Here is a 111,600-nt window from a genome sequence, read left to right on the forward strand (position 1 = left end):
ATGTCCGACCGCTCCGACCCGACGCACGCGATCTGGCAGAAGGTGCTCGCCGCCCTCACCGCGGACGACCGGATCACCCCGCAGCTGCACGGCTTCATCAGCCTCGTGGAGCCGAAGGGCGTGATGACCGGCACCCTCTACCTCGAGGTGCCCAACGACCTCACGCGGGGGATGCTCGAGCAGCGCATCCGCGTCCCACTCCTCAATGCCATCGGCTCGCTCGACGAGGCGGCCGGCGTGAGCAACTTCGCCATCGTGGTAAACCCGGAGATCGCGCAGGACGCCTTCGCCCAGCATCCCGAGCCGGCCGCCGAGCAGCCGTACATCGAGACACCCACCATCACGGCGCCGACGGACAACCCGGGGCTGCCGGCCTCGCCGTCCCGCGGCGACTCACGCCTCAACCCGAAGTACGGCTTCGACACGTTCGTCATCGGCGGATCCAACCGCTTCGCCCACGCTGCGGCCGTCGCCGTGGCCGAGGCGCCCGCCAAGGCCTACAACCCGCTCTTCATCTACGGCGACTCCGGCCTCGGCAAGACGCACCTCCTGCACGCCATCGGCCACTACGCCATCAGCCTCTACCCCGGGATCCGGGTGCGGTACGTGAGCTCCGAGGAGTTCACCAACGACTTCATCAACTCCATCGCGAACAACCGGTCGTCGCTGTTCCAGTCGCGCTACCGCGACAACGACATCCTGCTGATCGACGACATCCAGTTCCTCCAGGGCAAGGACTCGACGCAGGAGGCGTTCTTCCACACCTTCAACACGCTCCACGACCACAACAAGCAGGTGGTCATCACGAGCGACCTGCCCCCGAAGCACCTCACGGGCTTCGAGGACCGCATGCGCTCGCGCTTCGAGTGGGGCCTCATCACGGACGTCCAGGCGCCCGACCTCGAGACGCGCATCGCGATCCTCCGCAAGAAGGCACAGAGCGAGAAGCTGCAGGTGCCCGACGACATCCTCGAGTACATGGCCACCAAGGTCACCTCGAACATCCGGGAGCTCGAGGGCACCCTCATCCGCGTCACCGCGTTCGCCAGCCTCAACAAGACCCCGGTCGACTTGGCGCTCGTGCAGACGGTTCTGAAGGACCTGATCACGTTGGACGAGGACAACGTCATCGCGCCGGTGGACATCATCAACCACACCGCGGCCTACTTCAAGCTCACGGTCGACGACCTCTACGGCTCGTCCCGCTCGCAGGCCGTGGCCACCGCCCGCCAGATCGCCATGTACCTGTGCCGCGAGCTGACCAACCTGTCGCTGCCCAAGATCGGGCAGCTGTTCGGCAACCGTGACCACACGACGGTCATGTACGCCAACAAGAAGATCACCGAGCTCATGAAGGAGCGCCGCTCCATCTACAACCAGGTGACGGAGCTCACGAGCCGGATCAAGCAGAACCACCGCTACGGCAAGATGTGAGGCCCTCCTGCACGTGCTGCGGCACGTGCAGGGGACGAGGCAGCGGAAGGGGTCGGACCACGAGGTCCGACCCCTTCTGCGTGCGCGGGTGTCGGCGGCCCCATGTCGATCGGAGCGACGTGGACGTGCTAAGAGGCCCCGAGCACGTCCCCGCGTCGGGGAGAGAGGGCCGGCCGGGCCGGATCCGCTGTTCCCCACAGTGTGCACAGAGTGTGGATAACTGTGGAGAACCGCCGGAGCCGATGTGGGTTCGAGGACCCGGCCTGTGGAGCCGACGTCGTCGCTTCGTCGGCATCCCGCCGAGTCCCCAGGCCGCTCCACACCCGTCCCACAACTTCCAGACGTGTAGTTCCCGCTCGATCACGGGGGCTCCGGGAGTTGTCCACAGATTCCACAGCGGTTAACACTATTGATCCTTAAACCCTTCATTGGATGTCGCCCAAGAACCTCAGGGTGTGGAGGGATCGCCGGTCGTAGAGGCCCCCGTCGGCACAGCTAGCATTGACCGACAAATCTTCCGCTCATCGAGGGGTCCACAACGTGAAGTTCCAAGTCAACAGGGACGTCTTCAGCGAGGCGGTGTCCTTCGCCGTCAAGCTCCTGCCGCAGCGCACGACCCTCCCGATCCTGAGCGGGGTGCTCATCGAGGCGACCGAGGACGGACTGACGCTGTCGTCGTTCGACTACGAGGTCTCGGCCCGCACGCAGATCCAGGCGGACATCGAGGAGCCCGGCCGTGTCCTGGTCTCCGGCCGACTCCTCGCGGACATCGCGAACCGCCTCCCGAACGCCCCGGTGCGGTTCACCACCGAGGACTCGAAGATCACCGTCTCGTGCGGATCCGCGCACTTCACGCTGCTGAGCATGCCCGTCGAGGAGTACCCGACGCTGCCGCAGATCTCGGAGCAGTCCGGCCTCCTTCCCGCCGAGCAGTTCGCCGCCGCGGTCTCGCAGGTCGCGGTCGCCGCGTCCCGCGACGACGTCACGCCGGTCATCACCGGTGTCCAGCTCGAGGTGGGGGAGACCAGCCTCGGCCTCATCGCGACCGACCGCTACAGGGTCGCCGTGCGCGAGATCGACTGGGACGGCGGCGACTCCACGAGCGACGGCACCAGCCGCACCGCGCTCGTGCCCGCACGCACGCTGCAGGAGATCGGGAAGACCTTCGGCCACAGCGGCACCATCTCGGTCGCCATCACCGACACCGACGACCGTCAGCTCATCGCGTTCAGCGCCGACAGGAAGACCGTCACGTCCCTACTGATCCGGGGCAACTTCCCGCCGGTCAAGCGCCTCTTCCCCGAGACCGTCGACAACTACGCCGTGATCAACACGGCGGACCTCATCGAGGCGACGCGCCGCGTCCAGCTGGTGCTCGAGCGCGAGGCGGCACTCCGCTTCACCTTCACCATCGACGGCCTCACCCTCGAGGCCATCGGCTCCGAGCACGCGCAGGCATCGGAGAGCATCGACGCCCTCCTGACCGGCGTCGACACCGTGGTGTCGCTGAAGCCGCAGTTCCTGCTGGACGGCCTCGGCGCCGTCCACTCCGAGTTCGTCCGCCTCTCGTTCACGAAGACGGACAACCCCAACAAGCCCGGCCCCGTGCTCATCACGAGCCAGTCCTCCAAGGACCAGGCCGGCGCTGACAACTACCGGTACCTGCTGCAGCCGAACCTGCTGCTGCGCTAGACCGCGATCAAGGAGAGAACATGCACATCGGACTCGTCGGACTCGGCAAGATGGGCGCCCGCATGCGTGCGCGCCTCGAGGCAAACGGCATCGAGGTGACCGGCTACGACACGAACCCCGACGTCTCCGACGTGGCCACCCTCGACGACCTCGCCGCAGCGCTGCCCGCACCGCGCCTCGTCTGGGTCATGGTCCCGGCCGGCAAGGTCACGCAGAACGTGGTGGGCGACCTCGCCCGCATCCTGGAGCCGGGCGACCTCGTGATCGACGGCGGCAACTCCAAGTTCACGGACGACTTCGCGCACGCGGGGCTGCTCAAGGACAAGGGCATCGACTTCGTCGACGCCGGCGTCTCGGGCGGCGTCTGGGGCCTCGAGAACGGCTACGGCCTCATGGTCGGCGGCCCCAAGGAGCAGGTCGAGCGGGCGATGCCGGTCTTCGACGCGCTGCGTCCCGAGGGTCCGCGCGAGGAGGGCTTCGTCCACGTCGGCGACTCCGGCGCGGGGCACTACGCGAAGATGGTCCACAACGGCATCGAGTACGCCATGATGCAGTCGTTCGCCGAGGGCTACGAGCTCCTCGCTGCGCGCACGGACATCATCAAGGACGTCACGGGCACGTTCGAGGCGTGGCAGCGCGGGACGGTCGTGCGTTCCTGGCTGCTCGAGCTCCTCGTGAAGGCGCTCAAGGAGGACCCGGGCTTCGAAGACATCGAGGGCTTCGTGCAGGACTCCGGCGAGGGCCGCTGGACCATCGAGGAGGCGCTCGACAACGCCGTGCCGATGCCCGCCATCAGCGCGTCGATCTTCGCGCGCTTCTCCTCCCGCCAGGAGGACTCCCCGGCCATGAAGGCCGTCGCGGCGCTGCGCAACCAGTTCGGCGGCCACTCGGTGCAGAAGAAGTCCTGACCACCGGATGATCGTCCGTCACCTCTCCCTGGGTGACTTCCGCAACTACACCCGCGCGGACGTCGCGCTCCTGCCCGGTGCCACCCTCTTCGTGGGGAGCAACGGGCAGGGCAAGACGAACCTGGTGGAGGCGCTGGGCTTCCTGAGCACGCTCGGGTCGCACCGCGTCTCCACCGACCAGGCGCTCATCCGCCAGGGGGCGGAGTCGGCCGTGATCCGGGCGCTCCTGCAGCACGCCGGACGGGAGCTCCGGGTCGAGGTCCAGATCAACCGCTCGTCGGCGAACCGCGCGCAGGTGAACAGCACGCCCACGAAGCCGCGCGAGCTGCCGCGGTACTTCTCGAGCGTGTTGTTCGCGCCGGAGGACCTCGCCCTCGTGCGCGGCGATCCCTCCGGCCGACGCCGGTTCCTGGACCAACTGCTCGTGCTGCGCACGCCGCGGCTCGCCGGGGTGCTGTCGGACTACGAGCGAGCGCTCAAGCAGCGCAACACCCTGCTCAAGTCGGCGCGGGCGCGCGGGATGAAGGCCGACCAGCTGGGCACGCTCGACATCTGGGACGAGCGTCTCGTCGCGATCGGCTCGCAGATCATCGCGGCGCGCGGGGCTCTCGTCGAGAACCTCCAGCCGGAGCTGGCGCGCGCGTACCTGGCCGTGGCGGGATCCGACCACGGGCCGTCGTCGCGTCCGGAGCTGAGCATCCTCGCGGACGACCCGGGGGACGACGACGCGGACGACTCGGGCGCGCGCGACGGTGGGCGCTTCACGCGGGCCGAGGACGTCGTGCCCGTATTCGCCGCGGCCATCGCCCGCATGCGGCCCCGCGAGCTCGAGCGGGGTCTGACCCTGGTCGGCCCGCATCGCGACGATGTCCTGTTCCGGCTCAACGGGTTACCCGCGAAGGGCTACGCCAGCCACGGGGAGTCGTGGTCGTTCGCCCTCGCGCTGAAGCTCGCGTCGGCCGAGCTCCTGCGGCGCGACTCGCAGACGGGTGATCCGGTCCTCATCCTCGACGACGTCTTCGCCGAGCTCGACCAGGCCAGGCGCGGGCGCCTCGCGGAGGCCGTCACCGGCTTTGAGCAGGTGCTCATCACGGCTGCGGTGTTCGAGGACGTGCCCGAGCACCTGGCCGCGAACGCCGTGCACATCCGCGCCGGCGAGATCGTGGACGCACCGGCACCGGCACCGGCACCGACCGACGCGGACGGGGGAGCGGCGTGATCCCCCGCGCCGCTGACGGCGGACCGCTGCCCGAGTCCGAGGCGGTCGCCGTCTACCGCCGGTTCCGCAAGGTGTTCGGCGACGCGTCCGTGCGGTCGCCCTCCGCCCGGAAGCGCCGGGAGCAGAAGGCGGGGAGCTCGCCGTTCCAGCCGGGACGGGATCCCGACTCCCTCGGCAACGTCATGGACTCGCTCACCTCGCGGATGGGATGGACGTCCTCGCTGTCGCAGGCCGAGCTCATGGCGGCGTGGACGACCATCGCCGGCGAGGAGACCGCCGAGCACTCCTCCCCGGTCGGCATCGAGGACGGCCTCCTCACGGTCGAGTGCGAGTCGACGGCGTGGGCGACGCAGCTGCGGCTCATGCGCGTGGAGATCACGACGCGTATCGCCGAGCGCTTCCCCGACGCGGGCATCCGTTCGATCCGCTTCCAGGGGCCGAACGCCCCGTCCTGGAAAAAGGGCCCCAGGTCGATCCCAGGGCGGGGCCCGCGCGATACCTACGGCTAGGGAGGCGAATCACGTCACCCCCGCCTCGAAAGCGCGGCAGACGGCCGGTCAGGGCGGTGCCGAGGGTACTCCTGCGATAGAATAAGGGGTCGCCCGCAGTCCAGGGACGACGGTCCCCGGATCACCTCGTGATCCGCGCGCGTCCGCCGTCGGGCAGGGGCGCGTCGACGCGGCAGGAGCCACCACTTCATGACATCGGATGCCTCACAGGACCTCCCCGACGACTCCACCCCCGACGAGGTGGAGATCGAGGAGACGCACAACGACTCCGACCACATCACCCGCCAGCAGGTGAGCAACGACTACGGCGCCAACGAGATCCAGGTGCTCGAGGGCCTCGAGGCCGTGCGCAAGCGACCCGGCATGTACATCGGGTCCACCGGCCCGCGCGGCCTGCACCACCTCGTGAGCGAGATCGTCGACAACTCCGTCGACGAGGCCCTCGCCGGGTTCGCCAGCGACATCCAGATCACCATGCGGAAGGACGGCGGCATCCGCGTCGTCGACGACGGCCGTGGCATCCCGGTGGACATCCACCCGGTCGAGGGGATCTCCACGGTCGAGCTCGTCCTCACCAAGCTGCACGCCGGAGGCAAGTTCGGCGGCGGCGGATACGCGGTGTCCGGCGGCCTGCACGGCGTCGGCAGCTCCGTGGTGAACGCGCTGTCGGAGCGCCTCGACGTCGAGGTCCGCCGTCAGGGCGCCGTCTGGCGCCAGAGTTTCACCATCGGCGTGCCGGATGCGCCGCTGCAGAAGGGCGAGGGCTCCACCGAGACCGGGACGACCATCACCTTCTGGCCGAGCCGGGAGATCTTCGAGACCGTCGAGTTCGACTTCGACACCCTGCGCGCGCGGTTCCAGCAGATGGCGTTCCTCAACAAGGGCCTGGCCCTCACGCTGCACGACGAGCGCGAGGTCGACGGCGCGGAGCACCGCACCGAGAAGTTCCTCTACGAGCGCGGCCTCGTCGACTACGTGGAGCACCTCGTGAAGGCGAAGAAGACCGAGGTCGTCAACGCCGACGTCATCGCCTTCGAGTCCGAGGACACGGTCAAGAAGATCAGCCTCGAGGTCGCGATGCAGTGGACCACCTCCTACACGGAGAGCGTGCACACCTACGCGAACACCATCAACACGCACGAGGGCGGCACCCACGAGGAGGGCTTCCGCGCGGCGCTCACCACGCTGGTGAACCGCTACGCGCGGGAGAACAAGCTCCTCCGCGAGAAGGACGAGAACCTGACGGGCGACGACGTCCGCGAGGGCCTCACCGCCGTCATCTCCGTGAAGCTCGGCGAGCCGCAGTTCGAGGGCCAGACCAAGACCAAGCTCGGCAACACCGAGGCGAAGGCCTACGTGCAGCGCATCGTCGGCCAGCAGCTCGGCGACTGGCTCGAGAGGAACCCGGCGCAGGCGAAGGACATCATCCGCAAGGGGATGCAGGCGTCGCAGGCACGGCTGGCGGCCCGCAAGGCGCGCGAGCAGACCCGGCGCAAGGGACTGCTCGAGTCGGGCGGCATGCCCGGCAAGCTCAAGGACTGCCAGAGCAAGGACCCGGCGCTCAGCGAGGTGTTCCTCGTCGAGGGCGACTCGGCCGGCGGATCCGCGGTGCAGGGCCGGAACCCCACGACGCAGGCGATCCTGCCGCTGCGGGGCAAGATCCTCAACGTGGAGAAGGCCCGCCTCGACCGCGCGCTGCAGAACAACGAGGTGCAGTCGATGATCACCGCGTTCGGCGCGGGCATCGGCGAGGACTTCAACGCCGAGAAGGTCAGGTACCACAAGATCGTGCTGATGGCCGACGCGGACGTCGACGGCCAGCACATTACGACCCTGCTGCTCACGCTGCTGTTCCGGTACATGCGCCCGCTCATCGAGCTGGGCTACGTGTACCTCGCGCAGCCGCCGCTGTACCGGCTCAAGTGGTCGAACGCGGAGCACCAGTACGTCTACACGGACGCGGAGCGCGACGCGCTGCTCGCGCACGGGCAGGCGAACGGCAAGCGCATCCCGAAGGACAACGGCATCCAGCGCTACAAGGGCCTCGGCGAGATGGACTACAAGGAGCTGTGGGAGACCACCATGGATCCGGCCACCCGCACGCTCATGCAGGTGACGCTCGACGACGCCGCGGGCGCCGACGAGGTCTTCTCGACGCTGATGGGCGAGGACGTCGAGTCCCGCCGCAGCTTCATCCAGCGCAACGCCAAGGACGTCAGGTTCCTCGACATCTGATCGACCGGGCGGCGGCACGGCCCGATGCCGACCGCCGCCCCACGCCGACCCCACGATCCACCGACCTCTGAACGGGACCTCCATGGCCGACGACAACACTCCGGACGACGAGCAGGGCACGGGGGCGACCCCGGACGACGAGCAGGCGCCGTCGACCGGCGACGCGCTTCCGCAGGACGGCGTGACGCCGGCGTCCTCCGCCGCTGCGGCCTCCGACTCCCTGCCGGGCGCCATCATCGACCCTGACGCCACCGTCGTCGTCACGCACGACCGCATCGAGCAGGTCGACCTCCAGCTCGAGATGCAGCGTTCGTTCCTCGACTACGCGATGAGCGTCATCGTCCAGCGCGCGCTCCCCGAGGTGCGCGACGGCCTGAAGCCCGTGCACCGCCGCGTGATCTACGCCATGTACGACGGCGGATACCGGCCCGACCGCTCCTTCTTCAAGTCGGCCCGCGTGGTCGGCGAGGTCATGGGGCAGTTCCACCCGCATGGCGACTCGTCCATCTACGACGCGCTCGTCCGCCTCGTCCAGCCGTGGAGCCTGCGCTACCCGCTCGCGCTCGGCCAGGGCAACTTCGGCTCCGCCGGCAACGACGGCGCCGCCGCTCCGCGGTACACCGAGACCAAGATGGCCCCGCTCGCCATGGAGATGGTCCGGGACATCACCGAGGACACGGTCGACTTCCAGGACAATTACGACGGCCGCACGCTCGAGCCCAAGATCCTCCCGTCGCGCTTTCCGAACCTGCTGGTCAACGGATCCGTCGGCATCGCGGTCGGCATGGCCACCAACATCCCGCCGCACAACCTCCGCGAGGTCGCGGCGGGCGCGCAGTGGCTGCTCGCGCACCCGGACGCCAACCGGGAGGAGCTCCTCGAGGCGCTCCTCGAGCGGATCAAGGGACCCGACTTCCCGACCGGCGCCCAGGTGCTCGGCACCAAGGGCATCATCGACGCGTACCGCACCGGCCGCGGCTCCATCACGATGCGGGCCGTCGTCGCCGTCGAGGAGATCCAGGGCCGCGTCTGCCTCGTCGTCACCGAGCTCCCGTACCAGGTGAACCCCGACAACCTGGCGATCAAGATCGCCGAGCTCGTGAAGGACGGCAAGCTCGCCGGTGTCGCCGACATCCGCGACGAGACCTCGGGCCGCACCGGCCAGCGCCTGGTGATCGTGCTGAAGCGCGACGCCGTGGCGAAGGTCGTGCTGAACAACCTCTACAAGCACACGCAGCTGCAGGAGAACTTCGGCGCGAACATGCTCGCGATCGTCGACGGGATCCCGCGCACACTCGCGCTCGACGGCTTCATCTCCGCATGGGTCGACCACCAGATCGACGTCATCGTCCGCCGCACGCAGTACCGGCTCAACGAGGCCGAGGCACGCGCCCACATCCTGCGCGGATACCTGAAGGCGCTCGACGCGCTCGACGACGTCATCGCCCTGATCCGCCGGTCCGAGACGGTCGAGGTCGCCCGCAGCGGGCTGATGAAGCTGCTCGACATCGACGAGCTGCAGGCCAACGCGATCCTCGAGATGCAGCTCCGCCGCCTCGCCGCGCTGGAGCGCCAGAAGATCCAGGACCAGGCGGCCGAGCTCGAGGAGCGCATCGCCGAGTACAAGCACATCCTGGCGACGCCCACCGTGCAGCGGGAGATCATCAGCACCGAGCTGCAGGAGATCACCGACAAGTACGGCGACGACCGGCGCACGGAGATCATGCTCGGCTTCGACGGCGACATGAGCATGGAGGACCTCATCCCCGAGGAGGAGATGGTGGTCACGGTCACGCGCGGCGGGTACATCAAGCGCACGCGCATCGACAACTACCGCAGCCAGCACCGCGGCGGCAAGGGCGTGCGCGGCGCCCAGCTCCGGGCCGACGACGTGGTCGAGCACTTCTTCGTCACGACCACGCACCACTGGCTCCTGTTCCTCACGGACAAGGGCCGCGTCTACCGCGCCAAGGCGTACGAGCTGCAGGAGGCCGGCCGCGACGCCAAGGGCCAGCACGTCGCCAACCTGCTCGCGATGCAGCCGGACGAGGAGATCCAGCAGGTCCTCGACATCCGCGACTACCAGGTGGCCCAGTACCTCGTGCTCGCCACCCGCGACGGCCTGATGAAGAAGACGGCCCTCACGGAGTACGACACGAACCGCACCGGTGGCATCATCGCGATCAACCTCCGCGACGGCGACGCGCTCGTCTCGGCGCTCCTGGTGGACGAGGACGACGATCTCCTCCTCGTCTCTCGCAAGGGCATGTCGCTGCGGTTCTCCGCCGACAACCAGGCGCTCCGTCCGATGGGTCGATCCACGTCCGGAGTGAAGGGCATGACGTTCCGCGGGGACGACACGCTGCTCAGCGCATCCGTCGTCGGGGAGCAGGGCTATGTGTTCGTCGTCACCGAGGGCGGCTTCGCGAAGCGCACCGCCGCGGACCAGTACCGCGTGCAGAACCGCGGCGGCATGGGCATCAAGGTGGCCAAGCTGCAGGATGCCCGAGGCGACCTCGCGGGGGCGCTCATCGTCGGCGAGGAGGACGAGATCCTCGTCGTGCTCGCCAGCGGCAAGGTGGTACGGTCTGTCGTGGCCGAGGTCCCGGCGAAGGGCAGAGACACCATGGGTGTCGTGTTCGCCCGGTTCGCGGACGACGACAGGATCATCTCACTGGCCAAGAACTCCGAACGCAACCTGGTGGTCCCCGAAGCTGCGCCCGACGCGTCCGACGGTACCGCTGCTGGAAAGGGAACACCTGATGAGTAGTGTCGCCGAGAAGCTCGCGAAGAAGTCGTCGCGGGCCACCACCACCAAGCAGGTGCGTCTGAAGCTCGTGTACGTCGACTTCTGGTCGGCGCTGAAGCTCGCGTTCCTCTTCTCCGTGGTGCTCGGCATCATCACCGTCGTCGCGACGTTCCTCATCTACGTCGTGCTCCAGACCACGAACGTGTTCGGCACGGTCGACCAGTTGTTCCAGGAGGTCTCCGGATCCGCGGACTTCTCCCTCCAGGACGTCTTCGGCCTGGGCCAGGTGCTCGGCTTCGCGATCGTCGTCGCCGTCCTCAACATCGTCGTCGGCACCGTGCTCGGTGCCGTCGCCGCGCTGCTGTACAACCTCAGCGTGCGGATCACCGGCGGCGTCCTCGTCGGCTTCACCAACGCGTAGCCGATTGGGAGAAACGGGCAGGCGTACGGTAACGTGTACCTGCCCGATGGGGATATAGCTCAGTTGGTTAGAGCGCTTCACTGATAATGAAGAGGTCCCAGGTTCAAATCCTGGTATCCCCACCAACACCCCCGGATCCGCATGATCCGGGGGCATGGCGGGACACGAGTCGGTAGATCGCCAGGCGGTCCGAGGCTCGCCGATCGGGGTCATAGCTCAATTGGTAGAGCGCCTGCTTTGCAAGCAGGAGGTCCGGGGTTCGATTCCCCGTGACTCCACATCTCGCCCGTTGCCGGGCTCCTCCCCTCGCCGCATGCGTCCGGTCCCGACCGCACGACGAAGGCCCGGACACCTGTCGGTGTCCGGGCCTCTGTCAGAGCGAGACGGGGATCAGCTCGCGGGCTGGTCCTTCGTGGTCGCGTCGACGGCCTCGGGCTCGTCGTCGGCGATCCACAGGTCGTCGTCCGCGCGGAACGTCTGGTACAGCGCGTAGCCGACGCCGCCGACCACCACGACGCCGAGCGCGATGAGGGCGACGCCGCCGAAGCCGAGGCCCTTCTTCGCCGGAGCGACCTGCGGGACGTAGCGGCCCACGTAGGAGCGCCCGTTGTCGACGTAGTGCTTGCCGAACTCCTGCGCCTTGGAGGAGACCTTGCCGGCCTTCTTGACCGCGTCCTTCACCTGCTTGCTGTTGCGGATGCCCTCGGTCGCGGCGACCGCGGATCCGGCGGCACCGGCGACGGCCGGGAGGACCGTGTGCGTGAAGCCCTTGTAGGCGGAGTCGGCCGCGGTGCGGACGCGCTCGGCGCCGGCCTCGTAGCCGGGACGGATGTGGTCGTCGACACCGCGCTTGACGGCGGGGACGACATGCTGGTCGGAGAGCTTGCGCGCGGTGTGCGCGGCCTCGACCACGACGACGTTGGCCCGGTCGAGGACCTCGCGCTGCTCCTTGAGGACGGCGGCCGCGTGGGTGCGGAGCTTCGCCAACTCCTTCTTGTTCTTGCGTGACAGACCCAAGGGGACCTCCATCGGTGTGGTTTCGCCAGGAATCCCCAGTCTGGCACGGGTGCCTCTGCGGGCAAACACGACGGAGCCTGTGCGTCCGCCGAGTCCCAGCTCCGCCGTGAGACCATTGCTCCATGTCTGCGCACACTCACGTCGCCACCATGACGACCAACCACGGCACCATCGTCCTCAACCTCTTCGGGTCCCACGCACCCCAGACCGTCGAGAACTTCGTCGGCCTCGCCACGGGCGAGAAGGAGTGGACCCACCCCCAGACCGGCAAGAAGTCGACCGACCCGCTCTACGACGGCGTCGTCTTCCACCGCATCATCAAGGACTTCATGCTTCAGGGCGGCGACCCGCTCGGCCAGGGCACCGGCGGCCCCGGCTACCAGTTCGACGACGAGATCAGCCGCGACCTCGACTTCTCCAAGCCCTACATCCTCGCCATGGCGAACGCGGGCACCCAGGGCGGCCGCGGCACGAACGGCTCGCAGTTCTTCATCACCACGGCGCCCACCACGTGGCTCCAGGGCAAGCACACGATCTTCGGCGAGGTCGCCGACGACGCGTCCAAGAAGGTCGTCGACGCGCTCAACGCCGTCCCGACCGACGGCCGCGACCGTCCCCGCGAGGACGTCGTGATCGAGAGCGTCACCGTCGAGAAGGTCTGATGACCGACTCACCCCGTACGGCGGCCGACCGCTGCTACCGGCACCCCGACCGGCAGAGCTTCGTGCTGTGCCAGCGATGCGGGCGGACCATCTGCCCCGAGTGCCAGACGCCGGCCGCCGTCGGGGTGATCTGCCCGGAGGACATGAAGGAGCAGCGTCGCACCGCTCCCCGCTCCCGGGCCTCGTTCGTCACGCGGATGACGCGGAGCTCCGCGCCCGTCGTGACGTACGGGATCATGGCGGTCTGCGCCGTTGTGTGGATCCTGCAGGTTCTGCCCGTCGTCGGCGGCTACGTCACCACGTCCCTGTGGTTCGCGCCCGTCTACGGCAGCTTCGCCTCCGGTGACTACGAGCCGTGGCGGATGCTCACCAGCGCGTTCACGCACTCGCCGTCGAGCATCCTGCACATCGTCTTCAACATGCTGTCGGTCTTCGTCTTCGGCCGCGTCCTCGAGCCGATGCTCGGACGTGTCCGCTTCCTGGCCCTCTTCCTGATCTCCGCGCTCGGCGGCTCGCTCGCGGTGGAGGTCATCGGCTCGGCGATGGGGGAGCCCCTGCAGGCCGTCGTCGGTGCCTCAGGCGCGATCTTCGGCCTCATGGGCGGCTACTTCGTGCTCGCGCGGAAGCTCGGCGGGAACGTCGGCCCGCTCCTCGGCATCATCGCGATCAACCTCCTGCTCGGCTTCGTCGTGCAGGGCGTCTCCTGGCAGGCCCACGTCGGCGGGCTCGTGACGGGCGCGCTCGTGGCGCTCGTGCTCCTGCGGACGCGGGACGGCCGTCAGCGCGGCGCGCAGATCGGCTCGCTCGCGGGCCTCGCGGCGGCGATCCTCGTGGCGGCCGCCGTCTTCCCCGTCACGCTCTGACCGACCCGCACACGCACGCGCCGTCCCCTCAGGGGCGGCGCGTTCGTCGTACCCGGGTCCATCGATCCCCGTGCGTCCGGGGCCCAGCGAGGTTATCCACAGGCCAGTCCACAGTGGGGATAGTTACACGTGTGTGATTAGGGGCCGATGGGGGAGGGGCTCCGACGGCGTGGGGCGGTGTCGACCTCGGCCGGATCGCCACGCTCGTGGGCTTCCGCGGGTAACCCGTCGTACCGGCGGCATCCGGCGGACCGCTCCGCGCAGTTCTCCACATGTGTGGAGGGTTGTGCACAGGAGCTCTGTGGACAACGCGGGATCCTCGCGCTCGCATCGCCGGAGATGCAGAAGAGCCCGTCACCAGCGGGTGGTGACGGGCTCTCGTGGTCGCGCTGGGGTCAGCGCCACCTGGTGGTCATGAGGAAGCCGACCAGGATGAGGCCGAAGCCGATGAGGATGTTGCCGACGCCGAGGTCGGGGATGGGGAACGCGTTGAGGCTCACGTAGTACACGATGAGCCATGCGAGCCCGACGAGCATGAAGCCGAACATGATGGGCTTGAACCACACGGGGTTCGGGGCGTCCTCGTCGCGCACGCGTTCCTGGCGGGAGGGTCTCGTCGTCTTGTCGCGGGCCATGCGGAGATTCTAGCCGTACCCTCCTCCACCGGGCCGGGAGGATGCCCGGCTCCACGGTGCGCTCCCGGAGGCCGTACCCCGCAGGTGCGCCGCCTACAATCGGGACATGAGCGCTCCAGGTCCCGCCCCCTCCCGCCGCGCGACGCGGCGCCGTGGTAGACGGGGGGATGCGCTGCTCGGCACGGTCGGGGTCCTCGGCGAGCTGCTCCTCACGGCCGGCGTGCTCATCATGCTGTTCCTGGGATGGCAGCTGTGGTTCAACGACATCGTCGTCAGCAGCGGCCAGCGCGACCAGGCGCTGGAGAACAGCCGGAGCTGGGCCACGGCGGCGCCGGAAGCGGCGGCTACTCCCGACCCGGCCGCCTCGCCCGCGGCACCGGGGGAGCCCGTCATCACCACAGCGCCCACGACCGACGCCACCGACTTCGGCAACATCTACATCCCGCGCTTCGGGCCCGACTACGTGGTGCCGGTCGCGACGGGGGTCGGCCTCTCGAGCGTGCTCAACCACGGCAAGATCGGCCACTACCGCGAGACCCAGATGCCCGGTGAGGTCGGCAACTTCGCCGTCGCGGCGCACCGCACCAGCTACGGCAAGCCCTTCAACCAGATCACCGACCTGCGGGTGGGCGACGCCATCGTGGTCGAGACACAGGACGGCTGGTACACCTACCGCTTCCGTACACTCGAGTACGTGAAGCCCACCGGAGTCGACGTGCTCGACGAGGTGCCCCAGGCACCGGACGCGCAGCCCGGGGACCGCATCCTCACGATGACGAGCTGCAACCCGCTCTTCTCCGCCGCCGAGCGCGTCATCGCCTACAGCGTCTTCGAGTCCTGGCAGCCGCGGTCGGATGCGGCCACGCCCGCGGCGCTGGCCGGCACGTCCTTCGCGAAGGCGGGCTGAGCGTGTACGCGGCGTTCTGGCGCGTCCTGCCCGGGCCGGTGTGGGTCCGGCTGCTCATCGTCCTCGTGCTGCTCGCGGCCATCCTCTTCTCCCTCGTCACCTGGGTCTTCCCCTGGGTCGACTCCATCGTCAACACCCAGGAAGTCACGGTGCATCAGTGACACGCGTCCTCGTCATCGACAACTACGACAGCTTCGTCTACACGCTCAACGGCTACCTGCAGCAGCTGGGCGCTGAGACCGTGGTGATGCGCAACGACGACCACGCCGACGCCGACATGGCCGGGGTCATCTCCGAGTACGATGCGGTGCTGGTGTCCCCGGGGCCGGGCAAGCCCTCGGAGGCCGGCGTCTCGATCCCCACGGTGACCGCCGCCCTCGGGTCGGGCACGCCGCTGCTCGGGGTCTGCCTCGGGCACCAGGCGATCGCCGAGGCCTTCGGCGCCACGGTCACCAACGCCGAGGAGCTCATGCACGGCAAGACCTCGCTGGTCACGCACGACGACGGGGACTTCTACCTCGGCGTCCCGCAGCCGTTCACGGCCACGCGGTACCACTCGCTGGCCGTCGTCGACGGGACGGTGCCGTCCGACCTGCTGGTCACGTCCCGCACCGAGGGCGGCGTCATCATGAGCCTGCGTCACGAGGCGGCGCCCATCGTCGGCGTGCAGTTCCACCCGGAGTCGGTCCTGACCGAGGGCGGTTACCGCATGCTCGGCAACTGGTTGGAGGGCGCCGGGCTCGTCGGTGCTCGCGACACCGCATCGCGGCTGTCCCCGCTCGTCCACGTGGCCTGACCCGTCCGGGTGGGATGAGAATCGTCCGGCCTGAGCGGCTGCCCCTCCGACCGCGGTCGCCGGGGGCATCGAGCCCGGCGTCCGTCACCGGCAGGTGCTCGGTGGCGGAGGAGGGGATCAGCCCTGCGTGGGAGCCGGGGCCGGAGTGGACGGTGCCGACGTGCTGCGGACCGCGCCCGTGCAGTAGGTGAGGGAGACGGTGGAGCGCTGGGCGACGTCCCCCGGCGGCACCGACTGCTGGCTGACCGGTGATCCGTCGGCTCGGCCGCAGGACGGGTCGCGGCGGGTCGTGACGGTCAGATCCGATGCCTCGAGGAGCTTCTGCGCATCCACGAGCGGCTGGCCGAGGACGTCCGGCAGGGCGACCTTGCCGTTGGACAGGATCAGCTTCACCGCGGAACCCTTGTCGACCTGCTGGGAGGATGCCGGGTCCGTCTGCATGACCACGCCATCGGGGACCGTCGGCGACGACTGGCGTACCACCTCGCCCACCTTGAGCCCCGCGGACTCGAGGTTGGCGGTGGCGGTGCCCTCGTCCATGTTCATGACGTTCGGGACCTGGACCTCGGGCGGGCCCGAGGACACGAACACGTCGATCTCGGTCTTGGCGGCGACGTTCTCGCCCGGGTCTGGGTTGGTGCGCAGCACGATGCCCTCGGCGACCGAGGTGCTGACCTCCTCGCGTTCGAGGGGGACGAGGTCGGCCTCCTCGAGGGCCGCCGCCGCGCTCGAGTACGTGGAACCCGTGACGTCCGGGACGGTGGGGCTGATGTCGGGCGGCGCGATGGAGCTGAGGCTGGTGACCCAGATGACGACGGCGATGAGGATCACGACGACCACGGTGACGCCGGCCCAGATCCAGGGGACCGGCGGGCGGCTCTGGGTGCGGACGGTGCGGTCGTCGTCGACGCCGAGCTGGCGGAGCGCCTGCTGCGAGGAGGAGGGGCCGGCGGGGGCGCCGAAGAGCGTGGCTCCCACGTCGTTGGTCGGCGCCTCGCGGGGAGCGAGCGTGCCCGCGGCGGCGCGATCGAGGTCGGTGCGGAAGTCGCCCGCCGTCTGGAAGCGGGCGTAGCGGTCCTTCGCCATCGCCTGCAGGACGACCTGGTCGAGCTGCGGCGAGACGGCGTCCTGGACGGTGCTCGGGGCGACGGGCGTCTCGCTGACGTGCTGGTACGCGACGGCGACCGCCGTGTCGGCGCGGAACGGGGCCTGGCCGGTGAGCATCTCGAAGAGGACCACGCCGGCGGAGTAGAGGTCGGTGCGCGCGTCCACCGACTCGCCCTTGGCCTGCTCGGGGGAGAAGTAGCGGGCGGTGCCGAGGATGGCGGTGGTCTGCGCGATGGTTGCGGAGGTGTCGGACACGGCGCGCGCGATGCCGAAGTCCATGACCTTCACCTGGCCGGTGGGCGTGACCATGATGTTGCCGGGCTTGACGTCGCGGTGGACGACCCCCGCGCGGTGCGAGTACTCGAGCGCGGTGAGCACCTGGCCCATGACGCGGACGGCCTCGGCAGGCTCGAGCGGCCCGTCGGTGATGACGTCCTTGAGGAGGCGGCCCTCGACCCGCTCCATGACGATGAAGGGGACCGTGTGCGACGCGCCGTCCTGGTCGGTGACGACGTCCTCGCCCGCGTCGAAGACGCGCACGATGGTGGGGTGCGACATGCGCGCAGCCGCTTGGGCCTCCTGGCGGAAGCGGCTGCGGAAGGCGGGATCCTCGGCGAGGCCGCGACGGAGGACCTTGACGGCGATCCGGCGACCGAGACGGGAGTCGACTCCCTCGAAGACGTCGGCCATGCCCCCGCGACCCAGCAGCGCCCCGACCTCGTAGCGGCCGCCCAGCACACGGGTGTCGGTCACGGGCTGCCTCTCGTCGGGATCGGGATTCGGACGGGGATGAGCTTACCGGGGGTCCGCTGGGGATCCGGGCGGACAGGGGACACGCGGACGGGGGCGGACGAGCGATCGCCGTCCGCCCCCGGGTGGAGCGCCGGTCAGGCGTTCCGGTGCGAGCTGGAGACGAGCGAGCGCTCGTCCGTGCTACCCGGGGCGGGGGTCGGCGCCATGCCGGTCGTGCCGCCGTTGCCGCCGCCGGTGCCGCCGGTGCCTCCACCGGTGCCGCCCGTTCCTCCGCCGGTTCCGCCCGGGGCGGCCTCGACGGTGACGGTGACCGTGCTGCTGTACGGCGACTCGTTGGTGCCGCAGATGGCGAGGTACTTGACGGTGAACGTGCCCGGGTTCGTGCCCACCTTGATCTCGCCCGACGTGGTCTGCGCGTTCGTCGGGTTCGTGCTACCGCCCCAGGTGCCGGTGGCGCCCTGCGAGACGGAGTCCGCCTGGATCTGGTAGCCGTTGAGCGTCTGGCCGGCGGGGCAGGAGTACGCGGGCCAGGAGATGTCCACCGTCTGGCCGGCGCGGACGTCGGTCGGGGTGACGGTCGGCGTGCCGGGCGCGGCGGTGGGCAGCGTGGGCGGACCGTACGCCGTGATCTGGATGGTGGCGCCCTTCGCGACCGTGCCGGTGGGGGTGATCGCCGTGACGCGGCCCTCCTCCTCGCCGGACGGTGCGGCGCTGCCCGTGATGACGGTGACCTTGAGGCCGAGGGCGGTGAGCTCCTGCGTGACCGTCTTCTGGTCGCGGCCGATGTAGTCGTCGCGGTTGACGTCCACCGTGCTCGCGGTGGGTGACGGCGTAGGGGTCGGCGAGGGTGACGCGCTCGGTGAGGGAGACGCGCTGGTGGCCGTGGGGGCCGGGGCCGGGGCGTCGTCGCGCTGGCTCGCGAAGTACGCGAGGAGGCCGGCGACGATGGCTGCCACCACGAGGATCGCCACGCCCACGAAGATCCAGATGGCGCGCTTGCGGGCGCGCGGCTCCTCGGGCTCCTCGTCGTCCTCGTGGTCGAGGAGGAAGGGATCCGGCGTGCCGGCGCGCGACCCGGAGGAGGACAGGACCGTGGTCGCGCTCGTGTCGGCGGCGCGACGGCCGGACGGCATGAGCTGCGTGGCCTGCGTGGGCGTGCCCGGGTCCGCCAGCGCGGCGGCACCCGCGACGGCCGCGACCGCGATGGTCGCCGTGGCGACGTCGCCGCGGCGGAGCGCCTGCGCGGCGCGCGCGAGGTGAGAGGCGCTCTGCGGGCGATCGGCCGGCTTCTTCGCGATGCACGACATCACGAGGTTGCGCACGGGCTCGGCGACGGTGACCGGCAGCTCGGGCGGCAGCTCGTTGATCTGCGCCATGGCGATCGCGACCTGCGACTCGCCCGTGAAGGGGCGGCGGCCCGCCAGGCACTCGTACGCGACGATGCCCATCGAGTAGACGTCGGTGGACGGCGACGCCGGGTGCCCGCTCGCCTGCTCGGGGGACAGGTACTGGACCGTGCCCATGACCTGGCCCGTGGCGGTGAGGGGCACCTGGTCGGCGATGCGCGCGATGCCGAAGTCGGTGATCTTCACGCGGCCGTCGGGCGTGATGAGCAGGTTGCCCGGCTTGATGTCGCGGTGGACGAGCCCGGCCTGGTGCGCGGCGTGGAGCGCCAGCGCGGTCTGGGCGATGATGTCGAGCACCTTGTCGGTGGACAGCACGCGCTCGCGCTCGAGGATGGTGGAGAGCGCCTCGCCGGGCACGAGCTCCATCACGAGGAAGGCGCTGCCGTCCTCCTCGCCGTAGTCGAAGACGTTCGCGATGCCCTCGTGGTTGACGAGCGCGGCGTGGCGGGCCTCGGCGCGGAAGCGCTCGAGGAACCCGGGGTCGCCGAGGTACTCGTCCTTGAGGATCTTGATCGCGACCTTGCGCCCGATGACGAGGTCGGTGGCCTCCCACACCTCGCCCATGCCGCCGATGGCGATGCGATCGCCCAGCTGGTAACGCCCTCCGAAGGTCAGTCCGCTCGTGGGTCTCATCTGTCCAGCACCGCCTCAATCACTTTCTTCGCCACGGGGGCGGCGAGGGTGTTCCCCGAGCCCGATCGTCCTCGTCCGCCGCCGTCCTCGACCAGGACCGCGACCGCCACCTGCGGGTCCGCCGCCGGCGCGAAGCCGGTGAACCACAGCGTGTACGGGTCGTCGCTGCCGTTCTGGGCGGTGCCCGTCTTGCCGGCCACGTCGACGCCACTGATTCTCGCATTCGACGCGACGCCGCTCTGGACGTCGTCGATCATCATCCGGGTCATGGTGTCGGCGGTCTCCTTCGAGATCGGGTCGGCGAAGCGGCTGGGGGAGAAGCCGGAGAGCTCGCTCAGGTCGGGGTTGAGGACGCTGTCGACGACGCTGGGCTTCATGACCTCGCCGCCGTTCGCGATGCCGGCCGTGACCATGGCGGTCTGCAGCGGGGTGGCGCGCACGTCGAGCTGCCCGAACGCGGACTGCGCGGTCTGGGCGTCGTCGAGGTCGGGGGAGAAGACGCTCTTGGCGCTGGCCATGGGCACGTCTATCGACTTCCCGTATCCGAAGGCGTCGGCCATGGCCGCGATCCGCTCGGATCCGAGCGCGATGCCGAGCTGCGCGAACGGGATGTTGCAGCTGAGGCGCAGCGCGGTCGCGATGCTGACCTCCGCCTCGGGTCCGCACGCCCCTTCGCCGGCGTTGGTGATGACCGTGCCGGTGCCGGGCAGCGTGAAGGTCGGCGGGTTGGGCAGCAGCGAGTCGGGCGTGTACTGGCCCGACTCGATGGCGGCGGCCGCGGTGATGAGCTTGAACGTGGATCCGGGCGGGTTGAGGCTGTTCACCGCGCGGTCGATGAGCGGGTTCGCCGGGTCCTTCAGGAGCGACGAGTAGCTCTGCTGCACGGCCGCGCGGTCGTGCGACGCCAGCGTGTTCGGGTCGTAGCCGGGCTTGGACACCATCGCGAGGATGCGGCCGGTCTTCGGCTCGATCGCGACCACGGAGCCCTGCAGCGACCCGAGCGCGTCGTACGCCGCCTGCTGCACCTTCGGGTCGATCGTGAGCTCGACCGACGCGCCCTTCGGGTCCTGCCCGGTGAAGGTGCGCGTGAGGCTGTCGAAGAACTGCGTGCCGCTCGTGCCGCTGAGGACGTCGTTCATGGAGTCCTCGAGGCCCGTGGATCCCTGGCCGAGCGTGTAGTAGCCGGTGACCGCGCTGTAGAGGTCGGGCTGCGCGTAGGTGCGGAGGAACTTGTAGCGGTCGTCGACCGGCACCGAGGAGGCGATGGGCGTGCCGTCGACGAGGATCGAGCCGCGCTCGGCCGAGTAGCTCGCGATGATGGTGCGGCTGTTGCGCGGATCCGCCTGGAGGGTCGGCGCGGAGACGACCTGGATGACCGACGCCGCGACGAACAGGGCCACGAACATGGCCAGGACGAACACGGAGACGCGCTTGAGCTCGCGGTTCACGACTCGACCACCAATCGGGGCTGGTTGCGGACGGTGTCGGAGAGGCGGAGGAGCAGGGCCGCGATGATCCAGTTGGCCAGCAGCGAGGATCCGCCCGCCGCCATGAACGGCGTCGTGAGACCCGTGAGCGGGATGACGCGGGTGACGCCGCCGATGACGATGAAGACCTGCAGCGCGATGACGAACGACAGCCCGATGCCGAGCAGCTTGCCGAAGTCGTCCTGCCCGGCGAAGCCGATGCGGAAGCCGCGCGAGACGAGCAGCAGGTAGAGGGCGAGGATCGCGAAGACGCCCGTGAGGCCGAGCTCCTCGCCGAGGCTCGCGAAGATGAAGTCGCTGTTGGCGAGCGGCGTGAGGTTGGGCATGCCCTCGCCGAGCCCGCGCCCGAAAAGGCCGCCGTCGGCCATGCCGAACAGGCCCGTCACGAGCTGGTAGCTGCCGCCGTTGGCGTCGTAGACGGCCGGGTCGAACGGGCTGAGCCAGGCGTCGACGCGGCCGCCGACGTAGCCGAGCGTGCTCGCGCCGTACGCGCCGCCGAGGAACAGGACGAGGCCGAGGACGACCCAGCCGATGCGGCCCGTGCTCACGTACGTCATGACGATGAAGAGGCCGAAGTAGAGGAGCGAGGTGCCGAGGTCGCGCTGGAAGACGAGCACGCTCATCGACACGGCCCAGACCAGGAGGATCGGGCCGAGGTCGCGGACGCGCGGGAAGCGCATCCCCAGCACCTTGACGCCCACCATCGACAGGCTGTCGCGCGCGGTGACGAGGTAGCCGGCGAAGAAGACCGCCAGGCAGATCTTCGCGATCTCGCCGGGCTGGAACGAGAAGCCGCCGATGTGGATCCAGACGCGGGCGCCGTTGATGTTCTGGCCGATGACCGGGAGCATCGGCAGGAGCAGCAGGATCAGGCCGACGAACATGGCGATGTAGCGGTAGCGCTGCAGCACGCGGTGGTTCTTCAGCAGCACGATGACCGCGAGCCCGCACACGATGGCGAGGCCCGACCAGACGATCTGCCGCACGGCCACGCTGTCCCAGCCCGAGAGCCCGCCGGCGAGGTCGAGCCGGTATATGGCCGCGATCCCGAGGCCGTTGAGCACGGTCGCGATGGGGAGGATGAACGGATCCGCGTCGGGCGCGAGCCAGCGCAGCGCCACGTGCATGCCGAGCACGAGGACCGCGAGGCCGGTGGCGGGGATGAAGAAGCTCTGGTCGAACGCGCCGAGCACGCCGAGCTGCACGAGGTACAGGGCGCCGCCGTTGATGACGGAGGCCAGCACGACCAGCGCGAGCTCGAGGTCCCTGAGGCGTCGGGGCACGCGGATGCGCGGGATCCTGGGCGCGCGCTCGCGAGGGCGCGTCACGGCGTCAGCCACGCCGGCGCTACCCACGCGCGGCCTCCTGCAGCCGGTCGACGATCTCCTCGGCGCCCGCGAGCGAGTCGGCGTTGATGGTCTGCTCCACCTGCTGGCGGTAGAACGGCTGGAGGTCGTCGACCCTCACCTCCGTGCGGGCGTAGACGTGCGAGAGCTCGATCGGGCCGATGGTCTGCTGCACGCCGTTGTAGACCGCGACCGTGCCCTCGGACTCGCCCACGTAGTAGCGCGACTGGGTCCAGCGGTAGCCGAGGACGCACGCGAGCACGAGGCCCGCGAGGATCAGCGCGACGCCGACCAGCCAGGTGACGCGGCGGCGGAGCGCGCGCCGCCTGTCCTCAGCGATGAGGGCCTCGAGGTACTGGTCCGACTCCGGCTCGAACTGGGCGTCGCGCGCGGCCGTGGTGGCGCGCAGCGGGTGCAGCAGGAGCGACGGGATGCGGACGGCGCGCTTCGCGGGCTCGTCGCCGAACGCGAGGGGCTGCGCCGCGGATCCGACCAGCACCGGCTCGGGCGCCGGGCGGGAGGCGGCCGTCTCGTCGCCCTCGTCGAGCACGTCGACGACCACGACCGTGACGTTGTCGGGGGCGCCGTGGTCGAGTGACTCCTTCACGAGCGCGTCGGCGACGGTGTCGGGCGTGCCCGCGGTCGCGAGGATCTCGGTGATCCGCTCCTCGGACACGTAGCTGCTGAGGCCGTCCGAGCAGAGGAGCCAGCGGTCGCCCGTGTGCGTGTCGAGCACCTGCGTGTCGACCTCGGGCGCCGCGTCGACGTCGCCCAGCACGCGCATCAGCACGGAGCGGCGCGGGTGGACGAGCGCCTCCTCCGGCGTGATGCGCCCGCTGTCGACGAGCCGCTGGACGAAGGTGTGGTCGGCGGAGATCTGGCTGAGCTCGCCGCGGCGGAAGAGGTAGATGCGCGAGTCGCCGATGTGGGCGATGGCCACGTGACGGCCGACGCGGGCCAGCGCGCTGACGGTGGTGCCCATCCCGGTGAGCTCGGAGTGCTCGAACACGGTCTCGGCGAGGAGCTGGTTGGCGGCGACGAGGCCGGCCTGCAGCGCGAACTCGGCGTCGTGGGCTGACGCGTAGGGCTTGTCGGCCTCGATGATCCGCGTGAGGGCGACCGCGGAGGCGACGTCGCCGCCCGCGTGCCCGCCCATGCCGTCGGCGACGACGAAGAGGTCCCGCCCCGCGTAGCCCGAGTCCTGGTTGTTCGACCGGACCTTGCCCACGTGGGAGACGGCAGCGGCCTGCGTCACTGTCGCCACGCCGCTACCGCCTGAGCTCGAAGCTGGTCGCGCCGATGCGGATCGGCGTGTCGAGCGGCACCTGCGTCGGGACGCTCACGCGCTTGCCGTCGAGGAAGGTGCCGTTGGTCGAGTCGAGGTCCTGGATCATCCACTCGTCGTTCCAGAGCAGCAGGCGCGCGTGGTGGGTGGACGTGTAGTCGTCGCGGATCACGAGGCCCGACTCGCTCGAGCGGCCGATGGTGAGCGGCTCGGTGCCGAGCGGGATCTCCGTGCCGGCCTTGGCGCCCGAGGTGATGACGAGGTGGCGGGCGGTGGACGTGGTGGCCTTCGCGCGGGACGGGACGGCGCCGGAGTTGGCGCCGGACGGCATCGACGAGATGGGCGGCGGCTGGACGGCGGGCTGCGGGGACCGGGGTGGCGCGGCGTACGGGGACTGCGGGAACGGGTATCCGCCGGCCGAGCCCGTCTCCTCGCGCAGCTTCCGCACGCGCTGGCCGAAGAGGTCGGAGCGCAGCGCGTAGACGATGCCGAAGATGAACAGCCACAGCACCGCGAGGAACGCGAGACGGAGGACGAGGAGGGTCAGCTCGGTCACGACGCTCCCCAGAACCCGTCGTCGTGGCCCCGGCCCCGGGCATCGCGGCCGCCGCGCTCCTCGGTGGCCTGCGGCACGACGCGGAAGGTGATGGTGGTGCGGCCGATGCGGACGACCGACTCGGGCGGGAGCGGCGCCTTCGTGACGGGCGCGCCGTTCAGCTCGGAGCCGTTCGTGGAGCCGAGGTCGCGGACCTGGGCGCGGGATCCGTCCCACGCGATCTCGACGTGGCGGCGGGACGTGCCCGGGTCGTCGACCGTGATGTCGGCGTCGCTGCCGCGGCCGACGACCGTGCGGCCCACGGGGAGCGGGTGGCGGGTGCCCGCGACGTCGACCACCGGGATCCACGTGACGCTGCCCTCGGCCGTGCGGCTGTCGATCTCGAGCACGCCCTCGGAGATGGAGTCGTCCTCGCGGAAGCCGACCTGCACCACGCCGGCGAACTGGTAGCCCTGCGAGGAGGCGTGCTTCTCGACCGCCTGGCGCAGCTGGTCCGTGAGCGCGGTGCGGATGCCCGCCATGCGCTCGGCGTCGGGCCGGGAGACCCGGAGGGTGAAGGAGTTGGGCACGAGGATGAGGTCGCGGTCCACGACGGCGGCGTGGGTGTCGAGCTCGCGACGCAGCTGCGCGGCGATCTCCACGGGCTGCAGGCCGGACTTAAAGGTCTTCACGAAGGCGCCGTTGACGGCGCGCTCGAGGCCCTTCTCGAAGTTGTCCAGGATTCCCACGTGTGATCCGTCCTCGCGCGGTCCTTCCGCGGATGAATAGGGAGATCGTAGCCAACTCGCGAGGCGGCGCCCTGGACACCGGCCCCGCGGCGGGTGCGGATCGCCCTCGGGGAGGGGCGGACGGCGCCCGTGCGGCGCGGGATCGGCTCCGGGGCGTGATAATGTCGTCCGGTTGGCGCGAGTGGCGGAATTGGTAGACGCGCACGGTTCAGGTCCGTGTGTCCGTGAGGACGTGGGGGTTCAAGTCCCCCCTCGCGCACCAGCAGAGCAGGAGGCCCCCGGATCATCCGGGGGCCTCTTCGCGTCTCCCGGGGATGAGGGCGGACGGGCGATCCCGGCCCAGCCGATCGGCGGACGGGCTCAGCCGATGGGCGGGCCGATCGGATCCCCCGGCGGACGCCCCGGCGCCCCTGCTCTCCGCACACTGGGGACGTGACGCACCCGACGCTCGCCCGCCCCGCCCGACCGCTGCCCGTCGACCCCGCCGGTCGGCCGCCCTCCGGCCCCGTCGGCGCCGCGCGGCCCGGTGCCCGCGGTGCGCTCGTCGTCGTCGGCCGCGCCGTCGCCCGCCACCCGCTCGCGATCCTCGCCGTGCCCGCCGGGAGCGCGTGGATCGGGCTCATGGCCGGCCTCGGCGAGCTCGCGCACCCGGCCGCCACCGCGATCGGCGTCGCCGTCACCGTGCTGGTGCTGGCCTGGTCCGAGAGCCGCATCGGGATCCTCCGCACCGCCCTGGTCGCGGCCCTCGGGTCGCTGGCGCCCGTCGCGGTCGCCTCCCTGCTCCTCGCCGCGGGCGTCGCCGTCGGCGACCTCTACGCGCAGATCGACGCGGCCGACCGGCTGTGGGCGCCGTCCGTCGTGCTCGTGGCGGTGGCCGCCGCCGCCAGCCGGGGGCTCGCCCCCGCCCACCGCGACGGGCTCCGCGCGACCGTGCTCGCGGCCGTGCTCGCCGGTCTCCTCGCGGGCGGCCACGGCGTCGACCTGACGCGCGGCGTCGCCCTCCTCATCGGGCTCGGCCTCGGGCGGCTCGTCGTGCCGCTGTCCGCCCGCCCCGCCTGGCACGACGAGGCGGCGTCCCACGCCCGCGTCGTCGCCGCGACTGTCCTCGGCACCGTCACGCTCAGCTGGTGGATCGCCGCCGTCTCGGGCGACGCGATCGGCGTCCTCGGCGCGATGGGGTCGCTCCTCGATCCCGGCCTCACGGTCGCCGTGCTGTGCGTCCTCATCGTCGCCGTCGCGCTGCTCCTCCGCGGGCGTCGTCTCGGCCTCGTGCTCGGGATCGCCGCGCTGCTGCTCGTCACCGGGCTGCTCGCCTGGTACGACACGGTGATCCCGCTGTCCGAGGACTGGTTCGCGTTCCCGATCGACTCCTGGATCGACCTCGAGCTGCCGCTGCTGGTGCTGACGACGTGGCTCCTGCCGGCGGCGGCGCTCGTCGTGCTCGTGGTGCGGCGGCGCTCGTTCGCCGCACGCGCGGTCGTCGACGGTCGGTCGGCCGGGCGCGACCGGGTGCTCGCGCAGCTGATGTGCTCGGACGCCGGATCCCTCGGCTTCATGGGCACGTGGTCGGGCAGCAGCCACTGGTTCGCCGGCGACGACGGCGACGAGTCCGCCCGCGGCGCCGTCGCGTACCGCGCCGCGCACGGGGTGGCGCTGACGGTGTCGGATCCGCTCGCCTCCGCCGGCGACGCGCCCGCGACGATCCGCGCCTTCGCCCGGCACTGCTCGGCGCGCGGCCTTGTGCCCGCCTTCTACAGCATCCACTCCCGGCACCTGCCGGTCTTCGCCGAGCTCGGCTGGAGCGTCACGCCGGTCGCGGAGGAGGCCGTGATCGACCTCGCGGGCTTCTCCACGTCCGGCAAGCGCCGGCAGGACCTGCGCACGGCGACCAACCGCGCCGCCCGCGACGGCGTCGACGCGCTGTGGGGCACCTACCGCGGCCTGCCCGAGCCGCTCCGCCGCGCGGTCGGCGCGCTGAGCGGCGACTGGGCCGACGCGAAGGCGCTGCCCGAGATGGGCTTCACGCTCGGCGGCCTGCGCGAGCTCGACGACCCCGAGGTGCGGATCCTGCTGGCCGTCGACGCGTCGGGCCGCGTGCACGGCGTCACCAGCTGGCTGCCCGTCTTCCGCGACGGTCAGGTGGTGGGCCGCACGCTCGACGTCATGCGCCGCGGCGCCGACCCGATGCCCGGCGTGATGGAGTTCCTCATCGCCACCGCCGCGCGCGCGTTCCAGAAGGAGGGGCTCGAGACGCTGAGCCTGTCCGGGACGCCGCTCGCGGGCGTCGGGGCGATGCGGCCCGCCGGCGCGGTCGACCGGGTCGTGGCGCGCCTGCTCGCGGCGACCGGCCGCGTGCTCGAGCCGTCCTACGGCTTCACGTCGCTGCTGCGCTTCAAGGCCAAGTTCGATCCGCGCTACGAGACGCTCTGGCTCGCCTGCCCGACGGCCGCGGACCTCGCGCCGATCGGGCGCGCGCTGACGGCTGCGTACGTGCCGACCCTGCAGATCCGGCAGCTGGTGGGCGCGCTGCGGGCGGCGGGGGACGAGGCCCGCGACGGCCGCCGGGCGAGCCGGGCCGCCAGGCGCGCGGCGCGGGGCGCTAGCCTCGGCCACGCGGGGGACCGCGGCGCCGCGACCGGCGACGGCGGCGGATCCACCGGCGGGAGGCGGCACGCGTGAGCGACGGACCGGACGCGGGCGACGGCCCCTCCTCGGCGGGACCCGTCGTGAGCGTCGTGGTGGTCGACGACGAGTCGCTCGTGCGCTCCGGCGATGGTGCTCGGCGCCAGCCCGCGCATCGCCGTCCGCGCGGCCGTCTCGAGCGACACGGCCGTCGCGACCGTGCGGGAGCACGCGCCCGACGTGGTGCTCCTCGACATCCGGATGCCCGCTCCCGACGGCCTCGCGATCCTCGCCGAGCTCATGGCCGAGCCCCGGCCGCCCGCCGTCGCGATGCTCACCACCTTCGACACCGACGACCAGGTGCTCGAAGCCCTGCACCGCGGCGCGTCCGGCTTCCTCCTCAAGGACACGGATCCCGAGCAGCTCGCCCGCCACGTGCTGACGCTCGCGTCCGGCGGCATCGTGCTCGCGCCCGGCCTCCGTCCCGGCCGGCTCTTCCGCTCGCTGGCGGACGACGCGGAGCGGGCGCGCGTCGCCCGGCTCGGCGACCGTGAGACCACCGTGCTGAAGGCGCTCGCCCGCGGGCTGTCGAACGCGGAGATCGTGGCCGAGTGCGGGCTGACGCTCGGCACGGTGAAGGAGACGGTGAGCTCGATCGTGCAGACGCTGGGCGTCGGCTCGCGGGTGGAGGCGGCCGTCGTCGCCGACCGCGCCGGGCTCGTGCCGCGGCGGTGATCCGGTGATCCGGTGATGCGGCTGAAGGGGCGGGCGCTCGCGGCGGGCGGCGCTACCGCTGCCGGCCGGGACGCCGACGTCGACGTCGACGCCGCCGGCGGGGCGACCGCGGCGGACCGCGTGCGCGCCGTGCTCGTCGACCTGCTCGTGGCCGGGATCGCCGCGGCCCTGTCCTCCGGGTTCCTCTCCGCCGCCCAGACGTCGGGGGAGGTCGTCGCGGGGATCGTCGCCTGCCTCGGCCTCCTGCTCCGCCGCCGCTGGCCGTGGCTGAGCGTGCTGGCCGCGCTGCCGGCCTTCTCCGTCAGCGTCGCGTACGTCCCGCTCGTGATCGCCCTCTTCGACCTGGGCCTCTCGCGCGCACCGCGGTGGCAGGTCGCGGTGGCGGCCGGCGGATCCGTGGTCGCGTACATGGCGCCGCTCTGGCCTCCGGAGGACGTGCCGTTCCTGGTCGAGCCCCTCGTGGACGCGACCATCTACACCGTCGGACCCGCGCTCCTCGGGGCCTTCCTCCGCGAGCGGCGGACGGCGGCGGCGCAGCTGCGCGAGCTGCGGGAGGCGCAGACCCTCGGGCAGCGGCAGGCCGCCGAGGTCGCGCTCGCCCGGGAGCGCGCGGTGCTGGCGCGGGAGATGCACGACGTGGTCTCGCACCAGGTCAGCCTCATCGCGGTGCAGGCCGGCGCGATGCAGGTCGGCGCGACCGACGATCGATCCCGGGAGGTCGCGCGCACGATCCGCGGGCTCAGCACCGTGACGCTCGAGGAGCTGCGCGGCATGGTCGAGGTGCTCCGCGCGGCGGGCGGGGAGCGCCGGGAGCTCGCGCCGCAGCCGACGCTCCGGGACGTGCCGGCGCTCGTGGCGGCGAGCGGGATCCGCGCGACGACCGACATCGACCTCCCCGACGACCTGCCCGCGGCCGCCCAGCGCGCCGTCTACCGGACGGTGCAGGAGGGGCTCACCAACGCGCGGAAGCACGCGACCGGCGCGGCCGTGCGGATCACCGGACGGCTGGACGCGGGCCACGTGGTGCTCGAGGTCGAGGCGGGCCGGGCGACGCTCCCGCCCCTGGACCTGCCGAGCGGACGCCACGGGCTCACAGGCCTGCGCGAGCGCGCCCAGCTGCTCGGCGGGAGCCTCACGGCCGAGACGCGCCCCGACGGGTCCCACCTGCTCCGGCTGCGCTTCCCGCTCTGAGGCGGGGCGGCGGGTCGGCGGGTGGACGCCCGCGCGGGTCAGCGGCCGGCCGCTGCGGAGGGGGCCGGAGCCGCCTCGGCGTCGGAGGCGGCCTCCGGGCCGGGCCAGATGGTCCAGCCGACCGCCCAGAGCGTGCAGATGCCGAGGAGGACGGTGAGGCGGGCGATCCAGTCCTCGAGCGCCTGGGTGCGCGCGGCGTCGCCGACGAACGCGACGGCGGCGAGCAGCAGGGCGCAGGCGATCGCGTAGGCGGCCACCGTGAGGATCCACAGCCACCACTCGTGGCGCACCCTGGCGCGGCCGGACCGGGTCGGGCGCACGGGCGCGGGGCCGCCGGCGAACCGGTGGGCGAAGCGCACGTCGCGCCAGCGCACCATGGAGTGGCCGAAGGCGACGGATCCGCCGAGGTAGGCGGCGGCGAGGCCGTGGGTCCAGTCGGCGGTCGCCCCGCCGCGGAGGTCGATGGTCACGGCGACGAGCAGCACGAGATCCACGACGGGCACGCACGCGAGGAGCACGGCGACGATCACGCGCGGGCCCTCTCGTCGCTCGGCTGGTCTCCACCGTATCGACGCGGGACCCGGCGGCGACCCAGATGCGGGGCGCCGGCCGGGCGGCGGGTCAGCCCTGGCGGGCCTTCATGCGCGGGTTCTTCTTGTTGATGACGAAGACGCGGCCGCGGCGGCGCACGACCTGCGCGCCGGGGATCTTCTTCAGGGCCTTGATCGAGTTGCGCACCTTCATGGGGATGGTCCTTTCACGAGAACGGTTCTCAATAGACTAGCGCCATGCCCGCTCGCGACCACCTGCCCCTACCCGTGTACCCGCAGCCGCCGTCGGGCGTCGTCCTCGTGGTGGGCGAGGGATCGGGCCTCCGCGCGGTGCTGCGCGACGCGGTCGACGACGTCGCGGCGAGCGTGCTCGTGCTGCCGCCCGAGGAGGCGGATCCGGTCGAGCCCATCGCGCGGTTCCTCGACGACCTCGCCGAACGCGGGCCGGGCGCGGAGGCCGTGGTGGGGATCCCCGCGTCCGCCGACGCGCGTGCGACCGGGATGCAGCTCGACCTGCTGCTGCGCCGCGAGCATGAGCTGCAGCGCACGCTCGGCGGGACGGGATCCGGCTTCGGCCTGCGTCACGTCGTCTCGGTCGTGGCCGCCGACCGGCTGCATTCGATCGCCTTCGGCCGGGTCGAGGACGCGTTCGACGAGGCCGAGACGCTCGCCGACCTCGTCGAGTACGCGACCGTGGTGGTGCTGACCGGCATGGCCCGCGTGCCGCTCGAGTCGCGCGGCACGCTGCTCGCGCTCGTGCGGCGGCTCGCCCCGCGCGCCGCGGTGCTCGACGCGCGCCGGCCGCTCGCGCTCCACCGGCTGCCGCGCTGGGGCGACGTGGCGGGGCTCGCCGCGTCGGCGGGGTGGATGCGCGAGCTCACCGCTGCGGGCGTCGCGACGCGGCCGGGGGAGGTCGACCGGCTGGACGGGCCCGTGGGATCCGTGGTCGTGGGCGACCCGCGGCCGCTGCACCCGGAGCGGCTCGCGCTCGCCGTGGAGGAGGAGCTGCGGCCCGACCGCGCGGGCCTCGTGCTGCGCTCGAAGGGCTTCGTGTCGCTCGCGTCCCGGCAGGGCGAGGTGGGCGGGTGGTCGAGCGTGGGATCCATGCTGACGCTCCAGCCGACGAGGATCGACCCATGGCAGGAGGGCGCGCCGCACGGCACGGAGATCGCGTTCTTCGGGGTTGGGCTGCGGCCGGCCGTGCTGCGGCGGGCGATCGGGCGGGCCGTGCTGACGGGCGCGGAGCTCGCGGCGGGGCCGGCGGCGTGGGCCGGGTACGCGGATCCGTTCCCCCGCGTGGACGCGGGCTGACGGCGCGGCGCGGCGCGGCGCGCCCGGCCGCCGGCGAGCGTGACGGCCAGCCGAGAGCGGTTGCGCGCGCCTGGTCACTGCTCGGCGCCCGGCGTTCAGTGGGGAGGTGAAGCAGAACCACACCGCGGCGGGCACGACCCGCACCACCCGCACGACCACCCGCACCGCGCACGACCGCACGGCCGACGAGCGGCCCGCCGACGACCGGCCCGCCGCCGAGGATCCGGCCATCGTGCCCGTACCCGCGCCGGGCCCCGAGCCCGAGGACGCGCTGCGCGTCGCCCGCGAGTCGTTCGGCTGGGACGAGCTGCACGACGGCCAGGTGCGCACGATCGGCCCGCTCGTCCGCGGCCGCGACGCGCTCGTCGTGATGCCCACGGGCTACGGCAAGTCCGCGATCTACCAGGTCGCCACCGTGCTGATGGAGGGCCTGACCGTCGTCGTCTCGCCGCTCATCGCGCTGCAGGCCGACCAGGTGCAGAACCTCGAGGACGCGCCCGCCGCGCCGCCCGCGCGCGTGATCAACAGCACCATCCGCGGGAAGGCGCTCGAGGAGGCGTGGGCGACCGTGGAGGAGCCCGGCGCGCGGATCGTGTTCCTCACGCCCGAGCAGCTGGCGCGCGACGAGGTCGTCGAGCGGCTCGTGGCGCGCGGGGTGTCGCTCGTGGTGATCGACGAGGCGCACTGCGTGGCGTCGTGGGGCCACGACTTCCGGCCCGACTACCTGGGGCTCGGCGGGGTGATCGACGCGCTCGGGCACCCGCCGACCGTCGCGATGACGGCGACCGGATCCACGCCCATCCGCACCGAGATCGAGGAGCGCCTCGGCCTCCGCGACCCGTTCGTGCTCTCCAGCGGCTTCGACCGGCCGAACATCCGGCTCGAGGTGCGCCGGCACACCGAGGAGTCCGAGAAGCGGCGCGCGATCGTCGCCCACGTCGTGGAGCAGACGCAGCCGGGCCTCGTCTACGTCGCCACGCGCCAGGACGCCGAGGACTACGCCGACGAGGTCCGCGCCGCCGGCCTCCGCGTCGACGCGTACCACGCGGGCCTGCCGGCGGCCGAGCGCGAGCGCGTGCAGACGGCGTTCCACGAGGACGCCGTGGACGTGGTCGTCGCCACGAGCGCGTTCGGCATGGGGATCGACAAGCCGACCGTGCGCTACGTGATCCACGCGGCGCCGCCCGAGTCCGTCGACGCGTACTACCAGGAGGCCGGGCGCGCGGGCCGCGACGGGGAGCCGGCCGTGGGGATCCTGCACTACCGCGCCGAGGACCTCGGCCTCCGCCGTTTCTTCGCCGCGCGCACGCCCCGGCCGGCGAACCTCCGCGACGTGTACGCGGCGGTCGCGGTGGCGGGCGTCGACGGACCGGTGCGGCCGGCCGCGGTCGCCGAGCGCGCGGGCATGTCGGCGCGCACGGTGGGCGGCGTGCTCAACCTGCTCGTGGACGCGGGCGTGCTCGGATCCGACCGCGATGGCGCGTACGTGCGCGAGGAGCTGGATCCGCGGGAAGCCGCCGCCCGCGCCAAGGAGGTCGCGCAGGAGCGCGAGCGCATCGAGGTCTCGCGGCTCGACATGATGCGCGGCTACGCCGAGACGCCGCAGTGCCGCCGCCAGTACCTGCTCGGCTACTTCGGCGAGGAGTCGCCGGAGAGATGCGGCAACTGCGACGCGTGCGACCGGCTCGCGGAGGTGGACGCGCACGAGGAGGCGATGGGCACGCATTTCGCCGAGGATGCGCCCGCCGAGTCCGACGAGATGTTCCCGGCCCAGTCGCCGGTGACCCACGCCGAGTGGGGGCCGGGCACCGTGATGAGCACGGAGGAGGACCGGATCACCGTCTTCTTCGAGAAGGAGGGGTACCGCGTGCTGTCGCGGCGGATCGTGGAGGAGGGGGAGCTGCTGCGGCCGGCGTGACCGCCGCTCCTATCGCTTTATTGTGATGTGACTCCGCAATGGAGCTTTTTCGGCGGATCCGCGTCATGCTCGGGATTCCATCGACGAGAGGCACGCGCATGACCGAGAACCGACGACCGCGCCCGAGGGTGCTCGTGACGGGCGCGAGCATCGCGGGACCCGCCGTGGCCTGGGGTCTCGACCGCGCCGGCTACGACGTGACCCTGCTCGAGCGCTCCGCCGAGCAGCGCACCACCGGCCAGAACATCGACATCCGCGGCACGGGGCGCGAGATCGTCGACCGGATGGGGATCCGCGACGTCGTGATGCGGAACCTCACCGGCGAGGACGGTACGCGCTACGTCGACGAGGACGGCCGGCCGTACGCCGTGTTCCCGCGCACCGAGGGGGAGGACGGCCCGACGGCCGAGATCGAGATCCTCCGCGGGCGGTTCGCGGGGATCCTCGTGGACGCGCTGCCGGCGGGCGTCGAGCTCCGCTACGGCGACCTCCTCGTGGGCGCCCAGCAGGACGCGTCGGGCGTCGACGTCGAGTTCGACAGCGGCGCCCGGGAGCGCTTCGACCTCGTGGTCGTCGCGGAGGGGCGGAGCTCGCGCACCCGGCGGATCCTCTTCGCCGAGGAGACGGAGCTGCGCGACTTCGGCGTGAGCATCGCGTACGGCACGCTCGACCGACTGCCCGCCGACACCGACGCGTGGGACTGGTACACGGGGACGCGCGGGCGCGTGGCCTCCATCCGGCCGGATGACGAGGGCACCATCCGGGCGAGCATGTCGTTCGAGTCGGAGCCGATGGGCGTCGAGCAGCTCCCCGTGGAGGCGCAGCTGGAGGTGCTGCGGGCCCGGTTCCGCGGTGCGGGGTGGCAGACGCAGCGGATCCTCGACGGGTTCGCCGCCCGGCCGACCGAGTTCTACACGCAGCGGATGGAGCAGGTCGTCGTGTCGCGCTGGGCGAAGGGGCGCGTGGTGCTGCTGGGGGACGCGGCATGGGGATCCGGCCCGACCGGCATGGGCACGACCCTGTCGCTCGTGGGCGCCTACCTGCTCGCGGGCGAGCTCGGGAAGGCGGCGGAGGATCCGTCGGACACCCCGCAGGCCGCCTTCGCCCGCTACGAGCGGCTGATGCGGCGCTACGCGGACAGCGCGCAGGGGCTCCCGCCGGGCGGCGCGCGGCTGCTGCACCCGTCGTCGCGCGCCGGTGTCGCGGCCATGCGCGCCGCCTTCCGGGTCGCGTCGTCGCGCCCGGTGCGGTCGTTCGCGCAGCGGTACCTGCTCACGAGCGAGAAGCACGTGCCGGTGATCCCGCGGTACCCGGCGCTCGTGGCGTGACGCGCGTGCGGGAGGATCGAACCCATGACGGATGAGGGAGCGCGCGTGCTCGAGGCGCTGCGGGGCTATGCGGTGCGCTACCAGGAGTCCGCGCACGCCTTCGCGCGGTTCATGGGCCTGCCGACGTCGGACGGCACGGCGCTCGGCGAGATCCTCTGGGCGGAGATCGCCGGCGTGCGGATGACCGCCGCCCGGCTCCGCTCGCGCCTCGGCATGACCTCGGGCGCGACCACCGCGCTCGTCGACCGGCTGGCGGCGCGCGGCCTCGTGACCCGCAGCCGCGAGAGCGACGACCGGCGGATCGTGACCCTGCGGACCACCGACGAGGTGCGCACCCGCAGCGCCGACTTCCACGGCCCGGCCGCCCGCGAGCTCGAGCGGGCGATGGGCGAGTACGACGACGCGACGCTCGCGGTCGTGCGCGGGTTCCTCGAGCGGCTGACGGGCGTGCTGCCGACGGGGGAGGGCGGGGCGCTGGCCTCTCCCGACACCGCCGACTGACCGGTTGGACTAGCCGCGGAACGTCGATGCGGATGCATGCGACGCGGGCCGTGGCCTACCGTGTGGGTCAGCGGGACGAGCCCTTCGGGTGGGCGGTCCTCGCGTAGCGTCGGCGTCTCGGGGGAGACGTTCCGACCGCCCGGTCCTCCGTGCACGGAGGCCGGGCCACACCCGCTTCCGCGGCGTCGCGGTCACGGCAGGGTCCGTGGCCGCGGTCCGCTCGGGACGGCCGCCGCCGGCGCTGGCAGGCTCGGGGCATGACCGCTCCCGGATCCGGCCCGCACGACGCCGCCTACCCGCTCGACCTCGACCGGCTGCTCGCGGGCGTCGCCGACGATGGCGCCGGCGAGGTCGACGACAGCATCCCGCAGCTCGCGGAGACGGATCCGTCGCTCGCCGGCATCGCGCTCGTCACGCCCGACGGCCGCACGCACGCCGCGGGCGACAGCGCGCACCCTTTCTCCATCCAGTCGGCGGTGAAGCCGTTCCTGTTCGCGCTGGCCCTCGCCGAGACCGATGGCGCCGCGCTCGACGCGGTGGGCATCGAGCCGACGGGCGAGGCGTTCGACGCGATCAAGCTGGAGAGCGGCACCGGTCGGCCGCCGAACCCGATGGTGAACGCGGGGGCGATCCTCACGGCGAGCCTGGTGCGCGGATCCTCCCTCGAGGAGCGCACCGAGCGGATCCTCCAGGGCCTCAGCGCATTCGCGGGCCAGGAGCTCGAGGTCGACGAGGAGGTCGCCGAGTGCGAGCAGCTCCTCGGCGACCGCAACCACGCGCTCGCGCACCTCATGCGCTCGGAGGGCACGCTGCACGTCTCGGCCGACGACGCGGTGGCCGCGTACGCGCGGGCGTGCGCGGTGCTCGTGACGCCCGGGATCCTCGCGGCGATGGGCGCGACGCTCGCGTGCGGTGGGCGTAACCCGCTCACCGGGTCTCGCGTGGTGTCGCGGGAGGTCGCGCGCGACGTGGTCTCCGTGATGGCGACATGCGGCGTCTACGACGGCTCCGGCCGGTGGATGCGGCGGGTCGGCGTGCCCGCGAAGTCGAGCGTCTCCGGCGCCATCGTGCTCTCCGCCCCCGGCCGCCTCGGCGCCGCCGTCTTCAGCCCGCCGCTCGACGACCAGGGCACGAGCGTGCGCGGCGCGGTGCTCGCGCAGCGGCTGGCGGATGAGCTGGGGCTGCACGCGTTCGGCGGCGCGGACGGGCGCGGCTGACGGATCCGCCGCCGGCACCTCGCACGGAGCGCGTGCTCCCTTCGACCCGTTCCGGCCGCACCTGCGCCCGGGTAGCGTCGCCCGGACGCGCCCGCCGACAGCTGGAGGACCCCATCACCGCACTCGACCTCATCGCCCTCGCCGCCGTCGACGCCTAGATTCGGCGGCCCGGGCGGCCCCCGGCGGACCCATGGCGGGGCTCGTGCTCGGCGGACTCGTGTCCCTGCTGCTCCCGCTCGCGGCCGTCGTGCTCGGCATCGTCATCGCGGTGTCCGTCGTGCGGACGCGGCGGGCGACGGAGCGCATCGAGAGGCGGCTAGAGGCGCTGGAGCGGGCGTCGCGCGATGCGTCGACGGCCGGCCGCGAGGGGACGGGCGCGCGCCCGGAGGCGACCCCGCGCTAGCCGCGGGATCGGGCGTCGCGGCGCGCGCCCCGCCGCCGCGCCCGCTCCGCCGCGTCCGCCATCGCCTCCGCGTGCGCGGTCTTGGCCCGGCCGATCGCGGCGTCGTCGTCACGGTGGATCGCGAGGCCCTCGGCGACCTGGGCGCGGAGGGCGCGGAGCGAGTCGCCGAGCGTGGGCGCGAAGTCCGCGTGCTCCTCGTCGTGCTGCTCCTCGCCTTCCGGGAACCGCCGCAGCTGAGCCGATGCGTCCTCAGTGGACGAGCCCTCGACGGGCGGCCGCTCGAGGTGGGCGAGGCAGAGGCGGGTGACCTCGTCGGCGTGGTCGTGCATCACCGAGTGCGCGGCTCCCGGGATCTCCCACAGCCGAGCCCGCGGCAGCAGCCGGCCCATCTCCTCCACCCACGCGCGCGGGACGACGGCGTCGTGCTCCCCGCGGATCACGAGCGTGCTGGCGCGGATGTCGGGCAGGCGCGCCTCGATCGGGAACGACATCATCCGCGGCAGCACCCGGAGGAACCAGCGCACGCCGCAGACGAGGTAGGCGCGGATGGCGAGCACCTGGATCCGGCTCGGTTCCCGCACCGAGGAGCGCAGGAAGCGGAGGGCGGCGCGCGGCACCCACCGCGCGGCCGGATCCATGACCGGGCTGATGAGCACCACGGTGCTGATGCCGGGCCGCCGAGCCGCGAGGTCCGCCACCACCTGCGTGCCCATCGAGTGGCCGACGAGCACGGGGTCGGCGAGGCCCAGGCTGTCGATCGCGGCGCCCACGAGGTCGGCGTACTCGCGGATCGCCAGCGCGCGACCGGGATGCGCGACGCCCGCGAACCCCGGCAGGTCGAGCGCGTGCACGGTGCCGCGGGCGTCGAGGTGCGGGGCGAGGCGCTCGAAGTAGTCGGAGCTCACGCCGATGCCGGGCACGAGGACGAAGGCCCGGTCGCCGGGGCTGCCGAGCGTGCTGATCCGCACGGTGAGGCCGCGGTGCACGAGGCGCGTGACGCGGACGGTCGTCGCGGGGCGGCCGTGCTCGGTCATGCGGTGCCTCCTGCGGCGGCGGGTCGTCGGGTGCGATCCGCGAGGCGTCCACGCTAGGGCACCGCCGCTGCGGATCCGTCGAGGGCGGCGCCGCGGCGACGTCCGACGGACAGCCGGCGCGGAGGCTCAGTCGTCGCGCCCGCTTCCCCGCTGGCCACGCACAGGCAGAACGGGTGCCCCGCCGGATCCGCGTACACGTCGAAGCGGTCGGGCACCGTCGGGTCCGCGGCCGGCTGGAGCAGGCGGCCGCCGAGGGCGAGCACGCGCTCGCGGCCCTCATCGAGGTCGTCGACGTAGAAGTCGAGGTGGATCTGCTGCTGCTGGCGCGGGCCCTCGCCCGGCCACTCCGGCGGCACGAAGTCGGGAGCGGGCTGGATCCCGATCTGCCAGCCGGCGTCGAACGACACGTAGTGCCAGTCGCCGCCCGCGTGCACCTCGCCGTCGAGGAGCCCGGCCCAGAAGGCGCTCTCCGCGGCCAGGTCCGGTGCGTCGAGCACCACGATCGTCTGCCGGATCCTCATGCGCGGTCCTTCTCTCCTCGTCGAGCGGGTGACGTCAGCCTGGCGCCGGCCTCCGACACCGACCAGGATCCGACGCCCGCGCCCCTGGGATCCGGACCCCGACCACCGGTAGGTTTGACGGCACGGCGCCTCCCGCGCCGGAACACCCTGCGGGCATCGTGGCTCAGTCGTCCTCATGCGGACGGCGGGAGCGTGCGACGGCCGTCGGGACACCAGTCCACCTCCTGAAAGGAGCGACCATGTCCGCCCCCTCCGTCCAGCTCTACACGGTCCGCGACGCCGTCTCCGCCGACCTGCAGGGCGCCGTCGCCCGCGTCGCCGAGATCGGCTACACGCAGGTCGAGCCCTACGCGTTCGTCGAGCGCGCCGACGAGTTCGCCGCCGCGTTCGCCGCGTCCGGCGTCACCGCCCCCTCCGGCCACGCGCCCGTCATCGACGGCGACGACGACCAGGCCGCCCGCACCTTCGACGCCGCCGCGAAGCTCGGGATCCAGACGGTGATCGACCCCTTCATCCCCTCCGAGCGCTGGCAGACCGCCGACGACGCGCACCGGATCGCCGACCGCGTCAACGAGCTGCAGGTGCAGGCCGCCGCGCGCGGGCTCGCCTTCGGGTACCACAACCACCAGTGGGAGTTCGCGAACAAGGTCGACGGGCGCCCCGTCTACGAGCTCTTCGTGGAGCGCCTGAACGCCGACGTCGTGCTCGAGCTCGACACCTTCTGGTCGACCGTCGGCGGCATGGACACGCCCGCCCTCCTCCGCCAGCTGGGGGAGCGCGTGCGGTTCCTGCACGTGAAGGACGGCAAGATCTCCGACGCGATCGCCAACGTGCTGCCGAGCGCCGAGTCCGCGCTCGTCGTGCCGCCGGAGCTCGCGCAGGCCTTCAAGATGCAGGAGCCCGCGGGCCAGGGCGACGTCGACGTCGCCGCCGTGCTCGCCGCCGCACCCCACGCGCTCCGCGTCGTCGAGTTCGACGACTACGCGGGCGACGTGTTCGACGGCATCGCGGCGTCCTTCGCCTGGCTGCAGGAGAACGACAAGTGACCGGCGGCACCGGCCGCGTCGGCGTCGGCGTCATCGGCGCGGGCGTCATCTCGGGCACCTACCTGGAGAACATGACGGCGATGCCGGACCTCGAGGTCCTGTTCGTCGCCGACATCGACCTCGACCGCGCCCGCGCGCGCGCCGAGGAGCACGGCGTGCCGCACCACGGCACGGTCGACGAGCTCTTGCGCGTGGACGAGATCGAGATCGTCGTGAACCTCACGCTGCCCGCCACGCACGCGGAGGTCGGCCGGCGGATCGTCGCCGCCGGCAAGCACGTGTGGAGCGAGAAGCCGCTGGCGCTGGACCACGAGTCCGGCCAGGACCTGCTCGAGGCGGCGCGCGCCGCCGGCGTGCAGGTCGCGTGCGCGCCCGACACCGTGCTCGGCGCGGGGATCCAGTCGGCCATGCGCGCCATCGCCCGCGGCGACATCGGCGAGCCGCTCACGGCGACGACGCTCTTCCACGTGCCCGGCCCCGACGCCTGGCACCCGAACCCCGAGTTCCTGTTCGCCAAGGGCGCCGGACCCCTGTTCGACATGGGCCCGTACTACGTCACCACGCTCGTGCACGCGTTCGGCGCGGCGGAGACGGTGAGCGCGGTCTCCTCGACCTCGCGCACCACCCGCACCATCGGCAGCGGACCCCGCGCGGGCACCGACTTCCCGGTGGAGGTGCCGACGCACCACGCGGCGCTCATCTCGTTCGCGGGCGGGCAGTCGGCGCAGTCGACGTTCAGCTTCCAGAACGCGCTGCCGCGCATGGGCTTCGTCGAGATCTCGGGCAGCGAGGGCACGATCGTGCTCCCCGACCCGAACACGTTCGAGGGCGACAGCCAGCTGTGGCGCTTCGGGCAGCAGGAGCCGGAGACGCTGACGGCTCAGGGGTCCACGTACGGCCGCGGATCCGGTGTGCTCGACCTCGCGCGCAGCATCCGCGGCGGCGACCCGGTGCGCGCGTCCGGCGAGGTCGCGGCGCACGTGCTCGACGTGCTGCTCGCGATCCGCGACGCGGCCGACAATCGCGAGGTCGTGCAGGTCGCGTCGAGCGTCCAGAAGCCGACGCCGCTCGCGGAGGACTGGGACCCGGCGGCGGCGACGCTGTAGCGCCGCACCCGCACGGACGCTTCGACCAGACGGCCCCGCATCCCCTTACGGATGCGGGGCCGTCCCGCGCTCGGCGGCGGGCGACGCGCGGGGGAGACTGGACCCATGCCCGCACCCTCCGGCCGCCCCGACGACGCCGAGATCGCCGCCCGGCTCGCCGCCGCCCTCCGCGCGCCCGACGCGTCCGCCCGGCTGCAGGCCGCGCTCACCGCGGGCACCCGGCCGGATCCCGCGCTCGTCGAGGGCCTCATCCACCGCTGCCGCGTCGAGCCCGACCTCAACGTGCGCGAGATGCTCACGTGGGCGCTGATCCGGCACGACAGGGAGCTCACGATCCCGCCGCTCATCGCGGAGCTGGCCTCGCCCATCCCGCAGGCGCGCAGCCAGGCGCTGCACACCCTCTCCAAGATCGGCGACCGGCGCGCCCTGCCCGCGATCGGGCGGCAGCTGCTGCGGGACCCGGACGAGCACGTCGCGCGCACGGCGTGGCGGACGGCATCGGGCTTGATCGACGCCGACCGCGACCCGACCGGCGCCGGGCTCCTCCTCCGCGAGCTGGCGTCGCAGCTCGGCCGCGGACCCGCCGAGATGCAGCACAGCCTCACGCGCGCGTTCGTCGCGGTCGGCCGGCTGGCGCAGCCCGCGGTCGAGCGGTCACGACAGGCGGCCGACGGGCGGGTGCGGATCCATGCGCTCGCCACCCTCGCCATGCTCCGCGACCCGGCCCTCCGCTTCGAGGACGCGATCGACGACGCGCGCCAGCGGTCGTTCGGCTGCCACCTCGAAGGGTCCGCGCACCCTTAGCCTCTGACGGTCGCGACGCCTCTGCCGGGACCGGATGCGATTCAGAGCAAAGAGGCGCGGTGTGAGCTCGGGTGTGCGAAAGTGGCACACATGGATGCAGCGGGGTTGGGGCGACGGATCCACGAAGAGCGGGAGCGCGCCGGGCTGAGTCAGGGGCAGGTCGCGAGTGCCATCGGGCTCGACAGGACGGCCGTCAACAAGATCGAGGCAGGGATCCGAAAGGTCACGGCGCTCGAGTTGGCCGCCGTGGCCGACGTCCTGGGCATGAGGATGGGTCGTCTGTTGGAGGAGCCGCTGCCCGCGATCGTGTCCCATCGTTCCCACCAGGGACTCGAGGTGGTCGATTCCCAGATCGACAAGGCCTTGGCGGACATCGCCGATGAAGTGGAATTCATCCGGGCACTGGGTCCGTCCGATGCGACGGAGCGTGACCCAAGGGCCGGTGCGTCGCGACTCCCGCAGTCGGACGAGGAGGCCGAGGCCCTCGCCGGAAAGGCCCGCGATCTGATCGGATATTTGCCGGATGATCCGGCGACACGGCTTGTCGACAGGGTCAGCGGCATCGGGTTGTGGGCCTTCTCTCGTGAACTCGGCGTGGATACTGCGGACGCGGGGATGATTCGGCTCTCCAGGGGTGGCGTGAGCCTGGTGAACAGCAGCAACAAGGTCGGTCGACGGCGGCTGGCCCTTGCTCACGAGCTCGGCCACTACCTCGTGCAGGACGACTACACGGTGGACTGGCGTGTGAGCGACGGTGGCGGCACGGAGGCGCGGCTGGACCGTTTTGCGCGAGCGGTGCTTCTGCCGGGATCGGCTTTCCCGGAGTTCTGGCGGAGCCAGCTGGAAATCCGTTCGCTCCGCGAAGCGTCCGTCATCACGGCCTCCACGTTCTACGTCGACATGGCGACGCTCGCACGGCGAGTCAGCGAATTGAGTCTCCCCGGAGAGGTGGACGAGATCCGCCGGGTGCGTACGACAAAGGCGGACATCGTCGAATGGGGCTTGAACGACACCTCGGAGATGGAGGGGACGAGCTTCCCCACTGCGTACGAGAAGGGCGTATTGCGGCTGTACCGCGATGAGCAGATCAGCATCGAGCGTGCCCTCGAGCTCCTGCAGGGCACCTACGGCGAGTCAGACCTCCCCGAGAGGAGGTCCGGAGCGAGGGCGAGCTCTGGAAGTTCGTCTCGTGAGCGCGGCGAGCGATCCGCTGGTCTTCGACACCGGACCGCTGCGGCACTTCGCGATGCAGGGCTGGCTCGGGCCGCTGCGATTTCTCACAGGCGACAGAGGCGTCGTGGTCCCGGAATCCGTCGATAGGGAGTTGCGTGCCCAGGCGGATGATCACCATGAACTGCGCATGGTGATCGACGTGGACTGGATAGATGTCCATCGTGCCGATGACATGGAGCATCTCGCCGCATTCGCTCGCTACGAGCGACGACTCGTGGTCGACGGGAAGAACCTCGGTGAATGCGGAGTCCTCGCCTTGGGTGCCACGAAGGGCTGGGAGATGGTGCTCGACAACGCCGCTCCTCGCGCGATCGCCGAGTCGGAACGGCGTCGCGTGACCGCTACCGTCCCCCTGCTCTGCCAGGCGATCCGCGCCGGCCAGCTCACGGTCCCCATGACGGAGCAGTTGGCAGATGAGCTCATCATGGGCAAGTACTTCCTGCCCTTCCCGGTCGGCGGCTTCAAGGCGTACGCGCTGGAGCAGGGTCTCATCGACTACTGATCCCGTGAGCTCCCCGGACGGCGGCCCTTCCCCGCGCTGACCCGCGTGCCTAGGGTGGCGGCACGGCGCCCCGCGACGGGGCGCCCGGATCCGCGCCCGCGCGCGGTCGACGAGAGGCGCGCCCATGGCCGAGATCGTGCTGTTCCACCACGTGCAGGGCCGGACCCCCGGCGTCCTCGCGTTCGCTGACGCGCTGCGGGACGCCGGCCACGCCGTGCACGTGCCCGACCTCTTCGACGGCGCGCTGCCCGGCACCATCGAGGCGGGACTCGCGCTGATGGCGGGCCTCGCCGACCACGTCGTCGCCGAGCGCACCGACCTGGCCCTCGCCGGGCTGCCCGCCGAGCTGGTCTACGCGGGCGTCTCGTGGGGCGGATCCATCGCGCAGCGCCTCGCGCAGACCCGCCCGGGTGCCCGCGGCGCGCTCCTCTACGAGTCCTTCGTGTCGCTCTCCGCGGAGTGGGCGTTCGGGCCGTGGCCGGCGGGCGTGCCCGTGCAGGTGCACGGCATGGCGCGGGATCCGTTCTTCGCCGGCGAGGGCGACCTCGACGGCGCGCGCGAGCTGGTCGCCGAGGTCGGCCCCGAGCTCGCCGAGGTCTTCGTCTACGACGGCGACGCGCACCTGTTCACGGACGCGTCGCTGCCGTCGTCGGATCCCGTCGCCACGGCCCTCGTGCTCGAACGGTCACTGGAGCTCCTAGCCCGGATCGGCTGAGCCGCCCGCTCACGCCGCGACGCGCTCGGCCTCGGGCGCCGCCGGCTCCTCCGTCGTGCGGGAGTCGCTGAGCGACAGCGCACCGACCGTCGCGATCACGCCGGTCAGCACGGCGACCACGAGGTAGGCGGCGCGCTCGCCCGCGAAGAAGGAGTGGATCAGGTCGCTGCTCCACGCACCTGCCGGGAGCGCCGTCGTGACGAGGGCCGCGATGAGCGTGCCGACGACCGCCGTGCCGAGGCTCGTGCCGAGCTCCTGCGCGGTGTCGTTGAGGGCGGCGCCGATGGAGGTGCGGTTCGCGGGCATCGCCTCGACGAGGGCGACCGCGCAGATGGTCATGATGGTCCGCAGCCCGATGGTGAACACGATCATCGTCGCCATGATGGCGAGGTAGCCGTGCTCGACGGCCCAGGCCAGGCCGACGAGCCCGCCCACCAGGAAGCCGGTGCCGAGGAGGCACGCCATGCGGTGGCCGAGGCGGACGGCGAACCGCTCGGCGAGGGGGCTCGCGGCGATCATCGTGACGATGATGGGCAGGTTCGCGAGGCCGGCCCGCATGGGGCTCCAGCCGTACGCGTACTGGAAGTGCAGGATCAGCCCGAACATGATGCTGGCGAACGCGACCGACGCCCCGAGCTGCGTCAGCGCGGCGCCGCGGACGGGTCCCGTGCGGAAGATCGCGAGGTCGATCATGGGCGAGGCCGCGCGGCGTTCGCGGAGGACGAAGCCCGCGACCGCGGCGACGGCGCCGAGCGCGCAGGCGAGCGTGACGGGCGCGAGCCACCCGTGCTCCACGCCGCTCGTGAGCGTGTAGCAGCCGAGCCCGATCGCGGCGACGGTGAGCGCCGTGCCCGGCAGGTCGAGGCGCTCGGTGGTGAGGTCGTCGCGGCGGTCGGCGGGGACGCCGCCGCGGACGCCGATCCACACGAGCAGCGCGAGGGGCGCGTTGATCACGAGCAGCCACTGCCAGCTGACGGCGCCGAGGATCGAGCCGCCGAGGAGCGGGCCGAGGACGAAGCCGGACATGCCGACGACCATGACGATCGTGATGGCGCGCATGCGCAGCCTCTCGTCGTCGAAGAGGCGGAAGATCAGCGACATCGTGACGGGCGCCATGGCGGCCGCGGCAGCGCCGAGCGCCGCGCGCAGGGCGATGAGCTCGCCGATGTCGGTGACGAGGACGACGGCGAGGCTGATGAGCCCGAACGCCGCGAGGCCGATCAGGAGGACGCGGCGGCGGCCGAACCGGTCGGCGGCGGATCCCGCGGTCAGCAGCAGCCCGCCGAAGGTGAGGGAGTAGGCGCCCGTGACCCACTGGAGCCCGGTCGTGCCGCTGTCGAGCGCGCGCCCGATCGTCGGCAGCGCGATCGACAGCAGAGTGTTGTCGACCATCTCGACGAAGAAGGCCAGGCAGAGCGCGGCGAGCGGGATGGCCGCGGCGCGGAGGGAGGCGTGCGTGCGGGGCGGGGCGGAAGCGGTGGGGGTCGTCGTGCTCATGGGGTCCTCTTCTTATCGAACGCCGTACGAGTATCGGACGACGTTCGATAGTATGGAACGTCGTTCGGTAGGATGCAAGGCATGGCAGCGGATCCCCCCACCGAGAAGAGCGGTCCCCCGACGGCGCCCGCGCGTGCGCGGGGACGCCAGCGGGCCTCGCACTCGCTCGACACGGTGCTCGCGGAGGCGATCGCGATCCTCGACGAGTCGGGGGAGAGGGCGCTCACGTTCCGGGCGCTGGCGGCGCGGCTCGGCGGCGGCGTCGCGAGCATCTACTGGTACGTCGCGAGCCGCGACGAGCTCCTCGAGAAGGTGACCGAGGAGGTCATGGGCCGGGTCCTGACGGAGACGGAGCCGCTCACCCGCGGATCCGACCCGGTCGAGAACGTGCGCGCCGTCGCCCTCGCGCTCTTCGACGAACTCGTGCGCCGGCCCTGGTTCGGGCAGTACATGCTCCGGAACACCGGGCTGCAGCCCAACTCGATGATGATGTACGAGCGGATCGGCCAGCAGCTCCTGGGGCTCGACCTCACGCCAGGGCAGCGCTTCCATGCGGTGTCGTCCATCGTCAGCTACGTCGTCGGCGTCGCGGCCGACCTCGCGGAGCCGCCGCCGAAGGAGTTCCTGGAGAGCGGGCTGGATCGTGAGGGGTTCCTGGGGACGCTCGCCGACCGCTGGCGGGAGCTCGACCCCGAGGAGTACCCGTTCGCGCACGACGCCGCGGGCGAGATGGCGGCCCACGACGACCTCGACGTGTTCCGCTCCGGGCTCGACCTGCTGCTCGCGGGGGTCCGGCAGCAGGCGGGGCTGCCGCCGGCGTCGTCGTGACCGGCTGGCTCTAGGGCGCGGGCACCGCGGCCAGCAGCTGCTCCGCGTCGCGACGCGCCTCCGAGATCTCGGCCGTCCCGAGCCCGCAGGCACGCAGGCACGTGGCGGCGATCGCGTCGCGGTCGGCGTCGCCCGGCTCGCCGCGGCGGCGGAGCTGGATCACGAGCTCGGCCAGCTGGATCAGCTCGGCGGAGGCACGTTCCGCGGTCGTGTTCGACGAGGCCTCGCGGCGGATCCGGATGCGGTCGCCCTCGCCCGATGTCGAGGTGCAGGGCGATGTCGGAATGGCACGCCACGCGCTCGCATGGTCGCCCTCGCGGACGATGACTCGGCGGAGGCCTCCCCGACACGGACGGGCAAAGGAAGAAGCCCACCGAGTCGATCCTCGATGGGCTTCTCGTGTCGGCGTCAGCGTTCGGAGCGCGTGGGGGTGAACATCCTGAACACCCGCATGCCCACGGCGAACAGCACGCACGCGATGACGAAGGCGACGATGCGGAAGTCATGCGGTACGAGCGCGACCCCCCCGAGGAGGATCGCCGCCATGGCCAGAGTCGCTGCAAGCGATTTCCGTGTGGTCATCGGTCACTTCCTATACGAACAGGGCTCCGATGCATCCGAATGCACCGGCGGCGATGAGTCTAGCGGCGATGACGCGGGCGTCGCCCTTCGAGATGAAGTGGTCCGCGACGAGCGCGCCCACCGCGATGCCGGCACCCCGGTAGCACTTCAGCTCGGCGGCGGTCGGCGTGTGGGACTGGACCTCGGTCTTGACGCAGTCCTTGTACGCCTGTGAAACGTGCCCCTTCGTGTGAGGCAGGCTGGCGCAGAGGTCGGCGAGACTGTCGATCGCGTGTGCGGGAGCGGGCGGGGTTGCCACAGCGGCGCCCCCGCCGAGAAGCGCCCCGGTGAGCGCCAAGCCCGCCACTGTCATGCGGATGTTCTTCATGGGTTCTCCTCGTCCGGGACGGATTCTGAATTGTCAAGCTAGAGCGGGGAGCGGGACGATTTCAAAGCCCGGCGAGGCGTGGCAGACCGTTCCCGCTCGAGGCCCCACGAGTCGGCGTCCACGATCAGCTCCTCCCGGCGTTCGCGTGCACGGGCCCAGCACTCCTGCGCCGCGACGACGCCGGAGCCGGGACACCCGGGCAGCTCCGCTCACCAGCTCCGCGGTCCCCACCCGTCGCCGCGCACGTCGATCATGCGACAGGGCAGATGCCCTCTCATCCGGACGTCCTGCCCGCGCGCCGAATCGCAGCACCGGGGCGCGCGGGCCGTCGACAGGGGCCGGCAGCGCGTGGCTGCTGGCCCCTCCTCACGTGCCTCGCATCGAGATCAGCTCACGAGATCGCCATCCGCGCCGGCTCGAGCAGTCCCAGGAACACGAGGTCGTCCGCCACCTTGGCGATGAGCGCGCGGTCGAGCGAGGGGATCTCCGCCGCCCCGAGCGGGCGGACCCGGCGGACGGCCGCGGCGAACGCGTCGGCGGGGATGGCCGAGCCGGCGTGCGGCTCCTCGGGTGCCGCGAACGCGTGCATCAGCGGCAGGACAGACCGGGCGCGGTCCGCGTCCGGCAGCGACGACAGCGCCTCGCGGAACCGCTCGACCCACTCCGCGTGATCCTCGACGCGCTCGATCTCGTGGCCGTCCTCGCGGAGCCAGTCGACGAAGGTGTCGAGCGAGACGCCGTCGTCGTGGGGGTTCACGACGTTGAAGCTGCGGTACCCCTCCGTGAGCGCGGCGCCGATCCCGTCGATCGCGGCCGCCGTGAAGTCCGCCGGCAGGCCGTCGTAGTGGGACCGCTGGCGCTCGCCGTCGGGGCCGCGCCGCACGAACGAGGCCGGGGCGAGCCCGGTGGTGAGCACGCTCCAGATCAGGCGGGTGAAGACGTCGGGGAGGTTCACCTGACCGCGCCAGCGCGGGTGCGCCAGGATCATGTCGGACCGGAACACGGCCACGGGCACGCCGTGGTGCTCATGCGCCTCGCGGAGCAGCACCTCGCTCGCCCACTTGCTCGCCCCGTACCCGTTGGCGTACTCGTCGCCGACGGCCCACTCGGGGATGGTGGCGCGGATGTCGGCGTCCTCGTCGAGCGCGCCGGGCGCGGCCGGATCCGCGTCGGCGGCAGCGCTCGGCTGCGCGCCGCCGGCCACGGCGACGCTCGAGACGAAGGTGACGGGCACGCTCCCGGCGGCGATCGCCAGGCGGATCACCTCGGCGGTGCCGACGACGTTCGGGCCGAACAGCGCCGGGTACGGGAGGACGTGGTTCACGAGGGCCGCGGCGTGCGCGACGAGGTCGACCCGGGCGGCGAGATCCTCCCACCGCTCCTCGTCGAGGCCGAGGTGGTGCTCGCTGACGTCGCCGGCCCGCACCTCGAGCGCGCCCGCCAGCTCGGCGAAGCGCCGGGCGAACGCGGGATCCGCGGCGAACGCGGCGTCGAGGCGGCGCCGGGCGTCGGCGTCGTCGGCGCCGCGCACGACGCACACCAGCGTGCCGCCCTCCGGGGCGAGGCGCTCGAGCCAGTCGATGGCCATGAACCGGCCGAGGTAGCCGTTCGCGCCGGTGAGCAGGACGGTCCGGGATCCCGGCCGGGCGGCCGAGGCGCGGGGGACCGGCGCCGGGATGCCGCCGAGCACCCGGTCGAGCCGGAGGTCGCCCACGCGGAGGGTGGATGCGCCGGCGCCGTGCACGCGGGTCACGGTCGGCCGGTCGTCGGAGGCGGAGCGCTCCACGTACGCGGCGACGGCGGCGAGGTCGTTGGTCGGGTCGGTGAGGACGCCGACCGGGACCTCGGTGCCGAACACGTCCTCGAGGATCCCGGAGAACGTCAGCGCGGACAGCGAGTCCCCGCCGAGGTCGGAGAACCGGGCCGCGGCGGCGGTCGCGGGGGACACCTCGGCCCCGAGGAGCTGGAGGGCGGCGCGCACCACCGTGTCGACCGTCGGCTCGTCGCCGGCGCGCTCGCGGAGGGCGGCGACCAGGGTGCCGGTCTGCTGCTCCTCGAGCGTGTCGTAGAGGGCGGCGAAGCGCTCGCCGGACCGCTGCGTGAGACGCAGCCGCAGGAGCTTGCCGGCGTCGGAGAGCATGCCGTCGTCGACCGTGAACGGCCGCGGCTCGACGATCACGCCGCGGGGCACCTCGTAGGGGGCGAGGCCCTGCTCGCGGGCGGTGCGCTGCAGGGCGGCGAGGATGTCGCGGTCCGACGCCCCCTCGTTCGCCGGCACGACGACCGCGACGAGGAACGCGTGCCGGCTGTCGCCGTGCAGCGCGATCTGGTGCACCTCGGGCGTCCCGCCGTACGTCGCCTCGAGGGACGCCACCGCGACGAACTCGCCCTGCGACAGCTTGATCACGTTGTTCCGGCGGTCGAGGTACTCGTAGGTGCCCGGTCCCGTCTGGGCCATGACGTCGCCGGTCCGGTAGAAGCCGTCCTCGTCGAACACCGCGGCGGTAACGTCGGGCCGGCGGAAGTACCCGGCGATCACGGCGGTGCTCTTGATGAGCAGCTCGCCCCGCGGGTGCGGGCGGTCGGTGGTGCGGTACCCGAGCTCGGGTACGTCGACGAGCTTGTGCTCGGTGACGGGAGGCTGCTGGATCACCCCGTCGTGGAGGATCCCGCCGGCCTCGGTCGACCCGTACAGGTCGTGCAGCGTGATCCCGAGGCAGCCCTCGATGTACGTGCGGAGCTCGGGCGTCAGCGGGGCGCTGGTGCAGATCGCCCGGCTGATCCGCCCGCCGAACGCGCGGACCCGCAGGTCGGTCTGGACCGCCGCGCGCACCGCGTCCGGGTCCGTGCCGCCGGCGGCGAGCCGCCGCTGCTCCTCGCGGTCGCCCTCCTGTCGCACCATCTCCGCGACGCGCGGCACGAAGACGAACTCGGTCGGGGCGAAGGCGCGGAGGTCGTCGAAGAGCGTCGACAGGTCGGTCGAGGTCGCGAGCGCGACCGTGCCGCCGCGGCCGAGGGTGGAGAGCAGGGAGGAGCGGCCGGTGAGGTGGCTCATGGGCAGGTACGCGTACCCGACGATGGCGTCGGCCGCGGCGGCGTCGGGGCGGAGGGCGTGCCACATCCGCTCGACCATGGAGCGGGTGTACATCGCGCCCTTCGGCGTGCCGGTGCTGCCCGACGTGTAGATCAGGAGCGCGAGCGGGTCCTCGCCGGGTGCCGGGTGCCACGGGCTCCGGCGCGGCAGGCCCGCCCCGCGGGCGACGAGCGCCTCGAGCGCCAGGTCGGTGTCGGTGTCGGTGTCGAGCAGCATCGTCCGGATGCCGTCGGCCGAGGCCTCGACGACCGCCCGGGCCGTCGCGGACTGCTCGGCGGTGGCCGCGATCCAGACCGGCGCCGTCTCCTCGACGATCGCGCTCAGGGCCGCGACGGGCGCGCTCGCCTGCAGGGGGACGCTCACCGCGCCGAGGATCCAGGTGGCGAGGTCGAGCGTGACGGCGTCCGCGGTCGCGGTGCCGAGCACCGCGATGCGGTCGCCGGCGGACACGGTCTCCCCGAGCGCCGCGGCCAGTGCGCCCGCCCGGTCCCACAGCTCCCGGAAGCTCGTGTCCGTGATCTCCGGGCCGGATCGCTGCCGCAGCGCCGTCCGCTCGGCGTGCTGCTCGAAGATCGCCTCGATCGATCCGTCGTGCTCGTTCCCCATGTCGTCAGTCCCCATGTTCTCGTTCCCCACGTTCTCGTCCTCTCGTCGTTCGTCCCGGTGCGCGTCTGCGCTCCGGCCTCAGTGCTCCTCGAGCGCGATCCCCGCCAGCGCCAGCCCCCGGGCCACCGCCCACCTGCCGGTCCCGGCGAACGCCGGCCCCCGGCGCGCACGGGCGGCGAAGGAGCCGTCCGGGTGGAGGGCGACGTCCGCGCCGTCGATGCCGTGCCACCCGCCGTGCGCCGACGTCCGCGCCTTCGCGACGGCCTCGGCCGCGGCGAAGAGCACGCTGTCCGGGCTGTCGATCCCGGCGGCGCGGAGCGCGTCGAGGCCCGCGGCGACGGGTGCGCTGCCGAGATCGGCCACGCGCGCCAGCACGCCACCCGGCAGGGGGCGGGCGGGTGTCGCGTCGATGCCGATCCCGGCGTGCTCGTCGCGGCGACCCACGGCGCACGCGCGGAGTCCGACGCAGTGCGTGATGCTGCCGACGACCCCGGGCGGCCAGACGGGCGCTCCGCTCCGGGCGACGGGGATCGATCCGCGTCGGATGCCCAGGGCCGCGAGCGCCTGCCGCGCGAGCGCGCGACCGGTCACGAACTCCGCGCGACGGCCCGGGAGCGCGGTCGCGACGGCGTCGCGCTCGTCGTCGGTCAGGTCCCCGTCCACGTCGTGGTCCGCGATCGTCACGACCACGGATCCCGGGAGGAGGACCTCCCAGGGGATCCGCGTAAGTAGTTGCACTGACACAACTAAACCCCCGCTTCCTCCATGGTTCCCGGGTCCCGCGCCGCGCGCTACACTCCGCTGCCGGACCGGCGGGAGGGAGCAGCGGCCGGTCGGCCCGTCCCGTCCGGCGCCTCGGAATCGCCCCAGCGGCCCTTGACGGAGCGGGCGCGGGGGAGTCGGCTGGATGCTCCCGACGGCGGTCCTCGCCTCCCGGCGACGGCGCCCGCCGTCCCCGCGAACCCCTCAGGAGGATCACCATGGCTGGACGCTTCGACGGCAAGGTCGTCATCATCACGGGCGCCGGATCCGGCATCGGCGAGGCCACCGCCCGCCGCTTCGTCGCCGAGGGCGCGAAGGTCGTGATCACCGACAGCGTCGAGGACAAGGTCCGCGCGGTCGCCGACTCGCTGCCCGAGGGCACGGCCACCGCGCTCGTCGCGGACGCGGCCGTCTCGGCCGACGCCGACCGCGTCGTCGCCGCCGCGATCGAGGCCCACGGCCGCCTCGACGTGCTCGTCAACAACGCGGGCACGTTCCAGGCCGGGCCGATCTCGGGCATCACCGACGAGGAGTGGCACCGCGTCATCGACACCGACCTCTCCGGCGTCTTCTACGGCACGCGGGCCGCGCTGCCGCAGCTCGTCGCGACCCGCGGATCCATCGTCAACGTCTCGTCGGTCTCGGGCATGGCGGCGGACCACCACATGAGCGCGTACAACGCGGCCAAGGGCGGCGTGAGCAACCTCACGCGCGCCACCGCGCTCGACCACGGCGTCGACGGAGTGCGCGTGAACGCGGTCGCGCCCGGCCTCATCTGGACGGAGCTGGTCGCCGGCAAGGAGGACGACGAGGAGCTGAAGGCCGAGTTCGCGAAGCGCATCTCGCTCGGCCGCGGCGGCGAGGCCGACGAGGTGGCGGCCGCGATCGCGTTCCTCGCGAGCGACGACGCGTCGTTCATCACGGGCGCGATCCTGCCGGTGGACGGCGGCACCACCGCGAGCAACGGGCAGCCCTCGCAGGCGTAGCGGGGGTCAGGCGGTGGGATCCCCGTCGCCCACGCTGGCGCCCGGTGCATCCGGCAGCCCCGCCCGCAGCCGCGCCGTCCGCCCGCGCACCAGCTCCAGCCGGGCCTCGTCGAGCGCGGCGGATGCGGCCCGCGCCCGCCGACCCGCGCGCGCGAACCGGACGAGCACCACCAGCGCGAACACGATCCCGACGATGACGACGACCGTGACGACCGACCAGACCACGTCGTACGCCGCGGGCAGCAGGATGCTCGGGGTCTCCTCGCCCTCCATGTCGCGCACCCCGCTCAGGCGATCGGATCCGCGGGGCCGGCGTCCGGCGCACCCGGCCCGTCGACCTGCAGCCGGGCGGTCTGCTCGCGGATGAGCTCGAGCCGCGCCTCCTGCAGCGTCGTCGTGCTGAGCAGCGTCTGCCGGGCCGCGAGCGCGAGCCGGATGAGCACGACGGCCAGGACGACGACGAGCACGACGACCGCGAGCGAGACGAACAGGTACCAGGCGGGGCCGAAGCCGATGCCGGAGTCGGAGATCATCCCCCGAAGCGATCGGCCGGGAGCGCTCCCGCACGAGGGAGCCACCCGCACTGGGGTGGACGCCGACGGGCCCGGCCCCGTTGAGGAGCCGGGCCCGTCGGGCGTGCGATGCGCGGGTCAGCGCACCGTCACGCCCGCGCTCGCCACGGCGGCGCGGTCGTACAGGTAGATGACGCCGCTGACCACGACGGTCACGGTGTGCCCGCGGTCCGCCGCCGTCAGCGTGTAGGTCTTCGCGGTCGCGCCGGTGATGACCTTCCCGTCGCGCTTCCACTGGTAGCCGAGCTCGAGCGACGACGGCTTCCAGACGCCGGGCTGCGCCGTGAGGGTGCGGCCGACGACCGGGTTCCCGGTGATGCGCGGCGTGCCCGCGGTGATGACGGGCGCGGCGACGACCTTCGTCTGCCCCGACGTGCGGGTCACGGGGACGTACCCGTCGCGGGATCCGCGCACCGACACCGTGAGGCGGTGCCCGGCGTCGTCCGCGTCGATCGTGCGGGTGGCGCCGGTCGCGCCAGGGATCCGCTCGCCGTCGCGGAACCACTGGTACTCGAGCGTCACGGGCGCGGGCTGCCAGAGGCCGGTGCGCACGGAGAGGGTGGATCCGTACTCGACCGTCCCCACGATCTGGGGCTGCGGGGCGGACGTGAGCGCCTGCGCGCCCGGCGCTCTCGCCGTGGTGCCCTCGACGTGCACGTAGCGCCAGGCGTCCGGGATGGGGCCGTAGGTCAGGTCGAAGGCCACGCGCGTGCCGTAGCCCGGGGTGACCGTGACGGATCCGGTGCCGCCGGCGTCGACGAGGGGGCCGCCGTCGATCTGGTAGAAGATGTCGCTCTCCTCGGGCGTGGAGCCGTTGAGGGCCGCGCGCACGTCCCAGCGGAACGTGACGGACGGGCCGTCCACGATCACCTCGGGCGTGTACTCGTCGGGGCCGCCGACCGACCGGACCATCGTGGGCGCGGACGCCGTGCCGATGACGGCGACGCCGTCGACGGTCCCGGCGACGCGCACGCTGATGAGGTGCTGGCCGGGGGACGCCGGGATGTAGACCTCGTCCTCGTCGCCGGAGACGCTGCCGGTCCCGTCCGAGAGCCAGGGCCCGGCGCCGTCGAGCTGGTATTCGTAGCGGAGGCCGGAGTCGTCGGTGATCCCGCCGAGGTCCACCGAGATCACGCCGTGGAAGACCGCGTAGGCGCCGTAGTCGAAGCCGTTCCCGCGCACGGTGGGCGCGGGGATGCGGACCGCGGCGGCGGTCGACGAGTCGGCGGCGGGCGCGGGCGTCGTCGCGGCCTGCGCGGGAACGGCCCCGGCGAACGCGGTGCCGGCCGCGACCACGAAGGCCAGGGCGGTGAGCGGGAGACGTCGTCCCCTGGTGGTGCGGGTCATGTGCGTTCCTTCCGTGCGGGCCGGGTCACCCGTGCCCATGGTTCTCGCTCCGGCGACCGCCGCGCATCCCCCCGTCCGGGCAGCCCCCCGACGAGGCGTACCGTGGACGGGACCCGCCCCGCACCGTCAGGAGCCCCCGCATGCCCACCGTCCTCCTCACCGGATTCGAGCCCTTCGACGGCGACACCAGCAACCCGTCGTGGACGGCCGTGCAGGAGGTCCGCGACCGCTGGGACGGCGACGCGGAGATCCAGGTGCGCCAGCTCCCGGTCGACTTCGCGAGGGTCGACGACGCGCTGCGGGCGGCGCTCGCCGAGGTGGATCCGGACGTCGTGATCTCCGTGGGCCTCGCCGGCGGCATCGAGACGCTCGAGGTGGAGCGCGTCGCGATCAACGTGGACGACGCCCGCATCCCCGACAACACCGGCTTCCAGCCCATCGACGAGCCGGTGGTCGACGGCGGCCCGGCCGCCTACTTCAGCACCCTGCCGATCAAGGCGGCGGTGGCGGCCGTGCGCACGAAGGGGATCCCCGCGGTCGTCTCGCAGACCGCCGGCACCTACACCTGCAACCACGTCTTCTACCTGCTGATGCACGAGCTGCGCGACCGCCCGGGCACCCGCGGCGGCTTCGTCCACATCCCCTACTCGACGGAGGAGGCGATCGGCACCGACCGCCCCTACATGCGCATGGACCAGCTCGCGACGGCCCTCACGGCAGTCGTGCGCGCGACCCTCGCCAACGAGACGGACGTGAAGGTGGGCGGCGGGTCGCTCGACTGATCCGCGGCCTATCTCGATACGCAAAAATTTCTAGGGGGCCGGCGCGAGCTAAATGTTGAATGACGCGGCCGGAGTTGGCCCCGTGTAAGGATTTGCGGGCTTGATCATCGATGCTCCTGGCGCAGGGGCTGCCGCTTCTTGGTCGGCAAGACGTAACCACTCGGCTTCTGCTTTTGGATCTCCAGTCAGCATCATTTTGTTAAAAGCATTGAGCTGTTCACGCTCGTGACCGAAGTAGTCTTTCATCGCATCCGCCATAGAAGTGTCCCCGTTATCAAGAAGCTCGCACGCGCGTGCCGTGAACTCCAAGAGATCCCAGAGGAGGTGCTGCATGTCTCGCCACTGCCCATCGAACCACATTCCCAGCGAAACCGGCACGTCTTCTATGCCTGCATGAATGATGGGTTGAACTGTACGGTATCGTGCGAATATGACCTTTTGCTCAACCGCGGGTAGTGGGTCAGCCCAGTCGATCCAATACTCAACTGTTCCAAATTGCGGTTCGAGGTGCCCAAAGAACATGACAATCTCGGGATCTAGAATTGTGGATAAAGTGAGTGGGCGTTGATGCTTATCGGCGTTGTGCTCGTCGCTGAACCAAGTGATTGCAGAATTGTTGGTTACAAACGGTTGAATGGTCCGCAAATTATCCCGCTGGGCCTGGGAAAGCGCCTGCATGTGGGGCTGCCCGCACGCAGACTTCCATCCGGCTTCATCTGCAGATATGGGAAAGTACGTATTGCGCTCTTGCTTTGCGGTGAGCGCCGGGACTGCGGCTGATTTTACTGCATTGAACATCGCAATATCGAGCACTGACCGCGCGCGCCCAAATATGTCTCTGAGCTTTTCGTCTGCGTCGTTCGGCAGCAGATTACCACGCACGGCATAGCGATAGGAGACCTCCGTCGGGCTTTCGCGTATCGGAACCCCCCGAACTACGAGATTCTCTCTATGGTGCGCTGCAATTGCTCCTATGAAGTCAAAGCACTCTTGGATGAGGTAGCCGAGGCGCTTGCCCCATATGGGTAGTTCTTTATCGTCCATAACTTCACAGCCTAAGGGGCAGACTCATCTTTTCAGAAGCATGGCGCAATAACCGCCGCTTTGAGGCGTAACTACCCATCCGTCGGTCGCACGACCGCGCGCCTTTAATGTGAGCTCCGGTTGAGCGCATCCGCCCCGCGCACCCGCAGCATGAGCAGCAGCCCCGCGAGCAGCACGATCACGATGCCGATGATCCCGAAGCGCGTGTCGCCCGTGATCGCCACCGCGATGCCGAAGAGGCCCGGCGCGAGGAACGAGACCGCGCGGCCCGTGGTCGTGTAGAGCCCGAACATCTCGCCCTCGCGGCCGGCGGGGGAGATCCGCGCGAGGAACGTGCGGCTCGACGACTGCACGGGGCCCACGAACAGGCAGAGGAAGAGGCCCGTCGCCCAGAAGCCGGCCTTGGCGTCGCCGACGAAGAGCACCGCGGCGCCGCCGAGGATCAGGCACACGAGCGAGACGAGGATGACGGGCTTCGCGCCGAACTGGTCGTCGAACCAGCCGGCCGCGAACGTGCCGATGCCCGCGACCACGTTGGCCGCGACGCCGAACAGCAGCACCTCGGTGGTCGTGAACCCGAAGACCTGCGCGGCGATGATCGCCCCGAACGTGAACACGGCGGCGAGCCCGTCGCGGAACACCGCGCTCGCGAGCAGGAACACGAGCACGCGCGGCGACTCCCGGTACAGCTCGGCGATCCGACGGAACAGGGTGCGGTACGACGCGAGGATCCCCTGCCGCACGCGACCCGCCGCCGCGGGGATCTCGGGCACGCCCACCAGCACGGGGATCGAGAACACGGCGCACCAGATCGCCGCCACGAGGATCGCGAGGCGCACGTCGAGCGCGCCGCCCGCCTCGCCCGACGGCAGCCCGAGGAGCCCGGATGCGCCGGGCGTCCCGAAGTCGAAGAGGAACAGGCCGAGCAGCAGCGCCAGCAGCACGATCCCGCCCACGTAGCCCATGCCCCAGCCGAGCCCGGACACGCGGCCGACCGTGCGCGGCGTGCTCACCTGCACGAGCATCGCGTTGTAGTTCACGCTCGCGAACTCGAAGAACACGTTGCCGGCGGCGAGGAGCACGGCGCCGAGCCAGAGGTAGGAGGGCACGGGTTCCACGAACACCATGCCGAGCATCGCGAGCACCACGATCCCGGTGTTGATCCCGAGCCAGAGGCGCCGGCGCCCGGATCCGTCGGAGCGCTGCCCGAGCACGGGCGCGAGCACCGCGATCAGCAGGCCGGCGATGGTGAGGGCGAGCGAGATCACGCCGGAGGTGTCGGCCTTGGCGGCCACGAGCGCCGGGTTCCGCGCGTCGTCGCCCGCGGCCGCGACGATCGCGGGATCCACGAACAGGCTGCTGGCGAGGTACGTGCTGAAGACGAACGTGGTGACGACCGCGTTGAAGGCGGCGGATCCCCAGTCCCACAACGCCCACGCGGCGACCCGTCGGCGGGGAGGGGTGGTGGGGTCGGGCGCGTGCTCGGCGGCGGGCGCGGTGGTGCTCATGGTCGCAACCTAGTCGGTGGACGTGTCGCGGCAGGGTCGCCGGGCGAACGGGCCCGCCCCTACGCTGGCCCGATGGACGGACCCCTCGAAGGCGGCAACATGAACCGCGTCGAGCGCGAGGGCGACGCCGTCACGCGCGACGCCGGCCCGTGGACCCTCACCGTGCACCGCTGGCTGCGGCACCTCGCGCTCGCGGGCGTCGAGGGGATCCCGCAGCCGCTCGGCATCGAGGGCGGCCGCGAGCGGCTGACCTTCATGCACGGCACCGTGCCCGTCTACCCGCTGCCGCGCTGGATCTGGGCCGACGACGTGCTGGTGCAGGCCGGCCGCCGCCTCCGCGAGCTGCACGACGCGAGCATCGGCTTCGCGCTCGACGGCGCGCTCTGGCAGTCGGTCGCCAAGGTGCCGAGCGAGGTGATCTGCCACAACGACTTCGCGCCGCACAACCTCGTCTTCGAAGACGGCCGCCTCACGGGCGTCATCGACATGGACATGGCCTCGCCCGGCCCGCGCATCTGGGACATCGCGTACCTCGCCACGCGCGCGGTGCCGCTGTCCGGTTCCGCGCAGGACGGCGCGCCCGGCATGGACGACGCCCGTCGCCGCGTCGCGCTGCTGCTCGACGCCTACGGATCCGACGCCACCTGGGCCGACGTCCTCCGCGTCGCGATCCTGCGCCTCCACGACCTCGCCGCGATGTCGCTCGCGAAGGCCGACGAGCTCGGCAAGCCGCACCTCCGCGACGAGGCCGCCTACTACGAGCGCGACGCCGCGTTCCTCCGCGGGATCCTCGACGCCGAGCGCGCGCACCCCGGCCCGGCCTGACGCCTCAGCCGCCCGATGCGCCCGGGTCCGGCCCGTCGATGGTGTGCGCCGTCATCGCGATCGCGGCGCGCGCGATGTCCTCGGCCGTCTCCTCGGTGCCGAGCGCGGGGGAGGCCCGCAGCGCCACGGCGGCCGCCTCGCGGTAGTCGGCGTCCATGCGCGCGAGCGTCTTCCGCCCGGCGGCGGTGAGTTCGAGGAAGACGCTGCGGCGGTCCCGCGGGTTGGGCACGCGGTCGAGGTGCCCGGCTCCCACCAGGCGGTCGATCACGGCGGTCACCGCGCCCGTGCCCATCGAGATCTCGGCGGCCAGGTGCTTCGGGGTCATCCGGTGGAGGTCGCCGACCACGCTGATCACGGTCAGGTCGGTGACGTTCACCCCGATGTCCTGCGCGATGCGCGTGCGCAGGTGGCGCTGCGCGGTCTCGACCATGTGCAGCGCGTTGGCGAGCGCCTCCACGGCCGCGGCGTCGTCGCGGCGGGGAGCGGTTCTCTCCGGGCTCATGTCGGGTGTCCCTGCATCGGTGGATCCGGCGGATCCATGGGCGGTCCAGCGACTGTAACGCGCCCTCGCGGCCGCGATCCCCTCGGCGAACACGGTGCCCCCGCAGTGGGGGTATTGCGCGGAATGCGAGTAGCTGCATCTTCGAGTTACTTGCAAAGCGAGTCACCGAGCTTCTTCCCCAGGGGCTCACCCAGCCCCTTCCTCCCCCTACAGACCCGGAGCCAGAACATGTCGCACCACACCGCCGCCGCCACCAAGAAGACCACGCGCGTCCGCTTCGCCCCCCTCGCCATCGCCACCGGCGTCGCCGCCGCCGTCCTCCTCTCCGTCTCGATGTCCGGCACGCTGTCGGGCTTCGTCGCCTCGATCACCAACGACACCAACACGGCGGCCTCCGGCTCACTGGTCATGCAGGAGTCGCAGGCCGGCGCCAACGGCGCCCCCACCGTCACCTGCCTCAGCACGAGCGCCACGTCCGGCGTCGACTCGAACGCCGCCACCTGCTCCACCATCAACAAGTTCGGCGGCTCGACCGCGATGATGCCCGGCCAGACGGTCACGAGCGTCGTGAGCATCAAGAACGTCGGCACGACGCGGGCCTCGACCTTCACGCTGACCCCCGGCGCCGCCTGCACGCAGATCAAGAACGGCACCGTCAACGGCTCGGCCACCGACTTCTGCTCCAAGCTCAACGTCGTCATCACGGCCGCGGGCAGCGCCACCCCCGTCTACTCCGGCACCGCAGCGGCCCTCGCCGGCTCCTCCGCCAAGACGCTGACGGCCCTCGCCGCCAACGCGAGCACCGACTTCACCTTCGCGGTCACGCTCGACTCCTCCGCCGGCAACACGTACCAGGGCCTCGGCGCCTCGCTGCCCCTCACCTGGACCTTCGCGGGCTAGTCCCACCCAGCCGGATCCCCGCGGGGCCGCCGAGAGGCGGCCCCGCACCCCATCCCCCTCGAAGCCCCTGACCCGGGAGGCGCACCATGACCGACATCCAGGACCGCCCGACTGCCCCCACGGTCGGCACCACGACCGACACCACGGCGATCGACGCCCTCGAGCTCGACCTCGAGCTGGAGATCGACCTGGACCTGGAGCTCGACCTGGAGCTCCGCGCCGAGGACCTGCACCTCGAGCCGACCGCGCCGGTGCTCCCGGCCCTCGTCGTCCCCGCGCCGGTCGTCCCCGCCCGCGGCGCGGCCCGTCGCGCGGCCCGCACCTCCCGCGTCGTGCGCCGCCGCACCGTCGTCATGTGGGCGGCCACCGTCCTCCTCACCGCCCTCGTCGCGACGACGCTCCTCTTCCAGGCGTCCGGCGGCCGCTGGTTCGTCGTGCAGACCCCGTCGATGGGCACCACGGCCCCCGTCGGCACGCTGCTGCTCACGACCCCCGTCCTCCTCGAGGACGTCCAGCCCGGCGACGTCGTCAGCTTCCACCCCTCCACCACCCCGGATGAGACGTACACGCACCGCGTCATCGCGGTCGACGCCGACGGCCTCACCACGCAGGGCGACATCAACGGCGCGGTCGATCCCTGGAAGACCGACCAGGCGCACCTCGTCGGCGAGGCCACCACGATCCTCCCGGGCTTCGGCTGGCTCGCGAAGGGCGTGCCGCTGCTCGTCGCCGGCTTCGTCATCGTCATGGTCCTGACCCGCCTCATCGGCTCGCCCACGCACCGCGCCTCCATGCGCATGCTCGGCGGCGCGCTCGTCGCGGCGCTCACCGTGTTCGTGCTCAAGCCCTTCGTCGGCCTCGTCGTGCTCGACGCCGCGACCCGCGGCAGCGACGTCGAGGCGACCGTCGTGTCGACCGGCATGCTCCCCATCCGCATCGCGGCCGAGGGCGGCACCCACGCCACCCTCGCCGCCGGCCGGGTCGGCACCATCACCGCTCCGGCGGGCGAGGCCGGGCGCTTCTACGACGTGTCCTCCACTCTCGACCTGCCGCTCTGGGGTTGGATCCTCTTCTTCGGCGTCTGCTCGCTCCCCCTCCTCGCCACGCTCGTCGTCGGCCTCCCCGCCGAGCCCGAGGAGCGTCGCGCGTGAGCGTCGCCGCCCGCCTCGCCGGGATCGCCGCCTCCGTCTCCGCGGTCGCCCTCGGCGCCGTGCTCCTCCTCGCGCCCGGCACGAACGGCGCCTACAGCGCCGCCATCACGAACTCGAACAACAGCGCCGCATCTTCCGCCGCCTTCTTCACGTGCTCGAGCGCCTTCGCGGCCGACAAGGCCAACGCGCTGTTCGCCTACCCGCTCAACGAGGCGACGGGATCCACGACCGCCGTCGACGCGGCCACCGGCTCCTACCCGGGCACGTACCGCGGCGGCATGACGAGCGACACGACGAGCACCCGGGCCTGCCCGCGCGACACCGGCGGCGCCTACGTGCTCGACGGCACCGATTCCGTCACCAACGCGCTCCAGGCCCAGGGCCCCGCGACGTTCAGCACCGAGGTGTGGTTCAAGACGACCGTCAAGGGCGGCAAGCTCATCGGCTTCGGCAACTCGCAGGCCGGATCCTCGTCCGCCTACGACCGCCACACCTACGTCTCCACGACGGGCCAGCTGGCCTTCGGCACCTACAACGGCGGATACCAGACGATCACGAGCTCGGCCAACGTCGCCGACGGCGCCTGGCACCACGTGGTGGCCACCATGTCGCCGAGCACGGGCATGACCCTGTACCTCGACGGCGCCCGCGTCGCCCAGAACACGGCCTTCACGGCCCCGGAGAGCAACAGCGGCTACTGGCGCATCGGCTACGACAACACGTCGGGCTGGCCGAACGCGGGATCCAACTACTTCGTCGGCAGCATGCGGTTCGCGGCCGTGTACAAGACGGCGCTCACCGCGACGCAGGTGCAGAACCACTACACCGCGGGCCGCTGACGCGACGACGGGACGGCCGGTCGGCCGTCCCGTCGTGCGTGCGTGCCCCTGGTCAGCTCGCGGGCACCACGTCCCAGTGCTCGCGGATGAGGCCGCCGTCGACCCGGAAGATGTCGGCCGCGAGGAACGGGTCGTCCGCCTTCGCGCCGACCGGCTGCGAGAAGGTCCAGACGAGGTCGTCGTCCGCGATCGAGATCACGGACTGCTGCGCTGGGAACTGCGCGCCGCCGGAGAAGAAGGCCTTGAGCGCCGCCGTGCCGTTCGCGGCGACCGTGTTGTGCTGCAGGTACGCCGGGTCGAAGGAGCGGTCGAGCACGCTCGCGTCGTGATCCCGGAAGAGCGTGTCGTAGGCGCCCACGGCCAGCTGCCGGTTCGCCTCCTCCTGCTGCTCGGTCAGCTCGGGCGCGTCGGCCTTCCCCTGGTAGAGGTCGCTGAACATCGTGTTCGTGTTGCCGCTCGCGGGCGTGCCCTGCGGCACCGGCTGGTGGAACGACCAGACCGCGGTGACCTTGCCGTCCGCGAGGCGGAAGAGGTCGACGGCCGCTTCGCCGGTGCGCTCGTCGTCGGGCTTGGAGGTGATCTGGTAGTGGACGGCCACGAGGTCACCGTCCGCGGCGATGTGCTTGACCACGGCCTGGGCGCCGGGCACCCGCTGGTGCGCGGTGGCGAACTCGTCGAGGAACCCGCCGGGGCCGGCCTTCGCGCCCGTCCCGTTGGCGGTCGCATCGGGCGCGATGGTCGCGATCGCGGCGGCGTTCGCCGCGGGGGAGGCGGGATCCGGGAACGCGGCGGTGAACAGCGCCGAGATGGTGTCGGCGTTGCGGTCCTCCGCGTCGGAGTCGCTGCGGTCGGCGGTCGTGCCGCCGTCGCCCGATGCGGTGGCGACGGCGGTGGTCGTGTCGGGGGCGGCGTCGGTCGCGGCGGATGCCGCGCCGGGAGCCGAGCATCCGGCGAGGACGACCACGCCGGCGAGGGCGGCGGTGCCGCGGGCGAGCAGGGAGACGGGGATTCGTTGAACGCTCATGCACACACGATGCGATCCGCGGCTGGAGATCTCCGACGTGCATGGATACGGCGTCCGACAGCTGTTCCTGGTAGGCCACGCGCGGGGCGGATCGTCCGGTCACGGTCGCGCGGGACCGCCCGCCCGCCCGATCGCCCCTCCGTTCCGAAGCCCCTGCGCCGGGTCCGAGTCACCCGGCAGGGGCTCCCTCGCTGCGCATGCGAGGGGGCCCCGCCGCATTCGGGCGGGTCGCTCCCGCATGTGCGTCCGGCCACCGCGGTCGCGGTCCCCCGGCGCACGACGAACGGCCCGGCGTCGTGGGCCGGGCCGTTCGTGGTGGTGCTGCCCGGGGTCGAGCCCGGGGTGGGTGCTACTTGGTGTTGACGGTGATCTTGGCGATGCCGACGACGAGCTGGTCGGTGACCGCGGTCGTGCCGAAGGTGCTGTTCAGGAGCGCGGCGGCGTCGGGGCTGACCTTGACGGTGGTGCCCTCGAGGACGGCGTTGTCGCCCTCCATCTGGAGCGGCTTCAGGGTCGTGCCGTCGAGGTTGAAGATGTAGACGTCCTTCATGACCTCGCCGTCGCCGACCTGGACCGATCCGGTGAGGCGGCTGGTGCCGGGGTCGATGACGAAGTCGGTGAGCTTCACGACCGTGGAGCCGGCGGTGAGGCTGATGCCGGAGCCGGAGTGGTCGATCTCGCCCTGGACGTAGGGGCGGTAGGACTGCTCGGGGTCGAAGTACTTCACGTTGCCGCCGGTGATGGGGAACGCGAGGGTGCCGGTGGAGCCGTCGAGGGTGGCGGTGCCGATGACGCCGGGGGTCAGGCCCAGGGTCGTGAGGGCGCCGGTGAAGCCGGAGTCGAGGGTGACCTTGGTGTCGACGCCGGTGAGGGTCGGGATGGTCGCCAGCGGCGTGGGGTTGGCCTCGGTGGTGGCGGTCGCGGCGGGCTTGGAGGAGCTCGAGGACGACGGCGTCTCGGCGGGGGTCGAGCAGGCCGCGAGGCCGACGACGAGGAAGCCCGCGGTGGCGAGGCCGAAGACGGACTTGGTGAGGTTGCGCATGATGGATCCTTCGTTGTCAGGGCGGCCGACGTGGTCGCCGGTTGGAGTCGGATGGTGCTTCGGCGCCCCTCGCCAGGGCGATGGGTCCCGTGATGCTTTCGTGATCTCGAGGGTCCCCATCCGGGTCATCGCTGGATGCCGAGGCGCTGGTCGCCGTCGATCCGGAGGGTCACGGATCCGGTGGCGCCCTGGGCGCCCGTGGGCGCGGACGCGGCCAGCCGCACGGTGACGCGCAGGTGGTCCCGACCGCCGACCGCGCGGGCGGGGGAGGCGGGCAGCGTGAAGCGCCCGACCGCGGGGCGGTCGGCGACGACGGAGGTCGTCGTGCCGGAGCAGACCGCGGTGCCGGGCGCACCCGTCCATGCCACGGTGCAGCGGTCGAACGCCACCTGGAGGCCGTCGGACGTGCTCGCGACGGCCGTGCCGCCGAGCGTGACCTGGAGCCGCCGCGCGGTGACGGTGCCGGCGTTCGCGAGGTCCAGCAGCCGCACCTGTGCGTCACCCGGCCGGAGCCCCGTGATCGGGACGGCGAGCTGATCCGCTCCGCCCCCGCCCCAGTCGAGCTCCACGGCGCCCGCGCGCACGGTGATCCGCGATGTGGCGCGGTCGGTGAGCACGGCGTACGCGGTGCCGGCGCCCGCGAGGGCGATGGCCAGGGCGATGGCGGGGACGAGCAGAGGACGGGCGCGGCGGATCGGGCGGCGCGCGGCGCGGCGGCCGTGCGGCGCGGGGACGGCGGGCGCGGCGCGATGGCGGGGCATCAGGCGGGCTCGCCGGTCGTGCGCGGCGGACGACGCCAGATGACCGTCAGCAGCCAGATCGTACCCGTCGCGCCGACGACCGCGAACGCGATCGCGCGGGTGATGGGGTCGCCGAGCCAGACGAACGGCCAGCCGAGGAACGGGACGACCGACGTGCGCTCCCACACGGCGTCGTCGCCGATGGTGACGATCCACGGATCGGCGGAGGGGTTGTTGTCGCCCTTGGTCTGGATGGCGAGGCGGTCGTCGGACCAGCCGTCGAGGCTCGCCGCGTCCTCCGGGCGGAAGACGTGCGTGACGCGGTGGATCACCCGGACGCGCGGGCCGCTGGGGGCCGTGAAGACGACGACGTCGCCTTCCGCCACCTCCGCGCGGGGCGTCGGGGCGGTGATCGCGAGGGAGCCGACGGGCATGCCGGGCGCCATCGAGTCGGAGAGGACGGGGACGAAGCGGGTGACGCCGAGCGCGGAGAGGGCGACGACCGCGATCACGGCCAGCCCGACGACGGCCGTGAGGAGACCGCCGAGCACGCCGAGGGCGCGGCGGGCCGGGCTCCGGCGGGGCGGCGCCGCGGGCGGGGCCGCCTCCTCGACGCGCGCGGTGCGGTCGCCGATCATGACGCGGCCTCGGCGGTGCGGCGTCGGCGGCGGCCGGCGAGCAGCAGGACCCCGCCGCCGAGGAGGGCGAGGAGGGCGCCGGCCAGGGCGGACGCGATGTCGCGGCCCGTGACGGGGAGCAGGTCGCGCGGGGCGTCGGCGGCGGGGGCGGATCCCGCGGGCGAGGTGCCGCTGCCGCTGCCCGTGCCGCCGCCGGTCCACGGATCCGTGCCGCCGCCCGCGTCGTCGACGAGGGCGAAGCCGATGCGGACCATCCCCGCGGTGGACTCCATCCCGTTGTCGGCGCCGGACGGGAACCGCACGCGCACGGCGATGCCCACGGTGTCGCCCGCGTCGAGCGGGGTGCGCGTCACGACGCGGTCGAGCGTGGCGGCGGGACCGGATCCGAGGCGCTCGACGGGACCGCGGCAGCGCATCGGCGGCGTGAGGGTCTCGAAGCCGCCGTCGCAGAGCCGGACGGACAGCTGGATGCCGCCCAGGGCGTCGCCGGTGAGGGCCATCGAGCGCATGGAGTCGAGGCGGACGGAGAGCGGCGAGGCATCGCCGGAGACGTTGGTGACGTCGGCGGCCCAGTCGACGGTGTCGCCGGGCGCCAGGTCGTCGAGCGCGATGCCGGGGCCGGTGAGCTCCTCGACCTGGAGCGAGGGCGAGTCGGCGGCGGTGGGGCGCGCATCCGCGCGGGCCGGGGCAGCGGAGGCGGAGACGGCGACCAGCGTCAGGCACAGCGCGGCGGCGGCGATGCCGCCGGTGCCGTGGTGTGCGCGCATGGTCGGTCCTCCGGGTCGGGACGGATGGGGGGTCGTGCGGTGGGACAGGGCGACGCGCGGACGCGACGCCGGGCGATCGGGCCCCGGCGCGTGCCGGGGCCCGATCGGAGGCGATCAGCGCTGCAGGCCGTCGCGCTGGATCGCGGCTGCGGTGAACGTCAGCGACGCGGCCGCGTTCTCGTAGTCGTTGTCCGCGGTGTCGGGCAGCTGCAGGACCATCAGGGTGTTGAGCGACACGTCCGCGGTGTCGCTCGGGAAGGTGCCGTCGGCCGACGGCGTGACGCCGAAGGCCGCCGGCGTGAGCGTGGTGGAGTTGCCCGCGCCCGTGATCGATGCGAGGGTGCCCGCGCCGGTCTGCTGCACCGTGCCGGAGCACGTGTACGCGCCCGCGGGGGCGGTGGCCGACGTCCACTCGCCGCCGACGCAGGTCTGCAGCGAGTAGGTGAGCCCCGCGACCCCGCTGACGAGGGACTCGCCGCCTCCGGCGAGGGCCGGGTCGTCCGTGCCGGCCGTCTCCGCCGTCACGGCGTAGGACAGCTGGACGGCCGCGACGAGGTCGCCGTCGTTGGTCGCGTCGGGCAGCTCGAGCAGGATCGGTCGCTGGACGGTGTCCCCGGGCGCGATGTCCGCGACCGTGTACTCACCCGTGGCGATGATGTCGAGCTGACCCGCGTCGGCCTGGAGCGTCGCCGTGTCGGAGTCGGTGAAGATGGCGAACGCGCCGCCGGTGATGATCGTGCCCACGGCGACGACCGCGCCGGTGGCGACGATCTTCTTCCAGGGGCGACGACGCTGGGGTGCCTGGGTGGTGCTCATGGTGGTTCCTCTCGATGTGTGACGCGGTGCGCGATGTGCGCGGGTGGTGGTGCTGCTGTTCCTGCTGGTGCGGTGACGGACGTGTCGGTCGGGGCGTGTCGCCGCATCCGGGGGCGGATGCGGCCTGGGGGGTCGCGGGGCGGGCATCAGCAGCCCACCGCGGAGACGGCCGCCGGCTGGGCGACGGCGACGGAGGGGGCGCTCGCGACGCCGAGCCAGCGCTGCAGGTCGGGCCGGACGCGCCACTGGTAGGAGAGGGACTCGCCGAGCCGGTCGTCCGCGAACGAGGTCACGGTGCCGGCCAGGCGGGCGACCGTGGTCCACGCGCCGGGCGTCGTGCCCGCGAGGCGCCGCTCGACGAGCTGGTCGGTGGCGCCGGGGACCGCGGTCCAGGCGAGCGACGTGACCGGACGGCCGGCGACGCAGCTCGCGGTCGCGGCGGTGACGGTCGTCGTGCTCGTCCAGGTGCCGGTGGATGCGCCGAGCGCGACGTCGTCCCGGTGCGAGAAGCCGCGGGGCACGAGCGGGGCCGGGTCGAGGTGGACGGTGATGGTCGATGTCGCGGCGATGCCGGTGCCGGGCGCCGCCGGGCGGTCGGTGATCGCGTAGGCGATCACGGTGGATCCCGCCGTCCCCGTCGCCGGCGGCCGGTACGTGCACAGGACGGCCGTGCAGTTGAACGACCCGGTCAGGGCGGTGGGCGGGGTGGCGCCCGTGATCGCGAGCGCGTCGCCGTCCACGTCCGTGTCGTTCGCCCGCGGGTCGATCGTCACGTCCGGACCGCCGATCGTCGCCACCAGCCGGTCGTCGCGGGCGACGGCCGTGCGGTTGACGGGCGTGACGGTGATCGTGACCCGCACGTTCCAGGTGCCCGCGGCGCTCTGCAGCGCGTAGTCGAAGACGTCCACGCCCGTGAAGCCGTCGACCGACCGGTACGTGCAGCGTCCGCGGTCCGTGCCGCTCGCGACGCACGTGGCGCTGCCGGAGGTCGGCGACGCGGGCACGGGTCCCGCCGCGCCGCCCACGAGCGCCGGCGTCGCCGAGAGCTGCGCGCGGCTGAGCGTCGCGCCCGTCGCGGCGGGCCCGTCGTCGGCGAGCACGTCGACCACCACGGGCACGCCCTGGGGCGTCGTCGCGGCGTCCGGCAGCGGGTCCGGCACGGCGAGCACGGTCGCCGTCGCGGTGCGGCTGATCGGCCCGGTCGGCGCTGTCGCGGTGGCGGTCGCGGTGTTGACGATGGATCCGGCCGCCACGTCCGCGGTCGTGGCCGTGTACGTGGCGGTCGCCGTGACGACCTGGCCGGGCGCGAGCGTGCCCGCGGTGCCGGGCCAGGTGTACGCAAGGGCGGAGACGCCGGTGCGCGGATCCGCGATGGAGACGCCCGTGAGCGTCGTCGACCCGGTGTTCTGCAGCCGGAACGCGTACGTCACGACACCGCCCGCCGCCGGCACGTTGCCGGGTGTCGCGGTCTTGGTGAAGGCCAGGGTCGCCGTGCGGTCGAGGGTCACGGTGCGGGTCGCGGTGGCCTGCGCCTGCGTGCCGCCGGAGCTCGCGCCGCGGACGGTCGCCGTGTTCGCGATCTGCCCCGCGTCGACGTCGGCCTGCCGCACCGTGTAGCTCGCGGTGGCGGTCGCGGTCGCGCCGACGGCGAGCGTGCCCGCGGTGCCCGGCCACGCGTACGTCACGGCGGACAGCCCGGGGAGCGGATCCGTGAGCGCCACCCCGGTGAGCGGCACCGTGCCGGTGTTGCGGATGGAGAAGGAGTACGCGACCGTGGCGCCCGCCACGGACCCGCCCGTGAGCGTCGCGCCCTTTGTGAGCGTGAGCGCCGCGGATCCGTTGACCGGCGTGCTCGTCGAGGAGCTCGCGGTCGGCGCGGCCGCCCCGGAGAAGGTCTTCCCCGAGACGGTGGCCGTGTTCACGATCGGCGTCGCGGCGTCCACGTCGGCCTGCGTCACGGTGTACGCCGTGGAGGTGAAGGTCTGGGACGCGCCGGGCGCCAGGGTCGTGGAGGCGGGGCTGATGCCGGTGACGCGCGGGTCGGCCACCGCCACCGTGTACAGCGACACGTTCCCGCTGTTGCGCGCGACGAACGAGTAGGCGATCCGCTCGCCGACGTCCGCCCGGCCGTTGCCGTTGGAGTCCGTGAGCGTGCCCGTCTTCGTGAGCGCGAGCGCGGGAGCCGGCGTCACGATCTGCGCGGTGGCCGTGCTCGAGTTGCTGTTCACGGCCGCGAGCAGCGTGTTGAGGCCGCGTGCGGTCGCGGTGTTCACGAGCGTGCCGGACATCGCCTCCGCGGGCGTCACGACGTGGGTGCCCGTGCACGTCGCCGACGCGCCGATGAGCAGCAGGCCCGTCCCGAGGAGGCCCCCGGTGCAGGAGGCGGAGGGGACGAGGGGGTCGCTCACCGTGAGGTTCGACAGGACGACGCCGCCGCTGTTGGTGAGCACGAACTGGTACGGGATCGTCTGGCCCTCGGAGTACGCGGCCGGCTGGGCGTTCGTCCGGTCGATCTGCTTCACGAGGTTGAGCGGCGTGAGGTCGGTGACGCTCGAGACGCTCACCTCGCGGATCAGGTGCGTGTCCGTGGAGGTGCCCGTCGAGGCGAGGTAGCCGAGCTTGTAGGACGCGGGGGCGGGGGTGGTCATCGTGTACTGCACGACCTGCGTGAGGGAGGCGGTGGACGCCCCCGCCGTCGCGCCCATGTAGACGGTGACGACGGGGAGCCGGGCGGGGGAGACCGTGATGCGGATGGTCCGGCCGAGGTCCGTGGTCGGCGTGCTCAGCGTCGTCGTGGCGCGGAGGCTCGACGCGGGAGACGCGCCCGTCAGATAGCAGTAGCCCGTCAGGCCCGTGCCGGGTCCGCGCAGCGCGATGGCGTTGGGGCGCGAGCCGACGCCGGCGCTCGGGGTGGTGCAGCCCGTGCCGCGGCCCTCGGTGCCGTTGGAGAAGTTGCCGTACGCGTCGAGGCCGACGCCGAGGTAGCCGCCCGCGACGCCCGCCGCGGTCGTGCTCTGGGCGTAGCCGAGGGATCCGCCGGACGGGCCCGCCGCGGTGAGCGGCACGGATCCGTCGGTGAGGAAGAAGCCGATGCCGTCGGCGCCGCCGGAGGACGTGCCGTACTGGTACTGGTCGAACTTGATGTCGAGCCCGCCGCTGGCCGGGATCGCGTTGTCGTAGACGACGCCGCCGACCGCGTTGGCGCGGTTGTCGGTGAGCTGGAGGGCGCCCGGGCTCGCGCTCGCGGGCGGCGCCTGGGTGCGGCTCGAGCAGACGCCGAGCGTCGAGCCGCTGCTCGGGGCCGAGGTGGCGCGGGTGAGGCAGGCGCTGCCGAGCGGCTTCCACGCGGCGTCGGACACGCTCGTGCCGCTGAACGACTCGGTGATCAGCTGCGACGCCGCGGTCGCGGTCGGCGCGGGCAGGGTGATGAGGAGCGCGGCCCCGACGGCGGCCGCCGCGAGCGCGGCCAGGCGGCGGATCCCGGGGCGGGAGCGCGCTCCGGCGGCGACCGGACGCGGGTCGGCGGCATGGCGCGCACGCGTACCGACCATCCCGACCACCCCCTGGAGAACACGTCCTCATGAAGGGCGCCGAGAGGCCCCCCGGCCTCGCGTCGGCAACGCTAAATCAGCAGATCGACACCGGAAAAGGGACCCAGTAGCGATCTAGGTGAACCAGTAGCCCCCGTCTCGCCCCTCCGGCCCCCCGGCCGGGGCACACCGCCGCGGGGCGGACCGGTGGCGGGCCGCCGACCCTGTGAGTTGAGCCGACATCGCTCAACTCCTGGCGTCCCGACTTGACGCCCGGCGAGGGCCCGGTAGAGTTGAGTCATCGCGGCTCAAGTAGCACGCCGCTGACGAAGCGGCACCGCGAGCGAGACTCCGCGGGACACCCGCGTCACCACACGAAGCGACCCCGTGATCCGGGGCCTCGCGGCAATAGAAGGAGAACACCCCATGGCTCGTGCAGTAGGAATCGACCTGGGTACCACCAACTCGGTGGTCTCGGTCCTGGAGGGCGGAGAGCCCACCGTCATCGCCAACGCCGAGGGCGCGCGCACCACGCCGTCCGTCGTCGCGTTCACCAAGGACGGCGAGGTGCTGGTCGGCGAGACCGCCAAGCGCCAGAACGTCACCAACGTCGACCGCACCATCTCGTCCGTCAAGCGCCACATGGGCACCGACTGGACCGTCGCGATCGACGACAAGAAGTACACGTCGCAGGAGCTGTCGGCGCGCATCCTCGGCAAGCTCAAGCGCGACGCCGAGCAGTACCTGGGCGACTCGGTGACCGACGCGGTCATCACCGTCCCCGCGTACTTCAACGACGCCGAGCGCCAGGCCACGAAGGAGGCCGGCGAGATCGCGGGCCTCAACGTGCTCCGCATCATCAACGAGCCCACCGCGGCGGCCCTCGCCTACGGCCTCGACCGGGGCAAGGAGGACGAGCTCATCCTCGTCTTCGACCTCGGCGGCGGCACGTTCGACGTCTCCCTCCTCGAGGTGGGCAAGGACGACGACTTCAGCACCATCCAGGTCCGCTCCACCGCGGGCGACAACCGCCTCGGCGGCGACGACTGGGACCAGCGCATCGTCGACCACCTCGTCAAGCGCTTCAAGGAGTCGACGGGCGTCGACGTCTCGAACGACAAGATCGCCAAGCAGCGCCTCAAGGAGGCCGCGGAGCAGGCGAAGAAGGAGCTCAGCTCCTCCACCAGCACCTCGATCCAGCTCCCGTACCTCTCCCTCACGGAGAACGGCCCGGCCAACCTCGACGAGACGCTGACCCGCGCCAAGTTCGAGGAGCTCACGAACGACCTGCTCGAGCGCACCCGCAAGCCCTTCGAGGACGTCATCCGCGAGGCCGGCGTCTCGGTCGGCGACGTGGCCCACGTGGTCCTCGTCGGCGGATCCACCCGCATGCCCGCCGTCGTCGACCTCGTGAAGAAGCTCACGGGCGGCAAGGAGCCCAACAAGGGCGTCAACCCGGACGAGGTCGTCGCCGTCGGCGCCGCGCTCCAGGCCGGCGTGCTGAAGGGCGAGCGCAAGGACGTCCTGCTCATCGACGTCACCCCCCTGAGCCTCGGCATCGAGACCAAGGGCGGCATCATGACCAAGCTCATCGAGCGCAACACGGCCATCCCGACCAAGCGCAGCGAGACCTTCACCACGGCTGACGACAACCAGCCGTCCGTGGCGATCCAGGTCTTCCAGGGCGAGCGCGAGTTCACCCGCGACAACAAGAACCTGGGCACCTTCGAGCTCACCGGCATCGCGCCGGCGCCCCGCGGGATCCCGCAGGTCGAGGTCACCTTCGACATCGACGCCAACGGCATCGTGCACGTGTCCGCCAAGGACAAGGGCACCGGCAAGGAGCAGTCGATGACCATCACGGGCGGATCCTCGCTCGCGAAGGAGGACATCGAGCGCATGGTGCGCGAGGCCGAGGAGCACGCGGCGGAGGACAAGACGCGCCGCGAGCAGGCCGAGGTCCGCAACAACGCGGAGCAGCTCGCCTACTCGATCGACAAGCTCATCAAGGAGAACGACGACAAGCTCCCCGAGGACGTCAAGTCCGAGGTCCAGGGCGACGTCGACGGCCTGAAGAGCGCCCTCGCCGGCGACGACGAGGATGCCGTGAAGACCGCGTTCGACAAGCTGTCCGCCAGCCAGACCAAGCTCGGCGAGGCCATCTACGCGCAGGGCCAGCAGGAGCAGGCCGCGGGCGAGACCCCCGAGGGCGCGTCCGAGGCGAAGAAGGACGACGAGGACATCGTCGACGCCGAGGTCGTGGACGAGGACGACGAGGACAAGAAGACCGACCGATGACCGAGGACACCGCGAACGGCGAGGGCCGCGGGCCCGACGACGTCACGCCCGAGGGCGAGGGGGCCGAGCAGTCGGCCTCCTCGGCCCCGGCCGGGTCCGACGCTCAGGCTGCTGACGCTGCCGAGGCGGCCTCCGTCCCCGGCGTCGACGGCGCGTTCGTCGAGGCCGAGGGCCCCGACGTCGAGACGACCGACCCCATGGACGAGGAGCTGCAGGACCTCATCGAGAAGACCCGGAACGAGCCCGTCGAGGGCGACTCCGAGCACCTCGCGGACCTGAAGCGCGTCACCGCGGAATACGCCAACTACCGCAAGCGCACCGAGGCCAACCGCGAGATCGAGCGCCAGCGCGCGGTCGGCGACGTGGTCAAGGGCATCCTCCCGGTGCTCGACGACCTGGATCGCGCCGAGAAGCACGGCGACCTCGCGGAGGGCGGACCGCTCACCGCGATCGTCGCCAAGCTGCGGACGAACGTGGAGCGCATCGGGCTGGTCAAGGTCGGCGCCGTAGGCGACGCCTTCGACCCGCAGGTGCACGAGGCGATCTTCCAGAAGCCGAACCCCGAGGTCCAGGTGGACACCGTCGCGGACGTCGTCGAGAGTGGCTACTACATCGGCGAGACGCTGCTGCGGGCCGCGAAGGTCGTCGTCGACAAGCCGGAGTAGCGCCATCAACCGCAGCATCGATCCGGCTGCACCCACCCCGGTCCGGGCGTCCGCACGCGCGGGCGCCCGGATCGGGTCGTGCGGCCCCCACCACGAGACGACGAAGAAGGGAGGCGTCTGATGGCCAGCCAGGACTGGTTCGACAAGGACTTCTACAAGGTCCTCGGAGTGTCCAAGGACGTCTCGGAGGCCGACCTCAAGAAGGCCTACCGCAAGCTCGCGCGGCAGTACCACCCGGACAGCAACCCGGATCCGTCGGCCGAGGCGCGCTTCAAGGAGATCAGCGAGGCGCACGCCGTGCTGGCCGACAAGGAGCAGCGCCGCGAGTACGACCAGATGCGGGCCATGGGATCCGGCGCGCGCTTCACCGCCCCGGGTGCCGGCGGCGGCCAGGCGGGCGGGTTCGAGGACGTGTTCGGCGGCATGTTCGGCCAGCAGGCCGGCGGCCGCGGGCGGCGCACGGCCGGGTTCGGCTCCGGCCAGCCGCAGTACAGCCAGGGCGGGTTCGAGGACATCCTCGGCGGCATGTTCGGCAACGGCGGCTTCGGCCAGTCCACCGGCGGCTACCGCGGATACGGCGCGCCCACCAAGGGACGCGACGTCACGGCGTCCACGACGATCGACTTCCTCACCGCGGTGCAGGGCGACGTCGTGCGCCTGCAGGACTCCGACGGCCGCCCGCTCACGGTGCGCGTGCCGGCCGGGGTCTCCGACGGGCAGAAGATCCGCCTCGCCGGCAAGGGCGAGCCGTCGGGCGACGGCGGCGCGTCCGGCGACATCATCCTCACGGTGCACGTGCGACCGCACCCCGTGTTCGAGCGCGACGGGCTGAACCTCCGGGTCAACGTGCCCGTCACGTTCCCCGAGGCCGCGCTCGGCGCGACCATCGAGGTGCCCACGCTCGGCGGCGACCCGGTGCGGCTGAAGGTCGCGCCGGGCACGTCCAGCGGCAAGGTCCTGCGCGTCAAGGGCCGCGGCGTCACGACCCCGAAGGGCACGGGCGACCTGCTCGCGCGCATCGAGGTCGCGGTGCCGTCCCGCCTCACCGACGCCCAGCGCGTGGCGCTCGACGCGTTCGCGAGCTCGGGCCCCGACGAGGACCCGCGCCGCGAGCTCATCGAGCGGGCCAGGAGCTGACGTGGATCCCCGCGACACGATGGACGAGGACGCCCCCGTCTTCGTGATCTCCGTGGCGGCCGAGCTGTCGGGCATGCACCCGCAGACGCTCCGGCAGTACGACCGCCTCGGGCTCGTGTCGCCCACCCGCACGGCCGGGCGAAGCCGCCGCTACTCGATGCGCGACATCGTGCAGCTGCGGGAGGTCGCCCGGCTGGGCGCGGAGGGCGTGAGCCTGGAGGGCATCGCGCGGATCCTCGAGCTCGAGAACCAGGTGTCCGAGCTCCGCGGGCGCGTCCGCCAGCTGGAGTCGGCGCTCGCCGACGAGCTGCTGTCGCGGCCCGGCCGCCGCGTGTTCGCGGCCCGCGGCGACGGCGACGTGGTGTCGCTGCGCGCGGGCGTGCGGCCCTCGCGGCAGACCGAGGTCGTGCTGTACCGGGCGGCGCTCGCGATGCCGGGCGACGACCGCGACGGCTCCGGACGCGACGCGCGGTGAGCGACGCTCCCGACGCCGCACCCGCCACCGCACCCGCCACCGCAGTCGCCGCCGACGACCTGCTCGACCTCGGTGCGCTGCGCCGCCGGCCCGACGTCGAGGCCGAGAACCTGTTCGCCGTGGACGCGGCCGACCGGCTGCTCCTCGACGAGCTGGTCGCGCTGCTCGACGCCGCATCCGCTGCGGGCCGTCCCGTCCGGCCCGAGGGGCTCGTCGTGATCGGCGACCAGTACGGCGCGCTCGCGCTCGGCGCCGCGGCGGCCCTGCGGCGTGCCGGGGCGGCGGATCCCCTCCGCATCCGCGTGCACCAGGACGCCCTCGCCTCCGAGACCGCGCTCGACCTCAACGCGGAGCTGATCGGCGAGCGGGCTGAACTCCGGCACCACGGCCTCGACGACGCGCTCGCCGCGGGCGCCCGGGTCGTGGTCGCGCGCCTGCCGCGCAGCCTCGACGCGCTCGACGAGTGGGCCGGCGTGGTCGCCCGGGCGGCGGCCGACGACGTGACCGTGCTCGCCGGCGGCCGCGTGAAGCACATGACGCCCGCGATGACCGAGGTGCTCCGCCGCCGCTTCGGCGACGTGCACGCGACGCTCGCGCGGCAGAAGTCGCGGATCCTCGTGGCGCGCGGACCTGTGCGCGACGCCGCCTCCGACGAGTACCCCCGCCGCGAGTCCCATCCCGACCTCGGCCTCGAGGTGCGCGCGCACGGCGCCGCCTTCGCCGGTTCGAAGATCGACATCGGCACGCGCTTCCTCCTCTCCCTCCTCGCCGACCTGCCCGCCGACGCCCGCGTCGCGGTCGACCTCGGCTGCGGCACGGGCGTCATCGCGTCGGCCGTCGCGCTCGCCCGGCCGGGCATCCGCGTCATCGCGACCGACCAGTCGTGGGCGGCCGTCGACTCGGCGCGCGCGACCGTCGCCGCGAACGGCATGGCCGAGCGGGTGACCGTGGTGCGCGACGACGCGGGATCCGCCGTGCCCGACGGATCCGCCGACCTCGTGCTCCTCAACCCGCCGTTCCACACGGGCGCCACCGTGCACGCGGGCCTCGCGCCGCGCCTCTTCGCCGCGGCGGCCCGCATGCTCCGCCCCGGCGGCGAGCTCTGGACCGTCTACAACAGCCCGCTCGGCTACCGGCCGCAGCTGACGCGCATCGTCGGGCCGACGCGCGAGGCGGGCCGGAACGCGAAGTTCACGGTCGCCGTCTCGACGAAGCCCGAGTCGCGGGCCTAGCCTCGGGTCCACCGCGGCCGCCCGGGCCGCGCCCGCTCGCCGAGGAGCCGTCATGCCCACCTTCCGCACCCGCGTCATGCAGGCCCGCGTCGACGCGACCGGTCTCCCCGTGCCCCCGGAGGCGCTCGAGGAGCTGGGGGCGGGGAAGCGCCCCGCCGTCGTGGTGACCGTGGCCGGCTACACGTACCGCACGAGCGTCGGCGCCATGGGCGGGCGGTCCCTGATTCCGCTGAGCGCCGCCCATCGGGCCGCGTCGCGCGTCGCGGCCGACGACGAGGTCGAGGTGAGCATCGAGCTCGACGTCGGGCCGCGCGAGGCCGTCGTGCCGGAGGAGGTCGCCGCCGCGCTCGCCGCGGATCCGGCCCTGGCTGAGGCGTTCCGCGCGCTGTCGTCGAGCCGGCAGCGCGCCCTCGTGGACCCGATCGGCGAGGCGAAGACGGACGAGACCCGCGCGCGCCGGGTCGAGAAGGCGCTCGCGGCGCTGCGCGGCTGAGGCGGCCCGGCGTGCGTCCGGGTCGAGCGCGTCAGGCCGCCGGCGGATCCAGCACCAGCAGGTCGCCGATCTCGCACTCGAGCGCGCGGCACACCGCGACGAGGGTCGAGTAGCGGATCGCCCGAGCGCGGTCGTTCTTCAGCACCGAGAGGTTCACCTGGCTCACGCCCACGATCGCGCTCAGCCTCGTGAGCGTCATGCCGCGCGCGGCGAGCAGCTCGTCGAGGCGGCAGTGGACGCCGGTGGGGGCGTCGTCGTCGGCGCCCATCAGACGAGGCCGCGGGTGTCGCGCTGCAGGGTCTCGCCGTGCTCGACCACCAGCCCGACGATCATCAGGGCGAAGCCGAGCGCGATGGTCGACCCGTCGACCTCCGCGACGACCGGCCAGAAGCCGTCGAGCCCCACGTCCGGGTCGTTGAGCGCGTCGCCGACCATCCAGGCCACGCCCGTGCGCGCGCCGAGCGAGAGCAGTGCCGCGATCATCACGGTCCCGCCCGCGAGCGTGACCACGAGGCTGAGGCGGCGGGCGAGCGGATCCGGCCGGAGCAGCCGGCGGGCGAGGATCGCGACCGTGCCCGCGAGGGCGATGCCCACGGACGCGTCCAGCGCGATGCGGGCGACGTGCAACGCCACGATCCCGCCGGGCAGCTCGCCCACCGCGACCTCGGCCGTGCGGTACGCGCCCGAGCGGAGGTCGGCGGGGCCGGCGTCGGCCTCGGCGGGCAGGGATCCGCGCATCTCGAGCGACGTGTGCACGACACCGGTGCGCAGGGTCTCCACCGCGCTCACGACGGCCGCCGCGGCCACCGCCAGCAGCACGAGCACGGCGATCGCGAGGGCCGACCACAGCACGCCGCGCGAGACGCGAGCGGCGGAGCCGGTGCCGGCGAGGGGTGAGCGTCCCATGATGTGTCCCATCGATCATCGTTACAACGAATGTCGATATGGTGGCACGCGCACCGGCCCCGTGTCGAGGCCCGCGCGGATCACACCGGGTGCGTGCGGAACCATTCCAGGAGCCAGCGGGCGCGGGACGGAGCGTCGGGGCGGGCCTCGGCGGACGCGGGCTTGTCGAGGAAGTCGTCGTAGCCGCGGAGCTGGCGGAGCGTCGCGTCGTCCACCGTGCGGAAGCCCATCGACCACTGGGGGAACTGCCGGGCGGGGATCTCCTCGTCGAGCAGCAGGCGCACGTCGGTGTGCCGGGGATCCGCCTCGATGGCGGCGTACACCGACTCCACCGCGTCGTGCGGGCCCTCGAGCACCTGCATGAACCTCCCGTCGCGGTGGAGCAGCAGGCCGGTGAGTTCGGCCTCCTCGTTGTTGCGGATGCACTGGGCGAGGAGCTCCGCGAGGTCCTCGCCGGTCATGTGTCGCGTGGCGGTGCTGGTGTAGACGGTCGTGCGCATGGATCCCCCTCAAGCCGTCCCTCCATCCTGGCGCGTCGCGGTCGTCGACGGGGACGGGACGCGCGGGTCGGACATCGCGATCCGTGCCGCACGTCGTGCGATGCCCGGGCGGGCGCACAAGAGCCCGACGCGTCCGCGGGTACGGCGCGCGTCGGGCTCCTGCTGCTGCCGCGTCCGTTCGGGTCGGAGCACGGAGGGATCTGATGAGCTGCCCCGTGGGCGGGGGGACGCGCGGGGGCGCTCGTCGGGTATCCATTCGCACGGCGGCATCGGGGGGAACCCGCTGTGCTGAGACGACTCTACGTCGTCGGTCCTCATTTAGGGGGACACCTCGTGCGCGAATCGCGGGTGATCCCCGGGTGAGGCGAGGGTGAGAGGCCCGCCGCGCCGCGGATCCGCGGGTCAGCGCGCGGTGCCGCCGAGGGTCCAGGTGCGCACGTGCTCCCAGGTGAGGGTGGTCCACCAGCGGCCGGACCAGTCCGGGCTCGCGGTGCGGTACATGACGACCGTGTCGCCGAGGAAGCCCTCGGGCACGGGCTGCTCGAGCCCGTGGATGAAGTCGCCGACCTCGTCGTGCAGGTCGGGGCGCACGAGGAGGTCGTGCGAGGCGAGCGAGAGGTGCGCCCGGAAGCGCGCGGGGTCGAACGAGTGGTGCTCGGGGGACTCCATGGGCCGGCGGAACGGCGCCGCGACCCGGTCGATGTCCGCCGCGAGCGCGAGCAGCTCGGCGTTCTGGCTGCCGTCCGGCCGCTCGTCGACGTCGTAGACGAAGCCGAACCCCTGCTCGCGGACGCCCGCGTTGTGCACCGGGAACGAGGGGCGGTCGGCGAGGAGCTCGGTGACCGCCTCGATCACCTGCACCTCGTCGTGCCCGAACGGCTGGCTGCCGATGAGGGTCGCGTGCGGGGGGAAGGCGCCCGCGGACACGAGGCCGTACTGCGCGCGGATCTGGTCGGTGATCACGGTCACGGCCCGGCAGGTGCGCGGGTCGGGGCGGAGGAAGATCCCGTAGCGGTAGGGGTCGCTGTCGTCGCGGGGGCGCAGCGAGGGGCGCATGTCGACGCGGCTCGCCGACGCGGGCGCGGTGTCGGGGGCGGCGAGCGCGTAGGCGGTGGGGTCGTCGTGGTCCATGCGGGATCCTCCTGGCGTCGAACGGGCGCAGGGAACGTTCCCTACGATGCGACGACCACCGTGCCACACGACGGACGGGCGGGGACGGCCGCGGGGTGAACAGCCGGTGGACGGGCGGTGCGCGCGGGTGCGGCGCCCGCGTGGCGCGCTCCGGGTGCCCGCGCGGCGCGCGTCAGGCGCGGAGGGGGACGGCCGTGCGGCCCGGGATCAGCGCGCCGTCCACCGCGATGTGGCATGTGCCCGTGACGGTGCCGTCGATGCGGTCGACCACCGCGTCGACGGCGAGGGCGCCGATGACGGGGATCGGCTGGCGCCACGTGGTGAAGCCGAGGAGGTCGCTCGTGAAGGGCGGCAGCCCGTCGTAGCCGGTGATGGACACCTCCGCCGGGGCGGTGATGCCGCGGCGGCCGAGGCCGTCGAGGATCGCGAGGGCCCACACGTCGCTCGGCGCCATGACCGCGGTCACGCCGCCCGCGTCGACTATCGTCTGCGCGACGGCGGCGGCCCCGTCGATGTGGCCGCCCGCGTGCTCCTCGCCGCGCACGTGCAGGACGTCGAGGCCGAGCTCGCGGAGGCGGTCGAGCATCGCGAAGGTGCGGGCGGAGATCGTGAGGGAGAGGACGGGCGCGAGCGTGACGACGGCGACGCGGCGGTGGCCGAGCGACGCGACGTGGTCGGCGAGGCCGCGGCCGCCCGTCCGCTCGTCGCAGTAGACGCTGCTGAGCGACGCGTCCACCTCGGGGCGGCCGGCGACGACCGTGGGGATCCGCCGCGCGGACGGCAGGATGTCGGCGACCGGGAGCGCGCCGCTGCACACGACGAGCCCCTCCACCTGCAGCGAGACGAGCGTCTCGAGGGCCTTGCGCTCCTCCTCGATGTCGAACGCGACGAATCCCGTCGTCGTCACGACCCGGTACCCGCGCTCCGAGGCCCGCTGCTGCAGCGCGGTGAGCAGGTGACCGTAGAACGGCGTGGACGCGTCGCGCACGAGGACGCCGAGCGTGTGGGTGCGGTGCGCGGACATCCCGCGCGCGTGGGCGTTGGCGACGTAGCCGAGCGCCGCGGCGGCGTCGCGGACCGTCTGCTGCGTGGCGGGTGCCACGCCCGGCGCGCCGGAGAGAGCGCGCGAGACGACCGACTTGGAGACGCCCGCGCGCGCGGCCACGTCGTGGATGGTGGGGGCGGCGCCGGGACGACTCATGCGCGGATCAGCGGGGTGGGCAGTCCGGGTTCGGCGGCGGGGAGGGGCATCGGCGCGGGGTGCGGGGCGGCGGCGGTGGGCACGGGTCCACGGTAGCGATGCGGGGACGGCGCGTGGGGGAGGGTCAGGGGTGCGCGGGCGGCGGGTCCGCGGTCGGTGGCGAGGCCGTGTCGGGCGCGTGATGCGCATCGGGCGCGGGATCCGCGGAGGGCGGCAGGGGGAGGCCGGCCGCGCTGGCGCCGAGGCGGCGGAGGATCGCGCGGCACGCCAGGCGGAGGAGGCCGGTGGGCCGCGGCGCGGGGATCCGGTCGGCGCCCGCGGCGGCGGCCGCGCGGCGGGTGGCGCGGAGCGGGTCGTCGTCGGCCGGATCCCCGGGCCACACGTCGTGCAGCGCGCGGAGGCGCTCCTGCAGGAGGTCGTCGTCGCGATCGGGGCTGCTCAGCACGCGCGGGCTCCCGGGGCGAGGCGACGCGGACGGCCGGGGTGCGAGCGGCCGCCGCGCGGATGGCCGTGGCGCGGACGGCCGCCGCGCGACAGGTCGGCGGCCGACGGCGTGCGCGGGTGCGGTGCGTACGGCATGGGACCTCGGGGTGGGGCGCGGACGGGAGGGGCACGAGGCTACGGGCCGCGCGGATCCGGTGACGCGGCTCCTGCACATGCGCGGCGCGGACGGGGGGTCGACGGGACGGCCGCGCCGCCCGGGTCCGGGCGTCGTCGCGCCCTACGCTCGGCCCATGACCCCGACCCGTCCGACCTGTCCTCCGCGCCCGCACCTCGAGCGCGCCCGCCGCCTCGTCGGGGTGGCGGTGGGAGCGGCCGCCGTGCTGGCCGTCGTCGTCGGATCCCTGCCCGCCGTCGCGACGGCGCCGTTCGAGGTCGTCGGGTACGCGGAGGGCGGATCCACCCCGGTCTCGCGCCTCGACGCGAGCGCCGCCGCCCTCACCTCCGTGGTGGTCGACGGGGTCAACGTCACGTCGGACGGCCGGAGCGTCGCCTCCCCGTCGCCCGAGGCGCTCGCGCTGCTCCGCCAGGCGCACGCGCGCGGCGAGCGGGTCGAGCTGCTGGTCGGCAACTACGACGAGGCGCTCGGCGACTTCTCGCCGGGCATCGCCGACGCGCTGCTGGGATCCCCGGCGAACGTCGACCGCGTGGTCGCGCAGCTCGCCGCCGAGGTCCGCAAGCGCGGTTGGGACGGCGTCACGGTCGACCTCGAGACCCTCTCGGGCGCGCATCCGGCCGGCCTCACCCGGCTCGTGTCGGGGCTGAAGGCGGCCCTCGGATCCGGGCGCAGCGTCTCCGTCTGCCTCATGGCCACCACGGACGACCCCCGCCCGCCCGGCTACGACCTCCCGGCGCTCGGCCGGGCCGCCGACCACGTCGTGCTCATGGCGTACGACCAGCACGGGCCCACGTGGTCCGCCGCGGGGCCCGTCGGCGGGATGCCGTGGGTGAAGGCGGCGCTGAGGCCGCTGCTCGCGGCGGTGCCGGCCGCGCGGATCCAGCTCGGCATCGCGGGCTACGGCTACACCTGGCCGCGCACGGGAGAGGGGCGGCAGCTCTCCGACCAGGCGGCGCGCGATCTCGTGGCGTCCCAGAGGCGCACGGCCGTCTGGAGCGTCCCGCAGCAGGAGTGGCGCGCGACCCTGCGCGACGGCACGGTCGTGTGGTGGTCGGATGCGCGCTCGTACGACGCGCGCGTGGCGCTCGCCCGGCAGCTGGGGCTCGGCGGGGTGGCCGTGTGGTCGCTCGGGCTGTCGGATCCGCTGACGCGATGACCGGCGGCGGTGCCCTGCCTGCCGGTGTCTGGCGCGTCCGGGAGCTGCGGCTCGACCGGATCCACCGGGAGGTCGCCGTGCGCATCGACGGCGGGCGCGTGGCGCTCGCCGACACGGCCGATGCGGCCGGCGCGGTGCTCGGGCGGCTCGACCTGGCGATCAGCGACGGCGTGGTCGACCGGCACGTGCACCTCGGGTTGGTGGAGCACGCGGCGCTCGCCGGGTCGCCCGTCACGGCGGTGGTGGACCTCGGGTGGGATCCGGCGGAGATCGCCCGCTTCGCCGCCCGGCCGCCGAGGGGTGTGGACGTCCGCTACGCCGGTCCGTTCCACACCGCCCCCGGGGGTTACCCGTCGGACCGCGCGTGGGCGCCGCCGGCCGCGGTGCGCGAGGTGGCGCGCGCGGAGGATGCGGCGGCGACCGTCGCGGCGGCCCGGGCGGGCGGATCGGCTGCGGTGAAGATCGTGCTGCACGACGGCGGTCCGCTCCTCGCGGACGACGTGCTGGCCGCTCTGGTCGACGCCGCGCACGACGCCGGGCTGCCCGCCGCCGTGCACGCGGAGGGCGCGGGGCAGACGGGGCGCGCGATCCGCGCGGGCGCCGACGTGCTCGTGCACGTGCCGTGGACGGAGCGGCTCGACGACGCCACGCTTCGCGCATCCGCCGCGCGGGACGTTCTCTGGATCTCGACCCTGGCGATCCACGACGGCGCCGACCTCGCGACGGCCCTCGACAACGCCCGCCGCTACCGCGCGCTCGGCGGCCGGGTCGTGTACGGCACCGACCTCGGCAACGGCGACCTCCCGGTGGGCCTGAACGCGCGGGAGGTCGAGCTGCTCGGCGAGATGGGGCTCCGGGGCCCGGCGCTCCTCGACGCCGTGCTGGGCAGCGCGCCGGGCGGCATCGCGCACGCGCTGGCGAGCGCGGATCCGCTGCCGTCGTCCGCCGACGCCACGGCCGACGAGCTCGTCCGGTGGCTGCGCGGGGCGCACCGGCTGGGGCCCGCCGACCTCCGCTGAGCGACCGTCGATCGCCCGACCCCGTACCGACCCCGTACCGACCCCGCACCCACCCCGCGCACGCGCCTAGGCCGGGGCATCCCCTGGATCCCGGGCTGCGCGGAGCACCGCCCCGCGCGCACGACGGAGAGCGCGCTCTCCGTGACCATCCCGCCGCTCCGTGCGGGCCGCCGCAGGCCGGCCCCCGGACGCAGCCCGCCGGATCCGCCCGCTGCCCCAGGACCCCCATGCGCCGTCTCCTCGCCCCCCTCCTGCACGTCATCGCCCTCCCCGGCATCGCCGCGCGGGTGGGGGGGGGAGTTCCTCTACCGCCGGTCCGACGCGTCCGGCGACATCCATCCGGACGACGCCGCGCACGGCGTGGTCGAGGGCCCCGACCGGATCGCGGTCGCCGGCGAAACCGGAATGATCAGCCTCGGCGTCCGCACGCACCAGATCGCCCTCCCCGCGTTCCTCGCGCGGCACCACGCGACGCGCACCGGGCGCGGGGTCGCGTGGTCCATCGCGCCGCTGCCGGGTTCGCGCCTCCGCGAGGCGGCCGCCGTGATCGTGCACGCCGAGGACGACCTCGCGCGGGCGGACGCGGTGGTGATCCTCGCCGGGATCACCGACGTGATGCGCGTCACCTCCGTCCGCGCGTGGCGGCGGCAGATGCGGGTCGCGATCGACGGCCCTCGACCAGCACACGCGCGACGTGATCGACGGCCTCCCCTGCACGCGCGCCGTCCCGTTCCCGGAGGAGCTCACGCGCGCTGGCGGCCCGAGTCGGACGAGAGCCGCTACCAGCGCACCTGCCGCTCGTGGGGGGCGCACCTCTCGGAGGCGCTCGCCGAGGCGCGCGCCTGAGCTCCGGCGGCGACGGCGGATCCCCGCCCGGCTTGTCGCGGATGATGAGGTTAGGCTAACCTCACCTGCGTGACCCTCCCCGCCTCGACCGCCCCGATCGCGCGCGCCGCGGACCCGGATCCGTCGCCCGCGTCACCCGCCGCCTCCGCCCTCGAGGCCCGCGGCATCACGGTCGCGTACGGCGACACCGAGGTCGTGCACAGCGCGGGTCTCGAGATCCGGCCGGGCTGCGTCACCGCGCTCGTCGGCCCGAACGGCAGCGGGAAGTCGACGCTGCTGCGCACGATGGCGCGGCTGCAGGCGGCGCGCTCGGGATCGCTCGTGCTGCGCGACGAGGGCGCGGACGCCGCCGACGGCCGCGAGTCCGACGCCCTCGACCTCTCCCTCCGCCGCTTCGCCCGCCGCGTCGCGCTCCTCACGCAGGGCCGCCCGACGCCCGGCGGCCTCAGCGTCCGCGACGTCGTCGAGTTCGGCCGCTACCCGCACCGCGGCCGCTTCGGCGGGGCGGATCCCGACGGCCGGGCTGCCGTGGACCGCGCGCTCGACCTCACCGGCCTCGACGCCCTCGCCGACCGCGGCGTCGACCAGCTCTCCGGCGGCCAGCTCCAGCGCGTCTGGCTCGCGAGCTGCCTCGCCCAGGAGACGGGCGTGCTGCTCCTCGACGAGCCCACCACCTACCTCGACCTCCGCTACCAGGTCGAGCTCCTCGACCTGGTGCGCGACCTCGCCGACGACGGACGCATCGCCGTCGGCGTCGTCCTCCACGACCTCGACCAGGCCGCCGCGCTCGCCGACACCGTCGCGCTGCTCTCGGACGGCCGGATCGTCAAGACCGGCACCCCATCCGAGGTGCTGACCCCCGACCTCCTCACCGAGGTCTACGGCATCCCCGTCGAGGTCCACGCGGACCCGACGACGGGCAGCCTGCGCACCCGCGCGGTCGCCCGCCACCACCACAGGAACGAGAGGCTCCACCCGTGATCACGAGACGACGAACCCTGGCGATGACCGCCCTCGCCGCCGCGACAGCGCTCACGCTGACCGCATGCGGCACCACCGAGGAGGCATCCACGGGCGCCGGCACGACGCCGGCCGGCGAGCGGATCACGCTCACCGACGGCACCGGCGCGGAGGTCACGCTCGACGGGCCCGCGACGAAGGTCGTCGGCACCGAGTGGAACGTCGTCGAGAACCTCGTGTCGCTGGGCGTGGATCCCGTGGGCGTCGCCGACGTCGCGGGCTACAGCGCCTGGTCGTCGGCCGTGCCGCTCGTGAACGAGCCCGCCGACATCGGCACGCGCGGCGAGCCGAGCGTGGAGACCATCGCGTCGCTCGCGCCCGACCTCATCGTCGCGACCACCGACCTGCCGGCCGACGCCATCGAGCAGCTGAAGGCGATCGCGCCCGTGCTGCAGGTGAACTCCGCCGACGGCAGCAAGCAGATCCAGCAGAGCGAGGACAACCTCGAGCTCATCGCGAAGGCGACGGGCACCGAGGACCAGGCGACGAAGGTCATCGACGCCTACGACCAGGCCGTCACGGACGCGAAGGCGAAGCTCGACGCCGCCGGCCTCGCGGGATCCAAGTTCCTGTTCGCGGACGCGTACGTGGACGCCGGCGCGGTCACCATCCGCCCGTTCGGGAACGGCTCGCTCATCGGCGACGTGACCACCGCGCTCGGCCTCGAGAACGCATGGACGGGCGAGGTCGACCCGGCCTACGGCCTCGGATCCACCGACGTCGAGGGACTCACGACCGTCGGCGACGTGCAGTTCCTCTACAACTCCAACTCCACGCAGGGCGACGACCCGTTCGCCACGACGCTCGCGGGCAACGCCGTGTGGCAGTCGCTGCCGTTCGTGACGGCGGGCGACGTGCACCGCATGCCCGACGGCATCTGGGCGTTCGGCGGCCCGGCGTCGATGACGGCGTACGCGAAGGCCGTGTCCGACCTGCTCGCCGGCTGACCCGCGCCCTCCCGATGAGCGCTCCCGTCCGCACCGCGCCCCCGCCGGCCGACGCGCCTCCCGCGTCCGTGTCCGTCGCGCCGCCGGCGACCCCGGATCCCGTCCCGTCGTTCGCCGCCGCCGTCGCGCGCGCCGACGGGGCCGGCCGGATCCCGGTGCGGGCGGTCGCGGTCGTCGCCCTCCTCGCGCTCGTCGTGGTGGTGCTCGCGGTGATCGACGTCACGCAGGGCACCGCCGCGGTCGGCCCGCGCGAGGTGTGGGAGGCGCTCACCGGGCGCGCGACGCCGGGCGACGCGTCCGTCGTGGTCGCGTCGCGCCTGCCGCGCATGGCGGCCGGGATCCTCGTGGGCCTCGCCCTGGGCGCCGCCGGCGCCGCCCTCCAGGCCGTGAGCCGCAACGTGCTCGCCTCGCCCGACACCCTCGCCGTGAACGCCGGCGCCTACGCGGCCCTCGCGGTGGCCGCGGTCACCGGGCTCACGCTGCCGGTGCTCGCGGGCGCGGGCGTCGCGTTCGTCGGCGGGCTCGTCGCGGCGGCGATCGTGCTCGCGGTCTCGGGCCTCGGATCCGGCACCGTGCGCCTCGTGCTCGCGGGCAGCGCGCTCGCGCTCGGCCTCGGATCCGTCACCAGCGCGCTCCTCCTCCTCTTCCCGCAGCAGACCTCCGGCCTCTACCGCTGGGGCCAGGGCGGCATCGGCCAGAACGGGTTCGACGCGGTCGCGCAGATGGCGCCCGTCGTGGTGGTCGCGCTCGGGATCCTGCTCCTCATCACCCGCCGGCTCGACGCGCTCGGCCTCGGCGACGACGCCGCGCGCAGCCTCGGCGTCGACGTGCGCGCGACCCGCGTGATCGCCGTGCTCGCCTCGGTGCTGCTCGCCGCCGCGGCCGTGACGGTCGCCGGGCCCATCGGATTCGTCGGCCTGTACGCGCCCGCGTTCGTGCGGCCGCTGCGCCGGCTCGTGCCCGGGGTCCGCCGCTCGTGGGTCTTCCTCCCCGTCGCCGGGCTGATGGGCGCCGCGGTCGTGCTCCTCGCCGACGTGCTGCTGCGCGCGGTCGTCGGCGCCGAGGCGTCGGTCGCCGTGCCGACCGGCCTCGTCACCTCCCTCATCGGCGCGGTCGTGCTCGTGGTGCTCGCCGTGCGCACCCGCGACAGCGCGACGCCCGCGCCCACCGAGCGGCACGGCGTGATCACCCGCCGTCGCGCCGCGGTCGTGGTCGGCGCGCTGGTCGCGGTGCTCGTCGGGCTGCTCCTCGCCGCCGTGCTCCTCGGCGACGCGAAGCTGCTCCTCGGCGACGTCGTGAACGGGATCCGCGGCACGGCCGGCCCCGTCGTCAGCTACGTGCTCGACACCCGCGTGCCCCGCGTGCTCGCCGCCGTGCTGGCCGGTGCGGCGCTCGCGCTCGCCGGCGTGCTCGTGCAGGCGGTCACCCGGAACCCGCTCGCGGATCCCGCGATCCTCGGCGTCTCCGGTGGCGCGGGCCTCGGCGCCGTGCTGTTCGTGACCACCGCGCCGCTCGCGTCCGGATGGGGCATCGCGGGCGCCGCCGGGCTGGGCGCGCTCGCCGCGGCGGCCGTCGTCTTCGGCCTCGCGGCGCGCGGCGGCTTCCCGCAGAACCGGCTGGTGCTCATCGGCGTCGGCGTCTCGGCGGGCACGGCGGCGGCGATCAGCATGATCATCGTGCTCACCGACCCGTTCGACGGCGCGAAGGCGCTCACCTGGCTCTCCGGATCCACCTACGGCCGCGGATTCGACGACGCCCTGCCGGTGCTGGTCGCCCTCGTGCTGGCGGTGACGGTCGCGGTGCCGCGGCACCGGATGCTGGATCTCGTCGCCCTCGACGACGACACCCCGCGCCTCCTCGGCGTCTCGCTCGGCCGCGCGCGCCTGCTCGCCCTGTCGATCGCCGTGGTGCTCACGGCGACGGCGGTCGCGGCCGTCGGCGTGATCGGCTTCGTCGGCCTGGTCGCGCCCCACGCGGCCCGCGCGCTCGTCGGATCCCGCCACGCGCGCGTCGTGCCCGTCGCGATCCTGCTGGGCGCCGCCCTCGTGACCCTCGCCGACCTGCTCGGCCGCACCGTGATCGCTCCCGCCCAGCTCGGCGCCGGCCTCGTGACCGCGCTCGTCGGCACGCCGTACTTCGTGTGGCTGCTGTGGCGCGGGCGGACGGCGCGGGCGAGATAGGCCGGCGGCGGCCGCGTAGGTCTAGGGGATGACACGACGCATGGCCGATCGCGCCTTCCGCACCTCGCAGGAGGACACGGCCGCGACCGCGCCGCACTTGGGCCCGATCAACGCGTTCGTCGCCGCGATCTCGGAGCCGGACCCCGAGGGGTTCGTCCCGCGCATCGCCCCGCATCACGGCGGCACGGACGCGCGCGTGCTCAGTGTCCTGCGTGACCCGGGGCCGGCGACGCAGGTGGGCGTCGGATCCGGCTTCCTCAGCATCGAGGATGCGACGATCCACCCCGGACGGCAGGCGCTCTTCCACCCCGACCCCGCCGAGCGGGAGCGGCGGGAGGCGCATCAGGTGGCCGCCTACGCGCGGGTCGGGCAGATCCTCTCGGACGGGGCGCGCTCGTGAAGCCGTCCCCGGGCGGGTCCCGCCCGATGACCCGCGTCCTCGCCGTGGTGACCGCCGTCCTCGCCGTGGCGGAGGTCGTCATCGGCGTGCTCGCGGTCGCCCTGCGGCGCACGCGCTAGCGCGCACCCGCCGGAGCGTCCGCCCTACTCGTTGTCCCCGCCCGTGGAGCTCGCGACCGACAGCTGGCCGACGCCCACGTTCGCCGCGTGCACGCTGCCCGTGACCGACGCCGCCCAGGTCCAGTCGGCGACCTCGGGGATGTCCTCGCCGTGCTCGCGCGTGTACTGGCGGGCGCGGAGGCGGGCGTCCTCCATCCGCTGGCGGAGCGGGCCCTGCGTGCGGCTGAGGCCGGGCGTGCGGTCGATCGCGTCGATGACCAGGTGGTACCTGTCCATGTCGTTGAGCATCACCATGTCGAACGGCGTGGTCGTGGATCCCTCCTCCTTGTAGCCGCGCACGTGCAGCTGCGCGTTGTTCGCGCGGCGGTAGGTGAGGCGGTGGATGAGCCACGGGTAGCCGTGGTACGCGAAGACCACGGGGATACCGGCCGGGAACAGCGCGTCGTAGCCCGCCTCCGAGAGGCCGTGCGGGTGCTCGCCCTCGGACTGCAGGCGCATGAGGTCCACGACGTTGACGACGCGGATCTTCAGGGTCGGGATCTCCTCGCGGAGGATCGACACGGCGGCGAGCGTCTCGAGCGTGGGCACGTCGCCCGCGCACGCCAGGATCACGTCCGGCGCGGAGCCTGCCACCTCGGTGCCGGCCCAGTCGAAGATGCCGATGCCGCGGGTCATGTGCGCGATCGCGTCGTCCATCGAGAGCCAGTCGAAGCTCGGCTGCTTGCCCGCGACGACGACGTTCACGTAGTCCTCCGAGCGGAGGCAGTGGTCGTAGGTCGACAGCAGCGTGTTGGTGTCGAAGGGCAGGTACACGCGCACGACGTCGGCCTTCTTGTTCACGACGTGGTCGATGAAGCCCGGGTCCTGGTGCGAGAGGCCGTTGTGGTCCTGGCGCCAGACGTGCGACGACAGCAGGTAGTTGAGCGACGCGATGGGGCGGCGCCACGGGATCCCCTTCGAGACCTTCAACCACTTCGCGTGCTGGTTGAGCATCGAGTCGACGATGTGGATGAACGCCTCGTACGACGTGAACAGGCCGTGGCGGCCGGTGAGCAGGTAGCCCTCGAGCCAGCCCTGGCACTGGTGCTCGCTGAGCATCTCCATCACCCGGCCGGCGCGCGCGAGGTGCTCGTCCGTGGGGCGGATCTCGCCGTCGAACTGCTTGTCGGTGACGCGGAGGACGCCGCCGAGGCGGTTGGACGCGGTCTCGTCGGGGCCGAAGATCCGGAAGTCGTGCGGGTTGCGGACGACGACGTCGGTGAGCCAGTCGCCGAGCACGCGGGTGGGCTCGTGCACGGATCCGCCGGGCGTCGGCACGTCGACCGCGTAGTCGCGGAAGTCGGGCAGGTCGAGGTCGCGCTTGAGGAGGCCGCCGTTGGCGACGGGGTTGGCGCTCATGCGGCGCTCGCCGACCGGGGCGAGCGCGGTGGCCAGCGCGACGGGCGCGCCGGCCTCGTCGAACAGCTCCTCGGGGCGGTACGACCGCATCCAGTCCTCGAGGATCCGCAGGTGCGCCTCGGTGTCGCGGGCGCTGGCGAGCGGCACCTGGTGGGCGCGCCAGTCGTCCTCGGCCGGGTGGCCGTCGATCTCCTTCGGGCAGGTCCAGCCCTTCGGGGTGCGGAGGATGATCATCGGCCAGGCCGGGCGGCCCTCGAGCGTGCCGGCGGCAGCTGCCGCCTTGATGTCGGCGATCTGCTCGAGCACCACGTCCATCGTCTCGGCCATGCGGCGGTGCACGGCGGCGGGGTCCTCGCCGTGGAAGCCGCCGGACACGACGTAGGGCGTGTGGCCGTAGCCGCGCATGAGGTCCAGCAGCTCCGACTCGGGGATGCGGGCGAGCACGGTCGGGTTCGCGATCTTCCAGCCGTTGAGGTGGAGGATCGGCAGGACGACGCCGTCGTGCAGCGGGTCGAGGAACTTGTTCGAGTGCCAGGACGTGGCGAGCGGGCCGGTCTCCGCCTCGCCGTCGCCGACCACGGCGGCCACCAGCAGCCCCGGGTTGTCGAACGCGGCGCCGTAGGCGTGGGACAGGGCATAGCCGAGCTCGCCGCCCTCGTGGAAGGAGCCGGGGGTCTCGGGGGCGACGTGGCTCGGGATCCCGCCGGGGAACGAGAACTGGCGGAACAGGCGCCGCACGCCCTCCTCGTCCTGCGTGATCCGCGGGTACACCTCGGTGTACGTGCCGTCGAGGTACGCGTTCGCGACCATGCCGGGGCCGCCGTGGCCGGGGCCGATCACGTAGACGGTGTCGAGGTCGCGCTGCTGGATCACGCGGTTGAGGTGCGCGTAGATGAAGTTGAGGCCGGGCGTCGTGCCCCAGTGGCCGAGGAGGCGCGGCTTCACGTCGTCGAAGGCGAGCGGGCGGCGCAGCAGCGGGTTGTCGAGCAGGTAGATCTGGCCGACGGAGAGGTAGTTCGCGGTGCGCCACCACATCTCGAGGCGGGCGAGGCCCTCGGCGTCGAGGGGCGCGGGCGCGCGGTGGGGGAAGGCGGTGCGGGCGGGCGCCGCGGGGATCGAGGGCGCGGCGGGCGTGACGGCGGCCGGGTGTGCGGTGAGGGTCATGGATCCAGGCTCGTCGCGGGGTGCGCCGCGGGGGAGGGGCGAAGGTCCCGCGGGGACGGTGGGACCGAAGGCCCTGTCGGGGCGCGCGGGCCCGCGGTTGCCTGGCCTCCCACGACGAAGGACAGAGGACGACATGACCGCCCGCACCACGCACGCCGCCCACACGATGGACACCGCCCACTGGGACCTGCTCAAGCGGCAGACCCGCGCGCGCCTGATGCGCCGCGGCGAGCTCATCGCGCCGCTCCCGCCGAGCGTCCACGATGTGGAGTACGACAATCATCGGACGCGGGCGCAGCGGGAGCGGGGTGCGGGGCAGGTGTCATGATACGAAGTGCGATCACGTAATGTTGAGTGATGACGTTCCGTTTCAAGGGGGCCCCGTGGCGAAGCCGCTGACGCCGAGCACTGCTGCGGAGGGCGGGATGTCTCGCAGTGCGCTGTATCGCGCGGCACAGACCGGCTCCTACGAGCGCATCGCCCGCGGCGTCTACCTGCCCGCGGGCATGCTCGCCGCGGACTGGGACCAGGTCGAAGCCGCCGTGCGCCGCCCGGACGCCACCATCTGCCTGACCTCCGCCCTCGCCCACCATGACCTCATCGACGCCATCCCGGCCGCCCTGGATGTCGCGATGCCGCGGGGATCGCGCACCCCCGCTGGCGGATCCGCGATCTCCTGGCACCAGTTCGACCGCGCGACGTTCACCATCGGACGCGACGCGATGCCGATCCCGGGAACCGGGCTCCTGCTGGGTCTCTACTCGCCGGAGCGCTCGCTCGCCGACGCCTTCCGCTTGCGCAGCGAGGTCGGATACGAGGTCGCTCGAGACGCTCTGAAGGAATGGATGCGTCGAGGAGGCAAGCCCGCGCGACTGCTCGAGATCGCCGCCCGACTGCCACGAGCGAAGGGCCCCCTCCTCCGAGCGCTGGACGTGCTGGCATGACCATCGGAGATGACGTCTTCCAGGCGGTCCAATCGGCTGCTCGATCTGCGCCTGCTGGGGGGCACCGCCGACTCAGGAGTACCTCATCCGTCACCTGCTGGAGTCCTTCCTCGACCGGCTCACCCGCACCGTTCACGCCGACGACTTCGTCCTCAAAGGCGGCATCCTCCTCTCCGCCTACGGATTCCGCCGGCCGACGAGAGACGTGGACGCGAACGCCATCGGCGCTGATGTCATCCGTCAGCACCTCGAGGACGTGGTGCGGGACGTCGCCGAGGTCGACGCGACCGACGGCGTCGTGTTCGACCTCTCGACGCTCGACGTGCAGGAGATACGCGAGCACGCGGACTATCCCGGACTGCGCGTGAAGGTCCGAACGTCGGTCGGCTCGTGGCGAGGAGTCGCCGCGTGGGATGTGTCGACAGGCGATCCGATCGTGCCTGAACCGCGACGGGTCGTCATGGAGCGCGTGATCGGCGAGCCGATCACGCTCCTCGGCTATGCGCCGGAGACGACAGTCGCGGAGAAGGGCGTCACCATCCTGGAGCGTGGGATCACGAGCACCCGGTGGCGGGACTACGTCGACATCGTCCAGCTCGCTCGCCATGGGCTGGATGCAGGCGAGCTCCTCGCCTCCGCCCGCGCGGTCGCGCGGTACCGGGGTGTCGAGCTCGAGCCGGTCGCACCTCTCGTCGTCGGATACGGAACCGTGGGCCAGGCCAAGTGGGCGGCGTGGCGACGGAAGGAGAAGCTGGAGGCTGTCACGGAGGCGGAGCTCGATGACCAGATCGCCCTCGTCGCCGCCGTGCTGGACCCCGTGTTCTCATCGACTGGCCCAGCCGACCTCAGATGACCTCCGCCGCCTGCCGCGCGATCTCCCACTCCTCGTCCGTCGGCACCACGAGCACCGCGACGGGCGAGCCCTCGGGGGAGATGCGGCGGGCGTGGGTGGAGGCGAGCTCGTTGCGGTCGGGATCCACGTGGATGCCGAGGTGCTCGAGGCCGGCGAGGCTGCGGCGGCGGAGCAGGGAGTCGTGCTCGCCGACGCCCGCGGTGAAGACCACGGCGTCGAGGCCACCGAGCTCGGCCGTGTAGGCGCCGACGTAGCGGCGGATCCGGTGCCGGTAGACCTCGAGCGCGAGCGCCGCGCGCGGGTCGCCGTCGAGCTCGGCGGCCTGCACGTCGCGCATGTCGCTGGATCCGGTGAGCCCCAGCAGCCCGCTGCCCCGGTTGAGCAGCGCCTCCAGCTCGTCGAAGCCGAGGCCGGCCTGGCGGTGCAGGTGGAAGAGCACGGCCGGGTCGATGTCGCCCGAGCGCGTGCCCATCACGAGGCCCTCGAGCGGCGTCAGGCCCATCGACGTCTCGATGGAGCGGCCGCCGTCGATCGCGCACGCGGACGCGCCGTTGCCGATGTGCAGCACGATCATGCGGGTGTCCTCGAGCGGCTTCCCCAGGAACGCGGCGGCGGCGCGGGAGACGAACCGGTGCGAGGTGCCGTGGAAGCCGTAGCGGCGGATCCCGAAGCGCGCGGCGAGGTCGGCGTCGATCGCGTAGGTGGAGGCGGCCTCCGGGATCGTGCGGTGGAACGCGGTGTCGAAGACGGCGATGTGCGGCACGTCGGGCAGCACGGCGCGGGCGGCGCGGATCCCGGCGAGGTTCGCGGGGTTGTGCAGGGGCGCGAGGGCGGAGAGCTCGTCGATGGCGCGCTCCACGCCGTCGTCGACCACGACGGCGCGGTCGAACAGGGATCCGCCGTGCACCACGCGGTGGCCGACGGCGACGGGCGGCGGCAGGTGCGCGGCCTGGACGCGGTCGAGCGCGATGCGGACGGCGGACTCGTGGTCGGGGGCGTCGCCGCCGGGCTCGCCGATGCGCTCCACGGTGCCGGAGGCGCGCGCGGCGCCGGTGACGGGATCCACGAGCCGGTGCTTGAGCGAGGAGGACCCGGCGTTGAGGACGAGGACGGACGCGGCGGGTGCGGGAGCGGGAGCGGGAGCGGAGGGCATGGCTCGACCCTGCGGATCCGCGGGCGCGCGCGGCAGGGGCGAACGTCCCCCGGGACGCGGCGGCGGGCGCCGCGGGACCTAGGGCCCTGCCGACCGGGACCGGCTGCGACGAGCCTGGATCCACCGGGCACCACCGCCCGGACCAGCCGAAGGGGAACGACCATGACCGCCCACACCGTCACCACCACCGCACCCGGGGCGGCACGGACCACGAGCGCCCCCGCCCTCGCCGTCGACGAGCGCACCCGCGTCACCACGGAGCGCGGCCGCGTGGCGCTCGCCGTGCTCCGGATCGCGACCGGCTTCGTCTTCCTGTGGGCGTTCCTCGACAAGGCGTTCGGCCTCGGCTTCTCCACCCCGGCGGAGCGCGCGTGGATCAACGGCGGGAAGCCCGCGCAGGGGTTCCTCACGAGCCCGGCCGTCTCGGGCCCGCTCACCGACTTCTTCGCCGGCCTCGCGAACCCCGTCGTCGACGTGCTCTTCATGCTCGCGATGCTGGGCATCGGCCTCGCCGTGATGCTCGGCATCGGCCTGCGCGTGAGCGCCGTCGTCGGTAGCGGCGTCATGCTGCTGATGTACCTCGCGGAGTGGCCCTTCGCCGCGAACGCCGCCTCGACGAACCCGCTCGTCGACTACCACATCGTCTACGCGCTGGCCCTGATCGTGGTCGCGTTCCTGTCGGCCGGCGACACCTTCGGGCTCGGCCGGGCCTGGCGCCGGCTGCCGTTCGTGCGGTCGCAGCGCTGGCTCGTGTAGCGCGCCCCGCACGGGAGAGCCGGGATCCCCGAGGGTCCCGGCCCTTCGTCGTGCGCGGACGGGAGTCCGATCACGATCGTGGAGCCGGGATCAGGCGGACCCGGGTGCAGGCGCCGCCGCGGTGGTCGGCTATCACGTGCTGGTGCTCGCCGACCCACTCGCCGACGGTGAAGGCGACGTTTTGCAGGGAGCGGCGTCCGATGAGGGATCGGCTGCCGAGACAGGTGGCCGGGCTGTTTGTCGCACGGTCCGCCTACGATGTGACGAACGCGTTGTGAGCTGGAAAGGGGAACGCGATGAGCGTCCGCATCCCAGTAAGGGCGGAGGTGCTGCGCTGGGCAGTCAAGCGTGCCGGCTGGGGCGAGGATACTGTTCACGGCCGATTCCCGCGGTTCGAGCAGTGGTTGGTCGCCGATCCCGCACCGACTCTCAAGCAGTTGCAGTCTTTCGCTCACGCCGCCCATGTGCCGTTTGGCTACCTCATGCTCGAAACTCCTCCCGCGGAGCCCATCCCGATCCCCGATTTTCGGACGCGCGGTGACGCTCGGCGCGAGGATCTGTCTCCCGACCTTCGAGACACGATCTACATGTGTCAGCGCCGCCAGGCGTGGTTCCGCGACTTCGCCGTCTCGCATGGCCTCGAGCCTGTTCCACTCGTCGGTTCCGCGTCCGTGGGCGAACCGGTCGAGCCGGTTGCCGAACGCATCCGAGATGCCATCGGCTTCGGCCTGGATCGGCGAAGCGCGTTCCGCAGCTGGGAGGCGGCTTTCCGGCAGCTCATCGACCTCATCGAGGACGCGGGGGTGCTTGTATCCGTCAACGGGGTGGTTGGTGCTGATACGCACCGGGTGCTAGATCCCGTCGAGTTCGGCGGATTCGCTCTCGTCGACGACTTCGCACCTCTGATCTTCATCAATGCCGCGGACACGAAGGCAGCGCAGATCTTTACGATCGTGCATGAACTGGCCCACATCGCAGCCGGGGAATCCGCGCTCTCTGACGCGGGCGTAGATCGCTTCGATCACGACGAGCACGAACGGTGGTGCAATCAGATTGCCGCCGAGGTCTTGGTACCTCAGGCGACGCTCCCTGGAGTGTTCAGAGGTGTAGCCGACGCTAGCGAGCTTCAGCGACTCGCTGTCCTCTACCGGGTGAGCACGCTCGTGGTGCTGCGTCGCCTCCACGATACGCAGCTCATCGGGCGGGAGGATTACCGGATGCGGTACCGGGAAGAGCTCGCCAGGGTGCAGGAGTTCGCAAGGAAAGCGAAGGACGGAACCAGCGGGGGAAACTTCTACAAGACGCAGCCTTTGCGTCTAGGCCGCAGGTTCGCGCGTGCTGTGGTCGCCGATGCCCGAGGCGGCCGGACCACCTATGGAGAGGCCTACCGGCTTCTCGGGACAGCGAAGCCCGAGACGTTCGGGAAGCTCGCTGACGAGTTGGGAGTCGCGTGATGTACCTCCTCGACACCAACGTCTTCATCGAGGCCAAGAACAGGTACTACGCCTTTGATCTCGCGCCAGGCTTCTGGGACTGGCTCGAGGCCGACGCAGACGCCGGCGTGATCGGAAGCATCGAGGAGGTCAACGACGAACTTGTCGCCGGAGCCGACGAACTGGCCGAATGGGCCCGCGCTCACCCCGACATGTTCAAGTCCGCGGATCAGCAGACGGCTCTGAAGCTTGCAGAGCTCGCGACCTGGGCCAGTAGCGGTCAGTTCATCCAGGCGGCAGTCGACGAGTTCCTGGATGTGGCCGACTACTACCTCGTCGCTCATGCCGCAGCGCATGGCCGCACCGTCGTCACGCACGAGATCTATCAGTCGAATGCGCGGAAGCGGATACTCATCCCCAACGCATGCCGAGCCCTCGGTGTCCCCTACTGCACGACGTTCACCATGCTTCGCTCCCGCTCGGTGCGATTAGATCTCGGCGCCGCCTGACCGTTTTGCCGCGCATCATCGCAAACAGCGAGATGGGCCGGAAGTCCCTAAGCGTGACTCTATCCCGTCGTCAATCGGCTGAGCACTATGCCGTCATTGATTGCTTCCTGCAAATCAGCGGAGTAGTGAACCGGGATCAGCTGCTCTTCTTTGGCTACTCGCCACCCTGAGCCCGCTCCTCGGACCCAAACCCTCCGCATCCAACTGCCTTCAAGTGGCGCTTGATCACATGCAGGCGCTTCTCCACGCGGTGCACTTGTGCTACGGAGCCTTGATCGTCAATGGTCTCCGTGTAGCCTACCGGGATAGCCTCATGATCCATCATGCGCATCAGCTGATACCGCTCCTGAGGTAAGTCTTGTCCCTCGTCGCGTGCGCTACTCTCTCCACTCTGCTCCGGAATTCGCGACAGCTCTCGTTTCGAGGTCTACAGCCAAGGCACGTATGAAGATGGAGTCGCCCCCGAGTGGGCCCAAAATAATAAGAACCTTGTATTCGACTTGGCTCGCTCGCGCCAGGTGGCGTGGCTGGATGGGCGCTTGCCTCTGCCCATTGGGTCCGCAATTGAACTTTTTGACCCAAATGCGAACACACATGGCACCGCAACGGTCACGGTCATCCGGCTCCTCAACGGCACGAGCCACGTACGCAATCAGGTCTGTCTCGACTGTGAAGTTGAGCCGCGCTGGTGGGAGGGAGTGGTCAAGAACGACTGATAGCGCTGCCGCGTGCGGCGGCCGTCGTCAAACCGATGGCCGCCGCGGGTGCGTCATCCCGTACACCGCCGCCTGCGTGCGCCGCTCGACGCCGATCTTCTCCAGCAGCCCCGAGACGTAGTTCTTCACGGTCTTCTCCGCGAGGCCGAGGCGCTCGCCGATCTGCCGGTTGGTGAGGCCCTCGGTGATGAGCGCGAGGATCTGGCCCTCGCGCAGGGTCAGGCGCGGCTCGCTCGCGGGGGTCGCCGGTGCGAGGATCCGGTCGCGGGCCCGCCGCACCACCTCGCGGTCCATGAGCTGCCCGCCCGCGGCGACCCGGCGGATCGCGTCGACGAGGCCGGCGCCGCGGATGTCCTTGAGCAGCCAGCCCTGCGCGCCCGCCAGCACGGCGGCCTCGAGCGCGGAGTCGTCGTCGAACGCCGTGAGCATGAGGCACGGCAGGTCGGGGTGGCGCGAGCGGATGCGGCGGCAGGCGTCCACGCCGGATCCGTCGGGCAGCCGCACGTCGAGCACCACCACGTCGGGCCGGGTCGCCTCCACGCGCGCGACGGCGTCGCGGACGGTGCCCGCCTCGCCGACGACCTCGAGGTCGGCCTCGCGCTCGATCACGTCGGCGATGCCGCGGCGCACGAGCTCGTGGTCGTCGAGCAGGAACACGCGGGTCATCGGATCCGCCCCTCGGCCTCGGTCGAGCCGTCGGCGCCGGAGCCACCGGAGGCGCCGGAGGCACTGGCGGCCGCGACGCCCGCCGGCCCCGGCACGCTCCACGTGAGCACCGCGCCGCCGGCGTCCTGCGGGGCCAGCGAGCTGGATCCGCCAAGCGCCTCCGCCCGCGCCTCGAGGTTCCGGATGCCGCTGGCGCGCGTGCGGCCGGCCGGCCCGCGTCCGTCGTCGGAGATCCGCACGGTGGTCGCGTCGGCGGTGCAGCCGACCTCGACGACGACTGCGGTCGCGTCGGCGTGCGGCACGGCGTTGGCGAGGCCCTCGCGCACGACGGCCTCCACGTCGTCGAGCAGGTCGCCCGCCACCACCTCGTCGACGTGCCCGTGGAACACGATGCGCGGCGGCGTCGGGAACGATCCGGCGACCTCGCTCACGACGTCGAGCAGCCGGTGCCGGGCCCCGGCGGCGCGCGGCTGGCTGGCGCGCAGCGCGAAGACGGACGTGCGGATCTCGGCGATCGCGTCGTCGAGCAACGTCTGCACCGCATCGATCCGCGCGCGCACGGAGGGCGCGAGCGCGTGCACGTCCATCCCGTTCAGCGAGAGGCCGGCGGCGAACAGGCGCTGGATCACGTTGTCGTGCAGGTCGCGCGCGATCCGCCCGCGGTCCTCCAGCAGGGCGACGCGCTCGCGGGCCGCCCGGGCGCCGCGGAGCTCGAGGGCGACGCTGGCGTGGGCGGCGAAGTCGGCGATGAGGTCGAGGTCGAGGTCGGCGAAGCGGGCCGATCCGGGGGCGCGTGTCACGACGAGCGCCGCGTCGGGGCCGCCGGGCCGGGCGAGCGGCACCGTGATCGCGCTGCCGGTGGAGCGCTCGCCGTCGGGGGATCCCGGGTGCGCGAGCCCCAGCGCGAGCGCCGGCAGGCCCGAGGCGATGACGCCGGCGGCGGGCGTCTCCTCGGCGCTGAACACGCGGCCCACGTAGTCGGCCGCGTCCTCGCCCCACGCGTCCTCGGTGGCGAACGCGCCGGCCGGGGTGCGGGCGACGACCGCGACGACGGACGCGTCGGTCAGCCGGATCACGGACGACGCGATGAGCCCGAGCGGGTCGTCGCCGTCCTCGTCGAGCAGCGCCGACGCGATCTCCGCCTGCGCGAGCGCCCAGCCCTGCCGCCGCTCCGACTCGCCGAACAGGCGCGCGTTGTCGATGGCCACGCCCGCGGCGGCCGCGAGCGACATGAGCAGCTCCTCGTCCTCGGAGCTGAACGGCCCGTCGGCGCGGTCGGTGAGGTAGAGGTTGCCGTAGACCTCGTCGCGCACGCGGATCGGGACGCCGAGGAAGGAGTCCATCGGCGGGTGGTGCGCGGGGAAGCCGACGGAGCGCGTGTCGTCGGCGAGGAGCTCGCGGCGCACGGGCTCCGGATCGTCGATGAGCGCGCCGAGCAGGCCCAGGCCGCGCGGCAGGTGGCCGATGCGCGCGGCGAGGTCGGCGTCGATGCCCACGTGGATGAACTGCTCGAGCCGTCCGTCGGGCCCGATGACGCCGAGGGCGCCGTAGCGCGCGCCGACCAGATCCACCGCGGCCTGGGCGATGCGCCGCAGCATGTCCTCGAGGTCGAGGTCTTCGGCGATGGCGCGCGTGGCGGCGAGCAGGTTCCGCAGCCGACCCTGCGACTGGAGGACGTCGCCGGCCTTCTCGACGAGGTCGGCGATGGACCTCTCCAGCGCGGACCGGGGCAGGTCGGGGAAGCCCATCGGCGGATCGGTGCGCACGTGCGGCCTCTTCCCATGACCGGACGGCCCACGGGACCTCCGGCCCTACGTCACCCGGCCGGGCCGCGCGACGCTCGAAACCTAGCACCTGCTAGACGGAGGAGGGCCACGGTGGACGAGACGATGACAGCCCCCACGGACGTCGAGGGCACCCGCGTCGCCGGCTCCCCGGCCCGGATCGCCGCCCGTTGCGCGGTGGGCTACGACGGATCCGCCGCGAGCGTCACGGCGCTCGGCTGGGCCGTCGCCCGGGCGATCCGCGCCGGCGGCGACGTGCAGCTGGTCGGCGTCGTCGACGACGACTCGGGCGCGATGGGCGCGGCCTACGCCGACCAGAGCGCGCACGAGCTCGGCGCCCTCCTCTTCGCGGCGGCCGCGCGCGTCGCGTCCGCCCACCCGGGCCTCGCCGTCACCACCCGCCTCGTCACGGGCGCCGTCGCCCCCGCGCTCGCCGCCGCGGCGCACGCGGACGACGTGCTCGTCGTCGGATCCGACAAGACCGGCTACGCCCGCGGCCGCCTCTACGGCGTCCGCAGCGTGCAGCTCGCCTCCCTCGTGCCCGGCCCGCTCGTGGTCGTGCCCTCCGCCGGCCTCCGGCTCCGCGACGGCGTCGTCGTGGCGCTCGACGGCACAGCCACGTCCGACGCGCTCGCCCGCGCGGGCGCCGAGGAGGCGTCGCAGGCGGGCTGCCGCGTGAGCCTCGTGCACGCCGTGTCGCAGGACGGCGGCGCCGACGCGCGCCACCGCGGCGACGCCGTGCTGCACCGGGCGCTCGACGTGGCGCACGCGGTGGATCCCGGCCTCGAGGTCACCCGGCACCTCACCTCCCGGCGCCCCGCCGAGGCGATCCTCAACCTGGCCCGCGACCGCGCGCTCCTCGTGATCGGCCGGTCCCGCCGCACGCCGTCGCCCGGCATCGGCGGCACCCTGCACGAGGTGCTCATCAACGCCAACGTGCCCGTGATGATCCTGCCGGGCACGCCCCACACCCCGGAGACCGCCCCCCGCACCACCGAGACCGAAGGAGCCTGACCATGAGCACGAGGGAGAACAGCAAGCTGACCGTCGTCGGAGCGGGCAGCGTGGGCGCGAGCGTCGCGTATGCGGCCCTCATCCGCGGATCAGCCCGGCACGTCGCGCTCTACGACATCGCCGCCGAGCGCGTCGAGGCCGAGGTGCTCGACCTCGCGCACGGCACGCAGTTCACGGGCGCGAGCGAGATCAGCGGCGGATCCGACCTGCGGGTCGCCGAGGGATCCCACGTGGTCGTCATCACGGCCGGCGCCAAGCAGCGACCGGGCCAGTCTCGCACCGAGCTCGCGGGCGTCAACGCGCAGATCATCGAGGCGATGATGCCCGGCCTCCTCGAGGTCGCGCCCGACGCCGTCTACCTCCTGGTCACGAACCCCTGCGACGTGATGACCGTGATCGCCTCCCGCGTCTCCGGCCTGCCGCGCTCGCGCGTCTTCTCCTCCGGCACCGTGCTCGACACGTCGCGCCTCCGCTGGGAGCTCGCGCGCCGCGCCGGCGTCTCCACCAGCAGCGTGCACGCGCACATCGTCGGCGAGCACGGCGACACCGAGTTCGCGCTGTGGGACGAGGCGATGATCGGCACCGTCCCGATCCTCGAGTGGGAGACCGAGGGCCACCCGCGCATGACGGTCGACGAGCTGGAGCTCATCGCCGTCGACGTGCGTGACGCCGCCTACCGCGTCATCCGCGGCAAGGGAGCGACGAACCACGCCATCGGCCTCTCCAGCGCGCGCATCGCCGAGGCGATCCTGCAGGACCAGCGGGCCGTGCTGCCCGTGAGCACCGTGCTCGACGGCTTCCACGGGATCGACGGCATCGCGCTGTCCGTGCCGTCGATCGTCGGCGCGCACGGCGCGACCCCCATCCGGAACACGCCGTTCTCGGCCTCGGAGCTCGCGAAGCTGGCCGTCTCGGCCGAGGCGCTCACCGCCGTGCTCGCGACCGTGGGGGCCTGACGCTCATGTGGATCCAGGATCCCGACCCGCTCGGCGTCCCGTGGCTCTCGGCGCTCGTCGCCGCGATCCCGATCCTGCTGTTCCTCGTCTGCCTGGTGGTGCTCAAGCTGACGGGGCTGCAGGCCGCCGGCGTCGCGCTCGTGGCCGAGGTCGCGGTGGCGCTCGGGATGTCCGGCATGCCGATCCCGGCGCTCGCCGGCGCGGGCCTGCTCGGGGTGCTCAGCGCGATCTGGCCGATCGCGTACATCATCCTCATGGCCGTCTGGCTCTACCGGCTGGCGGTCGCGAGCGGGAAGTTCGACGTGATCCGCGCCTCCATCGCCGCGATCTCGCCCGACCAGCGGATCCAGGTGCTCCTCATCGCCTTCTGCTTCGGCGCGTTCCTCGAGGGCGTCGCCGGGTTCGGCGTGCCCATCGCGATCTGCGCGGCCATGCTCGTGACGCTCGGCTTCCGGCCGGTGCGCGCCGCCATGATCAGCCTGGTCGCCAACTTCGCGGCCGGTGCCTACGGCGCCGTCGGCATCCCCGTCATCGTGGGCGCGCAGGTCGGCGGGATCCACGTGATGGATCTCTCGCGCGACCTCGCGCTCATCCTCCAGCCGGTCACGCTCCTCATCCCGTTCCTGCTCGTCGTGATCCTCGACGGGTTCCGCGGCCTCCGCGAGACCTGGCCGGCGACGCTCGTCGTGACGCTCGTGTTCAGCGGCACGCAGGCCGCGGTGCTGCTGTTCCTCGGGCCCGAGCTCGCGGCGATCCTGCCGGGGCTGCTGGGGATGGTGGCGCTCGCCGCGCTGCGCCTCGTGTGGACGCCGCGGCACGTCTTCGTCGAGGGGGAGGCCCGCGAGGTCTCGGGCCGTCCCTCCCGTGGGGGCGCCGCGCGCGACGCCGGCCGCTCCGGGGGATCCGCCGCCACGGCCACGCTCACCGCGCCGGTCGACGTCGCGCCGCCGGCCGTTCCCGCGCCCGACCGCCACACCGCCCGCCAGGTGCTCGCCGCGTGGAGCCCGTTCTACGTGCTCACGGTGCTCGTCTTCGTGTGGAGCACGCCGGCGTTCAAGGCCCTCTCGGCACCCGGCGGGCCGCTCGCCTGGGCCGTCGTCACGGTGCCGATGCCCGGGGTGACCGGGCAGATCACGACCGCGGGCGGCGTCGTCGTCGCGAACGCGTGGAGCTGGACGCCGATCGGCGCAACCGGCACCGCGATCCTCCTGGCCGTCGTGATCACCGCCCTCACCTCCCGTGCGCTCACCCGGGCGGTGGTGCTCGAGCAGCTCCGCGGCACCTGGCGCGACCTGTGGAAGGCGCTCGTGCTCATCGCCGCGATCCTCGTGCTCGCCCAGATCGCGAACCTCTCCGGCGGATCCGCGGGCATCGGCGGTGCGCTCGCCGGAGCGGGTGCCTGGTTCCCGCTGCTCGCACCCGTGATCGGCTGGGTCGGCGTGTTCCTCACCGGCTCGGTGGTCAACAACAACACGCTCTTCGCGCAGCTGCAGGCGACCACGGCCGGCCGCATCGGCGTCGACGCCACCCTGCTCGTCGCCGCGAACACCGCGGGCGGCGCGGCGGCGAAGGTCATCTCGCCGCAGTCGATCGCCATCGCGGCCGGCGCCGTCGGCCTCACGGGACGCGAGAGCGAGATCCTGCGGGCGTCCATCGGCTACAGCCTCGGGATCCTCGTGGTGCTCAGCCTCTGGACGTTCGGGCTCTCGCAGCTGCTGCCGGGCTGAGGCGGCGGCGCGGGGCGCGCGGCCGGCCCCCGCAGCGGATCCCCGCCCCCACGGCCCGCCGGCCGGCGCACGCCGGGACCTCCGCCCCTACGCGGGACGCCCGCCGGGGGCGAGCCTGGTCACGTCGCCGCACCGGCGGCCCGTCCGTCAGGAGCCCCCCATGTCCGCTCGCACCCCCGCCCCGTCGCGCGTCTCCCCGGAGCGCGAGCGCTTCGTCGTCGTCGGATCCGCGGCGACCGCCCTCGAGCAGCACGCCGCGGGCAGCACCCGCGAGCACCTCGTGCGGCTCGCCGCCGAGTCCTACGACGCGATCGTCGCACCGGGCATCACGATCCACGCCTACCTGCGGAACCTCGTCGTGCACCGCGTGCGCGGCCGGCTCGACGAGGAGCGGGCGCGCGCCGAGGCGGCTGGTCCGCACATCGATGAGCGGCACACGCGCCCCATCGTCATCGGCTTCGACGGATCGCCCGCGTCCGAGTCGGCCCTGGATCGCTCGCTGCTCATCGCGGCGGCGCTCATGGCCCCCGTGAGGATCGTCGTCGCCTGGCACCACCCGGTGGCCTCCGGGCAGTTCCCGCTCTCCGGGGATCCCGGGGCCGACCCCCGGCGGCTCCTCGAGGACACCCTCGCCGCGCGGTTCGGCGCGGAGCCGCCGTCGTGGATCACCGGGGAGGCCGTCGAGGGGCTCCCCGCCCGCGTGCTCATCGCCGAGAGCCGGGACGCCGAGATGCTGGTCGTCGGCAGCCGCGGGCACGGCGGGTTCGTCGGCCTGCTGCTCGGATCCGTCAGCGCCGCCTGCGCCGAGCGCGCCGAGTGCCCCGTGCTCGTGATGCACGCGCCGCGCGTCGAGGACGAGGACCCCGTGAGCGCGGGCGCCGAGGCGCTGGGCGACGGCAGCCGCGCGTCCGACCTGCCTGCGCGCGTCGGCGCCTGACCGGGCGCCGACGCTCAGTCGACGGCCGTCCGGACGCGCGGCGGCGCCGGGACAGGCGCGGCCGCGGGCTCGTCGTGCATCACCAGCACCGGGCACCTCGCGTGCTCCGCGCAGGCCGAGCTCACGGAGCCGAGCAGCAGCCCGACGAACCCACCGTGCCCGCGGCTGCCCACGACGAGCATCTGCGCCTCGCGGCTGAGGCGGATCAGCACGCTCGCCGCGCCGCCCTGGTGCAGCTCGGTCGTGAACCACGCGGGCACGTCGGCTCCGAACCGGGCGCGGACGGCGTCGTCGACCATGGCGCGCGCGTACTCCTCCGGCGACCAGTCGACGATGCCGAAGCCGCTGTACTGCACGGGCATCTGCCACGCGGCGACGAGCCGGAGCGGGGCGTCGAGGGCCCGGGCCATCACGATGGCGCGGTCGAGCGCGACGAGCGACGCGGCGGATCCGTCGAAGCCGAGGAGGAGGGGGCGCGCGTCGGCGCGCGGAGCGGGGGTCTGCATGGGTGAGGTCATGCGCGACGGTATCCACGTGGGGGATCCGCGCGGCAGGGCCGAAGGTCCCCGCGGGACCAACGGCCCTGTGGGGCGCGGGAGCGCGGGCGCACCCTGGAGGGGAGGCCGGAGGGCCGGATCCACCGAGGGAGGGACACGAGATGACGCGCGAGGGCTCGACCGAGTACCTGACCCCGGAGCAGTGCCTGGCGCTCCTCCGTCAGCGGTCCGTGGGGCGCATGGCGTTCGTCGCCGACGGCCGCATCGAGCTGTTCCCGGTGGACTACGCGGTCGTCGCCGGCGCCATCCGGATCCACAACTCGGGCGGCACGAAGCAGGCCGCCTTCGACCGTGGCCAGGACGTCGTGTTCGAGGTCGACGAGCCCGGCCCGATCGAGACGTGGAGCGTCGTCGTGCGCGGCGTCGCGCGGCTCGTGCCCGACGGGGCGCCCGCCGCCCCGCGCCTCGCCCCCGCCTCGACCGACCTCGGCCGCTCGCACCGCGTGGAGATCGCGCGGGTCGTGATGACGGGACGCCTGTTCGGGGCGCCGCAGCATCCTGTGCCCGTCGCGCCGGTCCACCCCGTGGCGTGACGCGCAGCGGTCGCGCAGGGCCCATCCCCCGACCCCGCGCGGCCGTGCGCACGTCCCGCCCGCGCCGTCCGCACTCGCGGGCGGAGCGCTCCCGCGTACGGTCGAGGCATGACCCGACCCGCGGATGACCCCGCCTCCGCCGCCCGCATCCGCACGGTCCGCCGGGTCCTCGTCGTGGTCTACGCCCTCCTCACCGTCGGCCAGGCGGTGGTGGGCGTCCTCGCCTTCCGCGTGACGGGCGCCTCCGACGGCATCCGGGCCCTCGGTGTCGTGATGTTCGTGAGCACCGCCCTGTCCGCGGTCCTGTGCGCGCTGTTCGTCGTCGCTCTGCGGCGGTCACGCTAGCCGCGCGGATCACCCGCCGAGCGGCTGCACGTACCGCCGGCACACGTGCACGCGCCGGAACCGGGCGCGCATCTCCTCCTCGCGCTCGATCGGCGCGTGCAGGAACGCGAGTACCGGCCGGCCGAGCCCGTCGGGCGTGATGAAGCCGGTGGGGTCGTCGCCCTCGCCCACGAAGATGTGCAGGTAGCAGGTCAGCTCGACGAAGCCGACGCGGCGGTACCAGGCGTTCGCGGCGGGATCCTCGCGGGTCCACGCGTCGAGCTCGGTCGCGCCGGTGCCCGCGAGCAGCGGGACGGCGGTCTCGGGGAGCGTCGTGGCGATGCGGCGGCCCTGGTGGTCGGGGTGGACCGCGACGGTGTCGATGGTCGCGAGGGCGCCCTCGCCCCCGATGTCGAGGATCCCGACGATCGTGCCGTCGGGATCCTCCGCGACGAGCGCGACCGACGGCTCGGCGGGTTCCGGGCGGCGCGCGCCAGGGTCGGCCACGCGGATCCCGTCAGCCCAGCTCGCGCCCCATCTGGATCCGCCGCCCGAGCCGGTCGAGGCCGAGCCGCGCCTCCGTCTCCACGAGCGCCGCGTGGAACGGCGTCGCGGGCGGCTCCTCCGCGAACCCCATGCGGGCGTAGGAGGGCCCGTTCCACGGCACGTCCGCGAAGGTGCGCAGCGTGATCCGCCCATGGCCGCGCCCCCGGGCCTCGTCCACCGATGCCTCGACAAGCGCGCGCCCGTGTCCGCGGCGGCCGTGCTCGGGCGGCACCGCGACCTGCTCGAGGTGGTCGAGGCCGTCGACCTCGAGGACGTGCGCGAAGCCGACGAGTGCGGCGTGGGATCCGTCGGCCGCCTCGTCCGCGACCAGCAGGAACCCGGGCTCCGCGGCGCGCGCCGCCCCGGTCGGCGCGGGCGGCCAGTCCTCGGGCCGCAGCAGGTCGACGAGCAGGCGGTCGGCCGCGTCCTCGATCCGCTGCAGCGCGTCGAGGTCGGCGGGGGTGGCGAGGCGGATCCGGGTGGGCACCGGAGCATCGTACGAGGGGCGCGTGCGGGGCTCAGCCCCGCACGCGCCCCTCGTCGTCTCGCGGGTGCCGCTAGTCGGCGTCCACCACGATGACCGTGACCACCGGCGTGCGGCGGTGGCGGCGCTGGAGCCAGCGCTGCAGGCCGTCGCCCATGGCGCGCTCGGCGGCGACGCCGTCGAGGTGGCGCTTGGCGGCCGCGTTCTTCAGGGCGGTGCTGATGGCGGCCTCGGCCTCGGGGATCCAGCCGTCGTGCTCCACGAAGCCGCGCGTGATGAGCTCGGCCGGGTGGATGAGCTTCTGCTCCTTCTCGTCGAAGATGCCGAGCACGGTGATCTGCCCCTCGGCGGCGAGCGTGCGGCGCTCCTCGAGGGCCTCCTCGGTCGCCACGCCGATGGTCATGCCGTCGACGAAGACGTAGGGCGCGGGCACGCGGCCGGAGATCGAGGCGCGGCCGTTGACGAGGTCGACGCTCACGCCGTCCTCGATGACGAGCGCGTTCTTGACGCCCGTGCTCTCGGCCAGGGCCGCGTTGGCGACGAGGTGGCGCCACTCGCCGTGCACCGGCAGCACGTTGCGGGGCTTGACGATGTTGTAGCAGTACACGAGCTCGCCCGCGCTGGCGTGGCCGGACACGTGGACCTTCGCGTTGCCCTTGTGCACGACGTCGGCGCCCCAGCGGATGAGGCCGTTGATCACGCCGTAGATGGCGTTCTCGTTGCCGGGGATGAGCGAGCTGGCGAGGAGGATCGTGTCGCCCTCGCCCACCTCGATGATGTGCTCGCGGCGCGCCATGCGGCTGAGCGCCGCCATCGGCTCGCCCTGCGACCCGGTGCAGATGAGCGTGACCTTGTCGTCCGGCAGCTTGTTCAGCGCCTTGAGGTCGACGACGAGGCCCTTGGGGATGCGCAGGTAGCCGAGGTCGGACGCGATCTTCATGTTCCGCACCATCGAGCGGCCCACGAAGGAGACCTTGCGGCCGTACTGCTCGGCGGAGTCGAGCACCTGCTGGATCCGGTGCACGTGGCTCGCGAAGCTGGAGACGACGATGCGCTTGGGCGCCGTGCGGAACACCTTCTCGATGGCGGGCGTGAGGTCCTTCTCGGCGGTGGTGAAGCCGGGGACCTCCGCGTTCGTGGAGTCGGTGAGGAAGAGGTCCACGCCCTCCTCGCCGAGGCGGGCGAACGCGCCGAGGTCGGTGAGGCGGCGGTCCATCGGGAACTGGTCCATCTTGAAGTCGCCCGTGTGCAGGACCATGCCGGCGCCCGTGCGGATCGCGACGGCGAGCCCGTCCGGGATGGAGTGGTTCACGGCGACGAACTCGAGGTCGAACTTGCCCGCGTCGATGCGGTCGCCCTCCTTCACCTGGCGGGTGACGGGCTTGATCTTGTGCTCCTCGAGCTTCGCGCTGATGAACGCGAGCGTGAGGCGGGATCCGATGACGGGGATGTCGGGCCGCTCCTGCAGGAGGTAGGGGACGCCGCCGATGTGGTCCTCGTGGCCGTGCGTGAGGACGATGCCCGTGATCTTGTCGAGGCGCCCGCGCAGGGTGCTGAAGTCGGGGAGGATCACGTTGATGCCGGGCTGGCTCTCCTCGGGGAAGAGGACACCGCAGTCGACGATGAGCAGCTCGCCCTCGTACTCGAACAGCGTCATGTTGCGGCCGACGTCGCCGAGGCCGCCGAGGGGCGTGACGCGCAGGCCGCCGCGGGGGAGGCGCCCGGGCTTGGCGATGTCGAGGGCGTGGGCGTGGGAGGTGGGAGGCATGGTGCCTTTCTGGTCCGGTCGTGCGGGTGATGCCGAGGTGCGCGGATCGTGCTCGCGCGGTTCGTGCGTGGAGACGGTGCCTCCGGTGATGTCAGGGGGCCGTCCGCGAGGACGGGTGGTGCGGCGCCGGGTCGCGGGCGACGGGGGCGGGAGCGATGCGCGTCGTGCGGATGCCGTCGCGCTCCCGGTCGGAGCGGGGACCAGCCGGGGTCGGCGGGGTCCGCGTCACGGTGGTGAGCGGCGGCGCGCGATGCGCGGTCACCAGCGATTCTCCCATGCTCGCGCCGCCGAGCCCGCCGCGCGCCGCGCGCGCCCGTCAGCCGACCCTTCGTCGCGGCAACCCTCCCCTTGCGTTAGGGTTGGCTCCAGGAGCCCCGCTCCGATCCCCTTCCCCTCCTCCCCCGGCAGCCCACGCGGCGGCCGCATCACCCGCGCATCGACGCGCCCCCGACCTCACCCGAGCGGGCACGACGCCCGCCACAGAACGGAGCCCATCCATGGCCTCATCCGCATCCCCCGCGACCGCCGCCCCGGCGGCGACCGTCCGCCCGCACAGCCCGACCGTCCTCGAGGCGCTGAAGAGCCCGCGCCTCCTCAGCCGCGAGGTGCTCGCCGGCCTCGTGGTCGCGCTCGCGCTCATCCCCGAGGCGATCTCGTTCTCGATCATCGCCGGGGTGGATCCGCGCGTCGGCCTGTTCTCGTCGTTCGTGATGGCCGTCTCGATCGCGTTCCTCGGCGGCCGGCCCGCCATGATCACCGCGGCCACGGGCGCCATCGCGCTCGTCGTCGCGCCGGTCGTCCGCGACCACGGCCTCGACTACCTCATCGCCACCGTGATCCTCGGCGGGCTCCTGCAGATCGTGCTCGGCCTCCTCGGGGTCGCGAAGCTCATGCGCTTCATCCCGCGCTCGGTGATGGTCGGCTTCGTCAACGCGCTCGCCATCCTCATCTTCTCCGCGCAGATCCCGAACCTCGTGGGCGTGCCGTGGCTCGTCTACCCGCTGGTGGCGGTGGGCATCGTGATCATCGTGGTGATGCCGCGGATCACGAAGGTCGTGCCCGCGCCGCTCGTCGCCATCGTCGTGGTCACCGTCGCGGTGGTCGTCACCGCGCTCGCCGTGCCGACCGTGGGCGACGAGGGCGCGCTGCCCGACAGCCTGCCGACCCTGTTCATCCCGGACGTGCCGCTCACGTTCGACACCCTGCGGATCATCGCGCCGTACGCGCTCGCCCTCGCGCTCGTCGGGATCCTCGAGTCGCTCATGACCGCGAAGCTCGTCGACGACATCACCGACACCCCGTCGCGCAAGACCCGCGAGACCCTCGGCCAGGGCGGCGCCAACATCCTCTCGGGCCTCTTCGGCGGCATGGGCGGCTGCGCGATGATCGGCCAGACGATGATCAACGTGAAGGCCTCCGGCGCCCGCACCCGCATCTCCACGTTCCTCGCCGGCGTGTTCCTGCTGATCCTCGTGGTCGGCCTCGGCGACGTCGTCGCGATCATCCCGATGGCCGCGCTCGTGGCCGTGATGATCATGGTCTCGGTCGGCACCTTCGACTGGCACAGCGTCCGGCCGTCGACGCTGCGCCGCATGCCCGTCGGCGAGACGCTCGTGATGGTGCTCACGGTGATCGTGGTGGTGCTCACCGACAACCTCGCGATCGGCGTCATCATCGGCGTGATCGCCGCGATGATCGTCTTCGCCCGCCGCGTCGCCCACTTCGCCACGGTCGAGCGCACGGAACGCACCGACGAGGACGGCGCCCCGGTCGCGCACTACGCCGTCGTCGGCGAGCTGTTCTTCGCCTCCAGCAACGACCTCACCACCCAGTTCGACTACGCGGGCGACCCGGAGCGCGTGGTGATCGACATGACCGGATCCCACGTGTGGGACGCCTCGACCGTCGCCGCCCTCGACGCCATCACCTACAAGTACGAGCGCCACGGCAAGCGCGCCGTCATCAGCGGCATGAACGATTCGTCCGCCGCCATGCACGGCCGCCTCGCGGGGGAGCTGGGCGCGGGGCACTGACCCGGGCGCTCCCCGGACCGGAGCCCGTCCGGGTCAGCGGCCGCGGTCGAGGTCCCGACCCGGGCCGCGGCCGCGGCCGCCCAGCCTGCTCCGATCCCGAGCGGCGACGGCCGCTCGGGGCCGGGGAGCCGCAGGGACGACCACCCTCTCGAGCATCGTGCGCAGG

General features: G+C 72.8%; 109 protein-coding genes and 3 tRNA genes (1 of these 112 only partly in view). 64 read left to right on the forward strand and 48 right to left on the reverse strand.

Going from position 1 to position 111,600, the window contains the following annotated elements; translation table 11 throughout:
- The 10 genes from dnaA to CMN_RS00050 all read left to right on the forward strand — a co-directional run bounded on the left by dnaA (nucleotide 1) and on the right by CMN_RS00050 (nucleotide 11,445).
- Nucleotides 1–1,434: a chromosomal replication initiator protein DnaA gene (gene dnaA, locus CMN_RS00005; RefSeq protein WP_011931220.1), complete on the forward strand. Its 1,434-nt coding sequence runs from the start codon at nucleotides 1–3 to the stop codon at nucleotides 1,432–1,434.
- A 540-nt stretch (nucleotides 1,435–1,974) separates the two neighbouring features.
- Nucleotides 1,975–3,126, forward strand: coding sequence for a DNA polymerase III subunit beta (dnaN, locus tag CMN_RS00010; protein ID WP_015488816.1), 1,152 nt, complete (start codon nucleotides 1,975–1,977; stop codon nucleotides 3,124–3,126).
- A 20-nt stretch (nucleotides 3,127–3,146) separates the two neighbouring features.
- The gene (gene gnd / locus CMN_RS00015) at nucleotides 3,147–4,034 is read left to right on the forward strand and encodes a phosphogluconate dehydrogenase (NAD(+)-dependent, decarboxylating) (protein WP_015488817.1); all 888 of its coding nucleotides are present in this window, start codon (nucleotides 3,147–3,149) and stop codon (nucleotides 4,032–4,034) included.
- 7 nt (nucleotides 4,035–4,041) lie between these two features.
- Nucleotides 4,042–5,253, forward strand: a complete 1,212-nt coding sequence (gene recF / locus CMN_RS00020; protein ID WP_015488818.1) for a DNA replication/repair protein RecF — start codon at nucleotides 4,042–4,044, stop codon at nucleotides 5,251–5,253.
- A complete protein-coding gene (locus CMN_RS00025) occupies nucleotides 5,250–5,762 on the forward strand; it encodes a DciA family protein (protein ID WP_015488819.1) in 513 nt (170 codons plus the stop codon). The genes recF and CMN_RS00025 overlap by 4 nt, the downstream gene beginning before the upstream one ends.
- Before the next feature lie 189 nt (nucleotides 5,763–5,951).
- Nucleotides 5,952–7,997 (forward strand): DNA topoisomerase (ATP-hydrolyzing) subunit B, encoded by a 2,046-nt coding sequence (gene gyrB, locus CMN_RS00030; protein ID WP_015488820.1) that lies wholly within the window; start codon nucleotides 5,952–5,954, stop codon nucleotides 7,995–7,997.
- A gap of 82 nt (nucleotides 7,998–8,079) precedes the next feature.
- Nucleotides 8,080–10,767, forward strand: a complete 2,688-nt coding sequence (gyrA, locus tag CMN_RS00035) for a DNA gyrase subunit A (protein WP_015488821.1) — start codon at nucleotides 8,080–8,082, stop codon at nucleotides 10,765–10,767.
- A complete protein-coding gene (locus CMN_RS00040) occupies nucleotides 10,760–11,167 on the forward strand; it encodes a DUF3566 domain-containing protein (RefSeq protein ID WP_011931227.1) in 408 nt (135 codons plus the stop codon). The genes gyrA and CMN_RS00040 overlap by 8 nt, the downstream gene beginning before the upstream one ends.
- 48 nt (nucleotides 11,168–11,215) lie before the next feature.
- Nucleotides 11,216–11,292 (forward strand) — tRNA-Ile (locus CMN_RS00045).
- A gap of 80 nt (nucleotides 11,293–11,372) precedes the next feature.
- Nucleotides 11,373–11,445: transfer RNA gene (locus CMN_RS00050), tRNA-Ala, on the forward strand.
- 112 nt (nucleotides 11,446–11,557) lie between these two features.
- On the opposite strand, the gene CMN_RS00055 is transcribed toward CMN_RS00050, so the two are convergent.
- On the reverse strand, nucleotides 11,558–12,184 hold the full coding sequence (locus CMN_RS00055) for a hypothetical protein (protein WP_227077702.1): 627 nt from the start codon (nucleotides 12,182–12,184) through the stop codon (nucleotides 11,558–11,560).
- A gap of 122 nt (nucleotides 12,185–12,306) precedes the next feature.
- On the opposite strand from CMN_RS00055, the gene CMN_RS00060 reads away from it, so the two are divergent.
- A complete protein-coding gene (locus CMN_RS00060) occupies nucleotides 12,307–12,846 on the forward strand; it encodes a peptidylprolyl isomerase (RefSeq protein WP_015488823.1) in 540 nt (179 codons plus the stop codon).
- Nucleotides 12,846–13,709, forward strand: coding sequence for a rhomboid family intramembrane serine protease (locus CMN_RS00065; RefSeq protein WP_015488824.1), 864 nt, complete (start codon nucleotides 12,846–12,848; stop codon nucleotides 13,707–13,709). Before CMN_RS00060 ends, CMN_RS00065 begins: the two co-directional genes overlap by 1 nt.
- A 395-nt stretch (nucleotides 13,710–14,104) precedes the next feature.
- On the opposite strand, the gene CMN_RS00070 is transcribed toward CMN_RS00065, so the two are convergent.
- Nucleotides 14,105–14,344: a cell division protein CrgA gene (locus tag CMN_RS00070; protein ID WP_015488825.1), complete on the reverse strand. Its 240-nt coding sequence runs from the start codon at nucleotides 14,342–14,344 to the stop codon at nucleotides 14,105–14,107.
- Nucleotides 14,345–14,450: 106 nt separating this feature from the next.
- Here CMN_RS00070 and CMN_RS00075 point away from each other — a divergent pair, with 106 nt between their 5' ends.
- Genes CMN_RS00075 through CMN_RS00085 form a run of 3 tightly spaced genes read left to right on the forward strand, consistent with a single transcriptional unit; the run spans nucleotide 14,451 to nucleotide 16,047 of the window.
- Nucleotides 14,451–15,251, forward strand: coding sequence for a class E sortase (locus CMN_RS00075; RefSeq protein ID WP_015488826.1), 801 nt, complete (start codon nucleotides 14,451–14,453; stop codon nucleotides 15,249–15,251).
- 2 nt (nucleotides 15,252–15,253) lie between these two features.
- Entirely contained in the window at nucleotides 15,254–15,412 is a 159-nt protein-coding gene (locus CMN_RS15040; RefSeq protein ID WP_015488827.1) for a hypothetical protein, read from the forward strand.
- The gene (locus tag CMN_RS00085; RefSeq protein WP_015488828.1) at nucleotides 15,409–16,047 is read left to right on the forward strand and encodes an anthranilate synthase component II; all 639 of its coding nucleotides are present in this window, start codon (nucleotides 15,409–15,411) and stop codon (nucleotides 16,045–16,047) included. The genes CMN_RS15040 and CMN_RS00085 overlap by 4 nt, the downstream gene beginning before the upstream one ends.
- A 117-nt stretch (nucleotides 16,048–16,164) precedes the next feature.
- Here CMN_RS00085 and pknB read toward each other — a convergent pair whose 3' ends face one another.
- From pknB to CMN_RS00120, 7 genes are all read right to left on the reverse strand, one after another.
- Nucleotides 16,165–17,907, reverse strand: coding sequence for a Stk1 family PASTA domain-containing Ser/Thr kinase (gene pknB / locus CMN_RS00090; protein WP_015488829.1), 1,743 nt, complete (start codon nucleotides 17,905–17,907; stop codon nucleotides 16,165–16,167).
- 134 nt (nucleotides 17,908–18,041) lie between these two features.
- Entirely contained in the window at nucleotides 18,042–19,946 is a 1,905-nt protein-coding gene (locus CMN_RS00095) for a protein kinase domain-containing protein (protein ID WP_015488830.1), read from the reverse strand.
- Nucleotides 19,943–21,394, reverse strand: a complete 1,452-nt coding sequence (locus tag CMN_RS00100; protein WP_015488831.1) for a peptidoglycan D,D-transpeptidase FtsI family protein — start codon at nucleotides 21,392–21,394, stop codon at nucleotides 19,943–19,945. Before CMN_RS00100 ends, CMN_RS00095 begins: the two co-directional genes overlap by 4 nt.
- Nucleotides 21,391–22,788, reverse strand: coding sequence for an FtsW/RodA/SpoVE family cell cycle protein (locus CMN_RS00105; protein WP_015488832.1), 1,398 nt, complete (start codon nucleotides 22,786–22,788; stop codon nucleotides 21,391–21,393). The genes CMN_RS00100 and CMN_RS00105 overlap by 4 nt, the downstream gene beginning before the upstream one ends.
- The gene (locus CMN_RS00110) at nucleotides 22,781–24,043 is read right to left on the reverse strand and encodes a PP2C family protein-serine/threonine phosphatase (RefSeq protein ID WP_015488833.1); all 1,263 of its coding nucleotides are present in this window, start codon (nucleotides 24,041–24,043) and stop codon (nucleotides 22,781–22,783) included. The genes CMN_RS00105 and CMN_RS00110 overlap by 8 nt, the downstream gene beginning before the upstream one ends.
- A 4-nt stretch (nucleotides 24,044–24,047) precedes the next feature.
- Nucleotides 24,048–24,620 carry an FHA domain-containing protein FhaB/FipA gene (locus tag CMN_RS00115; protein ID WP_015488834.1) on the reverse strand — a complete coding sequence of 191 codons (573 nt, stop codon included), beginning with the start codon at nucleotides 24,618–24,620 and terminating at the stop codon, nucleotides 24,048–24,050.
- Nucleotides 24,617–25,348: an FHA domain-containing protein gene (locus CMN_RS00120; RefSeq protein ID WP_015488835.1), complete on the reverse strand. Its 732-nt coding sequence runs from the start codon at nucleotides 25,346–25,348 to the stop codon at nucleotides 24,617–24,619. The genes CMN_RS00115 and CMN_RS00120 overlap by 4 nt, the downstream gene beginning before the upstream one ends.
- A gap of 175 nt (nucleotides 25,349–25,523) precedes the next feature.
- Here CMN_RS00120 and CMN_RS00125 point away from each other — a divergent pair.
- From CMN_RS00125 to CMN_RS00140, 4 genes are all read left to right on the forward strand, one after another.
- A tRNA-Leu gene (locus tag CMN_RS00125) sits at nucleotides 25,524–25,610 on the forward strand.
- A gap of 170 nt (nucleotides 25,611–25,780) precedes the next feature.
- Entirely contained in the window at nucleotides 25,781–28,027 is a 2,247-nt protein-coding gene (locus CMN_RS00130; protein ID WP_015488836.1) for a bifunctional lysylphosphatidylglycerol flippase/synthetase MprF, read from the forward strand.
- Between the two features lie 93 nt (nucleotides 28,028–28,120).
- The gene (locus tag CMN_RS00135) at nucleotides 28,121–28,705 is read left to right on the forward strand and encodes a response regulator (protein ID WP_015488837.1); all 585 of its coding nucleotides are present in this window, start codon (nucleotides 28,121–28,123) and stop codon (nucleotides 28,703–28,705) included.
- Nucleotides 28,706–28,720: 15 nt separating this feature from the next.
- Nucleotides 28,721–29,896: a sensor histidine kinase gene (locus CMN_RS00140; RefSeq protein WP_015488838.1), complete on the forward strand. Its 1,176-nt coding sequence runs from the start codon at nucleotides 28,721–28,723 to the stop codon at nucleotides 29,894–29,896.
- Nucleotides 29,897–29,934: 38 nt separating this feature from the next.
- Here the strand turns inward: CMN_RS00140 and CMN_RS00145 are convergent, their stop codons facing one another.
- Together CMN_RS00145 and ykgO are read right to left on the reverse strand one after the other, a co-directional pair.
- Nucleotides 29,935–30,426 (reverse strand): hypothetical protein, encoded by a 492-nt coding sequence (locus CMN_RS00145; protein ID WP_015488839.1) that lies wholly within the window; start codon nucleotides 30,424–30,426, stop codon nucleotides 29,935–29,937.
- A 91-nt stretch (nucleotides 30,427–30,517) separates the two neighbouring features.
- Nucleotides 30,518–30,640, reverse strand: coding sequence for a type B 50S ribosomal protein L36 (gene ykgO / locus CMN_RS00150; protein WP_015488840.1), 123 nt, complete (start codon nucleotides 30,638–30,640; stop codon nucleotides 30,518–30,520).
- Between the two features lie 44 nt (nucleotides 30,641–30,684).
- Between ykgO and CMN_RS00155 the strand changes: the two genes are divergently transcribed.
- The 6 genes from CMN_RS00155 (at nucleotide 30,685) to CMN_RS00180 (ending at nucleotide 37,125) form a co-directional block, all read left to right on the forward strand.
- Nucleotides 30,685–31,758, forward strand: coding sequence for a GTP-binding protein (locus CMN_RS00155; protein WP_015488841.1), 1,074 nt, complete (start codon nucleotides 30,685–30,687; stop codon nucleotides 31,756–31,758).
- Between the two features lie 106 nt (nucleotides 31,759–31,864).
- A complete protein-coding gene (locus CMN_RS00160; RefSeq protein WP_015488842.1) occupies nucleotides 31,865–33,676 on the forward strand; it encodes a RecQ family ATP-dependent DNA helicase in 1,812 nt (603 codons plus the stop codon).
- A 98-nt stretch (nucleotides 33,677–33,774) separates the two neighbouring features.
- Nucleotides 33,775–35,004, forward strand: coding sequence for an FAD-dependent monooxygenase (locus CMN_RS00165; RefSeq protein WP_015488843.1), 1,230 nt, complete (start codon nucleotides 33,775–33,777; stop codon nucleotides 35,002–35,004).
- Nucleotides 35,005–35,028: 24 nt separating this feature from the next.
- Entirely contained in the window at nucleotides 35,029–35,505 is a 477-nt protein-coding gene (locus CMN_RS00170; protein WP_015488844.1) for a MarR family winged helix-turn-helix transcriptional regulator, read from the forward strand.
- Nucleotides 35,506–35,762: 257 nt separating this feature from the next.
- A complete protein-coding gene (gene glsA / locus CMN_RS00175; protein WP_015488845.1) occupies nucleotides 35,763–36,722 on the forward strand; it encodes a glutaminase A in 960 nt (319 codons plus the stop codon).
- 190 nt (nucleotides 36,723–36,912) lie between these two features.
- Nucleotides 36,913–37,125, forward strand: coding sequence for a hypothetical protein (locus tag CMN_RS00180; RefSeq protein ID WP_041465180.1), 213 nt, complete (start codon nucleotides 36,913–36,915; stop codon nucleotides 37,123–37,125).
- On the opposite strand, the gene CMN_RS00185 is transcribed toward CMN_RS00180, so the two are convergent.
- Both CMN_RS00185 and CMN_RS00190 read right to left on the reverse strand, forming a co-directional pair.
- On the reverse strand, nucleotides 37,122–38,159 hold the full coding sequence (locus tag CMN_RS00185) for an alpha/beta fold hydrolase (protein ID WP_015488846.1): 1,038 nt from the start codon (nucleotides 38,157–38,159) through the stop codon (nucleotides 37,122–37,124). The two genes, CMN_RS00180 and CMN_RS00185, sit on opposite strands and share 4 nt — an antisense overlap.
- Nucleotides 38,160–38,212: 53 nt before the next feature.
- A complete protein-coding gene (locus tag CMN_RS00190; RefSeq protein WP_015488847.1) occupies nucleotides 38,213–38,680 on the reverse strand; it encodes a VOC family protein in 468 nt (155 codons plus the stop codon).
- A 239-nt stretch (nucleotides 38,681–38,919) separates the two neighbouring features.
- Here CMN_RS00190 and CMN_RS00195 point away from each other — a divergent pair, with 239 nt between their 5' ends.
- The 6 genes from CMN_RS00195 (at nucleotide 38,920) to CMN_RS00220 (ending at nucleotide 44,086) form a co-directional block, all read left to right on the forward strand.
- On the forward strand, nucleotides 38,920–39,726 hold the full coding sequence (locus CMN_RS00195; protein WP_015488848.1) for a sugar phosphate isomerase/epimerase family protein: 807 nt from the start codon (nucleotides 38,920–38,922) through the stop codon (nucleotides 39,724–39,726).
- Nucleotides 39,723–40,832, forward strand: a complete 1,110-nt coding sequence (locus CMN_RS00200; protein WP_015488849.1) for a Gfo/Idh/MocA family protein — start codon at nucleotides 39,723–39,725, stop codon at nucleotides 40,830–40,832. Before CMN_RS00195 ends, CMN_RS00200 begins: the two co-directional genes overlap by 4 nt.
- A 105-nt stretch (nucleotides 40,833–40,937) precedes the next feature.
- Nucleotides 40,938–41,636 carry a HEAT repeat domain-containing protein gene (locus CMN_RS00205; protein WP_015488850.1) on the forward strand — a complete coding sequence of 233 codons (699 nt, stop codon included), beginning with the start codon at nucleotides 40,938–40,940 and terminating at the stop codon, nucleotides 41,634–41,636.
- Nucleotides 41,637–41,726: 90 nt separating this feature from the next.
- Nucleotides 41,727–42,956, forward strand: a complete 1,230-nt coding sequence (locus tag CMN_RS00210; protein ID WP_015488851.1) for a helix-turn-helix domain-containing protein — start codon at nucleotides 41,727–41,729, stop codon at nucleotides 42,954–42,956.
- Entirely contained in the window at nucleotides 42,883–43,371 is a 489-nt protein-coding gene (locus CMN_RS00215; protein WP_041465339.1) for a PIN domain-containing protein, read from the forward strand. Before CMN_RS00210 ends, CMN_RS00215 begins: the two co-directional genes overlap by 74 nt.
- Nucleotides 43,372–43,459: 88 nt before the next feature.
- Nucleotides 43,460–44,086 carry a dienelactone hydrolase family protein gene (locus CMN_RS00220; protein WP_227077792.1) on the forward strand — a complete coding sequence of 209 codons (627 nt, stop codon included), beginning with the start codon at nucleotides 43,460–43,462 and terminating at the stop codon, nucleotides 44,084–44,086.
- A 9-nt stretch (nucleotides 44,087–44,095) separates the two neighbouring features.
- On the opposite strand, the gene CMN_RS00225 is transcribed toward CMN_RS00220, so the two are convergent.
- Nucleotides 44,096–45,583: an MFS transporter gene (locus CMN_RS00225; RefSeq protein WP_015488854.1), complete on the reverse strand. Its 1,488-nt coding sequence runs from the start codon at nucleotides 45,581–45,583 to the stop codon at nucleotides 44,096–44,098.
- Nucleotides 45,584–45,664: 81 nt separating this feature from the next.
- Between CMN_RS00225 and CMN_RS00230 the strand changes: the two genes are divergently transcribed.
- Nucleotides 45,665–46,411 carry a TetR/AcrR family transcriptional regulator gene (locus tag CMN_RS00230; RefSeq protein WP_015488855.1) on the forward strand — a complete coding sequence of 249 codons (747 nt, stop codon included), beginning with the start codon at nucleotides 45,665–45,667 and terminating at the stop codon, nucleotides 46,409–46,411.
- 10 nt (nucleotides 46,412–46,421) lie between these two features.
- Here CMN_RS00230 and CMN_RS14695 read toward each other — a convergent pair whose 3' ends face one another.
- The 5 genes from CMN_RS14695 to CMN_RS00245 form a co-directional block, all read right to left on the reverse strand.
- Entirely contained in the window at nucleotides 46,422–46,574 is a 153-nt protein-coding gene (locus CMN_RS14695) for a hypothetical protein (protein ID WP_227077704.1), read from the reverse strand.
- A 245-nt stretch (nucleotides 46,575–46,819) separates the two neighbouring features.
- Nucleotides 46,820–46,993, reverse strand: coding sequence for a hypothetical protein (locus CMN_RS15045; RefSeq protein WP_165583301.1), 174 nt, complete (start codon nucleotides 46,991–46,993; stop codon nucleotides 46,820–46,822).
- A 10-nt stretch (nucleotides 46,994–47,003) separates the two neighbouring features.
- Nucleotides 47,004–47,360, reverse strand: a complete 357-nt coding sequence (locus tag CMN_RS00235) for a hypothetical protein (protein ID WP_015488856.1) — start codon at nucleotides 47,358–47,360, stop codon at nucleotides 47,004–47,006.
- A 391-nt stretch (nucleotides 47,361–47,751) separates the two neighbouring features.
- Nucleotides 47,752–51,075: a thioester reductase domain-containing protein gene (locus tag CMN_RS00240; protein WP_015488857.1), complete on the reverse strand. Its 3,324-nt coding sequence runs from the start codon at nucleotides 51,073–51,075 to the stop codon at nucleotides 47,752–47,754.
- 63 nt (nucleotides 51,076–51,138) lie between these two features.
- Nucleotides 51,139–51,744, reverse strand: a complete 606-nt coding sequence (locus CMN_RS00245) for a 4-phosphopantetheinyl transferase (RefSeq protein ID WP_227077705.1) — start codon at nucleotides 51,742–51,744, stop codon at nucleotides 51,139–51,141.
- Between the two features lie 296 nt (nucleotides 51,745–52,040).
- Between CMN_RS00245 and budC the strand changes: the two genes are divergently transcribed.
- Nucleotides 52,041–52,808, forward strand: a complete 768-nt coding sequence (gene budC, locus CMN_RS00250) for a meso-2,3-butanediol dehydrogenase (RefSeq protein ID WP_015488859.1) — start codon at nucleotides 52,041–52,043, stop codon at nucleotides 52,806–52,808.
- A 6-nt stretch (nucleotides 52,809–52,814) separates the two neighbouring features.
- On the opposite strand, the gene CMN_RS00255 is transcribed toward budC, so the two are convergent.
- The 3 genes from CMN_RS00255 to CMN_RS00265 form a co-directional block, all read right to left on the reverse strand.
- The gene (locus tag CMN_RS00255) at nucleotides 52,815–53,081 is read right to left on the reverse strand and encodes a hypothetical protein (protein WP_041465341.1); all 267 of its coding nucleotides are present in this window, start codon (nucleotides 53,079–53,081) and stop codon (nucleotides 52,815–52,817) included.
- Nucleotides 53,082–53,095: 14 nt separating this feature from the next.
- A complete protein-coding gene (locus tag CMN_RS00260; protein ID WP_015488861.1) occupies nucleotides 53,096–53,341 on the reverse strand; it encodes a hypothetical protein in 246 nt (81 codons plus the stop codon).
- Nucleotides 53,342–53,458: 117 nt separating this feature from the next.
- On the reverse strand, nucleotides 53,459–54,727 hold the full coding sequence (locus CMN_RS00265; protein ID WP_015488862.1) for a hypothetical protein: 1,269 nt from the start codon (nucleotides 54,725–54,727) through the stop codon (nucleotides 53,459–53,461).
- A gap of 140 nt (nucleotides 54,728–54,867) precedes the next feature.
- Here CMN_RS00265 and pcp point away from each other — a divergent pair, with 140 nt between their 5' ends.
- Nucleotides 54,868–55,509, forward strand: coding sequence for a pyroglutamyl-peptidase I (pcp, locus tag CMN_RS00270; protein ID WP_015488863.1), 642 nt, complete (start codon nucleotides 54,868–54,870; stop codon nucleotides 55,507–55,509).
- Nucleotides 55,510–55,557: 48 nt separating this feature from the next.
- Here pcp and CMN_RS14890 read toward each other — a convergent pair whose 3' ends face one another.
- Entirely contained in the window at nucleotides 55,558–56,553 is a 996-nt protein-coding gene (locus tag CMN_RS14890) for a hypothetical protein (RefSeq protein ID WP_131666522.1), read from the reverse strand.
- A gap of 104 nt (nucleotides 56,554–56,657) precedes the next feature.
- Entirely contained in the window at nucleotides 56,658–58,061 is a 1,404-nt protein-coding gene (locus CMN_RS00275; RefSeq protein ID WP_015488864.1) for an MFS transporter, read from the reverse strand.
- Between the two features lie 72 nt (nucleotides 58,062–58,133).
- On the opposite strand from CMN_RS00275, the gene CMN_RS00280 reads away from it, so the two are divergent.
- Nucleotides 58,134–58,886 carry a phosphotransferase gene (locus tag CMN_RS00280; protein WP_015488865.1) on the forward strand — a complete coding sequence of 251 codons (753 nt, stop codon included), beginning with the start codon at nucleotides 58,134–58,136 and terminating at the stop codon, nucleotides 58,884–58,886.
- 4 nt (nucleotides 58,887–58,890) lie between these two features.
- Here CMN_RS00280 and CMN_RS00285 read toward each other — a convergent pair whose 3' ends face one another.
- Nucleotides 58,891–59,388, reverse strand: coding sequence for a MarR family winged helix-turn-helix transcriptional regulator (locus tag CMN_RS00285; RefSeq protein ID WP_015488866.1), 498 nt, complete (start codon nucleotides 59,386–59,388; stop codon nucleotides 58,891–58,893).
- A gap of 228 nt (nucleotides 59,389–59,616) precedes the next feature.
- Between CMN_RS00285 and CMN_RS00290 the strand changes: the two genes are divergently transcribed.
- The 3 genes from CMN_RS00290 (at nucleotide 59,617) to CMN_RS00300 (ending at nucleotide 62,278) form a co-directional block, all read left to right on the forward strand.
- Complete coding sequence (locus CMN_RS00290) at nucleotides 59,617–60,288, forward strand: hypothetical protein (protein WP_015488867.1); 672 nt, start codon at nucleotides 59,617–59,619, stop codon at nucleotides 60,286–60,288.
- Between the two features lie 86 nt (nucleotides 60,289–60,374).
- Nucleotides 60,375–61,439, forward strand: coding sequence for a S26 family signal peptidase (locus CMN_RS00295; RefSeq protein ID WP_015488868.1), 1,065 nt, complete (start codon nucleotides 60,375–60,377; stop codon nucleotides 61,437–61,439).
- Nucleotides 61,436–62,278, forward strand: a complete 843-nt coding sequence (locus CMN_RS00300; RefSeq protein ID WP_015488869.1) for a LamG domain-containing protein — start codon at nucleotides 61,436–61,438, stop codon at nucleotides 62,276–62,278. Before CMN_RS00295 ends, CMN_RS00300 begins: the two co-directional genes overlap by 4 nt.
- Nucleotides 62,279–62,330: 52 nt before the next feature.
- Here the strand turns inward: CMN_RS00300 and CMN_RS00305 are convergent, their stop codons facing one another.
- The 7 genes from CMN_RS00305 to CMN_RS00335 form a co-directional block, all read right to left on the reverse strand.
- A complete protein-coding gene (locus CMN_RS00305; protein WP_015488870.1) occupies nucleotides 62,331–63,302 on the reverse strand; it encodes a nuclear transport factor 2 family protein in 972 nt (323 codons plus the stop codon).
- Nucleotides 63,303–63,651: 349 nt separating this feature from the next.
- Entirely contained in the window at nucleotides 63,652–64,344 is a 693-nt protein-coding gene (locus tag CMN_RS00310) for a hypothetical protein (protein WP_015488871.1), read from the reverse strand.
- 125 nt (nucleotides 64,345–64,469) lie between these two features.
- Nucleotides 64,470–65,105 carry a TasA family protein gene (locus tag CMN_RS00315; RefSeq protein ID WP_015488872.1) on the reverse strand — a complete coding sequence of 212 codons (636 nt, stop codon included), beginning with the start codon at nucleotides 65,103–65,105 and terminating at the stop codon, nucleotides 64,470–64,472.
- Nucleotides 65,105–65,722: a signal peptidase I gene (locus CMN_RS00320; protein WP_015488873.1), complete on the reverse strand. Its 618-nt coding sequence runs from the start codon at nucleotides 65,720–65,722 to the stop codon at nucleotides 65,105–65,107. Before CMN_RS00320 ends, CMN_RS00315 begins: the two co-directional genes overlap by 1 nt.
- Entirely contained in the window at nucleotides 65,719–66,489 is a 771-nt protein-coding gene (locus tag CMN_RS00325; RefSeq protein WP_015488874.1) for a hypothetical protein, read from the reverse strand. The genes CMN_RS00320 and CMN_RS00325 overlap by 4 nt, the downstream gene beginning before the upstream one ends.
- A gap of 114 nt (nucleotides 66,490–66,603) precedes the next feature.
- A complete protein-coding gene (locus CMN_RS00330; RefSeq protein WP_015488875.1) occupies nucleotides 66,604–67,305 on the reverse strand; it encodes a TasA family protein in 702 nt (233 codons plus the stop codon).
- A 146-nt stretch (nucleotides 67,306–67,451) separates the two neighbouring features.
- Nucleotides 67,452–70,856, reverse strand: coding sequence for a CLIPPER-2 domain-containing protein (locus CMN_RS00335; protein ID WP_015488876.1), 3,405 nt, complete (start codon nucleotides 70,854–70,856; stop codon nucleotides 67,452–67,454).
- A 405-nt stretch (nucleotides 70,857–71,261) separates the two neighbouring features.
- Here CMN_RS00335 and dnaK point away from each other — a divergent pair, with 405 nt between their 5' ends.
- The 6 genes from dnaK to CMN_RS00365 all read left to right on the forward strand — a co-directional run bounded on the left by dnaK (nucleotide 71,262) and on the right by CMN_RS00365 (nucleotide 77,135).
- Nucleotides 71,262–73,133, forward strand: coding sequence for a molecular chaperone DnaK (gene dnaK / locus CMN_RS00340; RefSeq protein ID WP_015488877.1), 1,872 nt, complete (start codon nucleotides 71,262–71,264; stop codon nucleotides 73,131–73,133).
- Complete coding sequence (locus tag CMN_RS00345; RefSeq protein WP_015488878.1) at nucleotides 73,130–73,798, forward strand: nucleotide exchange factor GrpE; 669 nt, start codon at nucleotides 73,130–73,132, stop codon at nucleotides 73,796–73,798. Before dnaK ends, CMN_RS00345 begins: the two co-directional genes overlap by 4 nt.
- A gap of 120 nt (nucleotides 73,799–73,918) precedes the next feature.
- Nucleotides 73,919–74,935, forward strand: coding sequence for a DnaJ C-terminal domain-containing protein (locus tag CMN_RS00350; protein WP_015488879.1), 1,017 nt, complete (start codon nucleotides 73,919–73,921; stop codon nucleotides 74,933–74,935).
- Between the two features lie 19 nt (nucleotides 74,936–74,954).
- A complete protein-coding gene (locus tag CMN_RS00355) occupies nucleotides 74,955–75,410 on the forward strand; it encodes a heat shock protein transcriptional repressor HspR (RefSeq protein WP_041465342.1) in 456 nt (151 codons plus the stop codon).
- Complete coding sequence (locus CMN_RS00360) at nucleotides 75,407–76,642, forward strand: class I SAM-dependent methyltransferase (protein WP_015488881.1); 1,236 nt, start codon at nucleotides 75,407–75,409, stop codon at nucleotides 76,640–76,642. Before CMN_RS00355 ends, CMN_RS00360 begins: the two co-directional genes overlap by 4 nt.
- A gap of 52 nt (nucleotides 76,643–76,694) precedes the next feature.
- Nucleotides 76,695–77,135: a YdeI/OmpD-associated family protein gene (locus CMN_RS00365; RefSeq protein WP_015488882.1), complete on the forward strand. Its 441-nt coding sequence runs from the start codon at nucleotides 76,695–76,697 to the stop codon at nucleotides 77,133–77,135.
- Nucleotides 77,136–77,166: 31 nt separating this feature from the next.
- Here the strand turns inward: CMN_RS00365 and CMN_RS00370 are convergent, their stop codons facing one another.
- The 6 genes from CMN_RS00370 to CMN_RS00395 all read right to left on the reverse strand — a co-directional run bounded on the left by CMN_RS00370 (nucleotide 77,167) and on the right by CMN_RS00395 (nucleotide 81,318).
- Complete coding sequence (locus CMN_RS00370) at nucleotides 77,167–77,403, reverse strand: helix-turn-helix domain-containing protein (protein WP_015488883.1); 237 nt, start codon at nucleotides 77,401–77,403, stop codon at nucleotides 77,167–77,169.
- Nucleotides 77,403–78,041 carry a hypothetical protein gene (locus CMN_RS00375; RefSeq protein WP_015488884.1) on the reverse strand — a complete coding sequence of 213 codons (639 nt, stop codon included), beginning with the start codon at nucleotides 78,039–78,041 and terminating at the stop codon, nucleotides 77,403–77,405. The genes CMN_RS00370 and CMN_RS00375 overlap by 1 nt, the downstream gene beginning before the upstream one ends.
- An 80-nt stretch (nucleotides 78,042–78,121) precedes the next feature.
- Nucleotides 78,122–78,541 carry a BLUF domain-containing protein gene (locus CMN_RS00380; RefSeq protein ID WP_015488885.1) on the reverse strand — a complete coding sequence of 140 codons (420 nt, stop codon included), beginning with the start codon at nucleotides 78,539–78,541 and terminating at the stop codon, nucleotides 78,122–78,124.
- A gap of 402 nt (nucleotides 78,542–78,943) precedes the next feature.
- The gene (locus CMN_RS00385; RefSeq protein WP_015488886.1) at nucleotides 78,944–79,672 is read right to left on the reverse strand and encodes a 2'-5' RNA ligase family protein; all 729 of its coding nucleotides are present in this window, start codon (nucleotides 79,670–79,672) and stop codon (nucleotides 78,944–78,946) included.
- Between the two features lie 172 nt (nucleotides 79,673–79,844).
- A complete protein-coding gene (locus tag CMN_RS00390; RefSeq protein WP_015488887.1) occupies nucleotides 79,845–80,873 on the reverse strand; it encodes a LacI family DNA-binding transcriptional regulator in 1,029 nt (342 codons plus the stop codon).
- 124 nt (nucleotides 80,874–80,997) lie between these two features.
- Entirely contained in the window at nucleotides 80,998–81,318 is a 321-nt protein-coding gene (locus CMN_RS00395) for a hypothetical protein (protein WP_015488888.1), read from the reverse strand.
- 289 nt (nucleotides 81,319–81,607) lie between these two features.
- Between CMN_RS00395 and CMN_RS00400 the strand changes: the two genes are divergently transcribed.
- The 7 genes from CMN_RS00400 (at nucleotide 81,608) to CMN_RS14545 (ending at nucleotide 89,060) form a co-directional block, all read left to right on the forward strand.
- On the forward strand, nucleotides 81,608–82,648 hold the full coding sequence (locus CMN_RS00400; RefSeq protein ID WP_227077706.1) for a glycosyl hydrolase family 18 protein: 1,041 nt from the start codon (nucleotides 81,608–81,610) through the stop codon (nucleotides 82,646–82,648).
- Nucleotides 82,645–83,667, forward strand: coding sequence for an amidohydrolase family protein (locus CMN_RS00405; RefSeq protein WP_015488890.1), 1,023 nt, complete (start codon nucleotides 82,645–82,647; stop codon nucleotides 83,665–83,667). The genes CMN_RS00400 and CMN_RS00405 overlap by 4 nt, the downstream gene beginning before the upstream one ends.
- A 405-nt stretch (nucleotides 83,668–84,072) precedes the next feature.
- A complete protein-coding gene (locus CMN_RS00410; RefSeq protein WP_227077707.1) occupies nucleotides 84,073–84,513 on the forward strand; it encodes an SGNH/GDSL hydrolase family protein in 441 nt (146 codons plus the stop codon).
- Nucleotides 84,514–84,582: 69 nt separating this feature from the next.
- On the forward strand, nucleotides 84,583–85,494 hold the full coding sequence (locus CMN_RS00415; RefSeq protein WP_015488892.1) for an ABC transporter ATP-binding protein: 912 nt from the start codon (nucleotides 84,583–84,585) through the stop codon (nucleotides 85,492–85,494).
- Nucleotides 85,491–86,480 carry an iron-siderophore ABC transporter substrate-binding protein gene (locus CMN_RS00420; protein WP_015488893.1) on the forward strand — a complete coding sequence of 330 codons (990 nt, stop codon included), beginning with the start codon at nucleotides 85,491–85,493 and terminating at the stop codon, nucleotides 86,478–86,480. The genes CMN_RS00415 and CMN_RS00420 overlap by 4 nt, the downstream gene beginning before the upstream one ends.
- A 14-nt stretch (nucleotides 86,481–86,494) precedes the next feature.
- Complete coding sequence (locus tag CMN_RS00425) at nucleotides 86,495–88,660, forward strand: iron ABC transporter permease (protein WP_015488894.1); 2,166 nt, start codon at nucleotides 86,495–86,497, stop codon at nucleotides 88,658–88,660.
- A 40-nt stretch (nucleotides 88,661–88,700) separates the two neighbouring features.
- Nucleotides 88,701–89,060, forward strand: a complete 360-nt coding sequence (locus CMN_RS14545; protein ID WP_051057912.1) for a uracil-DNA glycosylase family protein — start codon at nucleotides 88,701–88,703, stop codon at nucleotides 89,058–89,060.
- A 143-nt stretch (nucleotides 89,061–89,203) separates the two neighbouring features.
- Here CMN_RS14545 and CMN_RS00435 read toward each other — a convergent pair whose 3' ends face one another.
- Nucleotides 89,204–91,741: a phosphoketolase family protein gene (locus CMN_RS00435; protein WP_015488897.1), complete on the reverse strand. Its 2,538-nt coding sequence runs from the start codon at nucleotides 91,739–91,741 to the stop codon at nucleotides 89,204–89,206.
- 133 nt (nucleotides 91,742–91,874) lie between these two features.
- Here CMN_RS00435 and CMN_RS00440 point away from each other — a divergent pair, with 133 nt between their 5' ends.
- The 3 genes from CMN_RS00440 to CMN_RS00450 all read left to right on the forward strand — a co-directional run bounded on the left by CMN_RS00440 (nucleotide 91,875) and on the right by CMN_RS00450 (nucleotide 93,538).
- Nucleotides 91,875–92,069, forward strand: coding sequence for a hypothetical protein (locus CMN_RS00440; RefSeq protein ID WP_041465181.1), 195 nt, complete (start codon nucleotides 91,875–91,877; stop codon nucleotides 92,067–92,069).
- A 55-nt stretch (nucleotides 92,070–92,124) separates the two neighbouring features.
- Complete coding sequence (locus CMN_RS00445) at nucleotides 92,125–92,685, forward strand: type IV toxin-antitoxin system AbiEi family antitoxin domain-containing protein (RefSeq protein ID WP_015488898.1); 561 nt, start codon at nucleotides 92,125–92,127, stop codon at nucleotides 92,683–92,685.
- Between the two features lie 163 nt (nucleotides 92,686–92,848).
- The gene (locus CMN_RS00450) at nucleotides 92,849–93,538 is read left to right on the forward strand and encodes a nucleotidyl transferase AbiEii/AbiGii toxin family protein (RefSeq protein ID WP_231853790.1); all 690 of its coding nucleotides are present in this window, start codon (nucleotides 92,849–92,851) and stop codon (nucleotides 93,536–93,538) included.
- On the opposite strand, the gene CMN_RS00455 is transcribed toward CMN_RS00450, so the two are convergent.
- The gene (locus CMN_RS00455; protein WP_015488900.1) at nucleotides 93,531–94,691 is read right to left on the reverse strand and encodes an acetate/propionate family kinase; all 1,161 of its coding nucleotides are present in this window, start codon (nucleotides 94,689–94,691) and stop codon (nucleotides 93,531–93,533) included. The genes CMN_RS00450 and CMN_RS00455 overlap by 8 nt on opposite strands.
- Before the next feature lie 162 nt (nucleotides 94,692–94,853).
- Between CMN_RS00455 and CMN_RS00460 the strand changes: the two genes are divergently transcribed.
- The 3 genes from CMN_RS00460 to CMN_RS00470 all read left to right on the forward strand — a co-directional run bounded on the left by CMN_RS00460 (nucleotide 94,854) and on the right by CMN_RS00470 (nucleotide 97,389).
- Entirely contained in the window at nucleotides 94,854–95,447 is a 594-nt protein-coding gene (locus tag CMN_RS00460; protein WP_015488901.1) for a DoxX family protein, read from the forward strand.
- 296 nt (nucleotides 95,448–95,743) lie between these two features.
- Nucleotides 95,744–96,901 (forward strand): ImmA/IrrE family metallo-endopeptidase, encoded by a 1,158-nt coding sequence (locus CMN_RS00465; RefSeq protein ID WP_015488902.1) that lies wholly within the window; start codon nucleotides 95,744–95,746, stop codon nucleotides 96,899–96,901.
- Nucleotides 96,901–97,389: a DUF4411 family protein gene (locus tag CMN_RS00470; protein ID WP_015488903.1), complete on the forward strand. Its 489-nt coding sequence runs from the start codon at nucleotides 96,901–96,903 to the stop codon at nucleotides 97,387–97,389. Before CMN_RS00465 ends, CMN_RS00470 begins: the two co-directional genes overlap by 1 nt.
- Before the next feature lie 743 nt (nucleotides 97,390–98,132).
- On the opposite strand, the gene CMN_RS00475 is transcribed toward CMN_RS00470, so the two are convergent.
- On the reverse strand, nucleotides 98,133–98,771 hold the full coding sequence (locus CMN_RS00475) for a response regulator transcription factor (protein ID WP_015488904.1): 639 nt from the start codon (nucleotides 98,769–98,771) through the stop codon (nucleotides 98,133–98,135).
- Nucleotides 98,768–100,537 carry a GAF domain-containing sensor histidine kinase gene (locus CMN_RS00480; protein WP_015488905.1) on the reverse strand — a complete coding sequence of 590 codons (1,770 nt, stop codon included), beginning with the start codon at nucleotides 100,535–100,537 and terminating at the stop codon, nucleotides 98,768–98,770. The genes CMN_RS00475 and CMN_RS00480 overlap by 4 nt, the downstream gene beginning before the upstream one ends.
- 123 nt (nucleotides 100,538–100,660) lie before the next feature.
- On the opposite strand from CMN_RS00480, the gene CMN_RS00485 reads away from it, so the two are divergent.
- The 4 genes from CMN_RS00485 (at nucleotide 100,661) to CMN_RS00500 (ending at nucleotide 105,189) form a co-directional block, all read left to right on the forward strand.
- Nucleotides 100,661–101,569 (forward strand): universal stress protein, encoded by a 909-nt coding sequence (locus CMN_RS00485; RefSeq protein ID WP_165583275.1) that lies wholly within the window; start codon nucleotides 100,661–100,663, stop codon nucleotides 101,567–101,569.
- 2 nt (nucleotides 101,570–101,571) lie between these two features.
- Nucleotides 101,572–102,525, forward strand: a complete 954-nt coding sequence (locus CMN_RS00490) for an L-lactate dehydrogenase (protein WP_015488907.1) — start codon at nucleotides 101,572–101,574, stop codon at nucleotides 102,523–102,525.
- A gap of 5 nt (nucleotides 102,526–102,530) precedes the next feature.
- On the forward strand, nucleotides 102,531–104,252 hold the full coding sequence (locus CMN_RS00495; protein WP_015488908.1) for an L-lactate permease: 1,722 nt from the start codon (nucleotides 102,531–102,533) through the stop codon (nucleotides 104,250–104,252).
- Nucleotides 104,253–104,412: 160 nt separating this feature from the next.
- On the forward strand, nucleotides 104,413–105,189 hold the full coding sequence (locus CMN_RS00500; protein ID WP_015488909.1) for a universal stress protein: 777 nt from the start codon (nucleotides 104,413–104,415) through the stop codon (nucleotides 105,187–105,189).
- A 14-nt stretch (nucleotides 105,190–105,203) separates the two neighbouring features.
- On the opposite strand, the gene CMN_RS00505 is transcribed toward CMN_RS00500, so the two are convergent.
- Nucleotides 105,204–105,707 carry a universal stress protein gene (locus CMN_RS00505; RefSeq protein WP_015488910.1) on the reverse strand — a complete coding sequence of 168 codons (504 nt, stop codon included), beginning with the start codon at nucleotides 105,705–105,707 and terminating at the stop codon, nucleotides 105,204–105,206.
- Nucleotides 105,708–105,847: 140 nt separating this feature from the next.
- On the opposite strand from CMN_RS00505, the gene CMN_RS00510 reads away from it, so the two are divergent.
- On the forward strand, nucleotides 105,848–106,279 hold the full coding sequence (locus CMN_RS00510) for a pyridoxamine 5'-phosphate oxidase family protein (protein ID WP_015488911.1): 432 nt from the start codon (nucleotides 105,848–105,850) through the stop codon (nucleotides 106,277–106,279).
- Between the two features lie 108 nt (nucleotides 106,280–106,387).
- A complete protein-coding gene (locus CMN_RS00515) occupies nucleotides 106,388–106,624 on the forward strand; it encodes a hypothetical protein (protein WP_015488912.1) in 237 nt (78 codons plus the stop codon).
- Nucleotides 106,625–106,633: 9 nt separating this feature from the next.
- Here the strand turns inward: CMN_RS00515 and CMN_RS00520 are convergent, their stop codons facing one another.
- From CMN_RS00520 to CMN_RS14895, 4 genes are all read right to left on the reverse strand, one after another.
- Nucleotides 106,634–107,110 carry a GNAT family N-acetyltransferase gene (locus tag CMN_RS00520; RefSeq protein WP_015488913.1) on the reverse strand — a complete coding sequence of 159 codons (477 nt, stop codon included), beginning with the start codon at nucleotides 107,108–107,110 and terminating at the stop codon, nucleotides 106,634–106,636.
- Between the two features lie 10 nt (nucleotides 107,111–107,120).
- Complete coding sequence (locus CMN_RS00525) at nucleotides 107,121–107,636, reverse strand: GNAT family N-acetyltransferase (RefSeq protein ID WP_015488914.1); 516 nt, start codon at nucleotides 107,634–107,636, stop codon at nucleotides 107,121–107,123.
- 70 nt (nucleotides 107,637–107,706) lie between these two features.
- Entirely contained in the window at nucleotides 107,707–109,401 is a 1,695-nt protein-coding gene (locus CMN_RS00530; RefSeq protein ID WP_015488915.1) for a ribonuclease J, read from the reverse strand.
- Nucleotides 109,402–109,492: 91 nt separating this feature from the next.
- Nucleotides 109,493–109,663, reverse strand: a complete 171-nt coding sequence (locus tag CMN_RS14895) for a hypothetical protein (protein ID WP_015488916.1) — start codon at nucleotides 109,661–109,663, stop codon at nucleotides 109,493–109,495.
- 235 nt (nucleotides 109,664–109,898) lie between these two features.
- Here CMN_RS14895 and CMN_RS00535 point away from each other — a divergent pair, with 235 nt between their 5' ends.
- Nucleotides 109,899–111,434, forward strand: a complete 1,536-nt coding sequence (locus CMN_RS00535) for a SulP family inorganic anion transporter (RefSeq protein WP_015488917.1) — start codon at nucleotides 109,899–109,901, stop codon at nucleotides 111,432–111,434.
- A gap of 33 nt (nucleotides 111,435–111,467) precedes the next feature.
- Here the strand turns inward: CMN_RS00535 and CMN_RS00540 are convergent, their stop codons facing one another.
- Nucleotides 111,468–111,600 carry the end of a Fic/DOC family protein gene (locus CMN_RS00540; protein ID WP_015488918.1) on the reverse strand. The gene runs 557 nt beyond the window's last position, so only the last 133 of its 690 coding nucleotides appear in the window; its start codon lies beyond the right edge, outside the window; the stop codon is at nucleotides 111,468–111,470.

The organism is Clavibacter nebraskensis NCPPB 2581, from assembly GCF_000355695.1.
In the GTDB taxonomy this organism is placed as follows: domain Bacteria; phylum Actinomycetota; class Actinomycetes; order Actinomycetales; family Microbacteriaceae; genus Clavibacter; species Clavibacter nebraskensis.

Excerpts from the sequence above, each read along its gene's own strand:
- CMN_RS00165 (WP_015488843.1), top strand. The coding sequence starts at position 33,775 with ATGACCGAGAACCGACGACCGCGCCCGAGGGTGCTCGTGACGGGCGCG.
- CMN_RS00460 (WP_015488901.1), top strand. The coding sequence starts at position 94,854 with ATGACCGCCCACACCGTCACCACCACCGCACCCGGGGCGGCACGGACC.
- CMN_RS00155 (WP_015488841.1), top strand. The coding sequence starts at position 30,685 with ATGCCCGCTCGCGACCACCTGCCCCTACCCGTGTACCCGCAGCCGCCG.
- glsA (WP_015488845.1), top strand. The coding sequence starts at position 35,763 with ATGACCGCTCCCGGATCCGGCCCGCACGACGCCGCCTACCCGCTCGAC.
- CMN_RS00180 (WP_041465180.1), top strand. The coding sequence starts at position 36,913 with ATGGCGGGGCTCGTGCTCGGCGGACTCGTGTCCCTGCTGCTCCCGCTC.
- CMN_RS00070 (WP_015488825.1), bottom strand. The coding sequence starts at position 14,344 with ATGGCCCGCGACAAGACGACGAGACCCTCCCGCCAGGAACGCGTGCGC.
- CMN_RS00255 (WP_041465341.1), bottom strand. The coding sequence starts at position 53,081 with ATGGAGGGCGAGGAGACCCCGAGCATCCTGCTGCCCGCGGCGTACGAC.
- dnaA (WP_011931220.1), top strand. The coding sequence starts at position 1 with ATGTCCGACCGCTCCGACCCGACGCACGCGATCTGGCAGAAGGTGCTC.
- CMN_RS00345 (WP_015488878.1), top strand. The coding sequence starts at position 73,130 with ATGACCGAGGACACCGCGAACGGCGAGGGCCGCGGGCCCGACGACGTC.
- CMN_RS00375 (WP_015488884.1), bottom strand. The coding sequence starts at position 78,041 with ATGGGACGCTCACCCCTCGCCGGCACCGGCTCCGCCGCTCGCGTCTCG.
- CMN_RS00040 (WP_011931227.1), top strand. The coding sequence starts at position 10,760 with ATGAGTAGTGTCGCCGAGAAGCTCGCGAAGAAGTCGTCGCGGGCCACC.
- CMN_RS00205 (WP_015488850.1), top strand. The coding sequence starts at position 40,938 with ATGCCCGCACCCTCCGGCCGCCCCGACGACGCCGAGATCGCCGCCCGG.
- CMN_RS00330 (WP_015488875.1), bottom strand. The coding sequence starts at position 67,305 with ATGAGCACCACCCAGGCACCCCAGCGTCGTCGCCCCTGGAAGAAGATC.
- CMN_RS00390 (WP_015488887.1), bottom strand. The coding sequence starts at position 80,873 with ATGAGTCGTCCCGGCGCCGCCCCCACCATCCACGACGTGGCCGCGCGC.
- CMN_RS00230 (WP_015488855.1), top strand. The coding sequence starts at position 45,665 with ATGGCAGCGGATCCCCCCACCGAGAAGAGCGGTCCCCCGACGGCGCCC.
- CMN_RS00275 (WP_015488864.1), bottom strand. The coding sequence starts at position 58,061 with ATGAGCACCACCGCGCCCGCCGCCGAGCACGCGCCCGACCCCACCACC.
- CMN_RS00280 (WP_015488865.1), top strand. The coding sequence starts at position 58,134 with ATGGACGGACCCCTCGAAGGCGGCAACATGAACCGCGTCGAGCGCGAG.
- CMN_RS00095 (WP_015488830.1), bottom strand. The coding sequence starts at position 19,946 with ATGAGACCCACGAGCGGACTGACCTTCGGAGGGCGTTACCAGCTGGGC.
- CMN_RS14545 (WP_051057912.1), top strand. The coding sequence starts at position 88,701 with ATGGCCGATCGCGCCTTCCGCACCTCGCAGGAGGACACGGCCGCGACC.
- CMN_RS00505 (WP_015488910.1), bottom strand. The coding sequence starts at position 105,707 with ATGACCTCACCCATGCAGACCCCCGCTCCGCGCGCCGACGCGCGCCCC.
- CMN_RS00475 (WP_015488904.1), bottom strand. The coding sequence starts at position 98,771 with ATGACCCGCGTGTTCCTGCTCGACGACCACGAGCTCGTGCGCCGCGGC.
- CMN_RS00465 (WP_015488902.1), top strand. The coding sequence starts at position 95,744 with ATGAGCGTCCGCATCCCAGTAAGGGCGGAGGTGCTGCGCTGGGCAGTC.
- CMN_RS00470 (WP_015488903.1), top strand. The coding sequence starts at position 96,901 with ATGTACCTCCTCGACACCAACGTCTTCATCGAGGCCAAGAACAGGTAC.
- CMN_RS00240 (WP_015488857.1), bottom strand. The coding sequence starts at position 51,075 with ATGGGGACTGACGACATGGGGAACGAGCACGACGGATCGATCGAGGCG.
- gyrB (WP_015488820.1), top strand. The coding sequence starts at position 5,952 with ATGACATCGGATGCCTCACAGGACCTCCCCGACGACTCCACCCCCGAC.
- CMN_RS00135 (WP_015488837.1), top strand. The coding sequence starts at position 28,121 with ATGGTGCTCGGCGCCAGCCCGCGCATCGCCGTCCGCGCGGCCGTCTCG.
- dnaK (WP_015488877.1), top strand. The coding sequence starts at position 71,262 with ATGGCTCGTGCAGTAGGAATCGACCTGGGTACCACCAACTCGGTGGTC.
- CMN_RS00060 (WP_015488823.1), top strand. The coding sequence starts at position 12,307 with ATGTCTGCGCACACTCACGTCGCCACCATGACGACCAACCACGGCACC.
- gyrA (WP_015488821.1), top strand. The coding sequence starts at position 8,080 with ATGGCCGACGACAACACTCCGGACGACGAGCAGGGCACGGGGGCGACC.
- CMN_RS00350 (WP_015488879.1), top strand. The coding sequence starts at position 73,919 with ATGGCCAGCCAGGACTGGTTCGACAAGGACTTCTACAAGGTCCTCGGA.
- CMN_RS00195 (WP_015488848.1), top strand. The coding sequence starts at position 38,920 with ATGTCCGCCCCCTCCGTCCAGCTCTACACGGTCCGCGACGCCGTCTCC.
- CMN_RS00215 (WP_041465339.1), top strand. The coding sequence starts at position 42,883 with ATGCAGGGCTGGCTCGGGCCGCTGCGATTTCTCACAGGCGACAGAGGC.
- CMN_RS00385 (WP_015488886.1), bottom strand. The coding sequence starts at position 79,672 with ATGGACCACGACGACCCCACCGCCTACGCGCTCGCCGCCCCCGACACC.
- CMN_RS00260 (WP_015488861.1), bottom strand. The coding sequence starts at position 53,341 with ATGATCTCCGACTCCGGCATCGGCTTCGGCCCCGCCTGGTACCTGTTC.
- CMN_RS00305 (WP_015488870.1), bottom strand. The coding sequence starts at position 63,302 with ATGAGCGTTCAACGAATCCCCGTCTCCCTGCTCGCCCGCGGCACCGCC.
- CMN_RS00400 (WP_227077706.1), top strand. The coding sequence starts at position 81,608 with ATGACCCCGACCCGTCCGACCTGTCCTCCGCGCCCGCACCTCGAGCGC.
- CMN_RS00370 (WP_015488883.1), bottom strand. The coding sequence starts at position 77,403 with ATGGGCGCCGACGACGACGCCCCCACCGGCGTCCACTGCCGCCTCGAC.
- CMN_RS00485 (WP_165583275.1), top strand. The coding sequence starts at position 100,661 with ATGACAGCCCCCACGGACGTCGAGGGCACCCGCGTCGCCGGCTCCCCG.
- CMN_RS00410 (WP_227077707.1), top strand. The coding sequence starts at position 84,073 with ATGATCAGCCTCGGCGTCCGCACGCACCAGATCGCCCTCCCCGCGTTC.
- CMN_RS00535 (WP_015488917.1), top strand. The coding sequence starts at position 109,899 with ATGGCCTCATCCGCATCCCCCGCGACCGCCGCCCCGGCGGCGACCGTC.
- CMN_RS00170 (WP_015488844.1), top strand. The coding sequence starts at position 35,029 with ATGACGGATGAGGGAGCGCGCGTGCTCGAGGCGCTGCGGGGCTATGCG.
- CMN_RS00365 (WP_015488882.1), top strand. The coding sequence starts at position 76,695 with ATGCCCACCTTCCGCACCCGCGTCATGCAGGCCCGCGTCGACGCGACC.
- CMN_RS00405 (WP_015488890.1), top strand. The coding sequence starts at position 82,645 with ATGACCGGCGGCGGTGCCCTGCCTGCCGGTGTCTGGCGCGTCCGGGAG.
- CMN_RS00530 (WP_015488915.1), bottom strand. The coding sequence starts at position 109,401 with ATGCCTCCCACCTCCCACGCCCACGCCCTCGACATCGCCAAGCCCGGG.
- CMN_RS00425 (WP_015488894.1), top strand. The coding sequence starts at position 86,495 with ATGAGCGCTCCCGTCCGCACCGCGCCCCCGCCGGCCGACGCGCCTCCC.
- CMN_RS00320 (WP_015488873.1), bottom strand. The coding sequence starts at position 65,722 with ATGATCGGCGACCGCACCGCGCGCGTCGAGGAGGCGGCCCCGCCCGCG.
- CMN_RS00140 (WP_015488838.1), top strand. The coding sequence starts at position 28,721 with ATGCGGCTGAAGGGGCGGGCGCTCGCGGCGGGCGGCGCTACCGCTGCC.
- CMN_RS00210 (WP_015488851.1), top strand. The coding sequence starts at position 41,727 with ATGGATGCAGCGGGGTTGGGGCGACGGATCCACGAAGAGCGGGAGCGC.
- CMN_RS00235 (WP_015488856.1), bottom strand. The coding sequence starts at position 47,360 with ATGAAGAACATCCGCATGACAGTGGCGGGCTTGGCGCTCACCGGGGCG.
- CMN_RS15045 (WP_165583301.1), bottom strand. The coding sequence starts at position 46,993 with ATGACCACACGGAAATCGCTTGCAGCGACTCTGGCCATGGCGGCGATC.
- CMN_RS00325 (WP_015488874.1), bottom strand. The coding sequence starts at position 66,489 with ATGCGCGCACACCACGGCACCGGCGGCATCGCCGCCGCCGCGCTGTGC.
- pcp (WP_015488863.1), top strand. The coding sequence starts at position 54,868 with ATGCCCACCGTCCTCCTCACCGGATTCGAGCCCTTCGACGGCGACACC.
- CMN_RS00290 (WP_015488867.1), top strand. The coding sequence starts at position 59,617 with ATGTCGCACCACACCGCCGCCGCCACCAAGAAGACCACGCGCGTCCGC.
- CMN_RS14890 (WP_131666522.1), bottom strand. The coding sequence starts at position 56,553 with ATGGACGATAAAGAACTACCCATATGGGGCAAGCGCCTCGGCTACCTC.
- CMN_RS00285 (WP_015488866.1), bottom strand. The coding sequence starts at position 59,388 with ATGAGCCCGGAGAGAACCGCTCCCCGCCGCGACGACGCCGCGGCCGTG.
- CMN_RS00335 (WP_015488876.1), bottom strand. The coding sequence starts at position 70,856 with ATGGTCGGTACGCGTGCGCGCCATGCCGCCGACCCGCGTCCGGTCGCC.
- CMN_RS00495 (WP_015488908.1), top strand. The coding sequence starts at position 102,531 with ATGTGGATCCAGGATCCCGACCCGCTCGGCGTCCCGTGGCTCTCGGCG.
- CMN_RS00515 (WP_015488912.1), top strand. The coding sequence starts at position 106,388 with ATGACCCGACCCGCGGATGACCCCGCCTCCGCCGCCCGCATCCGCACG.
- CMN_RS00075 (WP_015488826.1), top strand. The coding sequence starts at position 14,451 with ATGAGCGCTCCAGGTCCCGCCCCCTCCCGCCGCGCGACGCGGCGCCGT.
- CMN_RS00435 (WP_015488897.1), bottom strand. The coding sequence starts at position 91,741 with ATGACCCTCACCGCACACCCGGCCGCCGTCACGCCCGCCGCGCCCTCG.
- CMN_RS00295 (WP_015488868.1), top strand. The coding sequence starts at position 60,375 with ATGACCGACATCCAGGACCGCCCGACTGCCCCCACGGTCGGCACCACG.
- CMN_RS00265 (WP_015488862.1), bottom strand. The coding sequence starts at position 54,727 with ATGACCCGCACCACCAGGGGACGACGTCTCCCGCTCACCGCCCTGGCC.
- CMN_RS00185 (WP_015488846.1), bottom strand. The coding sequence starts at position 38,159 with ATGACCGAGCACGGCCGCCCCGCGACGACCGTCCGCGTCACGCGCCTC.
- CMN_RS00190 (WP_015488847.1), bottom strand. The coding sequence starts at position 38,680 with ATGAGGATCCGGCAGACGATCGTGGTGCTCGACGCACCGGACCTGGCC.
- CMN_RS00065 (WP_015488824.1), top strand. The coding sequence starts at position 12,846 with ATGACCGACTCACCCCGTACGGCGGCCGACCGCTGCTACCGGCACCCC.
- CMN_RS00490 (WP_015488907.1), top strand. The coding sequence starts at position 101,572 with ATGAGCACGAGGGAGAACAGCAAGCTGACCGTCGTCGGAGCGGGCAGC.
- CMN_RS00225 (WP_015488854.1), bottom strand. The coding sequence starts at position 45,583 with ATGAGCACGACGACCCCCACCGCTTCCGCCCCGCCCCGCACGCACGCC.
- CMN_RS00355 (WP_041465342.1), top strand. The coding sequence starts at position 74,955 with ATGGACGAGGACGCCCCCGTCTTCGTGATCTCCGTGGCGGCCGAGCTG.
- CMN_RS00440 (WP_041465181.1), top strand. The coding sequence starts at position 91,875 with ATGACCGCCCGCACCACGCACGCCGCCCACACGATGGACACCGCCCAC.
- gnd (WP_015488817.1), top strand. The coding sequence starts at position 3,147 with ATGCACATCGGACTCGTCGGACTCGGCAAGATGGGCGCCCGCATGCGT.
- CMN_RS00455 (WP_015488900.1), bottom strand. The coding sequence starts at position 94,691 with ATGCCCTCCGCTCCCGCTCCCGCTCCCGCACCCGCCGCGTCCGTCCTC.
- CMN_RS00510 (WP_015488911.1), top strand. The coding sequence starts at position 105,848 with ATGACGCGCGAGGGCTCGACCGAGTACCTGACCCCGGAGCAGTGCCTG.
- recF (WP_015488818.1), top strand. The coding sequence starts at position 4,042 with ATGATCGTCCGTCACCTCTCCCTGGGTGACTTCCGCAACTACACCCGC.
- CMN_RS00380 (WP_015488885.1), bottom strand. The coding sequence starts at position 78,541 with ATGCGCACGACCGTCTACACCAGCACCGCCACGCGACACATGACCGGC.
- CMN_RS00310 (WP_015488871.1), bottom strand. The coding sequence starts at position 64,344 with ATGCGCAACCTCACCAAGTCCGTCTTCGGCCTCGCCACCGCGGGCTTC.
- budC (WP_015488859.1), top strand. The coding sequence starts at position 52,041 with ATGGCTGGACGCTTCGACGGCAAGGTCGTCATCATCACGGGCGCCGGA.
- ykgO (WP_015488840.1), bottom strand. The coding sequence starts at position 30,640 with ATGAAGGTGCGCAACTCGATCAAGGCCCTGAAGAAGATCCCCGGCGCG.
- CMN_RS00500 (WP_015488909.1), top strand. The coding sequence starts at position 104,413 with ATGTCCGCTCGCACCCCCGCCCCGTCGCGCGTCTCCCCGGAGCGCGAG.
- CMN_RS00315 (WP_015488872.1), bottom strand. The coding sequence starts at position 65,105 with ATGCCCCGCCATCGCGCCGCGCCCGCCGTCCCCGCGCCGCACGGCCGC.